At 44.6% G+C, this 115,343-nt stretch carries 109 protein-coding genes, 13 tRNA genes, 4 rRNA genes, 2 pseudogenes and 7 other annotated features (2 of these 135 running past the window's edge); of the genes and pseudogenes, 18 read left to right on the forward strand and 110 right to left on the reverse strand.

The features are described from left to right. Nucleotides 1-647, reverse strand: partial view of an NAD(P)/FAD-dependent oxidoreductase gene (locus BN1067_RS03665; protein WP_053217545.1) — the 5' portion only. 361 nt of this gene lie to the left of the window's left edge; 647 of the gene's 1,008 nt are visible here — the first part of the coding sequence; it begins with the start codon at nucleotides 645-647; its stop codon lies beyond the left edge, outside the window. Between the two features lie 309 nt (nucleotides 648-956). Between BN1067_RS03665 and BN1067_RS03670 the strand changes: the two genes are divergently transcribed. Further along, complete coding sequence (locus BN1067_RS03670; RefSeq protein ID WP_053217546.1) at nucleotides 957-1,643, forward strand: type 1 glutamine amidotransferase domain-containing protein; 687 nt, start codon at nucleotides 957-959, stop codon at nucleotides 1,641-1,643. Nucleotides 1,644-1,782: 139 nt separating this feature from the next. After that, nucleotides 1,783-2,945, forward strand: a protein-coding gene (locus tag BN1067_RS03675; RefSeq protein WP_110943291.1) for an IS3 family transposase whose coding sequence is annotated in 2 segments (ribosomal slippage) — nucleotides 1,783-2,059 and nucleotides 2,059-2,945 — 1,164 coding nt in all. Because the reading frame shifts where the segments join, the coding sequence is not laid out codon by codon here. Between the two features lie 88 nt (nucleotides 2,946-3,033). Here the strand turns inward: BN1067_RS03675 and BN1067_RS03680 are convergent. Further along, a complete protein-coding gene (locus BN1067_RS03680; RefSeq protein WP_053217549.1) occupies nucleotides 3,034-4,521 on the reverse strand; it encodes a flavin monoamine oxidase family protein in 1,488 nt (495 codons plus the stop codon). Nucleotides 4,522-4,726: 205 nt separating this feature from the next. Between BN1067_RS03680 and mnmH the strand changes: the two genes are divergently transcribed. Continuing rightward, nucleotides 4,727-5,764, forward strand: a complete 1,038-nt coding sequence (gene mnmH, locus BN1067_RS03685; protein ID WP_053217550.1) for a tRNA 2-selenouridine(34) synthase MnmH — start codon at nucleotides 4,727-4,729, stop codon at nucleotides 5,762-5,764. A gap of 10 nt (nucleotides 5,765-5,774) precedes the next feature. Here mnmH and BN1067_RS03690 read toward each other — a convergent pair whose 3' ends face one another. Then, the gene (locus tag BN1067_RS03690; protein WP_053217668.1) at nucleotides 5,775-7,349 is read right to left on the reverse strand and encodes a glycosyl hydrolase family 28-related protein; all 1,575 of its coding nucleotides are present in this window, start codon (nucleotides 7,347-7,349) and stop codon (nucleotides 5,775-5,777) included. Between the two features lie 148 nt (nucleotides 7,350-7,497). On the opposite strand from BN1067_RS03690, the gene BN1067_RS03695 reads away from it, so the two are divergent. The 5 genes from BN1067_RS03695 to BN1067_RS03715 all read left to right on the forward strand — a co-directional run bounded on the left by BN1067_RS03695 (nucleotide 7,498) and on the right by BN1067_RS03715 (nucleotide 11,528). Further along, on the forward strand, nucleotides 7,498-7,860 hold the full coding sequence (locus BN1067_RS03695; protein WP_053217551.1) for a hypothetical protein: 363 nt from the start codon (nucleotides 7,498-7,500) through the stop codon (nucleotides 7,858-7,860). A gap of 401 nt (nucleotides 7,861-8,261) precedes the next feature. After that, the gene (locus tag BN1067_RS03700) at nucleotides 8,262-8,450 is read left to right on the forward strand and encodes a hypothetical protein (RefSeq protein ID WP_053217552.1); all 189 of its coding nucleotides are present in this window, start codon (nucleotides 8,262-8,264) and stop codon (nucleotides 8,448-8,450) included. Between the two features lie 108 nt (nucleotides 8,451-8,558). After that, nucleotides 8,559-9,302 (forward strand): hypothetical protein, encoded by a 744-nt coding sequence (locus tag BN1067_RS03705; protein WP_053217553.1) that lies wholly within the window; start codon nucleotides 8,559-8,561, stop codon nucleotides 9,300-9,302. A gap of 261 nt (nucleotides 9,303-9,563) precedes the next feature. Continuing rightward, nucleotides 9,564-10,283, forward strand: a complete 720-nt coding sequence (locus tag BN1067_RS03710; protein WP_053217554.1) for an ArsR/SmtB family transcription factor — start codon at nucleotides 9,564-9,566, stop codon at nucleotides 10,281-10,283. A 15-nt stretch (nucleotides 10,284-10,298) separates the two neighbouring features. After that, a complete protein-coding gene (locus BN1067_RS03715) occupies nucleotides 10,299-11,528 on the forward strand; it encodes an MFS transporter (protein WP_053217555.1) in 1,230 nt (409 codons plus the stop codon). Between the two features lie 98 nt (nucleotides 11,529-11,626). Here the strand turns inward: BN1067_RS03715 and BN1067_RS03720 are convergent, their stop codons facing one another. The 5 genes from BN1067_RS03720 to BN1067_RS03740 all read right to left on the reverse strand — a co-directional run bounded on the left by BN1067_RS03720 (nucleotide 11,627) and on the right by BN1067_RS03740 (nucleotide 17,881). Then, nucleotides 11,627-12,094: a metal-dependent hydrolase gene (locus tag BN1067_RS03720; protein ID WP_053217556.1), complete on the reverse strand. Its 468-nt coding sequence runs from the start codon at nucleotides 12,092-12,094 to the stop codon at nucleotides 11,627-11,629. Nucleotides 12,095-12,129: 35 nt separating this feature from the next. Then, a complete protein-coding gene (locus BN1067_RS03725) occupies nucleotides 12,130-12,975 on the reverse strand; it encodes a sulfurtransferase (RefSeq protein ID WP_053217557.1) in 846 nt (281 codons plus the stop codon). A 19-nt stretch (nucleotides 12,976-12,994) separates the two neighbouring features. Further along, nucleotides 12,995-14,227, reverse strand: coding sequence for a peptidase T (gene pepT, locus BN1067_RS03730; RefSeq protein WP_053217558.1), 1,233 nt, complete (start codon nucleotides 14,225-14,227; stop codon nucleotides 12,995-12,997). Nucleotides 14,228-14,424: 197 nt separating this feature from the next. After that, nucleotides 14,425-16,809, reverse strand: coding sequence for a DUF5689 domain-containing protein (locus BN1067_RS03735; RefSeq protein ID WP_053217559.1), 2,385 nt, complete (start codon nucleotides 16,807-16,809; stop codon nucleotides 14,425-14,427). Nucleotides 16,810-16,966: 157 nt separating this feature from the next. Then, nucleotides 16,967-17,881: an AEC family transporter gene (locus BN1067_RS03740; RefSeq protein WP_053217560.1), complete on the reverse strand. Its 915-nt coding sequence runs from the start codon at nucleotides 17,879-17,881 to the stop codon at nucleotides 16,967-16,969. Between the two features lie 263 nt (nucleotides 17,882-18,144). Between BN1067_RS03740 and BN1067_RS03745 the strand changes: the two genes are divergently transcribed. From BN1067_RS03745 to BN1067_RS03755, 3 genes are all read left to right on the forward strand, one after another. Beyond that, complete coding sequence (locus tag BN1067_RS03745) at nucleotides 18,145-18,990, forward strand: alpha/beta fold hydrolase (protein WP_053217561.1); 846 nt, start codon at nucleotides 18,145-18,147, stop codon at nucleotides 18,988-18,990. A gap of 489 nt (nucleotides 18,991-19,479) precedes the next feature. After that, nucleotides 19,480-19,809 carry an ArsR/SmtB family transcription factor gene (locus BN1067_RS03750; protein WP_053217562.1) on the forward strand — a complete coding sequence of 110 codons (330 nt, stop codon included), beginning with the start codon at nucleotides 19,480-19,482 and terminating at the stop codon, nucleotides 19,807-19,809. A gap of 15 nt (nucleotides 19,810-19,824) precedes the next feature. Continuing rightward, entirely contained in the window at nucleotides 19,825-20,775 is a 951-nt protein-coding gene (locus BN1067_RS03755; RefSeq protein WP_053217563.1) for a cation diffusion facilitator family transporter, read from the forward strand. Nucleotides 20,776-20,819: 44 nt separating this feature from the next. Here the strand turns inward: BN1067_RS03755 and BN1067_RS03760 are convergent, their stop codons facing one another. From BN1067_RS03760 to BN1067_RS03770, 3 genes are all read right to left on the reverse strand, one after another. Further along, entirely contained in the window at nucleotides 20,820-23,660 is a 2,841-nt protein-coding gene (locus tag BN1067_RS03760; protein WP_234400623.1) for a YhgE/Pip domain-containing protein, read from the reverse strand. A gap of 2 nt (nucleotides 23,661-23,662) precedes the next feature. Next, on the reverse strand, nucleotides 23,663-24,181 hold the full coding sequence (locus BN1067_RS03765; protein WP_053217565.1) for an RrF2 family transcriptional regulator: 519 nt from the start codon (nucleotides 24,179-24,181) through the stop codon (nucleotides 23,663-23,665). A 165-nt stretch (nucleotides 24,182-24,346) separates the two neighbouring features. Continuing rightward, nucleotides 24,347-26,569: an FUSC family protein gene (locus tag BN1067_RS03770; RefSeq protein ID WP_234400611.1), complete on the reverse strand. Its 2,223-nt coding sequence runs from the start codon at nucleotides 26,567-26,569 to the stop codon at nucleotides 24,347-24,349. A 142-nt stretch (nucleotides 26,570-26,711) separates the two neighbouring features. On the opposite strand from BN1067_RS03770, the gene BN1067_RS03775 reads away from it, so the two are divergent. Further along, nucleotides 26,712-26,978: a hypothetical protein gene (locus BN1067_RS03775; protein ID WP_053217566.1), complete on the forward strand. Its 267-nt coding sequence runs from the start codon at nucleotides 26,712-26,714 to the stop codon at nucleotides 26,976-26,978. A gap of 45 nt (nucleotides 26,979-27,023) precedes the next feature. On the opposite strand, the gene BN1067_RS03780 is transcribed toward BN1067_RS03775, so the two are convergent. Further along, nucleotides 27,024-27,818 carry an ABC transporter ATP-binding protein gene (locus tag BN1067_RS03780; protein WP_053217567.1) on the reverse strand — a complete coding sequence of 265 codons (795 nt, stop codon included), beginning with the start codon at nucleotides 27,816-27,818 and terminating at the stop codon, nucleotides 27,024-27,026. 315 nt (nucleotides 27,819-28,133) lie between these two features. Here BN1067_RS03780 and BN1067_RS03785 point away from each other — a divergent pair, with 315 nt between their 5' ends. Continuing rightward, nucleotides 28,134-28,334, forward strand: a complete 201-nt coding sequence (locus BN1067_RS03785; protein ID WP_053217568.1) for a cold-shock protein — start codon at nucleotides 28,134-28,136, stop codon at nucleotides 28,332-28,334. 141 nt (nucleotides 28,335-28,475) lie between these two features. After that, the gene (locus BN1067_RS03790; protein ID WP_053217569.1) at nucleotides 28,476-29,240 is read left to right on the forward strand and encodes an SDR family oxidoreductase; all 765 of its coding nucleotides are present in this window, start codon (nucleotides 28,476-28,478) and stop codon (nucleotides 29,238-29,240) included. A gap of 101 nt (nucleotides 29,241-29,341) precedes the next feature. Here the strand turns inward: BN1067_RS03790 and BN1067_RS03795 are convergent, their stop codons facing one another. The 11 genes and pseudogenes from BN1067_RS03795 to sigW all read right to left on the reverse strand — a co-directional run bounded on the left by BN1067_RS03795 (nucleotide 29,342) and on the right by sigW (nucleotide 41,602). Continuing rightward, a complete protein-coding gene (locus tag BN1067_RS03795) occupies nucleotides 29,342-30,385 on the reverse strand; it encodes a DmpA family aminopeptidase (RefSeq protein ID WP_053217570.1) in 1,044 nt (347 codons plus the stop codon). 25 nt (nucleotides 30,386-30,410) lie between these two features. Beyond that, nucleotides 30,411-31,271, reverse strand: a complete 861-nt coding sequence (locus tag BN1067_RS03800; protein WP_053217571.1) for an AraC family transcriptional regulator — start codon at nucleotides 31,269-31,271, stop codon at nucleotides 30,411-30,413. A gap of 252 nt (nucleotides 31,272-31,523) precedes the next feature. Next, the gene (locus BN1067_RS03805; RefSeq protein ID WP_053217572.1) at nucleotides 31,524-33,002 is read right to left on the reverse strand and encodes a Na+/H+ antiporter NhaC family protein; all 1,479 of its coding nucleotides are present in this window, start codon (nucleotides 33,000-33,002) and stop codon (nucleotides 31,524-31,526) included. A gap of 291 nt (nucleotides 33,003-33,293) precedes the next feature. After that, nucleotides 33,294-33,950, reverse strand: a complete 657-nt coding sequence (locus BN1067_RS03810) for a lysozyme inhibitor LprI family protein (RefSeq protein ID WP_053217573.1) — start codon at nucleotides 33,948-33,950, stop codon at nucleotides 33,294-33,296. 398 nt (nucleotides 33,951-34,348) lie between these two features. Continuing rightward, nucleotides 34,349-36,154 (reverse strand): glutamine--fructose-6-phosphate transaminase (isomerizing), encoded by a 1,806-nt coding sequence (glmS, locus tag BN1067_RS03815; RefSeq protein ID WP_053217574.1) that lies wholly within the window; start codon nucleotides 36,152-36,154, stop codon nucleotides 34,349-34,351. 580 nt (nucleotides 36,155-36,734) lie between these two features. Continuing rightward, on the reverse strand, nucleotides 36,735-38,084 hold the full coding sequence (glmM, locus tag BN1067_RS03820; protein WP_053217575.1) for a phosphoglucosamine mutase: 1,350 nt from the start codon (nucleotides 38,082-38,084) through the stop codon (nucleotides 36,735-36,737). A gap of 36 nt (nucleotides 38,085-38,120) precedes the next feature. Continuing rightward, the gene (locus tag BN1067_RS03825) at nucleotides 38,121-39,359 is read right to left on the reverse strand and encodes a CdaR family protein (RefSeq protein ID WP_053217576.1); all 1,239 of its coding nucleotides are present in this window, start codon (nucleotides 39,357-39,359) and stop codon (nucleotides 38,121-38,123) included. Further along, nucleotides 39,352-40,179 carry a diadenylate cyclase CdaA gene (gene cdaA / locus BN1067_RS03830; RefSeq protein WP_053217577.1) on the reverse strand — a complete coding sequence of 276 codons (828 nt, stop codon included), beginning with the start codon at nucleotides 40,177-40,179 and terminating at the stop codon, nucleotides 39,352-39,354. Before cdaA ends, BN1067_RS03825 begins: the two co-directional genes overlap by 8 nt. Before the next feature lie 231 nt (nucleotides 40,180-40,410). Further along, the gene (locus BN1067_RS03835) at nucleotides 40,411-40,875 is read right to left on the reverse strand and encodes an anti-sigma factor (protein WP_324777811.1); all 465 of its coding nucleotides are present in this window, start codon (nucleotides 40,873-40,875) and stop codon (nucleotides 40,411-40,413) included. Between the two features lie 45 nt (nucleotides 40,876-40,920). Beyond that, a pseudogene (locus BN1067_RS20480) lies at nucleotides 40,921-41,022 on the reverse strand (anti-sigma factor family protein); the annotation flags it as partial. Nucleotides 41,023-41,038: 16 nt separating this feature from the next. Beyond that, nucleotides 41,039-41,602 carry an RNA polymerase sigma factor SigW gene (gene sigW / locus BN1067_RS03840; RefSeq protein ID WP_053217579.1) on the reverse strand — a complete coding sequence of 188 codons (564 nt, stop codon included), beginning with the start codon at nucleotides 41,600-41,602 and terminating at the stop codon, nucleotides 41,039-41,041. A 179-nt stretch (nucleotides 41,603-41,781) separates the two neighbouring features. Here sigW and BN1067_RS03845 point away from each other — a divergent pair, with 179 nt between their 5' ends. Further along, nucleotides 41,782-41,931, forward strand: a complete 150-nt coding sequence (locus BN1067_RS03845) for an aspartyl-phosphate phosphatase Spo0E family protein (RefSeq protein ID WP_110943292.1) — start codon at nucleotides 41,782-41,784, stop codon at nucleotides 41,929-41,931. Nucleotides 41,932-41,986: 55 nt separating this feature from the next. Here the strand turns inward: BN1067_RS03845 and rocF are convergent, their stop codons facing one another. From rocF to BN1067_RS03960, 22 genes and pseudogenes are all read right to left on the reverse strand, one after another. Further along, the gene (rocF, locus tag BN1067_RS03850; RefSeq protein ID WP_267893595.1) at nucleotides 41,987-42,892 is read right to left on the reverse strand and encodes an arginase; all 906 of its coding nucleotides are present in this window, start codon (nucleotides 42,890-42,892) and stop codon (nucleotides 41,987-41,989) included. A 289-nt stretch (nucleotides 42,893-43,181) separates the two neighbouring features. Continuing rightward, nucleotides 43,182-43,254 (reverse strand) — tRNA-Ala (locus BN1067_RS03855). A 4-nt stretch (nucleotides 43,255-43,258) separates the two neighbouring features. After that, a tRNA-Gly gene (locus tag BN1067_RS03860) sits at nucleotides 43,259-43,333 on the reverse strand. A gap of 6 nt (nucleotides 43,334-43,339) precedes the next feature. Further along, nucleotides 43,340-43,421, reverse strand: a tRNA-Leu gene (locus BN1067_RS03865). Between the two features lie 72 nt (nucleotides 43,422-43,493). Continuing rightward, nucleotides 43,494-43,566: transfer RNA gene (locus tag BN1067_RS03870), tRNA-Lys, on the reverse strand. Between the two features lie 25 nt (nucleotides 43,567-43,591). Next, nucleotides 43,592-43,666: transfer RNA gene (locus tag BN1067_RS03875), tRNA-Gln, on the reverse strand. A 58-nt stretch (nucleotides 43,667-43,724) separates the two neighbouring features. Beyond that, nucleotides 43,725-43,810, reverse strand: a tRNA-Tyr gene (locus BN1067_RS03880). 54 nt (nucleotides 43,811-43,864) lie between these two features. Next, nucleotides 43,865-43,940, reverse strand: a tRNA-Thr gene (locus tag BN1067_RS03885). Between the two features lie 3 nt (nucleotides 43,941-43,943). Then, nucleotides 43,944-44,019: transfer RNA gene (locus BN1067_RS03890), tRNA-Val, on the reverse strand. 14 nt (nucleotides 44,020-44,033) lie between these two features. Then, a 5S ribosomal RNA gene (gene rrf / locus BN1067_RS03895) occupies nucleotides 44,034-44,149 on the reverse strand. A 316-nt stretch (nucleotides 44,150-44,465) separates the two neighbouring features. After that, nucleotides 44,466-45,335 (reverse strand) — a sequence feature (23S ribosomal RNA rRNA prediction is too short). Between the two features lie 33 nt (nucleotides 45,336-45,368). After that, nucleotides 45,369-45,443 (reverse strand) — tRNA-Glu (locus BN1067_RS03900). Between the two features lie 340 nt (nucleotides 45,444-45,783). Beyond that, entirely contained in the window at nucleotides 45,784-50,103 is a 4,320-nt protein-coding gene (locus BN1067_RS03905; protein WP_053217671.1) for a S8 family serine peptidase, read from the reverse strand. Between the two features lie 724 nt (nucleotides 50,104-50,827). Further along, nucleotides 50,828-51,112, reverse strand: a pseudogene (locus BN1067_RS03915) (transposase); the annotation flags it as partial. A 250-nt stretch (nucleotides 51,113-51,362) separates the two neighbouring features. After that, nucleotides 51,363-51,435: transfer RNA gene (locus tag BN1067_RS03920), tRNA-Thr, on the reverse strand. Nucleotides 51,436-51,438: 3 nt separating this feature from the next. Beyond that, a tRNA-Asn gene (locus tag BN1067_RS03925) sits at nucleotides 51,439-51,513 on the reverse strand. A 7-nt stretch (nucleotides 51,514-51,520) separates the two neighbouring features. Further along, nucleotides 51,521-51,636, reverse strand: a 5S ribosomal RNA gene (gene rrf, locus BN1067_RS03930). Between the two features lie 399 nt (nucleotides 51,637-52,035). Further along, nucleotides 52,036-52,905, reverse strand: a sequence feature (23S ribosomal RNA rRNA prediction is too short). 3 nt (nucleotides 52,906-52,908) lie between these two features. After that, nucleotides 52,909-53,625 (reverse strand) — a sequence feature (23S ribosomal RNA rRNA prediction is too short). A 13-nt stretch (nucleotides 53,626-53,638) separates the two neighbouring features. After that, nucleotides 53,639-56,387 (reverse strand): 23S ribosomal RNA (locus BN1067_RS20670). A 310-nt stretch (nucleotides 56,388-56,697) separates the two neighbouring features. Next, nucleotides 56,698-57,422, reverse strand: a sequence feature (23S ribosomal RNA rRNA prediction is too short). A gap of 7 nt (nucleotides 57,423-57,429) precedes the next feature. Then, nucleotides 57,430-57,984, reverse strand: a sequence feature (23S ribosomal RNA rRNA prediction is too short). Between the two features lie 219 nt (nucleotides 57,985-58,203). Further along, nucleotides 58,204-58,279: transfer RNA gene (locus BN1067_RS03940), tRNA-Ala, on the reverse strand. Between the two features lie 7 nt (nucleotides 58,280-58,286). Continuing rightward, nucleotides 58,287-58,363 (reverse strand) — tRNA-Ile (locus BN1067_RS03945). Nucleotides 58,364-58,517: 154 nt separating this feature from the next. Further along, nucleotides 58,518-60,083, reverse strand: a 16S ribosomal RNA gene (locus tag BN1067_RS03950). A 317-nt stretch (nucleotides 60,084-60,400) separates the two neighbouring features. Continuing rightward, nucleotides 60,401-61,060 (reverse strand): beta-phosphoglucomutase, encoded by a 660-nt coding sequence (gene pgmB, locus BN1067_RS03955; RefSeq protein WP_053217582.1) that lies wholly within the window; start codon nucleotides 61,058-61,060, stop codon nucleotides 60,401-60,403. A 74-nt stretch (nucleotides 61,061-61,134) separates the two neighbouring features. Next, on the reverse strand, nucleotides 61,135-61,341 hold the full coding sequence (locus BN1067_RS03960; RefSeq protein ID WP_053217583.1) for a hypothetical protein: 207 nt from the start codon (nucleotides 61,339-61,341) through the stop codon (nucleotides 61,135-61,137). Between the two features lie 174 nt (nucleotides 61,342-61,515). Between BN1067_RS03960 and pdaB the strand changes: the two genes are divergently transcribed. Next, a complete protein-coding gene (gene pdaB / locus BN1067_RS03965) occupies nucleotides 61,516-62,274 on the forward strand; it encodes a polysaccharide deacetylase family sporulation protein PdaB (protein ID WP_053217584.1) in 759 nt (252 codons plus the stop codon). 60 nt (nucleotides 62,275-62,334) lie between these two features. Here pdaB and BN1067_RS03970 read toward each other — a convergent pair whose 3' ends face one another. After that, complete coding sequence (locus BN1067_RS03970; protein WP_053217585.1) at nucleotides 62,335-63,015, reverse strand: KinB-signaling pathway activation protein; 681 nt, start codon at nucleotides 63,013-63,015, stop codon at nucleotides 62,335-62,337. A gap of 142 nt (nucleotides 63,016-63,157) precedes the next feature. Here BN1067_RS03970 and gerD point away from each other — a divergent pair, with 142 nt between their 5' ends. Next, entirely contained in the window at nucleotides 63,158-63,823 is a 666-nt protein-coding gene (gerD, locus tag BN1067_RS03975) for a spore germination lipoprotein GerD (RefSeq protein ID WP_234400613.1), read from the forward strand. A 58-nt stretch (nucleotides 63,824-63,881) separates the two neighbouring features. On the opposite strand, the gene BN1067_RS03980 is transcribed toward gerD, so the two are convergent. Next, the gene (locus tag BN1067_RS03980) at nucleotides 63,882-64,937 is read right to left on the reverse strand and encodes an Mrp/NBP35 family ATP-binding protein (RefSeq protein WP_053217586.1); all 1,056 of its coding nucleotides are present in this window, start codon (nucleotides 64,935-64,937) and stop codon (nucleotides 63,882-63,884) included. A gap of 107 nt (nucleotides 64,938-65,044) precedes the next feature. After that, a complete protein-coding gene (gene cwlD, locus BN1067_RS03985; RefSeq protein ID WP_053217587.1) occupies nucleotides 65,045-65,761 on the reverse strand; it encodes an N-acetylmuramoyl-L-alanine amidase CwlD in 717 nt (238 codons plus the stop codon). Nucleotides 65,762-66,223: 462 nt separating this feature from the next. Between cwlD and BN1067_RS03990 the strand changes: the two genes are divergently transcribed. Next, a complete protein-coding gene (locus BN1067_RS03990; RefSeq protein ID WP_053217588.1) occupies nucleotides 66,224-66,592 on the forward strand; it encodes a hypothetical protein in 369 nt (122 codons plus the stop codon). Between the two features lie 964 nt (nucleotides 66,593-67,556). Here BN1067_RS03990 and rpsI read toward each other — a convergent pair. The 62 genes from rpsI to disA all read right to left on the reverse strand — a co-directional run. Next, a complete protein-coding gene (gene rpsI, locus BN1067_RS04000) occupies nucleotides 67,557-67,949 on the reverse strand; it encodes a 30S ribosomal protein S9 (RefSeq protein WP_053217590.1) in 393 nt (130 codons plus the stop codon). A gap of 20 nt (nucleotides 67,950-67,969) precedes the next feature. Next, nucleotides 67,970-68,407 carry a 50S ribosomal protein L13 gene (gene rplM, locus BN1067_RS04005; RefSeq protein WP_026569074.1) on the reverse strand — a complete coding sequence of 146 codons (438 nt, stop codon included), beginning with the start codon at nucleotides 68,405-68,407 and terminating at the stop codon, nucleotides 67,970-67,972. Between the two features lie 274 nt (nucleotides 68,408-68,681). Further along, nucleotides 68,682-69,434 (reverse strand): tRNA pseudouridine(38-40) synthase TruA, encoded by a 753-nt coding sequence (gene truA / locus BN1067_RS04010; protein WP_053217591.1) that lies wholly within the window; start codon nucleotides 69,432-69,434, stop codon nucleotides 68,682-68,684. A gap of 20 nt (nucleotides 69,435-69,454) precedes the next feature. After that, on the reverse strand, nucleotides 69,455-70,252 hold the full coding sequence (locus BN1067_RS04015; RefSeq protein ID WP_053217592.1) for an energy-coupling factor transporter transmembrane component T family protein: 798 nt from the start codon (nucleotides 70,250-70,252) through the stop codon (nucleotides 69,455-69,457). Continuing rightward, a complete protein-coding gene (locus BN1067_RS04020; RefSeq protein WP_053217593.1) occupies nucleotides 70,245-71,117 on the reverse strand; it encodes an energy-coupling factor ABC transporter ATP-binding protein in 873 nt (290 codons plus the stop codon). The genes BN1067_RS04015 and BN1067_RS04020 overlap by 8 nt, the downstream gene beginning before the upstream one ends. Continuing rightward, a complete protein-coding gene (locus BN1067_RS04025) occupies nucleotides 71,093-71,932 on the reverse strand; it encodes an energy-coupling factor ABC transporter ATP-binding protein (protein WP_053217594.1) in 840 nt (279 codons plus the stop codon). The genes BN1067_RS04020 and BN1067_RS04025 overlap by 25 nt, the downstream gene beginning before the upstream one ends. Before the next feature lie 492 nt (nucleotides 71,933-72,424). Next, entirely contained in the window at nucleotides 72,425-72,778 is a 354-nt protein-coding gene (rplQ, locus tag BN1067_RS04035) for a 50S ribosomal protein L17 (protein ID WP_053217595.1), read from the reverse strand. Between the two features lie 45 nt (nucleotides 72,779-72,823). Further along, complete coding sequence (locus BN1067_RS04040; RefSeq protein WP_053217596.1) at nucleotides 72,824-73,768, reverse strand: DNA-directed RNA polymerase subunit alpha; 945 nt, start codon at nucleotides 73,766-73,768, stop codon at nucleotides 72,824-72,826. Nucleotides 73,769-73,997: 229 nt separating this feature from the next. Further along, nucleotides 73,998-74,387: a 30S ribosomal protein S11 gene (gene rpsK, locus BN1067_RS04045; RefSeq protein ID WP_053217597.1), complete on the reverse strand. Its 390-nt coding sequence runs from the start codon at nucleotides 74,385-74,387 to the stop codon at nucleotides 73,998-74,000. Nucleotides 74,388-74,409: 22 nt separating this feature from the next. Further along, the gene (rpsM, locus tag BN1067_RS04050; RefSeq protein WP_053217598.1) at nucleotides 74,410-74,775 is read right to left on the reverse strand and encodes a 30S ribosomal protein S13; all 366 of its coding nucleotides are present in this window, start codon (nucleotides 74,773-74,775) and stop codon (nucleotides 74,410-74,412) included. Nucleotides 74,776-74,798: 23 nt separating this feature from the next. After that, nucleotides 74,799-74,912 (reverse strand): 50S ribosomal protein L36, encoded by a 114-nt coding sequence (gene rpmJ / locus BN1067_RS04055; protein WP_003156543.1) that lies wholly within the window; start codon nucleotides 74,910-74,912, stop codon nucleotides 74,799-74,801. 29 nt (nucleotides 74,913-74,941) lie between these two features. Next, nucleotides 74,942-75,160 (reverse strand): translation initiation factor IF-1, encoded by a 219-nt coding sequence (gene infA / locus BN1067_RS04060; RefSeq protein WP_003464670.1) that lies wholly within the window; start codon nucleotides 75,158-75,160, stop codon nucleotides 74,942-74,944. Further along, nucleotides 75,138-75,473 carry a KOW domain-containing RNA-binding protein gene (locus tag BN1067_RS04065; RefSeq protein ID WP_053217599.1) on the reverse strand — a complete coding sequence of 112 codons (336 nt, stop codon included), beginning with the start codon at nucleotides 75,471-75,473 and terminating at the stop codon, nucleotides 75,138-75,140. Before BN1067_RS04065 ends, infA begins: the two co-directional genes overlap by 23 nt. Before the next feature lie 620 nt (nucleotides 75,474-76,093). After that, on the reverse strand, nucleotides 76,094-76,747 hold the full coding sequence (locus BN1067_RS04075; protein ID WP_053217600.1) for an adenylate kinase: 654 nt from the start codon (nucleotides 76,745-76,747) through the stop codon (nucleotides 76,094-76,096). A 91-nt stretch (nucleotides 76,748-76,838) separates the two neighbouring features. Next, entirely contained in the window at nucleotides 76,839-78,134 is a 1,296-nt protein-coding gene (secY, locus tag BN1067_RS04080) for a preprotein translocase subunit SecY (RefSeq protein ID WP_053217601.1), read from the reverse strand. Continuing rightward, nucleotides 78,134-78,571 (reverse strand): 50S ribosomal protein L15, encoded by a 438-nt coding sequence (gene rplO, locus BN1067_RS04085; RefSeq protein WP_053217602.1) that lies wholly within the window; start codon nucleotides 78,569-78,571, stop codon nucleotides 78,134-78,136. Before rplO ends, secY begins: the two co-directional genes overlap by 1 nt. Nucleotides 78,572-78,602: 31 nt before the next feature. Then, on the reverse strand, nucleotides 78,603-78,785 hold the full coding sequence (gene rpmD, locus BN1067_RS04090; protein ID WP_053217603.1) for a 50S ribosomal protein L30: 183 nt from the start codon (nucleotides 78,783-78,785) through the stop codon (nucleotides 78,603-78,605). Between the two features lie 13 nt (nucleotides 78,786-78,798). Next, nucleotides 78,799-79,302, reverse strand: coding sequence for a 30S ribosomal protein S5 (gene rpsE / locus BN1067_RS04095; RefSeq protein ID WP_110943296.1), 504 nt, complete (start codon nucleotides 79,300-79,302; stop codon nucleotides 78,799-78,801). Nucleotides 79,303-79,323: 21 nt separating this feature from the next. After that, nucleotides 79,324-79,686, reverse strand: coding sequence for a 50S ribosomal protein L18 (gene rplR / locus BN1067_RS04100; protein ID WP_053217605.1), 363 nt, complete (start codon nucleotides 79,684-79,686; stop codon nucleotides 79,324-79,326). 32 nt (nucleotides 79,687-79,718) lie between these two features. Further along, nucleotides 79,719-80,255: a 50S ribosomal protein L6 gene (gene rplF, locus BN1067_RS04105; RefSeq protein ID WP_053217606.1), complete on the reverse strand. Its 537-nt coding sequence runs from the start codon at nucleotides 80,253-80,255 to the stop codon at nucleotides 79,719-79,721. Between the two features lie 30 nt (nucleotides 80,256-80,285). Beyond that, the gene (gene rpsH, locus BN1067_RS04110) at nucleotides 80,286-80,684 is read right to left on the reverse strand and encodes a 30S ribosomal protein S8 (protein WP_053217607.1); all 399 of its coding nucleotides are present in this window, start codon (nucleotides 80,682-80,684) and stop codon (nucleotides 80,286-80,288) included. A gap of 29 nt (nucleotides 80,685-80,713) precedes the next feature. After that, the gene (locus tag BN1067_RS04115; RefSeq protein ID WP_053217608.1) at nucleotides 80,714-80,899 is read right to left on the reverse strand and encodes a type Z 30S ribosomal protein S14; all 186 of its coding nucleotides are present in this window, start codon (nucleotides 80,897-80,899) and stop codon (nucleotides 80,714-80,716) included. A 30-nt stretch (nucleotides 80,900-80,929) separates the two neighbouring features. Then, the gene (gene rplE / locus BN1067_RS04120; RefSeq protein WP_053217609.1) at nucleotides 80,930-81,469 is read right to left on the reverse strand and encodes a 50S ribosomal protein L5; all 540 of its coding nucleotides are present in this window, start codon (nucleotides 81,467-81,469) and stop codon (nucleotides 80,930-80,932) included. 26 nt (nucleotides 81,470-81,495) lie between these two features. Beyond that, nucleotides 81,496-81,807 (reverse strand): 50S ribosomal protein L24, encoded by a 312-nt coding sequence (rplX, locus tag BN1067_RS04125; RefSeq protein WP_053217610.1) that lies wholly within the window; start codon nucleotides 81,805-81,807, stop codon nucleotides 81,496-81,498. Nucleotides 81,808-81,841: 34 nt separating this feature from the next. Next, nucleotides 81,842-82,210, reverse strand: coding sequence for a 50S ribosomal protein L14 (gene rplN, locus BN1067_RS04130; RefSeq protein ID WP_053217611.1), 369 nt, complete (start codon nucleotides 82,208-82,210; stop codon nucleotides 81,842-81,844). A 42-nt stretch (nucleotides 82,211-82,252) separates the two neighbouring features. Then, nucleotides 82,253-82,516, reverse strand: coding sequence for a 30S ribosomal protein S17 (rpsQ, locus tag BN1067_RS04135; protein WP_053217612.1), 264 nt, complete (start codon nucleotides 82,514-82,516; stop codon nucleotides 82,253-82,255). A gap of 26 nt (nucleotides 82,517-82,542) precedes the next feature. Continuing rightward, complete coding sequence (gene rpmC / locus BN1067_RS04140) at nucleotides 82,543-82,743, reverse strand: 50S ribosomal protein L29 (protein ID WP_017473656.1); 201 nt, start codon at nucleotides 82,741-82,743, stop codon at nucleotides 82,543-82,545. Continuing rightward, nucleotides 82,733-83,167 (reverse strand): 50S ribosomal protein L16, encoded by a 435-nt coding sequence (gene rplP / locus BN1067_RS04145; RefSeq protein ID WP_053217613.1) that lies wholly within the window; start codon nucleotides 83,165-83,167, stop codon nucleotides 82,733-82,735. The genes rpmC and rplP overlap by 11 nt, the downstream gene beginning before the upstream one ends. A 17-nt stretch (nucleotides 83,168-83,184) precedes the next feature. Continuing rightward, complete coding sequence (rpsC, locus tag BN1067_RS04150; RefSeq protein ID WP_026569050.1) at nucleotides 83,185-83,826, reverse strand: 30S ribosomal protein S3; 642 nt, start codon at nucleotides 83,824-83,826, stop codon at nucleotides 83,185-83,187. A 3-nt stretch (nucleotides 83,827-83,829) separates the two neighbouring features. Continuing rightward, on the reverse strand, nucleotides 83,830-84,171 hold the full coding sequence (rplV, locus tag BN1067_RS04155) for a 50S ribosomal protein L22 (protein WP_026569049.1): 342 nt from the start codon (nucleotides 84,169-84,171) through the stop codon (nucleotides 83,830-83,832). A gap of 18 nt (nucleotides 84,172-84,189) precedes the next feature. Then, nucleotides 84,190-84,468 carry a 30S ribosomal protein S19 gene (rpsS, locus tag BN1067_RS04160; protein ID WP_026569048.1) on the reverse strand — a complete coding sequence of 93 codons (279 nt, stop codon included), beginning with the start codon at nucleotides 84,466-84,468 and terminating at the stop codon, nucleotides 84,190-84,192. A 57-nt stretch (nucleotides 84,469-84,525) separates the two neighbouring features. Beyond that, nucleotides 84,526-85,356, reverse strand: coding sequence for a 50S ribosomal protein L2 (gene rplB, locus BN1067_RS04165; protein WP_053217614.1), 831 nt, complete (start codon nucleotides 85,354-85,356; stop codon nucleotides 84,526-84,528). Nucleotides 85,357-85,387: 31 nt separating this feature from the next. Next, a complete protein-coding gene (gene rplW / locus BN1067_RS04170; protein ID WP_053217615.1) occupies nucleotides 85,388-85,678 on the reverse strand; it encodes a 50S ribosomal protein L23 in 291 nt (96 codons plus the stop codon). Next, nucleotides 85,678-86,301, reverse strand: a complete 624-nt coding sequence (gene rplD / locus BN1067_RS04175) for a 50S ribosomal protein L4 (protein ID WP_053217616.1) — start codon at nucleotides 86,299-86,301, stop codon at nucleotides 85,678-85,680. Before rplD ends, rplW begins: the two co-directional genes overlap by 1 nt. A gap of 24 nt (nucleotides 86,302-86,325) precedes the next feature. Beyond that, complete coding sequence (rplC, locus tag BN1067_RS04180; protein ID WP_053217617.1) at nucleotides 86,326-86,955, reverse strand: 50S ribosomal protein L3; 630 nt, start codon at nucleotides 86,953-86,955, stop codon at nucleotides 86,326-86,328. Between the two features lie 30 nt (nucleotides 86,956-86,985). Further along, nucleotides 86,986-87,294, reverse strand: a complete 309-nt coding sequence (rpsJ, locus tag BN1067_RS04185; protein ID WP_026569043.1) for a 30S ribosomal protein S10 — start codon at nucleotides 87,292-87,294, stop codon at nucleotides 86,986-86,988. 605 nt (nucleotides 87,295-87,899) lie between these two features. After that, nucleotides 87,900-89,090, reverse strand: coding sequence for an elongation factor Tu (tuf, locus tag BN1067_RS04190; RefSeq protein WP_053217618.1), 1,191 nt, complete (start codon nucleotides 89,088-89,090; stop codon nucleotides 87,900-87,902). Between the two features lie 129 nt (nucleotides 89,091-89,219). After that, entirely contained in the window at nucleotides 89,220-91,298 is a 2,079-nt protein-coding gene (gene fusA, locus BN1067_RS04195) for an elongation factor G (RefSeq protein WP_053217619.1), read from the reverse strand. A 36-nt stretch (nucleotides 91,299-91,334) separates the two neighbouring features. Then, a complete protein-coding gene (gene rpsG, locus BN1067_RS04200) occupies nucleotides 91,335-91,805 on the reverse strand; it encodes a 30S ribosomal protein S7 (RefSeq protein ID WP_053217620.1) in 471 nt (156 codons plus the stop codon). A 49-nt stretch (nucleotides 91,806-91,854) separates the two neighbouring features. Then, nucleotides 91,855-92,268 (reverse strand): 30S ribosomal protein S12, encoded by a 414-nt coding sequence (gene rpsL / locus BN1067_RS04205; protein ID WP_053217621.1) that lies wholly within the window; start codon nucleotides 92,266-92,268, stop codon nucleotides 91,855-91,857. Nucleotides 92,269-92,374: 106 nt separating this feature from the next. Next, nucleotides 92,375-92,626, reverse strand: coding sequence for a 50S ribosomal protein L7ae-like protein (locus BN1067_RS04210; RefSeq protein WP_053217622.1), 252 nt, complete (start codon nucleotides 92,624-92,626; stop codon nucleotides 92,375-92,377). Between the two features lie 180 nt (nucleotides 92,627-92,806). After that, nucleotides 92,807-96,418, reverse strand: a complete 3,612-nt coding sequence (gene rpoC, locus BN1067_RS04215) for a DNA-directed RNA polymerase subunit beta' (RefSeq protein ID WP_053217623.1) — start codon at nucleotides 96,416-96,418, stop codon at nucleotides 92,807-92,809. A gap of 69 nt (nucleotides 96,419-96,487) precedes the next feature. Further along, entirely contained in the window at nucleotides 96,488-100,024 is a 3,537-nt protein-coding gene (gene rpoB, locus BN1067_RS04220; protein WP_053217624.1) for a DNA-directed RNA polymerase subunit beta, read from the reverse strand. A gap of 629 nt (nucleotides 100,025-100,653) precedes the next feature. Next, nucleotides 100,654-101,256 carry a class I SAM-dependent methyltransferase gene (locus BN1067_RS04225; RefSeq protein ID WP_053217625.1) on the reverse strand — a complete coding sequence of 201 codons (603 nt, stop codon included), beginning with the start codon at nucleotides 101,254-101,256 and terminating at the stop codon, nucleotides 100,654-100,656. A 177-nt stretch (nucleotides 101,257-101,433) separates the two neighbouring features. Further along, a complete protein-coding gene (gene rplL, locus BN1067_RS04230) occupies nucleotides 101,434-101,799 on the reverse strand; it encodes a 50S ribosomal protein L7/L12 (protein WP_053217626.1) in 366 nt (121 codons plus the stop codon). A 72-nt stretch (nucleotides 101,800-101,871) separates the two neighbouring features. Next, nucleotides 101,872-102,372 (reverse strand): 50S ribosomal protein L10, encoded by a 501-nt coding sequence (rplJ, locus tag BN1067_RS04235; RefSeq protein ID WP_053217627.1) that lies wholly within the window; start codon nucleotides 102,370-102,372, stop codon nucleotides 101,872-101,874. A 46-nt stretch (nucleotides 102,373-102,418) separates the two neighbouring features. Further along, nucleotides 102,419-102,567: a sequence feature (ribosomal protein L10 leader region), on the reverse strand. A gap of 62 nt (nucleotides 102,568-102,629) precedes the next feature. Continuing rightward, nucleotides 102,630-103,325, reverse strand: coding sequence for a 50S ribosomal protein L1 (gene rplA, locus BN1067_RS04240; protein ID WP_053217628.1), 696 nt, complete (start codon nucleotides 103,323-103,325; stop codon nucleotides 102,630-102,632). A gap of 210 nt (nucleotides 103,326-103,535) precedes the next feature. Then, complete coding sequence (rplK, locus tag BN1067_RS04245) at nucleotides 103,536-103,961, reverse strand: 50S ribosomal protein L11 (RefSeq protein ID WP_026569033.1); 426 nt, start codon at nucleotides 103,959-103,961, stop codon at nucleotides 103,536-103,538. A 271-nt stretch (nucleotides 103,962-104,232) separates the two neighbouring features. Beyond that, nucleotides 104,233-104,766, reverse strand: coding sequence for a transcription termination/antitermination protein NusG (nusG, locus tag BN1067_RS04250; protein WP_053217629.1), 534 nt, complete (start codon nucleotides 104,764-104,766; stop codon nucleotides 104,233-104,235). Between the two features lie 135 nt (nucleotides 104,767-104,901). After that, a complete protein-coding gene (gene secE, locus BN1067_RS04255; RefSeq protein ID WP_053217630.1) occupies nucleotides 104,902-105,081 on the reverse strand; it encodes a preprotein translocase subunit SecE in 180 nt (59 codons plus the stop codon). A gap of 39 nt (nucleotides 105,082-105,120) precedes the next feature. Beyond that, nucleotides 105,121-105,270, reverse strand: coding sequence for a 50S ribosomal protein L33 (rpmG, locus tag BN1067_RS04260; protein ID WP_110943297.1), 150 nt, complete (start codon nucleotides 105,268-105,270; stop codon nucleotides 105,121-105,123). A gap of 71 nt (nucleotides 105,271-105,341) precedes the next feature. Then, a complete protein-coding gene (gene sigH, locus BN1067_RS04265) occupies nucleotides 105,342-105,998 on the reverse strand; it encodes an RNA polymerase sporulation sigma factor SigH (protein ID WP_053217631.1) in 657 nt (218 codons plus the stop codon). An 83-nt stretch (nucleotides 105,999-106,081) separates the two neighbouring features. Further along, on the reverse strand, nucleotides 106,082-106,591 hold the full coding sequence (locus tag BN1067_RS04270) for an NYN domain-containing protein (protein WP_053217632.1): 510 nt from the start codon (nucleotides 106,589-106,591) through the stop codon (nucleotides 106,082-106,084). Nucleotides 106,592-106,593: 2 nt separating this feature from the next. Further along, entirely contained in the window at nucleotides 106,594-107,337 is a 744-nt protein-coding gene (gene rlmB, locus BN1067_RS04275) for a 23S rRNA (guanosine(2251)-2'-O)-methyltransferase RlmB (protein WP_053217673.1), read from the reverse strand. A 6-nt stretch (nucleotides 107,338-107,343) separates the two neighbouring features. After that, nucleotides 107,344-107,742: a Mini-ribonuclease 3 gene (locus tag BN1067_RS04280; protein WP_053217633.1), complete on the reverse strand. Its 399-nt coding sequence runs from the start codon at nucleotides 107,740-107,742 to the stop codon at nucleotides 107,344-107,346. Between the two features lies 1 nt (nucleotide 107,743). After that, complete coding sequence (gene cysS, locus BN1067_RS04285) at nucleotides 107,744-109,144, reverse strand: cysteine--tRNA ligase (RefSeq protein WP_053217634.1); 1,401 nt, start codon at nucleotides 109,142-109,144, stop codon at nucleotides 107,744-107,746. Beyond that, nucleotides 109,125-109,778, reverse strand: a complete 654-nt coding sequence (gene cysE / locus BN1067_RS04290; protein WP_234400625.1) for a serine O-acetyltransferase — start codon at nucleotides 109,776-109,778, stop codon at nucleotides 109,125-109,127. Before cysE ends, cysS begins: the two co-directional genes overlap by 20 nt. Before the next feature lie 119 nt (nucleotides 109,779-109,897). Next, nucleotides 109,898-110,112 (reverse strand) — a binding site (T-box leader). A 43-nt stretch (nucleotides 110,113-110,155) separates the two neighbouring features. Beyond that, nucleotides 110,156-111,625 (reverse strand): glutamate--tRNA ligase, encoded by a 1,470-nt coding sequence (gene gltX, locus BN1067_RS04295; protein ID WP_053217636.1) that lies wholly within the window; start codon nucleotides 111,623-111,625, stop codon nucleotides 110,156-110,158. 90 nt (nucleotides 111,626-111,715) lie between these two features. Then, nucleotides 111,716-112,198: a 2-C-methyl-D-erythritol 2,4-cyclodiphosphate synthase gene (gene ispF / locus BN1067_RS04300; protein ID WP_053217637.1), complete on the reverse strand. Its 483-nt coding sequence runs from the start codon at nucleotides 112,196-112,198 to the stop codon at nucleotides 111,716-111,718. Nucleotides 112,199-112,228: 30 nt separating this feature from the next. Beyond that, nucleotides 112,229-112,906 (reverse strand): 2-C-methyl-D-erythritol 4-phosphate cytidylyltransferase, encoded by a 678-nt coding sequence (ispD, locus tag BN1067_RS04305; protein ID WP_053217638.1) that lies wholly within the window; start codon nucleotides 112,904-112,906, stop codon nucleotides 112,229-112,231. Nucleotides 112,907-113,060: 154 nt separating this feature from the next. After that, the gene (locus tag BN1067_RS04310; RefSeq protein ID WP_053217639.1) at nucleotides 113,061-114,161 is read right to left on the reverse strand and encodes a PIN/TRAM domain-containing protein; all 1,101 of its coding nucleotides are present in this window, start codon (nucleotides 114,159-114,161) and stop codon (nucleotides 113,061-113,063) included. Between the two features lie 220 nt (nucleotides 114,162-114,381). Beyond that, nucleotides 114,382-115,343, reverse strand: partial view of a DNA integrity scanning diadenylate cyclase DisA gene (gene disA / locus BN1067_RS04315; RefSeq protein ID WP_053217640.1) — the 3' portion only. Its footprint extends 115 nt past the window's final position; only the last 962 of its 1,077 coding nucleotides appear in the window; its start codon lies off the right edge, out of view — the gene reads right to left on this strand; the stop codon is at nucleotides 114,382-114,384.

Raw genomic sequence — 115,343 nt, forward strand, 5'->3', positions numbered from 1 at the left:
TCGCGTACTTCATGAAACAGTTTGACATCCACTGATGACTTCTCAAGACGCACTTCATCATCAGAGCCCATGTGTTGAAACGTGTCCGACTCATTAACGAGTATTACCTTTTCGGCCTGGTCCTCCAATGCGAGTGCCCAGTCAATTCCAACCCGATTTTTAGAAACGATCATGACGGTCTTCCTGCTTAATTTTTCCTTATTAAGCAACGTATAATGCAATTGTCCGCCTTCATGTTTAGACGCATTTTCTACAGGAAGTCGTACCGGTTCATAAATGCCGAAACCAGTTGCAAGGATAACCGTTCTCGAAAGATGCGTTTCTCCAGAGTCCGCGGTCAACTTGAAATTTCCATCCGCCTGTTTCTCAATTGATGTCACGTACTGGTTATAAACCATTTCCGGACTATGAAGGTCCGCTTGTTCTTTCATCTGCCAGACAAGGTCTTGTCCAGATATACGGGGGATGCCTCCAATATCATATATGTACTTCTCCGGGTAAAACTGGGCAACCTTTCCTCCCAGATGCCGTCCGGCCTCTATTACTTTCGTTTTCAACTGGCGCATTCCACTGTAAAATGCAGCGAACAAACCTGTGGGACCACCTCCGACAATTGTAACGTCATACAGTTCATTGTCTCTAGCCATCAAAAAAACTCCTTTATCAAATCGGGTGATAATACTATTCATTTATTTCTGATGATGAGCGTCGCTTACACCTTTCTCCTATTGCCCAATCCATCTCTTAATTATAGAAACGCTTTCATTGCGCTTTTCTTTTATGTATCTATTTAATTGAGAATCATTATCATTATAAATGATTTTCCCAATAAATCAAGGGATTGATTGTTTCTTTTCCTTCTTGTTCCTTCCTTGACACAAGAAAATCCGATTAAGGCTCTTTTTTATGTGGAATACTATCAGCAACTGTTGTATGGCTTGCGGAGGAGGAATAAAATGAAAAAAATCTTAATTGTCGTAACAAACCATGGTTCTTTAGGTGATCCTTCCAGGGAAACCGGACTATGGCTAAGCGAGTTCACAAAATTTTATCACCGGGTCAAACATAGATATGCTGTCGATATTGTAAGTCCTTCCGGCAGTAAAGTACCGATAGACCCACGCAGTTTGACCGAGCTGTTGCTAAGCAAACAGCTCCGACATTACTACAACGATCCAGCATTTATGGAATGGCTGCGAAAGCCGTATGCACCCAGCCAAGTAGATGCTGCTGAATATGAAGCGATTTACTTTGCCGGCGGCCATGGAACCATGTGGGATTTTCCTGGCAACAAGCAACTGCACGACATTGCCCGAGTTATCTATGAAAATGGAGGGGTTGTGGCAGCAGTCTGCCATGGGCCAAGCGCACTTTATGATCTCCAGCTTTCAAATGGAAATTACCTGCTTGCAGGAAAAACGGTGACTGGATATTCAGATCGAGAGGAAAAAGCCATGATGCTATTTAAGTACCTGCCCTTTTCTTTAGAGAACAAGCTTAAATCCCACGGGGCTCATTATGAACATGCTTCCCTGCCGTTCAAATCCTGCGTCAGGAAGGACGGCAGGGTTGTCACCGGACAAAATCCCGCTTCGGCCAAAGGCGTCGCCAAACAAGTTATCGCGCTTTTAAACCAATCGTAGAAACAAAAGAATAATTCGCGGGATATAAAAAAGAAAAGCCGAACGAGTCAAGTCTAGAGTGACCCAATAATATGAGACAGGAAAAAACACCCCCAGAGTCGTATAAAAGTATTTATCGACATTTGGAGGTGTTTTTGTTATGGGAAAGAAGATGGTTTATCCTGAAGAAATCAAGAGAGAAGTTATACGCTTAAAGCTTTCTGGAGAACTCACGAACAAGGAGATTATGGAGAAGTTTGGCATTAAAAATGAGACACAGATCAAAACCTGGACGAAATGGTTTAGGAATGGAGAGGAGCACAGGTTGGCTCAACCAATTGGAAAACAATATGCTTTTGGAAAAGGGCCTGATGATGATAGTGAAATAAATCAGTTAAGGAAAAAAGTGAAGTATTATGAAATGCGAGATGAATTGTCGGGAAAGTACCAAGAAATCGAAAGGAAGTGGTTCCAGAAGTATTCGTTGAAGTCGTAGAAGCTTATAAAGAGAAATACACGATCACTACTATTTGTGAATGCTTCAAGATTCCAAGGTCAACTTATTATCGTTGGAAGGAGAGGATATCAGCTGAGTTGCCCCTTCTCCATCAATTAGTTATAGGTATTTGTCAAAGTCTTTCATTTAGGGTGGGACATCGAAACGTAAGGGGTATTCTCAAAAATGATTACAAAATGATGGTGAACCGAAAGACAGTACAAAAAATCATGCAAAAGTATAACCTTCAATGCCAAGTGAAAGTGAAAAGAAAGGTTTACATTGCTGGTGAAAGCAAGTTTGTGGTACCAAACCTTCTCAAACAGGATTTTAAGACGGACCGACCTAATCAAAAATGGGTTACAGATATCACTTACTTGCCTTATGGAGAAAAAATGCTTTATTTATCAACCATAATGGACTTGTATAATAACGAAATCATGGCCTATAAAGTTAGTGACACCCAAGATGTTAAGCTTGTGTTAGATACATTAGAAGCTGCTTGTAAAGGAAGAGAAACTCATGAAGTTATTCTGCATAGTGACCAGGGTGCTCAGTACACCTCTTATGCTTTTCAGGAACTGGCTAAAGAAAAAGGCATTACCACAAGCATGTCCCGAAAAGGAAATTGCTTTGATAATGCCGTAATCGAATCCTTCCATTCCTCGCTAAAGTCGGAAGAATTCAACACTCAAAATAGAGTGCTCCTTACAAACTCTATTGTACTAGAAAAAGTAGAATCTTACATGTATTATTACAACTACATACGACCGTTTTCAAAATTAAACTGCCACAGTCCTGTAGAATTCAGGACTATAGCAGCATAGGTGTTTTTTCTTGTCCCGTTTTGCTGGGTCAGTTCAAATCTTCGCTCGGTTTTTCTATTAACCAAGATGCTTCTTTTGCTAAAAAAAATCAACCCCTCTGATTCATTTCCAACGCTGCCCGGATACCTGATTCTACCGCTCCCTCTATCCATCCATGATGGGAAGAGGTCTGTTCTCCGGCAAAATGGATCCTTCCTTCCGGTTCCTTGATCACCTGGGAAAACTCTGTGATTTGGTTTGGTTTAAACAGCGTAAAGCAACCTGCTGAGAACGGATTTAAATTCCAACTGAACGAAAAACAAGTAAGAAATTGTTCATATACTTGGTTTCCGAAAAACGTCGAAAGTCCATGTAATGCATGCTGTACTTTTTCTTGTTCCGGAAGCGCATCCCACGGTACCGCATTTTCTCCCCAGCTATAGCTTACCAGCAGGATTCCAGGTCCTGGTGTTCCAATTCCATGACTCGGCGTATAAGTAAACCGAGTTGTTAAATCACTGATGATATTAGAGCCCATCATTCCCTGTTCTTCCCAAAACTTGTTCTTAAACTGCATGGCGATTTTTGTGGATGCTACGTGGTGCATTTCGTGGATTGCCTTTTTTTTCGTAAAACGAAGTGATTGATGTGGCAATACCTCAATAAATTGAAAAGCCGGAAAAGGAATAGTAGTAAGCAATAAATCACCATGAAACCATTCCAATTTTTCTGTTTGCGTATTTTTACAATGGACAGCTACTCCATTATTCTGTTGAATAATACGGTTCACATGCCTATTCAATAAAATATTGTTCGATAAAAATGGCAAAAATGCCGCCGGTAGCTTATCATTTCCCCCATCGATTTCATAGAAATCGAGGTTTTCGTTAAAAACAGTACCGACAATATCTGTAAGGATATTAATAAAGGACAGTTCGGGAAACCCTTCAATTCCCAGCAATACTTTTATTTTCCGTACAGCCTCCGAAGAAAGCTTCGGCCCGATAGGATTATGGAGCAAAAAATTTTCCATACTATAACGATCGTATTGCGCTATCAGCCTCTGTTTCTGATCAGGAGTAGAATGTTCATAAAGAGACAGGAAAGGGTCGACCGCTTCCTGAAAAAGCTCAGCCGCCGTTTTCCCCCGTTCATGAGGTGGCAGCGGGTAGTCGAACAAATCAGGATTTTCTTCATACTGGTGACGTGTCAGAGTAATATGATTGCTATGCAGGAAATCATCTGGAGAATTATTGATAAACGGATTAAGGGGTAATCGGAATTTTTTTATGTATTCCATCGTAAGCAGATGATTGGCTGGTATTCTCATGGCCCCGACATCTATGTAGTCACCGCCGATAAAGGGCTCTCGTACCGTATAAACCCTTCCTCCCACACGGTCATTTCCTTCTAAAATCGTTACATGGTGCCCGGCTTCTTTAAGAAGCGAGCCAGCCACCAACCCCGCCATTCCTGCTCCTATAATGAGAATCCGTTTTATTTTGCCCTCCTGCTTCAAACCTTTGTTGACGATTGGTAAGTATTGTTCTGCGAGGTCCATGTCACTAAATAATGCATTTGGTTTTCGTTGCCTCATCATCGCCCACCTCTCTTTTCCATATTTATGCATAATAAGGTGTTTGATTCCAATTAACTATACTTATTTTTCCATAATTGGATGACGCAAAAAATTGTCATGTAGTGACGTTTTTTACAAATCAGAGAATTATCATTAAAATAGAAGAAGAACCCGATTCTAAAGATGACTTTTCGCAAGTTCAACATAGAGAGGCGTGAAGGAATTGTTTCAAGATATAAGTTGGCAGGAAATTGCAAGTTTGCAAATGAAAGGTGAACACACATTGATCGATGTACGTTCCCCTTCCGAGTATGCTGCAGCCACCATTCCTGGAAGCATCAACATTCCGGTGTTTGATGATGAGGAGAGAGCAGAGATCGGCACATTGTACAAGCAGGAAAGCCCGGAGATTGCCAAACAGCGGGGAGTCGAGATTGTTTCCGCTAAGCTGCCGGAATTCATCAAGGCGTTTCAAGCGATAGACACGGATAAGACGGTTTTCTGCTGGCGCGGGGGAATGCGCAGTAAAACCGCTGCCACCATGGTAGATTTAATGGGAATTAAAGTGAACCGGCTCCAAGGTGGAATTCGTTCCTACCGTCAGTGGGTAGTGGACACGTTGGAAACATTTTCATTTGCTCCTGAGGCAATTGTGCTAAATGGTTACACAGGGGCCGGAAAGACGATTATTCTGGAAGAGCTGGAGAAGGATGGGTATGCGATTCTCGATTTTGAAAAAATGGCCAACCATCGGGGTTCCATTTTTGGTCAAATCGGATTGGAGCCGAATAAACAGAAAAAATTTGATTCTCTCCTTCTTCACCAGCTGTTGAAGACACAGGAAGAACCATACGTAGTCATGGAAGCCGAAAGCAAACGAATTGGCAGAGTAACGTTGCCCGACTTCATGGTCGAAAAGAAAGAGAATGGGACGCATGTATTTATCGACATTCCGATCGAAGAGCGGGTGAGAAATATTTTAGATGATTACCAGCCTTGGAATCATCATGAAGAAGCACTCGAAGCCTTTAAAAGGATTAAACGGCGTATTCATACCCCCGTCGCAGCCGACATCGAAAAGGCACTGCATAAGGCGGATTTTTCCGAGGCCGTCCTGCTGCTGTTAGAGTATTATTACGACCCGCTTTACACCTATTCAGCAAATAAGCATGACAATTTTACGATTCATGCTGAAAGCACGGAAGAAGCCATTCCTTTGGTAAAAGAATACCTTTCCAGAAAAGAAGTTTACCAAAACTAACAGCCTGCCATCAGAACTGCAGGCTGTTTTTCTTCGTTTCCATTTCATCGATAGACATTCTCTGCACTTCTTTTCCTGCATTCAGTTTTTCACTGGCAGAATGCTCACTTTCAATCCGGCCTGTCACTACTCTCCCCGCATGGTTGTCTCCGCCAAATAACTGTACATCCACCCCGGCCTTCATAAAACCTCTAACGTAAATATTGTTCAGCCAAACGTTGTCTGCACGATATTGGACCGCGATGACCGGATTGTCTTGATAGTCATAATCCGGATTCCCCTGTGCCAACAGGTTTTCTATTCCGACATTACGGTAACCAGATACTACTAAAGCACGGGGGGCGGAATCTTGATACAGAGAGGAATAGACCGGAAAAAACGCAACCAGGTTTACTGCCAATATCCCTTCTGCCGTCTTGGATTCCGGATCTTCCTGCCGGTGGTGCCCGATATGCCGGAAATTATAGGACCTGTTATCCTGTACCGATAGATGTCCGGCAATCACCGTGTGCATGGCAGCTGAAGAATTGGCGTGTGCTTTGACCTCCACCCCGCCAAAACACCTTGATGATGAATTGTTCACGAGCCAGACATGCTGGGAACCGTCATCCACTTCAAATCCATTGGAGTTGGAAAAACCGCTCCGGTGAGAACGCCCGCTCGGTTCATACATGTGCGAATTGGAAATGATAATCTTCCTGCTATGGTGGGTAGTGATGCCATCATCCCCAAAGCCGCGGCCGGTTAACTGATCAAGCCAGATATAACGACTTTCCCCTTTACCACGAAACCCGTCGCCGGCATAATTATAATAGGCTGACGAAATATCAAAACAATGAAGCCCTGGATTGACGGCCTCTACTTTCCTCACCCAGCCGTATAAAACATTGGCGTAAGTCAGGCAGCTGGAAAAATTGTTGCCAAAGCTGGTTTTTTCTTGTTCCTTGAGTCTTTCGACATTCCAATCGAGGGTCATACTTTCCACAGCTAGGTGGCTGTTGCCGCGAATATGATTAGCATTGGTGATAAGTCTCGTCCATTTGGGAGCAGAATCGGCTAGCTTAAGAATCGTTTTTCCCTTTCCATCCCCTTCTAAAAATGTATAGGATGGAAGTTTGACTTCTTTTATTACATAACAACCAGCAGGAATCTTCACTTTCACTCCGCCTTTCCCAACCGCTCTTTGAAACGCCCCGGTGCAATCGGTCACCCCGTCCCCCACCGCACCGTACTCCGTCACATCGACTTCCTGTTCTAGTTTTTCAGTTAATACTTTTTTCTGGGCATCCAATGTTATTTTCCAATTAGGGTAGACAGAGTTTGGGTTTTCAAACACCGGTTCCTGATTCGCACGCCACGGTTCTGCTCTTTGCGAAACAATTCTTTTCAAGCCTTCCATTACCCATTGGCATAACGATCTGTCGCTTTGTTTATTATATCTTGGTTTCCGGCGATTGGACTGGATTTGCCGATATCGATGCTTGATTATCTTTGCTGTTTGCCCAGGAGCGGTGTCGCCGGGTAAATACCCTGCTATCAACTCCTCGTTTTGCAGCGGATCATGTCTTTCTCCCCATACGTCCATATGGTCACCTGCTTTCATTCTGCGTCTTTCTCTATATCCCTTTCCCAATTCTCTGTCTATAAAATCATCCGAAAATTTATTCTAAATATATTGAATTTTATATTCTATAACTATAGTATACAGAAAAAGATATTGATGGAGGGATGACATGGAAATTATTCAAACAAGCGCCCGGAGAAGAGAAACATACCGAGTGGAACTCAAGCATTCCCTATTATGGGAATGTGCGTTAGGTATTGCAGCGATTACAAATATACCGCTGCTTAGCAGTTTAGAAAAAAACGAAGCTGAATGGAAAACCATCAAGGCTGCTTTGTCCTCTGACATGCAATCCCAGCTGGAAGTGGTCCAAAAACGTAATACATGGAAGGCGCTGCTTCAGCTTTTACATCAAAAAAATTACACATCCATAGAGGAATTTATCGAAAATGTATCCCAATTGTCCGAAACCGATCTTAAGGCTGCATGTCTCCCCTATTTAGGACAAGAATTTCCTTTCTATATCTACTAAAGAGCTTTTCTCCAATCAAGGTTCGGGTAGTATTTTTTGAAAAAGGCACTCAAAAAATCTCCACCCTTTTCTCCTTGATTTCCGAAATTTTGGCGGTGAAGGCATGTCGCCAAGCCGAACATACCCAAAACGAGGATTTACAGGATCGGCTTGCTTTTGCTATTGTACCGCCAAAAACGCTCGTGCTTTCGATCTCTCTTATCTGCTTTTAGCTATGTTTTAATACGTAATACATAAGAGGGGGCTAGCCCCCATCGGCTTTTGCCGATTCCCCCAGCCAGCACTCTCACCCCTAAACAAGGTGAAAAAGTAAAATGAAATAATCTGATAGTCTAGTAATATTAGAATTTTGTAATTACAATTTCTTAATTTAAAGCTACAATAATGTTAGGAGGGATAAAATGAAGGGTGAGTTAAAAAGGATTATAAGCTTTATTGCAGGAGGTATAGTGGCAGTCCTTATAGTTGGTTTTTTTAGAGATGAATATTACTTATCATGGAACGTTTTTTTTAGAGTAGTAATAATTGCGTTAATTGGTTCTTTTATAGGATATAATTTGAGAAGATTTGTAAAAAAAGTAAAAAATTGAAAAAGTCTTTCTATTATAGTTTTTTATGATAGAATACAAATAATAGTTTGAAAATTATTTTAATATAAACAAAACAAGGAGGAGACTATTATTAAAATCAAAAAAATAATGATCTTTACTTTAACTTTAACTTTGCTTTTAGCTTTTTCACCTTTTAGCGCAATGGCTAAATCTACTTCTGATACAGACAAAAATTTAGATGTTAAATTTACAGGAGAAAACTCGTGGGAATATATTCAGGAAAAAAACGGAAAAGTTTATAAAGTAATTGAAAAAGTAGATGCCAAATCTAATGAAATTACTAGTACTATTTTAAAACAAAACAAAAAAGGAAAATTTGTCTTAGAAAAAGAATATTTTACAATACCTTTAAAAGATGGTGGAGTTGAAGTCACAACTTTAATTAATGGTAAGAAAACAAAGGAAAAAATATATCTAGATGATGTATCAACAGAAGAAATAATAATAGAAAAAGACAAATTAAATAAAAGTGAAAGTAGTGTTAAAGCAGATCCAAATGATCCTTTAACGTCTTGGAAATATTCTTATACAAGTCGTAAAAAATTAAATTTTAACTCTTTGACTGTAGGTATTGTAGCAGGTGTAGTTAGCTCCTTTTTTGGTTTACCAGCAGCGGGAAGCTTTGCTGTTTCCGTAGCAGGTATGATAGTATCAGAATCTTTGGAAACAACTTGGGGTAAAAAAGTAAGGTATGTGAAAAACGTAAAAGGTACAACTATATTAGCAGGAACCAAGGATTATAATTATGTTTACAGATATAATAATTATACGGGTCTAATAAAATCAGGAACGAATGTTGATTGCGCGCAAGGTTATTACTGTGGTAATTAATAAAAAAAGGGGGATAACAGAAAATTCTGTTATCCCCCTTTTTTTTGATTCAAAGAAATAAAAAATAATCTTTGATATTAAAACAAATAAAATACCTAGGAGGCTTTTTGGGCTAATAAAGTGGTTTGACTAGGTAGGCCACTTAAAAAAGGCTAGAAATGGCTTATATGGCTTTGTCAACGGTGAATCGGACTGAATGAGGAACGAATGAGGGAGAATTTAAGGAGTTGACAAATAGCCTGCACCCGAACCCTGTCGGCATTGAATCGAACCCATCAGACAGAAATACAAAAAGCAGCGGAAGGTGATAAACAATCTGTTAAGGCGCTTAGAACGGCGGTCAAAGATCACAGCTTTTTTCCCGCTTATATTTCATTTATTTGTGAAACAGACCCGGCATTTCTGCGGGCACATTTCTGTTCCGTCATGGAAGGTTGGTTTCAAATGGTCGTCCAGCCGGAGGCCGACCATCTCACTCGGGTTCTAACTGCAGATGTGGCTGCAAAGGAAGCATTGCTGAAGAGAAAACATCCAGAAGAACTGGTCACATGGACAACAGGCGGAATCAAGTACTTACCAGAGCCGAGTGTCCATACTGTTTTGTTGATTCCACAAGTCGTTTATCGTCCTTGGAATGTAGAGGCGGACTTGGCGGGATATAAAATTTTTTATTACCCGGTTTCCAATCAAAGTTTGTACCCAGCTGACCCCTATACACCCGACCAGTTTCTCGTGCTGAAGTACAAAGCCCTCGGGGACGAGCAACGCATGAAAATGGTGAAAATGCTCGCTGAAAAGGAACACACACTCCAGGAAATGACCGATCGTTTGGAGATGGGGAAAACGACTGTCCATCATCATTTGAAGGTGCTCAAATCTGCAAGACTGGTTCAACAAAATGGTCCGACTTATCGTTTACATGGCACCGTTTTGCAGATGCTTCCCGACGAACTGGAAAATTACCTGCAGCTCGGGTTATAAAAGGAGAAGAAAAACATGAAGAAACCAGGCTCTATTCCTAGGTCAACCAGTGTCCCCTTATCCAAAAACTATCCATTGTTCCGCTTCATCGGTGGTAATGTGATGTCATTCATGGGCGATCAAATTTACTTGATCGCTCTGCCACTGATGGTCCTTGCTGTCACTGGTTCCCCTGTCAGCATGGGGATTATTGCGGCCTTAGAGCGGCTTCCAGTTATGATACAACCATTTATCGGAATTCTGACAGATCGGGTTTCCCGAAAAAGTCTGTTGCTTATTGGAGATGGAGGAAGGTTTCTGTTAACAGGCTGGATTGGTTATCTCAGCCTTTATGGAGATTTGCACATAGGAGAGCTATACATTGCCGCACTCGGCATCGGGCTGCTTAGCCAGGTATATAATACTTCCCAATTTACCGCCGTTCCAAGTCTCGTTCCCAAGCAGCACTTGCAACTGGTGAATTCTATCAACACAGGCGCTTTGCAGACTGCGCCACTTTCAGCACCTGCAATAGGCGGACTCCTCGTAAGTTTGTATCATCCGGGTGCCGCCCTTTTGATCAACAGCTTCAGCTTTTTGGTAGCTTTTGCAACAGTCACCAGTATTCCGCTGCCTATCCACCATTCACAGGGAGCCGGAAAAACAACCATTCTGCATGACCTCAAAGAAGGATTTCATTTTGTGTTCCACACAAAGGCCATTTTGTTTACAAACTTGGCCATGCTGTTCTCTACGTTTGGAACGACACTGCTGTTGACGTTGCTCGTGTTCCACTTAAAAGATACAGTACGTCTATCCTCCGTGAAAATTGGCTGGCTGCTGTCCGGAGGTGGAGCAGGAGCAATCGCGGGTGCCATTTTTTCCGGTATCTTGACAAAATTTTTCCGTTATCGAACCTTGTTGTTTTCTGCCGCATTTGCTGGAGGCTTGTCCATCATCGTTTTGAGCCAGATCCATTCTTTCTCCTTGTTATTTACAGCGAATATGGCCGGCACCTTTATGGTCTCTATCCTGAATCCCTGTCTCGCTACCATCAGACAAACATTGACCCCTGCCCGCCTGCTGGGAAGAGTCCAGGCAACATCCCGGTTTATGTCCTGGATTTTGCTGCCTGTTGCCGCGTTATCAGCCGGCCTGCTTACAGAACTTACCAGCACTGGAACCACTCTTTTGATCGGAGGGACAGTCTCGACGCTGGCTTCCTTTTTTTATTTGCATCCTTCCCTGTCCACCAAAGCTGTATAAAAAATGAACAGCCACATACCTTCATAAGAAAACAAAAGCTTGCAGAGAAACATTTGGGTTCTCTGCAAGCTTTCTTACACTGCTAAGATATTATTCATTTATATAATATGCTGTCCAAAATAGAAGACTAGCAATACTAAACCTGCCAGGATGCCGTTCTCGGCCGCCCCTCCCGTTCGGATTGTAAGCGGAAGCCGGAACGTCATTTGCAAAGGATAAAGAAGCTTGATGCCATTTTTGGTTGCCGCATCCAGCAAAAGGTGGCTGGCCGCTCCTACAAGTACCCCTGCGCTTACCTCATCCGGCAGATGGAACAAGGAAAACAGTACCTGGATCAACAAAAGAAACAGGAGGCTGTGTGTAAAAGTACGATGACCAAATAGTGCGCTTACTAGCTTTGATAACAAAGGTATTTTTCTTCCGATTTTACTGCCGCTATGGCAAATATCCGGGAGCAGGGACCCGAAAATTCCTGCTGCCGTCAGTAACAATGGATCGTAGGGGGTGAAGCGGACTGTGATGACACAAGCCGCAATTCCGCCAATAATATGTGTTTTTCCAGTCATGATGTTCCTCCGTGTTGAATCGATTCTTTCAGCAGCTATTCGTCCTTTTCGGTTACGACGTTGTTTTCCGGATAAGAAATCCAGTCACTAAAGCTGCCGGGATAAAGTTTTACATTTTGATAGCCCGCTGCTTTCAGTGCAATGATATTCGGACAAGCGGAAACCCCGGATCCGCAGGAAACGATAATTTCCTCATCTGCTGGCAAAGAAGCGAAATGGTCCATTAGTTCTGCTTTGCTTTTCCAGCTTCCAGAATCCGTGAGCACCTGCTTCCAAAAAAAGTTTTTCGCGCCAGGAATGTGGCCGGCTTTTTGATAAAGAGGCTCTGTCTTTCCTAGATAGCGTTGAGGCGATCGGGAATCAATCAAATGCGAATTGCTGTCACCGGCTTTTTGTTTCACATAGTCGATATCGACCACCTGCTCGGTCTGTATCTTGGGAAGAAAGGTTTCAGGTACAGGATGAGGTATTTTACGGCTGACCGGATACCCTTTATCCCTCCAGCTGGCAAAACCGCCATCCAGCAAAAACACCTTCTCGTGCCCGTAGTAGGCAAGCAGCCACCAACAACGGGAAGCGAACATATCATTCCCTTGATCATATATCACTACCGCCTTTTGATTGTCGATACCTGCGCTACCCAGCCTTTCCGCAAAAGTCTCTATGTCTGGCAAAGGATGGCTGCCCCCGTGTTGTTTTTTTTCTCCGGATAAATCCTGATTGAGGTCCAGGTATACAGCCCCGGGAATATGGCCATCCAAGTAAGCTTTATGCCCAACTTCCGAATCGTGCAAATCAAAACGGGTATCCAAGACGACGATGTCCTCTCCGGACTCATTCATCCGGTCATGCAACCAATCTACAGTCACTAAAAAGGTCATTAGGATTCCTCCCTTTCTCTTACGCTTTCTTTTCCGTCAAGCTGGCAATTTCCACAATCGTGTTCACTGCCTTTTCCATATTTTCAACAGAAATAAATTCATACTTTCCGTGAAAATTCTCTCCACCTGTGAAAATATTAGGAGTAGGTAATCCCATAAAAGAAAGCTGCGAGCCATCCGTTCCGCCCCGGATTGGCTTTACATCCGGCGTAATCCCGAGATTTTCCATCGCCTCATATGCGATATCGACAATTTCCTTCACAGGCTCGATTTTTTCCCGCATGTTGTAGTACTGATCTTTCATCTCCAGCAAAACAGCACGTTCGCCATATTTCTGTTTCAATTCTTTGACGATCGCTTCGATTTTATTTTTCTTTTCCTCGAATTTCTGCCTGTCGTGATCGCGAATTATGTAATATAGTTTTGTTTCTTCGACATCTCCTTCAAATGAAATAAGATGGTAAAATCCCTCGTAATCATCGGTGTACTCCGGTGCTTCTTCTACAGGCAAAGCAGCATGGAAGGCCATGGCGATTTTTGCCGAATGGACCATTTTATCTTTAGCAGAACCTGGATGCACATTCGTGCCGTAAAAAGTAAGCCGGGCCGCAGCTGCATTGAAGCTTTCGTATTCAAGCTCACCTAGGGGGCCGCCATCAACCGTATAAGCGTAGTCTGCCTGAAAACGTTCGACATCAAACCGGTGCGGTCCCCGGCCGATTTCTTCATCTGGTGTAAAAGCTACCCTGATTTTTCCGTGCTTGATTTCCTGATGATTAATTAGATAAGCCATCGCTGTCATGATTTCTGTGACCCCCGCCTTATTGTCGGCACCCAGGAGTGTTGTTCCATCTGTCGTAATTAATGTATGGTTATGATAATTGGCCAAGTTGGGAAAATCCGCGGGAGACAGGATGACATTTCGCTCTTCATTTAATACGACATCATTGCCGTCATAGTTCTCCACCAATTGTGGGTTGACACCTTTTCCGGTAAAATCGGTGGCCGTATCTACATGAGCGAGGAAGCCAATCGTCGGTACCTCCTTATCTGTGTTGGCTGGGAGAGTTGCCATGACATACCCATTATCATCGATGGTCACCTCTTCCATGCCGATTTGCTTTAATTCTTCCACTAGCATATTCGCCAGCACCAGCTGACCTGGAGTCGTTGGACAGCTATCTACACTTTCGTCTGACTGCGTGTCGACTTTTACATAGCTGGTGAATCGGTCTATGATTTCGTTTTTCATACGCTTCATCTCCATTCTTTTTCTTACCGCTATCTTATCATAACTATTTTTCATTCTGGCTGGTTTTGTTTGATAAAGAAAACGTGCAGACTGGCAAGCTTCCAAGCAATCAATCTAAAAGCTACAGCTGTTTGTATCAAGTTAGTTTTTAACACCAAAAAGGCTCTGCACGCAATTGTACAGAGCCTTTGATTCCATTAACGCAACGTTTCGATCAGACCATTCAGTTCCGCTTTTACATCTGATGGTATATGCTTGTCAGGCTGTTTGCTGATAAAGTGGACAAGCTTATCATAATGCTTACTGTTCTTCTCGGCTTTTTTCACCTTCGCGAGTAACGCGGTTTTGATGCCTCCTGGCTGGATATCACTCTCTCCGATAAGCTGACTTATCGACTTGCGTTCGACAGCAGCAAAATCATCAATGCTTCTCGGCTTTAACTGATAGGTTCCCTTAAATACACTTGCAAGGCCAGTTATCGAAACCACATCTCCGTTTTGAAAAGGAAAGGCGTCGTAATCTGTTCCTGTCCGATTATCCAGGCGGACAACGACCGCTTCTCCTGCCGCATTTATTGCTGTGAATTCTGTGGTACCATAATTGTCTGCCTTCTGCAGATCGGTAATTTCGACTGCTTCCAATTGAACAAGGCTTCCCTGGTAGGAAGACAGTTCTTCCGGACCGATGACAACAGGGCTGGGTACCTCTTCAGATCCGACTATTTCGAACGATTGGATATCCAACAATTCTTTTTCTCCATTATAGGTTTCTGTCGTACCGGTAAGCTGGACAATGTCTCCCGGATTCACATCTTGGGCACTTTGGTAAACATAAATTCCTGCTGTTTCATCTTGTACATAAAAACCTTTTGCTCCCCAAAGTCCCGAAGCAGATGTTACCGTCCCCTGGATCGTTGCCAATTCACCGTCTTCCAGGGCACGAACCTGGTCGATTGGAGCAATTGCTGGCAGTTCCGGTGTTTCTTCATCCGGTAGTTCTTCCGGCACAGCATCCGGATCAATTGTCACGGTTTCCGTCAACAGGTTAGATGAACCTTGTTTGACCCGCAGGTTTGCCTCTCCGCTTACACCGGATTTAATCCGGACATACAACGTCTTGGAAGCATAGCCTTGTTGGTCCGCATTCAATGTAAAGTAATCGGAATATCCATAATTACTTGACCAGGTTTCACCATCTAAGCTGAACTGGGCAACTTGTTGCCCGCCATCCAGGTAGATTCCCAGCCGGAAATCCGATTCACTTCCATTAGCGCCAAGGTTCTCACCAATAAAACGAATTTGAAATTCCTGCATTTCACCCGGCAGGTTATCCTGGTACTGTAATTGATACTCCGGATTGGACACCTCTTCACCTGATCCATAAGATCCCGGCTGGAAGGTTGTGCGGTCATACCATTCGTATCCCGAAGGTGGATTGGACCACGGTTCTGCTTCCGGCTCCGTACTATTTTCCGGTATTTCAAAATCATGAAGTTCGGTCGGCTCATCCAGAGGTATGTCCTGCTCATTAAAATCGGCATAATCCTCCTGCTCAGCCAGCCAATTGATTAAATTGGTAAGTAGAACTCCATCATCTGCTTCTTCAAAGCCATCGTAAGTCGTTTTCGTTCTGCCAGTATCTTCTCTTAAGTAAATCGGACTGCTGTCTTCCACAGGAGAAGAATCGCCGATAAAGGCAGCCTTTCCCTGTCCGGCTTTGGAGATAGCCACGAAAGCTCCCTCGTCGCGTCCGCCTCCATTATATACTCCTTGATCTACAGCAGGCCCCCACGAGGAAACTCCTTCAGGAACATATACAAGCCCTTTTGCTTTCGCAGGATCGGTAACTGCGATGGTAGCTCCAGCATGAAATGCTACCCCTTCAACTCCTTGCGTAATCCCAAAACTGTCGGAAGGGGCCACAATATCTTCTGCCACTCCGTCGCCGATTGCATTAAAGCGAAAACGGACGCCAAAATGGTCGGCAAGCCAATCCGAACTGGATACACCCTGCATCGCTTCCGAGGCTACTTCGTCTTCTTCAAAACCTTTAGTAGGATTGTCGAATGCACCGCGGCGATAGCCGTTAAAAATTTCACCGGAATCCCAGCGGTTCAAATTTCGGTCAGCATTATAATGATCAGCTATATAGAAAACACTTCCACCGTTTTCGACAAATTGTAAAATCGCCGCTTGTTCTGAGTCTTTGAAAGGAATATTGGCTTCTGGAATGACAAACACTTGGTAATCCGCCAAATCTTCATACGTAATAGGCGTTGTTTGTCTGAGCTCTTCGACATAATAACCCTCGCCGGCTATCGCTTCCCCAAAATCCGAAAAAGCGCCATTGATGACCCAGTCAGCTGCTCCTGCCGTCTGACCGTGCGTATTGTCGAATAAAACTTTGGTGTCGTTGTTTTCATTTTCTACCGTCGGTTCAATGACCGGGGCTGGCGCATCTACAGAAGTAATTGGCAAGTCGTCGTCGGCTTGCACCGTTTCTGGAGCATAACCCTGCAGACAGCCGAATAACACAAGTACTGCTAAACCACTAAGAAGCTTGTTAATGAAATGTTTCCCCACAGTTCCCTCTCCCTTGTTCGTTTATAGTCTTGCTACTTTTACTATACAAGCTAATCATTAAGCGAGGGTAAAGGTTTATCAAAAATTCAGAAAACACGCAAATAGACCTATGTGAAAATGATCGAAAAAGAACGAACGCTGATTCTTTTTTCCTATATCAGGACATGACTAAATTAGCGATCAGCCAAAGCAGCACAAAACTAATAATAATGGTGATATTCGCAATCGTACCGACAAGTTTCGTATCATAGCGGAATTCAACAGAATATGCCAATGATGTTGCGGCAGTCGGCAAAATAAGCGCAATTAAAAGGGTGTATTTGAATAACTCTTCAAATGGCAGCAGCCAAAACAGGCAGAAACCGACGGCAATCCCTGTTGCATATCGAAAAACCAAAAATTTCGTGATGATTTTCAAATTGCTTTTATCGAATTGCAGGTTCAAGTAAATTCCTAAAATAAGCAGTGATAAAGGCATGTTCGCCTGAGCCACCGTACCCGCTACACCCAGCGCAAATTCAGGCAGCTGCAGGCCAAGCAGATTGATGGCACATACAAGGATGTACGTCATCAGGGGAATCGATTTAAAAATTTTAGCCGTCATCGCTTTGAAGTCAGGCTTTACATCCCCACTGGCAAAGTAGGTTGCCACCATATAATTCAATCCAAAAATAACAAAAGCGTTTCCGGCATCGAACATGCCGAAGTACTTCAATCCTTCGCTCCCCCAAATTCCTTCTACAAGCGGAAATGCAAACAGCCCGATATTGAAACCCGGTAGAGTCATTAGCAGCATCCCTTTGTTAAACGCTCCTTCGTTCCGAAAGATAATGGTACCTAGAAAAGCCATTAAACAACCATATGCGAAGGCAATTATCACCAATAAAAATAACGACGGATCGATTACAATATCGCTGAAGCTAACGATAAGCAAACAAGGAAGGGTGACATTCAAAACAAGGCGGGTCAATCCCTCCCCTTCCCGTTCACGGATAATGTCGAATCTTTTCAAAATGTAACCCAGAATAATAATCGAAATAGAATACAAAAATTGCTGGTTGAAACTGTCCATGTAGATGTCTCCTCTGAATATTGGCATTCAAATTTTGGCATATGTAAACAACTATATAACCAGTAAAACAAGGTTTGCAACATTTTTTCCCTTTTCATTCAAAGGAAGAAAGGAATTTCTTATAAATTCTCCAACATTTTTCAACACCAATCGTTCAGGATGGCTAAAATCGGCATATACTATCACAAATTGAGCAGATGGAATCAATTAATTTTTTCCTGATTATAGTAAAATAAAGGTAATATGCATCAGGAGGAACAGCAGTGATCGATAGACTGAAAAAACATCGTTATTTACTATTTTTTGTCGTTGCCGTTTTGGTAGTTATCGGAGGTTCATTGACCTATCTATTTTCTAAACCCATTCGTTCACAGGATAATACCGATATCGTCCCCACCGTGTTTGTACACGGATTTAAAGGGACTTATCGTTCTTTTGATACGTTGCTAAATAGATTGGAAGCCGGAATGCCGGATACAAGACGTTTAGTTTTCCGGGTCAATGCGGAGGGGGATTTATCGATTAGAGGAAGGTACTTCAGTCAGGCCCATCCCTTTGTCCAGGTCGTCTTTGAAAACAATCAGGCGAGCATAGCCGACCAGACAGTCTGGCTACAAAAGGTGATGTCCACCCTGCGTGAGACCTATGGCTTTGAGCAAGCTAATCTGGTTGGACATTCCATGGGAGGACTGACTTCCGCCAATTTTTTATTGACCAGCGACGGAGAACATTACCCAACGGTCAATAAGTTGATTGTAATTGGCAGTCCATTTAAGGGAATCAGTGCGGAAAGGTATTATAAACCAGACAGCAGTGCCGCTGCCGTCGATTTAAGAGTCGACTCACCTGCATTGACATCGATGGTCACTCACAAGGCTGCCTTCCCTGCACATACGCAAGTGCTTGCTATTGCGGGTGCACTGCAACGTAATGACAATCCGGGCGACGGACTTGTCGCAGTAAGCAGTGCGCTTGGGATCAAGGACATCGTCCAGAAAGATCATTACCATCAGGAAGTCTTTTTTGACCGGGAAGCTACCCATTCCGGACTGCATGAGCACCTTGGTGTTGATAAGGCCATCACTTCCTTTCTTTGGCCTGATTTATAAGAAAGCCATTGTGGGGTACAGGGCTGAGACCATCCCCGGGCCAAGTGAAAAGAGCGTTGCATTCGCCAGGATGTAGCCGCTCTTTTTTTATGGCTGTTTTCTTAAAAATGGTGCCGTTCGTGAACGATACAAACTTTGCAGCATACCTTCGCTTTCCGCAGGCAATGCCTCGGTGAGATCCCGCAGCACTTCAAATCGGGGAAGCTTACCAGCCACCTGCAGAAATCGCAGGGTATTTCCGCAGCAATGGATGACCACTCTTGTAAGGATGGAGCAGTTAGTTCGCATTTTGTATAACAGGATCTGATTTTCCCTCACTCTCTATAGAGAAAAACGGATTACGAAAAATACAACCTGAAAGAAAAGTTTTTTCCTTCTTTTCTTCGCAGCCTTTTGACACCCGTTGCGAAAAGATTTAGAATATGAGCATATGCTAATATACACACATCTAAAAGCGGATACATAGATTGAAAGCAGGAGGTCATGTAAGTGAAAGACGACTCATACGAGAAGCTTGCCACAACCGACCAGGAAAATCTTGATGAAGAAACATTGTTTATCGTCTCCCAAACGTTCAAAGCCTTAGGGGATCCAACGAGAATCAGGATTCTTCATCTGCTGTTCAATAAGGAGTATTCGGTAAACGAGATTGCGGATAAATTAAACTTGAAACAATCTACTGTCTCCCATCAACTACGTTTTTTGAAAAATCTGCGTCTAGTCAAGTATCGCAGAGCGGGAACCTCGTTGTTTTACTCCCACGATGACCAGCACGTCATCCGTATATTGAAAGAGACGATTGAACACGCACTGCACTAAGAAGGAGGAAAAACAATGGGACAAAGTCACAGCCATGGACACGACCACACCCATGGTGCAAATAAAAAAGCACTGTTGATCAGTTTTTTCATTACTACAGCTTATATGATCCTTGAAGCAGTCGGCGGTTTCTTAACGAACAGCCTCGCCTTGCTCTCGGATGCCGGCCATATGCTTAGTGATTCCGTCTCTCTTGGAGTGGGAGTGCTTGCGTTTGTGCTTGGTGAAAAAGTAGCTAATTACAGTAAAACTTACGGGTATAAACGCTTTGAAATTCTGGCAGCTCTCTTCAATGGCGTCACGTTAACCTTGATTGCCCTCTACATCTTTTATGAAGCATACCACCGTTTCCAGGACCCGCCGGAGGTGGCCTCCACGGGGATGCTAGTGATTGCCACTGTCGGATTGCTTGTCAATATTTTTGTCGCCTGGATACTGATGAAAGGCGATACCGAAGAAAATTTGAATTTACGTGCGGCTTTTCTCCATGTCATCGGTGATTTGCTTGGATCTGTGGGCGCTATTGCAGCAGCGCTTCTAATCCTCTTCTTTAATTGGGGATGGGCAGATCCTCTAGCCAGCGTTATCGTCGCCATTTTGGTATTAATCAGCGGGATACGCGTAACCAAAGATGCTTGCCATATACTGATGGAAGGGACTCCAAAAAACGTCGAAATCGGTGATATCATTGCCGTAATCGAAAACATACCTGGCATTCACAGCATCCATGATTTGCATGTATGGAGTATCACAAGTGGTCAAAATGCCTTATCCTGCCACGCTGTCGTCAATAACAACCTGTCGATCCAGGACAGCCAAAAACTGCTTCGAACCATTGAAGACCAGCTACAGCATCAAGGAATCGGGCATGTAACGATACAAATGGAAAATGAAACACATCCACATGGGGATTCGCATATGTGTAAAGACAGTACACCACCTCGCTCCCACCAACCTGGTGAATAGAAAAAAGCGTCCGGGCTGCCGATCAGTCCGGACGCTTTTTTGTTTTATTGGACCACTGCCTCTGTTTCCGTTTTATTCCCGAATTTCTTTGCCTTTACTGTGAAAAATACAAGCAAACCAATTTGGGATACGATGAAAATGCTAAGCAGTACAACCATATCTCCCGTAATCGACCCGCCTAACGAAATAGCATGGCGATAGGCATCGATCGAATAGGTCATTGGCAAGTATGGATGAATCGCCTTGAAGAATCCATTGGACAGTTGAATAGGAAACGTTCCGGCTGAGCCACCCAGCTGCAATGTCAGCAAAATCAACATGAGGAATCTGCCGACGTTGCCAAATGCCAAGGAGAAAAATCCGATCAAGGCCATGAAAGCAAAGGAAACCATAATGGAAATCAGGAACAATTCACTGACACTTCTCGCCTCTAATCCCAATCCCCAAACCATAACAGCCGTCATGATACCAGCCTGCAGAATGGAGACCAGCAATACGATCGAGTATTTGCTAATCCACCAAGCAAAGCCAGAGGTAGGCGCTGTATGTGGCTGAAAGATCGGGAACAGCAGGCAAAAAATCACTGCGCCGACAAATAACGCCACTGACATCATATAGGGGGCCAATCCATATCCATAATTCGGAACGCTGGCCACTTCATCATTCAGTAGATTGGTAGGAGACGAAAACATTTCCGCATTCCCATCATCTGTATTCGTGTCTTTTATTTCATCTGCACCTTCCCGGAGTTTTTCAGCGAGTTCATCAGCACCGCCTGCGAGTTCGAAACTGCCATCCTCCAGTTGAGAAGCGCCCGATTCCAGCTCTTGTGAGCCACTATACAAGTCTGCCAGCCCACCGTTCAAGGACTCTAATCCCGACCTAAGCTGTGGAAGTCCCTTGGCAAGACTATTGGCACCATTGGTTAATTCCTCGCTGCTATCTGCTAATGCCTGGGAACCTTCCGTAAGACTATCTGATTGACGGTCTAGTTCTTCGGATCCGGAAGCAAGCCCATCTCCCTGCTCATCAAGCTGCTGTGCACCGGATTCCAGGTCTGCTGACCGGGCAGTTAATTGTCCCGCACCGGATTCCAATGATTCAGCTCCCTTATTCAGCTGATTCACTCCTGCAGTATAACTTTCAACACCGTTGTTCAGCTGTTCAGCCCCGTTTTGCAGTTCTGACGATCCTTTAACAAGCTCCCCGGTTTTTGCTGCCATTTCATGAAGCCCTTCACTCAAGGCTCCACTACCCTCACTGGCGTCTTGAAGGCCACTATTCAGACGTGTGACACCGCCTTGCAGTGTCTTACTCTCGGCATCGCCGACGACTGCCTCCTCAAGTTCCTGGTAACCTGCAGCGAGTTGGCTTACGCCTTCCATAGCACCTGGATTCGATTGATTGCCCTCTAGTTGAACTATCATCTTCCCGATAGCACCGGACAACTCTTCCATCTGGCTGTTCAATTCCTCAACCTGTGCGTTTACACCATCCACTATCGGCTGCATCGATTGTCCAGCCTGTGTGGTTTGGATTTCTTCGATTAACGCTTGCTTGTTGTTTTCTTCCAGATTCTCGCTGTTTTTGATCGTGTCGATGATTTCGGCATCATGCTTTGCTTTTAATCCATTAACCTGCTCCGACAAACCGTCTCCCGATTGGCTGCTGCCCGCTTCATCCATCCGGGTTTGCATCTCTTTCAAACCGGCAGTGATTTCATTCAACCCTTGAACCAATTGCTCACTATTGGCGGAAGCTCCTTGCAGTTGTTCTGCCAGTTTATCGACTTGTCCTTGTAACGCTGCACTCCCTGAAGCCAACTCATTTAACCCTTCATCCAATTCGCCGCTTTTGCTCGCAGCTGATTGGACACCGTCATTTAACTGGCTGATACCAGGGATTAATTCCTCCATTCCCTCTGCCAATTGTTCACTGCCATTGATTAATTCAGAGCTGCGCGATGCAAGCTCATTGGCTCCCTGCGCTTGTCGTTCAAGACCGCTTTCCAGTTCATCGACACCAGACGTATATTGTTGTAATCCTTGATTAAGTGTAGACACGCCTGCAGTGTACTGTTGCAGGCCGTTATTCAGCGTTCCAACACCGGCCGTATAATCACCGATCCCGCCATTTAATGAACGCACGCCAGCTGTATATGCCTCCACACCACTGGCTAGTTCAGTTGCACCTTTAGCTGCCTGGCCTACATTGATGGCGATTTCCGCCGCTCCATCTCCGGCCGAATCAAGTCCGTTTTCAAATGTAACGATGCTTTGGGACAGTTTATCAAGGTTATCACCAAGATCCTGACTGCCATCCTTCATTTCATTTGCTCCGTCTGCACCTTCTGCCATTCCATCACCAATATCGTTCAGCTTTCCAAACATGGCATTCGCATATTCCTTCGTCACGGACTGTGCGATTTCTTTATTTATATCCTCGGCGGCCGACGCACTAATCTTTTCCGCAATAAAGTTTTGACCGCTATTCGTATAGTACTCCAAGCTCATCTCACGCGGTTCGTCATCCAGCACGGTAGATGCATGCTGGGAAAAGTTTTCCGGGATGACAAGGACCATATAATAATCACCATTTTCGAGTCCGTCCATCGCCGTCGTCCGGTCGGTAAAATGCCATTCCAAATTATTATCGTCCTTCAACCGATCGACCAGTTCTTTGCCCAGCTGTAATTTTTCTCCTTCAAAATCTGCCGCGACATCTTCATTTGCCACAGCCACCGGAAGATTTTCGATACTTCCATAAGGATCCCACATGGCATCCAGAAATACACCAGCATATAAAATCGGAATCATCAACAATCCGAATACGACAATTAAGAGCTTCTTACTTTGGAACAGATTTTTCCATTCCGCCTTTACCATTTTCACTGCTCATTCCTCCAGTTGCTGGATTGCAAGGCAAGAATGTCTTGTTTTCCCATTTCTTTATTCCAGTCGACCAATCGAACATCCCTTGTGCCGATGGTTTGTTCCAATATTTCTTCCAGCGTGACCGTTTGCAAGGTTTTTCGATAACTCATCTGCGCTTCCAAAAAGATTTCGGTAAACAGTTCTTCCCCTTTGACCGCCAGCTTTGTTTCCGGAAATACGCTTTGGATGAGACCATCTACTTGAAGAAATGGATCAGTCCCTTCAATCGCATCGAGGATATCCAGCATAGTAATTTGGTCTGCGGGCCTGGCCAGCGAAAAGCCGCCCTGATTGCCGGATACCGAAGCAATCAATTCATTGACTACCATCTTTCTCATTACTTTTTTCAAGTAGGATGGAGACACATTCAGTCTGGCACTGATGATATCACTCTTGACCGGCTGTTCCTCACTTTGGGTTGCCAGCATAACCAGGATGCTCACTGCCTGCTCCACACCACTTTTGATTTTCAATTGAACACACACTTCTTTCTTTGTGGTTTTTTATTATCCATAATGGACAATAATTGTCTACAAAGAATCATACTCCTGTTTTCACTAAAAAACAAGTCTTCCGCTCTTTTTTCACCCTTTTTCCTTCAACCATAAAAAAAGAGGCCTTTTATTCAGGCCTCTGACTTACTTTCCCTTTTCTTCCGCACCCATCTCTGTACTTAACAATACGATCGATTGGTTGATTCGCCATATATAATACAGGTGGTGAATAATATCGCCATTTCCCTGTTTTCTGCTTGGAGCCAACCGCTCAATCCGCTCCCGTTCTGGATCAAGCGCATATACCACTGCCTCACTATTATTTCCTTTCATCAATTGTTTCAACGTCTTGATATTGTGATCGATGGTCCATTCAATCTTTTGAAAGTCCTCAACAAGCTCCGTTGGATAACGGAAATTCTTCTGATAGGAAGAAGCAACCAAATGCTTCGCATAATAATTGACTGCTGTAAAAACAGTAATCCAGCGAAACAAATTGGCATTGTTAAAAGCTCCTGGTCGCTGCAGCAGGGACTTTGCTTCTTCCCTTACAGCCTGCAGCTTTTGATCCAGATTGAAGGCATTGTCGGTAAAGCTTTTGACATCGACATCCTCCCTGAATCTTTTCACATAGTCCGTTACAAACGGGCGAAGTGCTTCCAAATATTCTTCGAATGATTCGGCCACCTTGTCTTTTGTTTTCTTTGGAAAAATAACAGCCGAAACAACAAGGGCAATCAGGGCACCGGCAATGGTATCAATCACCCTGGCTCCCATTAGCGCCAAGCTGATTCCTCCCAATAAAACATCGTATAAGAATGCGATCAGCATGGTGATGAATAAGCTCATCAAAGTATAAGAGACCGAAAAAATATAAAATGCCAGAAATACTACAAGAAACAACAAGGTGACTTCCAGTACCGAGTGTCCTGAAACAAGGTTTGCCAGGAAAAAACCGATCACTGCCCCGAAAACCGTACCGAGGGAACGCTGAAAGCCTTTAATATACGTCCGGCCGACCGAAGCAGTACCTAGCTGGACAATAAATGCTGTAAGCAGAACCCAGTATGGCTGTACTGGAGAGATAAGGTAGCCCGTGATAATTGCGAGCGTCCCTGTCACCAATGATTGAATAGCTTTCCTTGTGGAAGGTTCCATCTCTTCATTGTTTTCTTCCGGCTCTTCTTCTGTTCCTTCTTCCTCCTGGGCTTCGGTTATCGTACTGCTTCGGGTGCCCTGCTGTAAAGACAATTGTATGGTAGTTGCCCCTTCAATCACATGATTGGCTATTGATTCGATCCGTCTGATTAAATAAATCCAGCCCGCTGGCTTGGATTGCTTATCCAGTAAATCAACCAGCAAAAATCGGAGTGCCTGGAGCGCCCGCTCTGCCTCTTGCAAATTCTGTTCTTCATAATCCTGGGCAAGAACTTCGGCATCCCGCAGCGATGCCACTATCCATACAATCAATTGGCGAATTTCGACCGCTTCCAATGCTTCCGCACGCTTTAGCCGCTGAACCGAATCCGCCAATGTTTCGATCAGCATTGCCGTGTCAAACACATAAAGTCTTAGTTGTGAGGCCTTTAATCCCGGCCATACACCTTCCACATCCTGGGCATTCAAGTCCTCCGAAACATTTCGCGCATACTCGCTCAATTTTACGACGTTCTTTTCCAGGCTTTTTATCCGCTTTCCAATTGTCTGTGTATCCTCGATAATCCGAATCAATATGTTGAAGGTGAGGTTCGCCTGGATATGAAACGAGCGCATGCTTCTTTTTAATACTTGAGCCGAATCCTTAAAAATCACAAAATTATAGAGATAAGCATATGCCACACCGATGGCGATACTCAAATAAAACCAAGGAAACTGTTCGGGTAATAGTTTTAAAAAGGATGAAAAGTAGACGGTCATGAAGCCGACCATCCCCAATGAAAAATAGCGGCTGCCATACTTGGAAAAATAAAAAGCACTGAAAATGACCAGGATCATTAACGCACCGACTAAATAAGCATTATTCGCCAAAAAGCTTCCGAGCGTTATGCCAAGAGAGCCCGAGACCGCCAACAGAAGTGTCGTTACCTTTTTTTGTTGTTTTGTATCATCCATCACCGTCATGATTCCGAGCATTCCAAGGATGCCTGCCACTAGCACTGGTGTAAACAGGTCGTTTCCACTTGCACGCAGGATAAACAGCACGGTGAACACGGAGGAAATTAAACTGGTTGTCGCTTTGCCAGCCTGCTGAAATCTTTTTCTGCCCGGATCCGAGGCGATCAGTCTGCCAAGCCAGTGGTGTTTTATGTGTAAGTGCTTCATGGAAATAGTCCGTCCTTTTATTTGGTGAATTTTTGATCCGTCCATTTGTCTCTTACCTTTGATACCGTTCTATTCCCTTATGTTAAGTTGCCTAGCCGTTCATTTCAACTTTTTTCTCATGGCCACCCTTATCATTTGGAATTAGATGGTAAAATAGTTACAAAGAGCGTCAGAAGGAGTTGAGCGAATGGAGCAAAATGAACGAAAAACGCTTTATTTTTATTTGGGGTTAGGCTATACCGGTCTCCTTCTGACAGGACTGGGAGCTCTAAGATTTATTAGCATTTATCATGATAAGACTGGACATGCCTTTTCTTTATTCGCCTTTATGATGTTATCGGCCTACATTCGTTACACAGAAAGAAAGCTTGAAGTAGGCAGCAAGGTGAAATTTCTGGGAAAAGCCGCATTCGTTTTCCTATTTTTTCTGCTTTCCCTTTGGTTATATCTTTAAGAAGTAAAAAGGAGCAGGCTGTTTAACCTGCTCCTGGTAATCTTTTTATAAAGTTGATTTGATTTGCAGCCATGGACGCGACTCTCTCCATTCGATTTCTACAGGGATCTGAAAAGTTTCGGACAGCAAGGAGGATGTCAGCGTTTCTTTCTTTTCCCCAGCTGCAACCACATTGCCTTTCTTCATTAATAGTGCATGGGAAATCGCCGGAATCACTTCCTCCAGCTGATGGGTAACATAAAGCAGTGTTGGACCGCCCTCCTGGAAGGCCATTTTTTGTATCGCGGCCAATAATTGCTCTTTCGCATAAATATCCAATCCGTTACATGGTTCATCCAGAATAAGCATTTCCGGTTCCGGCATCAAAGCGCGCGCGATCATGACCCGGCGTTTTTCCCCTTGTGACAAATTTCCAAATGGACGATCAGCAAAATCCGCTACCTGAAATTGACGGAGCAAATTTACCGCCCGCCAAACATCCTGATCATTAATCGCCTCATATATCCCGATGGACGCATGCTTGCCGCTTAGCACAACCTCTAACGCTGTGTCAGTTGGCCTTCTGAAAAATTGTTCATCAAGCGAGGAACTGACCCAGCCAATTGATTTGCGAAGTTCAGGCAAGTTGGTCTTTCCAAATCGATTTCCCAGCACATCCACCGTACCTTGGGTGGGCCACTCGTATCCTGTCACGATTTTCAATAAGGAAGTTTTACCCGAGCCATTCAAACCCAATATCACCCAATGTTGTCCGGTACACACTTGCCAATCCACCTCTAGTAAGATTTTCCTGCCTTCCCGTTGAAAGATGATTTGTTTTGCTTTGATAACTTCCGGCATCCTTTCACTTCCCGTTCTGTTTCTTTATCTGTTTCCTTAAACCTGATTCATTGTTCTTTCATCTTAGACCGATACTTATCGAATTTCAAATGATAAATCAGAATATTCAAAAATAATCGGTAGATATAATTTGAAAACAGTCCTTTATACCTATTTGCATAATCCGCACAGCCATGCTATAATTAATCCAATTATTGTTGTTCGGTATGATTGTAATGAAAGAAGAAAAAGCTTTTTAGCGATTATCGTCTTGAATGATTTTATAGAGCAGGAATAGTAATATATTGTGCTAAAAGCACTTGGAGGAATTTTTTTATGACTAACGGTACAGTTAAATGGTTTAACGCAGACAAAGGTTTCGGTTTTATTGAAGTAGAAGGCGGCGACGATGTATTCGTTCATTTCTCTGCCATTCAAGGCGAAGGCTTCAAAACATTGGATGAAGGCCAAGCAGTTTCTTTCGATATCGAAGAAGGCAACCGCGGACCTCAAGCAGCTAACGTTGTTAAAGCATAAATTGTTTAATCAAAAGGCTTTCCTATCATAGGAAAGCCTTTTTTTGTTACATAAGAGGGATACGTGATCCATGAAACCATTCATCTTGTTGGAATTGGTTACAATAAGCAAGTAACGTGACTATCTCGGGAGGTTATAAATATGAATATTTCTCAGAATACCATTTTAATTACAGGCGGATCTTCAGGGATCGGTTTAGCTTTGGCGCAACGATTTTTAGAAGACAACAATAAGGTCATCATCGTCGGCAGGAATGAAGAAAAATTGAAAAAAGCACAACAAAAACACCCGCACCTACACACCAGCGTCTGCGATGTTGGCGAAGAAGCAGACCGTACAGCCCTGTTTGAGTGGGTTAAGAAGGAATTCCCTGACGTTAATGTCTTAATTAATAATGCCGGAATTCAACAACGTGCAAACCTCCATCAAGCTGCCGACCATTGGGCCGATTATCGAAAGGAGATTTCCATCAACGTCGATGGTCCTATTCATTTATCGATGTTGTTTGCTCCCTATTTTGCCCACAAGGAAAAATCAGGAATTATTAACGTTTCTTCCGGTTTGGCGTTTACCCCTGGTGTATGGGTGCCTGTCTATAGTGCTTCCAAAGCAGCTATCCATTCCTTTACAATTTCTCTTCGGCTTCAGTTAGCAGAGACTGGAACGGAAGTAATAGAAGTCCTGCCCCCTGCTGTCAATACAGATTTGGGTGGAGCCGGGCAGCATACCTTTGGCGCAGATTTGAATGAATTTGCCGACTCCGTGTATAACCGAATCAAGCAAGGCGACTTGGAAATAGGCTTTGGCGCCTCTGAAAAAAGACTACGCGCTTCCCGGGATGAACTGGAGGAAGGCACGAAGAAGGCTTGGGAAAACTTCCTGCGAAACAATCCTGACTTCCTATAAGAAAAACGCCGGAATAAATTCCGGCGTTTTTTCCTCCTATGCTTTTCGAGGAAGTAGATTGACGTTACTGTCTTAGCACTGCATTCGCCAATCGATGGTACTTAAAGGACATCGATGAATTCTTGGAGCGAATACAACGTATTTCCGTCCCTGCCGGTTACGGTTTCGGCTGTAATCATCGAGTTAAGAACAGACTCCTCTGTTGCATCTGCCGTAGCAACAAACGCCTGATCAATGTCATCCTCGTGGATGGCCCTGAAACGATTAAGTTGTCCATCATACTCGTGTTTGATTTGATTGGCAGTGGTAAACCCAATCATGATATCACCGCTTCCGTTACCAATATAGGACCCGCAACGGCTCAAACCAACTCCCGTCCTTTTGATGATCCGCTTAAGCTGGCGGGAGGATACTGGTAAATCTGTTGCCATCACGACGATAACAGAGCCCTTATCCGGCTCTTCACGACGGTCGGACAACCGATTTTGAATCGCCTTTCCTGCCTCCTGTCCATTCAGTCGGAAGTGCTCCAATGATCCGAAGTTGGTCAGCGTCAAAACTCCGATTGTGTAAGAACCATGCGGATAGGAAATCACCCTGGAAGAAGAACCGATTCCCCCTTTTAACCCGAAGCATTTCATTCCGGTTCCTGCGCCGACTGCCCCCTCCTTAAAGGAGACAGTCGCTGAAGCAAGCGCTTCTCTAACATGACGATTTTGAACGGCTCCCGCCCGTATATCATTAAGATACATATCATTACACTCACCGACAACCGGATTCACCGTCCCAGTCGACCTGCCAATTTCCGGGTTTTGTTCTAACATGTAGTCTATCAAACTGGTGGTACACGTTCCGACACTTAACGTGTTAGTCAGCAAAATTGGCGTTTCTATTGTTCCCAGTTCTTCCACTTGAACCGTGCCTACCGATTTGCCGAAGCCGTTCAATACATGGGTGGTCCCTATTACTTTGCTGGTGAATAGATTGCCTTGATGCGGAAGGATTGCGGTCACCCCTGTCTTCAATGGACCGTCATCGATGGTGGCATGCCCGGCCATCACCCCGCTTACGTCCGTAATCTTATTGAGGCGTCCGGGTTCCAGGCTGCCGATTTTGATTCCATAATCCCTGATTTTTTTCTGCAAGGACCATCCCCCCTTACTGTTTCTCTTATTTTACAGGAATCCAGACCTCTGAATAAAGGTCCGGGCTGGCAGGATCTTCACTTGTGTACACTTCCAATTCAGGGGTTCCCGCATGATCATAACCGCTGGTCGGAAACCACTCGGAAAAAATCCTGCTCCATGTTTTCTGCATGGCTTCTGGCATCGGCCCACTCACTTCAAAGACAGCCCACTTAGAAGCAGGAATGTTCAGTTGCTCGAATTCTTGAGAAGGATAATCACCATCGAATGCTGTTGCCACCCAATAATCAATTGTTTCCTTTTCATTTTTATTATCAACACAGACACCCAGCACTCCTTCAATTGGACCGTTATTGATTTGGAACAACTCTTTATCTGTTCCATCCTTGTTAACCTGGTCCCAAAACTTCGGAATTTCTCGCAAATTCTCCTCATTCACAACAGAAAAAGAACGCTTCCTGCCAACAACTTGAAAACCTTTCGTTTCCTCCAAACGATATTTCATTGGTTCCACTCCTTTCAACTGCACCTGTATGGTCAGTCGGTTATAGAATGTCAGCTTTCCTGCATGCTTTCTCGCCTCACTTGGTGATATACCATGCTGTCTACGAAAAGCCTTGGAAAAGGCCTCGGGAGTGTCATAGCCATACTTATAGGCAAGATCGATCACCTTGTTGCTCGATTGCATCAATTCCTGCGCGGCCAGTGTCAGGCGCCGGCGCCGTATATATTCTCCGACAGAGATTTCTGTCAAAATGGTGAAAGTCCGCTGAAAATGAAAAGCCGAAACATGCGCCTCTCCGGCAATATCCTCCAGACTGATTGGCTCAAGCAAACGCGCTTCCATATAATCAATGGCCTTCTGAATCGATTCTACCCATGCCATGAGAACACCCTCCTTATACTCATACTAGCAGTTGAACAAACGATGTTCCTGTCATTCTGTGCTTTGCTGTGGCATTGTTTTCTTTTATTATAGCTGAAAATGCTTCGAGGAGAATGGCAAGGAGTAAAACAAAACGGGAAGGAAATGGCCTGCTTCTCTTCTATTTACTTTTTCCTATTCTTTTTTGATACATAAAAAGAGACTGATTCCCTGCATAAGCAGACAGAATCAGCCTCGTCTTCGAATCATTCATTATTCACCACGTGGGGCTTCTTTCAGTTCTTCTCCATTTTTTCCTTCGTATCGCAGTCCCCAGCTGGTAAGAGCAGCGACCAGCATGATAATGACTAAAATCCACCCTTGGAAGACAAACGGGAAAACAGATGTAGGTGCCACTACCGGCAGCCAGTCATATGTCTCCTGCATCATTTGTATTGTAGACCAGCCCAACAATACGGGAGCTCCCCAAGGGAATATATACCCGAGGGCAGAGGTCACTGCATCAAGCATGTTTGCTCTTCGATAACGATGGATACGATATTTATCTCCCAGTTCCTTTACAAAGGGAGCAGCCGCAATTTCAGCAGCTGTATTGATGGTGATAGCACTATTCATCAAGGCAACAATCGACCAAATGGAAAATTCCGCTTTCCGGATTGACGTTTTGATCCATTTTACCAATGCATTGGTGATCACATCCATGGTTCCGCCCAAGCGAAGTAAATGAGCAGCTGCCACGATCAGCAAAATTAAAATCGCCATGTTTACATAGCCAGTGATACCATTGATAAGAGCACCCTCAACGATTGCATCAGAATCTGGATTAAAACGTATAATATCACCAAAAGTTCCCAGGTTCATGAATACAATCAGTGGTATGGAAGCAATGATGCCCCATGTCAACGACGTGATTAAATGATGGCCGGATAAAGCTAGAATTAAAACGAGAGCAAACGGAACGAGCATTAACAGTCCTTTAGGATCCGCAGAATCAAGCATTGCCGCACGTGCCGTTTCATCAGCAGAAACAGCCTCACCGCCTCCAAATATTGCAAACAGCAGTATCGTTGGAATGGCAGCAGCGATAGCATATTTAAATCTGCTGCGGACTACCCCAGGAACATCGGCTTCCTGTGTAGTAGCGGATACGATTGTCGTGTCCGACACAGGTGCTAGATTGTCACCAAATACAGCTCCTGCCAAAATAGCGGCGAACAGCATAACAGGATCTGCTTCTGTCGCAATCCCTGCCGGATACATCAATGTACAAAAAGCAACCGTAGTACCATATCCGGTTCCAACTGCAGTGGAGAACACTGCTGCCAGCAAAAAGGTCAAAGCGACAAATAGCCCTCCCGTCAAGCCGGTAACTGCACCGATCCATACCAGCCCTTCGACCAAACCGCCAGTCTGCAAAACCTGCGCAAACATCCCGGCATAAAACCATGCTATCATCGCAATAACACCGATCGGCTGGGCTAGCCCATCGAATAATCCTTGTGCATAGTCCTCCCATTTACTTTTACTAAGCAAAAGCCCGAGTGTTAAACCGATAACTGATCCCAGTACAAGACCAATCTCCGAGGATAATTGCAGCACACTTGTCGTAATCGCCCAAATGACAAAAAACAATAAAGGGACAGCTGCACCAAAGGCGCCTCCCCTGAATTCCAGTTTATTGATATCCTTGTTGCCCGTAGCCCGAGCAAGGTCTTCTGTATCCATTGCCATATTCCCCACCTCAATTCCAAAAAAAGTAAAAAACACGGATACTGTTTTTATTTTTACAGTGTAACCATGTTTATAAAGCACATTTTATCATACCAGTTTTCATTTGCGGAATACATTAATTTATTTCCATAAAAAGAGTCATTGGGACTAGTGAAAATAGTGATTGGGGAAACCACCTATTTCAAGGCTCATTTTTCAGCCTTTTGGGTAATTTTATCGGAACGTGTTTATTAGTTTCCCATTTATTAAAGCATTTCTCGAAGAAAGAACTCTTTCTCGCAAGCTAAGAAATTATTGCATGTAGCCTTCAACTAATTCAAAGCATCTTTCTTCTGTAAGGTTTGCAAGCACAGCTACATATTCTAAGTGCTCTTGCGTACCACCTTTATATTTTAGCGATGCTTCTAATGCACGTTCATCTCTAAATTTTATCCAATTCCGTTGTTCTTCTCTTAATCGATCCATCTCTTCTGGTGACAGTTGCTCCTTTAGAACTCCATAAATTTCATTCAACAACTCATCCCAAATATCCCATCTATCATTTTCTACTTTTTTCAAAGCGTATGTTGACGTATCTTGTGCTTCGATTGCTTCCGTTTCTTTTTTAGCATCCTTTAATTTTGCGAGATACTCTTCCTTCAGATTCACTGTCGTATCATCACTAGATAAGTCTTCTTTTGAAATATCTTCTCGATTCGTGGAATCGGAGGTGTCAGTACCATCTGGTGAATCACTTATTTGTTTTTTATCCTCATTCTCTGGTGTGGCTGACGAACTATCACTAGATGAATTGTTAGAGGATTCATCTGTGCTATGAGATACTTGATTCGTTTGTGATTGATTGTCCGTAATTGATCCAGACGCTTCAGATGAGCTATCACAACCAGTAAATACGACCAGCACAACGGCTAATAAAGATATTACGATAAAAGCTCTACCATTCTTCACTTTTACAACTCCAATCTGTTATAACCACTTTCCGACTTCCATAAGAGATAAGGAAATTCGCCATTCCCCTAGCATTTAAACGATTACTCATAAATTTTAACATATATTTTCGGTCAACCTTAAAATAAATTGAAGCGACCCCATTTCACCCGTAAAATATCCCCTTTCTATTTAACTATTTTTCAAAAAGTTAACCGCTATTTCTCACAGAAACCAGGCTAAAATGAGCAGCGGAATGTTATTAAACTAAATTTAATTTTACAGAGTTAAAATGAGGATTAGGAAACGAGGATGTTTTTTTCAGCCTCACCCCGAATAAAAAAGAACCGGGAGGCGTACAAAAGGTACGCTCCCAGTTCTGATTGGTTTTACGCAAAAAATCTGCTTTCTATTCCCAATTACTCTACTGTCACACTCTTAGCCAGATTACGCGGCTTATCAACATCACAGTCACGGTGCAATGCAGCGTAGTAAGCAAGCAGCTGCATCGGAACAACGCTCACCAGCGGTGTAAGCAGTTCATGAACGTGAGGAAGCACCATGGTGTCGCCTTCCTGTTCCAAGCCTTTCATGCTGATCACACATGTTTTTGCGCCGCGTGCTGCGACTTCCTGTACGTTACCTCTAATAGATAAATTGACGCTTTCCTGGGTAGCCAGGGCAATGACAGGTGTTCCTTCTTCAATCAGGGCAATGGTTCCGTGCTTCAGCTCGCCACCGGCGAAGCCTTCCGCCTGGATATAGGAAATTTCCTTCAGCTTGAGGGAAGCTTCCTGAACAACAAAGTAGTCGATTCCCCTGCCGATATAAAAGGCATTGCGCGATTCTGTGAAGAAGTCTTTGGCAATTTCTTCGATTACTTCTTTTTGGTCGGTCAAACCTTCCATTGCGTTTGCCACAATAGCCAATTCCTGTAGTGGGTCAAAGTCGAAAGGCAATCCTTTGGCTTTTCCTGTATCCACTGCCAGAATTGCAAGTACCGCAATCTGAGCTGTGTAGGCTTTTGTGGAAGCCACGGCGATTTCCGGACCTGCGTGCAGGTGCAGCGTATAATCTGCTTCACGAGAAAGGGTGGACCCCGGTACGTTTGTCAACGTTAATGACGGGTGTCCTAATTCTTTTATTTTTACCAATACAGAACGGCTGTCTGCTGTTTCACCGCTCTGGGATATAAATACAAACAAAGGCTTTTCAGAAAGTAACGGCATGTTATATGAAAATTCACTAGCAATATGCACTTCGACCGGAACGTTGGCAATATTCTCTAAGAACTGTTTGCCTACAAGGCCTGCATGAAAGCTGGTACCTGCAGCAATGATATAGACACGGTCGGCCTCAAGCATTGCTTTTCGCACCTGCTCATCCAGCTTGATTTCATCGTTTTCATCCTGGTATTCCTGAATGATTTTCCGCATAACAAATGGCTGTTCATCGATTTCCTTCAACATGAAATGAGGATATGTCCCCTTTTCGATATCAGTCGCGTCGATTTCAACTGTGAATGGCTCCCGTTCCACAACGGTACCATCTAGTTTTTGCAACTCGACATTGTCTCTGGAAACAATGATGATTTCTTTGTCTTCCAGCTCCATGTATCGATCGGTAACTTGCAGTGTTGCCATCGAATCGCTGGCCACCACGTTGAAACCATCGCCAAGCCCTACCAATAATGGGCTTTTGTTTTTTGCAACATAGATGGTTTCTTGATCTTCAGCGTCGATCAAAGCCACTGCATAGGAACCTTTCAACAAAGCGATCGCCTTGCGGAAAGCCTGAACCACATTGCCAAGCTCGTTATAAAACGTTTCAATCAACTGAACGATGATTTCGGTATCTGTCTCACTATGAAGCGTTACATTGCTCAAGTATTCTTTACGGACGTCCTGATAATTTTCGATTACGCCGTTGTGAACAATCGTAAAGCGTTTCGATGTGCTTTGATGTGGATGAGCATTCTCTTCACTAGGGGCACCATGCGTAGCCCAGCGTGTATGCCCGATCCCCATTGTAGCAAAGCTGTCATCTGTCTCCACTTTGGAACGCAAAGCTGCAATCCGTCCTTTTACCTTGAAAAGGTTGATGCCCTCGTCGTTCAATGTGGCGATCCCCGCAGAATCATATCCACGGTATTCCAGTTTTTCCAAGCCGTTTAAAAGTACTTCCTTTGTATCGTTGTTTCCAATATAACCTACAATTCCACACATATCGTTGTTATCCTCCTTGTATATAAGGGGCAAACAAACGACCAGCAGAAAAAGTCTCCAGTGGAAATCCGCTGTTTTTGTCTAATGGCAAAGACAGCAGTTCCGAAAGGGCGACTGATTCCTTATGATGATTTTCGGGGCGTTTCGTTTGCCCCTTTCCCGTAAAAACTTATTAGTAGTAGAAGCATCTTGTTTTTGTCCTTGTACAAAGAGTCGCCTCTTTGGTTTCGGCACAAAAACATGACGGTTGAGATGTGTGCAACCGGGAGGCATCCGCCGAGTGCTCGATAAACCTCCTCCTCGTCAACTATTTTCCTCCGTCCGGAAAATAGCCCAGGCGCTTTATAAATTCTTACATCGATCCTCCTTCCTTTTTGAATGAAGCATCCATGCCCTAACTGTTTAACCTGTCAGAAAAGCAGTTAAACCTGAAATAGAGCCAGAATACTTTTTATTTTACTGTAAAAGAAACGGACTGGCAATAGTTCTTTTTATCCGGATAACATAAAATATGCATAAAACGGGAAAGAAGTGCCGCTTTATGCATATCGTATTCTTAGGGCTCGTTGCTGCCTCGGTTTTACTCGCGCAAACCGAGCACTTGGTCGATTACATTCGCCACCTGATCCACATATTTTTCACAATCCTCTTTGGTCGGTGCTTCAACCATGACGCGTACCAAAGGTTCCGTGCCAGAAGGACGGACCAATACACGGCCATTGCTTCCTAACTCATTTTCGACTTTTTCGATTTCACCTTGAATCGTCGTGTGGACCAAGGCTTCATTTTTATCGACTACCTTCACATTTTTCAATACCTGCGGGAACTTTTCCATTTCGGAAGCAAGTTGGGACAGCGGCTTGCCCGTTTCCTTCAGGACATTGACTAGCTGGAGTGCCGTCAGCATTCCATCTCCCGTTGTATTATAATCAAGGAAAATGATGTGCCCGGACTGTTCTCCACCTAAGTTATATCCGCCTTTTCGCATTTCCTCCATTACGTAGCGGTCTCCCACTGCCGTTTTATCACTTTTCATTCCGTGTTTTTCCAGCGCTTTATAAAAACCGATATTGCTCATCACGGTCGAAACCACCGTATTATGACGCAACAAACCCTTGTCGTTGAAATACTTGCCACAAATATACATGATTTGATCGCCATCGATGATATTACCCAGCTCGTCGATCGCAATCAATCGGTCGCCATCGCCGTCAAATGCGAGCCCGATATCCGCTTGTCTTTCCAGCACAAAATCACGCAGGGTTTCGGGATGGGTAGAACCGACGCCTTCGTTAATGTTCAAGCCGTCCGGAGACGTTCCAATGGATGATATATCAGCTTCCAAATCGGCAAAAAGATGGGAAGCAAGGGAAGAAGTTGCCCCATTGGCACAATCCAGGGCGATATGAAGCCCTTCAAAGTCATTGTCCACAGACTGTTTCAAGTATTGGATATACTTCTGGCCGCCTTCAAAATAATCATTGACTTGTCCGATATCTCCTCCAACCGGACGTGGTAAGTCGTCTTCTTCCTGATCCATCAGTGATTCAATTTCCCGTTCTTGTTCATCCGATAGTTTGAACCCATCCGGACCGAAAAACTTGATACCATTATCCTGTACCGGGTTATGGGAGGCAGAAATCATAACGCCTGCTTCTGCACTGAGCGCTTTTGTCAAAAAGGCTACCCCGGGAGTCGAAATAATTCCCAGCCGCATTACTTCTGCACCAATCGACAACAACCCGGCGGAAAGCGCGTTTTCCAACATATTACCGGAAACCCGTGTATCCCGGCCGATTAAAATCTTGGGCTTGTTTTTTCCTTTTGTCAGAACATAGCCGCCAAAGCGGCCTAATTTAAAGGCTAGTTCTGGCGTAAGTTCTTGGTTTGCTATTCCTCTGACTCCATCTGTTCCGAAATATTTTCCCATGATGTACCTCTCCTTTATATACCTTCACGTTAAATATCATTCTATCTGGACGGTTACTTCTTCAAATTCTGGCTCGACTGCTATTCCGTCGGGACCGCTAATACTAACTGGCAGCTCATGCTCCCCCTCAGCCAGATCCCCGGCATCAATGGTTAGTTGAAAATCGCTAGCTGAAACCCCTTCAAGCTCTTCTTCTGTTCCAAGAGCTGTTAAATCCATTTCCTCTTCCTCCGGTTCAACAAAGGTTATTGTCGCATTCTCCGGAAGATTGCGTACATCGATTGGAATGTTTTCAACGCTTGTTTTTTCTGTACGCTCTAGTTCAATCTTGACTTGGACCTGTTCTGGCTCCAGCAGGCGTATTTCTGAATTCGCAGCCAGACTTACCTCCATTGTAGTCGCTTCCGTAATCTTGGAAAGGTCAATTTCCTCGGTTTCAACCTGCTCTATGTTTGCCAGGTTTTCCTCAGAAGCATACACTTTGACATCGCTAGGTTCTACTTCCATCGATTTGATCGCGTAGCCATCCGGCAACTCACCCCTGGTCACCGTCTCGACAGGTACTTCTTTATTTGGACTGTTGATATCGACAGATACCTCTACCGTTTCCGGCTCTACCCGGACGCTTAGTTCATTACCCTGGCTGTCATAGACCTTCACCGGAACTTCTCTAGATTCAATCGGCTTATCGACATCCTTCAAATCGACGTATGCTTTTACGACTGCAACCTTGTCGACCTCTGATTGCGAACTGGTAATTTCCACCGTCTCAGGTTCTGCAGAAGCATTGCCGATTTCAAATCCATCGGCTAATTGACTTGGATTGATATAATCTACATTAACGGGGAATGACTCTGTAGCCCGGTCCTCAATGGTCACTTCAGCAGTCTTTGGCTCCATATCGACGTTAATATCACTCGGGATGCCGGAATATTGGATTTCGACATTATGGGTCCCCGGTTCAAGTCCCTGCAGGTCAACAAAAACCTCAAATGGTCTTTGTCTCACTAAAGGGGTTATAGAACTATTCGGCCCTTCCACACTCATATTGACGGTTTGGGGGACACCGCTTACGACATAACTGTCTTCTTCAATTTCAATATTTACCGGTACATTGTTCATCGTTTCTATCTGTTCTGAACCACTTGGAATGAAGGTTTTCGAGTCATCTGCCGGTGCTATATTATCGTCCAGCCTTACTGCCGTGAATAACAATATCGCCATAGCCAATGACAATCCCCGGATGACCCAGGGGCTTTTCAGCCAATTATCCATTCTTCTTCCCCCTCCAGTTCCAGCTTTTTGCCATAGGGGATTTTGCCGTAATATCCAGTTCTTGTTGAAGCATTTCAATCAGTTTCTCCTGATCCAAATCCCGGTGCAGTTCACCGTTTTTCGTACAAGAGATTTGGCCGGTTTCTTCCGATACCACCACGGTCAACGCATCGGTAACCTCGCTGATACCCATGGCAGCTCTATGTCTCGTCCCCAATTCCTTTGAAATAAAGGGGTTTTCCGATAGTGGTAAATAACAAGCAGCAGCGATGATTTGTTCATTTTTCAAAATGACAGCCCCATCGTGTAAAGGCGTGTTAGGAATAAAGATATTCGTCAACAATTCATTCGTGAGTCTCCCATTGATCGGGATCCCTGTTTCTACGTAATCTCCCATTGGGGTTTCCCTTTCAATGGTTATAAGAGCACCGATTCTTCGTTTTGCCATATAATTGCATGATTTTACAATGGCGTCGATATTCCGCTTTAGCAATTCCTCCTCGGAAGTCGTGTTCCGTGAAAAAAAGCTCCCCCGTCCCAGTTGCTCCAACGCACGTCGCAACTCTGGCTGAAACAGGATAATGATGCCCAGGAACCCCCAGGTGATCGCCTGCCACATCAACCAATTGACGGTTCTCAAGTCAAGTACGCTCTCACTGCTCAAAAACCAAATTCCGAGCACAACAAAGATACCCTTTAACAACTGAATGGCCTTGGTGCCTCTGATTAACATGATCAATTTATATAAAACATACCAGACAAGGGCAATATCTATTCCGATTCTTAGTAACCCAAGTACGTCGAGTCCCCCATCAAACATGTTTCCACGTCCTTCTATGCATGAAATCTTCTTCCTATCTGTTGATTGATAACGCTATGTACTTGCATTTTAATCCCTGTCACTGGAATTCTCAAGTACCATCCCTCCGGACAAGCTATTTTATTATATCATATCTATACTTTATTCAATAATCGCTCTTACATGTTTGTATTTCCTTCTTTTGGATAATATAAAACCTTTGCCGGACAAGAACGGCAAAGGTTTGGTTCATCAATCCTTCCACGAAAATACACTTTTTGCGATATCCTTGATGTGATACCAAATCCAATCAAACACTTGATTAACTTCTTTTAGGTCGCCGGAAACCTGTCCGGCAGAAGCCATGAGGTGATCGCCATTGATGATCACCACGTCACCGTTTACTTCACCCTCTATTTTCAAATCTCCGTTTTTCACAACCAAATCCCCATCTACTACCACATCTTCTGGGACAATGACTGTATCATCCTTGATAATTAAATTCTGTTGTTTAGAAACGGACAACTGTCCATCCTGGTTCCAGGCAGAGAAAATCCCGCTAAACATAAACAAAAAGAATATCGCGGCTGCCGTTATAATCGGGTGGGCTCTGAACCAGCGCATATAGCCAACCCGTTTTTTCTCCTTTGGCAGACTTTCCATCACCTTTGCTGTAAAACCGGCTGGCGCCTGAATTTCACTACCGCTTTTAAGCATCGTAACCGTCCTTTTTAACTCGTGGAAATGCTTCTGACACGCTTCACAGGACTGCAAGTGGTGGCGTAGCTTATTTTCTTGTTCCTTAGATAAGTTTCCGTCTAGATATATATGCATGAGGTTAACAATTTCTTTATCGCAGCTCATCTGTATTCACACTCCTTTACACGTGGCGAAGCCGTTTTCTCAGTGCTTCCCTGCCTCGATGAATCCTCGTTTTAACCGTCCCCATCGGAATATCCAATATCTCACTAATCTCTTGTAAAGACAATTCATCGAGATACCTCAAGGCAATCACTCCCCGGTACTTGGGCGGAAGCGCCATGATTTCCTGTTGAATATAACTCTGCAGTTCCAGGCTTTCCACTTCTTCTTCGGGTAATGCTTGTTCTGCGGGCAATTGCGAATACATATCCAATCCATCTGTACCTTTTACTTCAGCATCCAGAAAATAATCAGGCTTTTTCTTCCGTATTCTGTCAATCGACAAGTTGGTCGCGATCCGATACAACCAGGTAGAAAATTTTCGTCTTTCGTCAAAGGTATGGATATTAACATAGGCGCGAATAAAAGCTTCTTGTGCTATATCTTCTGCTTCGTGACTGTTACCCAACATACGGTAACATATTTGGTATACTTTATTTTGATAAAAGGAAACGACATCCTCAAATGCTGATTGGTCTCCTTTTTTTACCTGCTTAATTTTTTGCTTTATCATCATATCCATTTCTAAATACCTCCGCTACATTTGCGGTCACTACCTATACGAGTGACAGACATTTGAGGTTTCATATTTTCTATATATTTTTTTATCAAAAAAAATGATAAAAAATCAAAAAAGTGTTTATAGGTCTATTAAACCGGGTAAATAATAACAACTACATTATATCAGTTCAGGAGGAAGGTATGGATATTAAATTGTATTTGTTGGAAAAAATTGAAACATGTCGCACAGAAATGCTCGAATTGTCCCGTCAAAAAGAGCTTACCTCCGAGGCAGTGGTTTCTGCCAGCACCCGGCTTGATTACTGGCTAAATGAATACGAGAAAGTATAACCCATTTTACACAAACAAAAAACCCCGCTTTTCAGCTAGGGCCACAACTTTAAAACTACTTTAATTTTTCTCCAAATAGAGAACCCATCAACCCGACAGCTATTACGGCTGTTTTATTTTTTTCATCCAGAATAGGATTGACTTCTACAAACTCAGCAGAAGTGATCATATCTGTTTCTGCAAGCATTTCCATAGCCAAATGACTTTCCCGATAGCTTAATCCTCCAATGACTGGGGTGCCGACACCAGGCGCGTCTCCTGGGTCAAGTCCATCTAAATCCAGACTGAGATGTACGCCGTCAGTGCGTTCCTTCAAATAATCAATCACTTCCGTAATTACAGCAGACATTCCCATTCGATCCACTTCATGCATCGTATATACCTTGACGCCTTTTTCCCGGATGAGTTCTTTTTCTCCTTCATCCAAAGAACGCGCGCCGATAATAACAATGTTTTCCGGTTTTAGTTTTGGCTGATAGCCTAATATACTGGTTAGACGTTCATGACCCAAGCCAAGGTTCACGGCCAGCGGCATGCCGTGAATGTTTCCCGACGGCGACGTCTCTGCCGTGTTTAAATCTCCGTGCGCATCATACCAGATGACCCCAAGGTTTTCGTAATGCTTGGCTATACCGGCCAGACTACCAATAGCTATACTATGGTCCCCACCCAATACTAACGGAAACTTACCGGTGGCCACAGCTTTATCCACCTGTTTGGCAAGCAGTTCATTTCCTTCGGCAACCTGGCTTAAATTCCGCAAGTTGTCTTGCAATTGCTCTGCACCCCGACTCGGACGGGAGATTTTGATATCCCCCAAATCTTCAATTTGAAAATGCAAGGCCTCCAACGTTTCGATTACCCCTGCATAACGCATGGCACTTGGCCCCATATCGACTCCTCGCCTGTTTTGCCCCAAATCCATTGGTACACCTATAATCGATATCTGCTTGTTAACCACAATACTTCCCCCTCCCAATTGGTCGTCCTCCGAAGCTTAAGCATCCGCTTTCATTTTATCGGAACAAAAATTTCGGTTCTCCCTATACTCATTTTAGTCAAAGAAACAGGAATGACTCAACTGAACAAAAAACTGTATATATATACGGATTAGTAGGATGCGAATCTTCCATACGAAGGGAAGGACTTTGGTGAATGGTTTAAGGGGGAGTTACCGCCTATATGTGAAAAAGCATAAAAAAAGAGTGAAACCACTGTCAAACAGCAATTTCACTCTCTTTTGGTAAAGATGGAGCCTAGCGGGATCGAACCGCTGACCTCCTGCGTGCAAAGCAGGCGCTCTCCCAGCTGAGCTAAGGCCCCCTATTGGAGCGGAAGACGGGATTCGAACCCGCGACCCCCACCTTGGCAAGGTGGTGTTCTACCACTGAACTACTTCCGCATTAGATGCGGATGGAGGGACTTGAACCCCCACGTCCGAAGACACTAGAGCCTGATTCTAGCGCGTCTGCCAATTCCGCCACATCCGCAAAATTTAATGGCAATAAAGTAAGACATGGAGGACTCTGGATTCCAGGCTAGTCCTTTTGAAAACTTTTTGATGAGCCATGGAGGGCTCGAACCTCCGACCCTCTGATTAAAAGTCAGATGCTCTACCAACTGAGCTAATGGCTCAAAACTATTCTTTTTAAAAAGAAAATGGCTGGGCTAGCTGGATTCGAACCAGCGAATCACGGGATCAAAACCCGATGCCTTACCGCTTGGCTATAGCCCATTAAAAACAAAATCAGTGCCATATGCTCGCACTTTTTTCATTTTTCACAAGTTGTAAATGGTGGAGGGAGTAGGACTCGAACCTACGAACCCGATGGGAGCGGATTTACAGTCCGCCGCGTTTGGCCAACTTCGCTATCCCTCCATGTATTTTCAACCCTATTATAAACTTTAGAAAGCTTGTTATTCAAATAAAAACTGGTGCCGGCCAGAGGACTTGAACCCCCAACCTACTGATTACAAGTCAGTTGCTCTACCAATTGAGCTAGGCCGGCAAATGGTGGAGGATGCAGGGCTCGAACCTGCGACCCCCTGCTTGTAAGGCAGGTGCTCTCCCAGCTGAGCTAATCCTCCAACAAAAATTAAATGCCTGGCGGCGTCCTACTCTCGCAGGGGCAAAGCCCCAACTACCATGGGCGCTGGAGAGCTTAACTTCTGTGTTCGGCATGGGAACAGGTGTGACCTCTCCGCTATTGCCACCAGACATTATGTAATTTTAAGGACAAGATATATTATATAAACATTAAGGCGAAAAAGCAAGCCTTTTTTTGTTTTCCTATATGACTTGTTCCTTCAAAACTAGATAAGAGGGAAGACATTCAACGAACATTGGCACGTTTTTTTAATCCAGCTCTGCGGGCTAGATGCTCGCGACGCTTTTTGTTTTAATCCAGCTCCGACTCCCAAGTCCTCGCTGTATAAGCAATTCCTCTACAAGGCTGAAACCCAGCCTTGTCGCGGTCTTACTTATCCAGTCGGACCTTAACGGTCGTCTCCGCTTTTTGTTTTAAGTTAAGTCCTCGATCGATTAGTATCCGTCAGCTGCACGTGTCACCACGCTTCCACCTCGGACCTATCAACCTCATCGTCTCTGAGGGATCTTACTCATTTGAAATGATGGGAAGTCTCATCTAGAGGGGGGCTTCATGCTTAGATGCTTTCAGCACTTATCCCTTCCACACGTAGCTACCCAGCTATGCTCCTGGCGGAACAACTGGTACACCAGCGGTGTGTCCATCCCGGTCCTCTCGTACTAAGGACAGCTCCTCTCAAACTTCCAACGCCCACGACGGATAGGGACCGAACTGTCTCACGACGTTCTGAACCCAGCTCGCGTACCGCTTTAATGGGCGAACAGCCCAACCCTTGGGACCGACTACAGCCCCAGGATGCGATGAGCCGACATCGAGGTGCCAAACCTCCCCGTCGATGTGGACTCTTGGGGGAGATAAGCCTGTTATCCCCGGGGTAGCTTTTATCCGTTGAGCGACGGCCCTTCCATACGGCACCGCCGGATCACTAAGCCCGACTTTCGTCCCTGCTCGACTTGTAGGTCTCGCAGTCAAGCTCCCTTCTGCCTTTACACTCTGCGAATGATTTCCAACCATTCTGAGGGAACCTTTGGGCGCCTCCGTTACTCTTTGGGAGGCGACCGCCCCAGTCAAACTGCCCACCTGACACTGTCTCCGGACCGGATCACGGTCCTGGGTTAGAAGGTCCGTACAGCCAGGGTGGTATCCCACCGGCGCCTCCACCGAAGCTAGCGCTCCGGTTTCTAAGGCTCCCACCTATCCTGTACAAGCTGTACCAACATTCAATATCAGGCTACAGTAAAGCTCCACGGGGTCTTTCCGTCCTGTCGCGGGTAATGCGCATCTTCACGCATAGTATAATTTCACCGGGTCTCTCGTTGAGACANTATATGGTGACCCGTACGGGATTCGAACCCGTGTTACCGCCGTGAAAGGGCGGTGTCTTAACCACTTGACCAACGGGCCAGTAATTGTTTCTTTCAAACTGACAGATACTATTATAACTCAAAATCATAGTACTTGTAAAGAGTAAATTTTATTTTTTTATGTTTTCTATAACCTGACGGCTGACCTCTTTCTTAAGCACGAATATGATTATAATTGGTATTAACGATTTTGACAAGCTTTTTTTTAAAAATTTTATAGAAACAGTAAAACTTGCTATGGCGTCTGCATCACCGGAGAATTAATCCATATATCCTCTTCTGCTAGATGCTTAACTCCCCAGATAATAAAAAGGCAGCCCCTTAGTGGATCTGCACTAAGAGGCCGAGCTATTTATACGATAATAGGGGGAGGTAAAAGCTTAGTCTTCCGGGTTTATAAACAGTTTTCCTTTGGCTGCTGCTTCGCTAACATTACCATAATCATCGCCGACTTTTACTACAACTTCTGCTCCTTCCGCTATCAAGTTGGAAGTCGCTGTCCAGTAACCAACATAATGCCCGTCTTCCGTTTCCGTCATCGGAAGTTCCGTTGCATTGTTGGATAAATTGGTTAAAGGCATCTTAATGTAGAACGTGGCATCCAAATCTGCCTCGGAATCAAATTCGATCTTCACCGTTTCACCTGCTTGAAGAGTGACATCTTCTTCTGGTGTAACGTTGCTGATCTCCGGTGCGGTCAATTTTGCATCAATGGTGATTGTTTTAACACGGGCATTGCCAGCCTTGTCAACCGCCCGAACTTTAATTTCATTCTCGCCTTCATCCAAGAGAATTCGCTTGGAAAACGCCCCATCTTCTCCGACGTCGGCTTTCTGACCGTTGACCAAGATTTTATCAAGGTTAATTTCCTCTACTTCGCCAGTTACATTCACTACTTCTTTATTTGTTTTTTCTCCATCTTCCGGCGAGGTGATGGTTATTCCTGGCTTCTGTTGATCTAGTGTGATGACAACAGGATCTGAAGGATCCGTAGAACCATTGTCGGTTGACGAAACAGCTGTCAGAGAGTTCGCTCCTGATTCAAGCGTCACTTCAGCTGAGAACGTTCCATCTTCCCCAACTTCTGTTACTGCTGCTTCTTCTTCATTGTTATAGACAGTTAAAGTCGTAGCCGGAGCAGCACTTCCAGTAACCGTCACGACTTCTTCGTTTGTATAACTGTTATTAGACGGTGATTCAATAACTGGTGCTTCGGCTGCGTAATTCACCAATGCCCGAATCATATAATTTCCTTCAGATTCAGGTGTTGGACTCCAACCCCCGTCCACGAGCTGCCAGCTTCTTCCGGCGTTTTCTCCATCTTCATCGGTGCCTAATCCAGGCGTGTTTGGATTTGGCTGGGTTTGAATATAGACCATATAGAAATCCCCGGATACAGAAATACCTTTATCAGCTAAGTCCACGTGCGTCCATTCGCCGTTTCGCAATGCTGTAGCATCGTATGGCCCGCCAAGCTTTTGGCCTGGAGATCCATCAGGACCACTGGCATCGTAGACAGCTACTTGGAACTCCTCACCACCCGGGACCGGCCAATCTTCTGTCCAGAATCGGAAAAGCCCGCCTGTAACCATGGCCGATTCCTGTCCATCTGCCAGCGACATTTTTACAGCCCAGCCGTTGCCAGCATCGTAGAATGCACGGGCATTCTCTGCCGTTCCATCGTCATACCCGATTTCTCCCGGATATCCAATGAATGGATCCATTTCAATTGTCAACTCAGTGGTTTCATCTGCTTCAATGGAAACAGAAACTTCTTTAGCGTGAAAGTTAGGAGCCATTACACGAATCGTATAATCACCTTCGTATGCTTCTATGGAGTAAGAACCTTCTCCGTCTGTTTCAACAGGATCGACAGCTGCATCCTCGACAACCATCAATGTAGCACCCTCGATCGGTTCTCCAGTTTCTTCATTAATTACTTGGCCGGATACGGTTCCAGTTGGAATCGGATTTAACGTGAAGTTCGCTTCTACAGAACCTTCTTCCGGAACATCAACCGCCTGTTCCTCGGCATAATACCCATATGCATCCGCCTGAAGGGTGTATTCCCCTGCACCATGCAGCAGACGGAAACTTCCATCAGCTGGATTTGTGTTTACGGAACGATCTGTTTCCAGTACAGTGACAGTTGCATCCAATGGTAACAGGTTCGGCTGATACTGCTCATCCGTTTCCCCTTTAGCCAACTGTGGTGCCGTCACATCTTTCACTTTTGAAGGTGAAAGCTTTTTAGGGTTGACTTTCTTTTTCTTCTCTACCTTCTTATCGGCGGTTTCGTTTACTTGCATACCTGCTAGTACTTTCTCCGTTTTACTTTTATGAAGGGAAGCAGTAGAACTCTCTGCCTGATCAGACAATTCGACATCGTCAATATACCATCCTTCACGAACTACGCTGAAATCCGTATCAACATGGAAACCTACGAAGACCTGCTGTCCGGCATAGTCGGAAAGGTCAATTTCGGTAGCAGACCAACTGTCTGTCGTACCGTTAAATTCCTCCAATTGGTCCCAGTTTTCCATGTCAGTCGATACTACCACATGACCATAATCATAATTGTTTTCCAAATTGAACCATGTTTTAAATTGAAGGAACGTTTCCCCTTCCGGTACTTCCACCGGCGGCATTACTAACGTCATATTAGCATTATTGTCATAGTCCCCGGTCAGATTTGTACCATATACCTTTTCTCCAGATGCCGCTTCCTCTGGCCCTGACTCCGGTACACCCCATTGCCAAGAATTGTTCTCCCCAAAGGACAGCCATCCTACCGGGTTTGTTTCAAAGTCTTCCTCATAGCCAGTAGAGATTGCTTCTTTAATGGCAACTTGATAGACCTCGGATTCCACATCATTTTCTCCAAAGTCAGAAACAGCCCATTTGTATTCCAGCATGTCACCACCGATTGCATCACCAGGAATCACTGCTTGATACGTACCAGCTGTATAATCACCTCGAATCAACTCCGTTGTGACCGTTTCCCAGTTACCGCCGTCAAGGCGATATTTCAGTTCGACCGAGCCAACACTGACATTATCGCTCACTTCTGCCACGAGTGACAGCGGCACGCCTTCGTATGTTTCCGCTGGCGCTTCATGTTCGATAACTGGCTCTTCGTTATCTTCACCATCTTTGTAAACATTGCCAGTGATTTCACCAACTCCGCTGACCACAGCGGATACAGCATTGAATGCATTGACAATGCCGTTGCCAAATCCTTCATTCGGATCCTCAGGGTATTGGTCGCTTGTGGTTGTATCTGCCGTTTCTTGCAGAATCTCTCTTACATCTCCTACGGATAAGGAACTATCAGCCTGTAGTAACAAGGCTGCAGTAGCTGCAACGCCTGGTGCGGCCATAGAAGTTCCGTTCCATCCGCTCTCGTAATTGCTGCCTGGTACAGAAGAACGAATGTTCACACCAGGTGCAGCGATATCCGGCTTTATTTCTCCGTCATATGGAGAGGGCCCTCGAGAAGAAAAGCTGGCCAATCCATCATTTGAATCGGTAGCGGCTACCGCGATGACCTCTGGATAATTCGCCGGCGCAGCGATGGTTCCATCTCCTGGTCCGTCATTACCGGCTGAGAAAACTGGAACGATACCTGCGCTAATCCAATTCTGAACCATCGGACGATACCATTCATCCAATCCTGGACCACCGCCCCAAGAGTTGTTCACTATATCAGGCGCTGCTTCCGGATGAGAAGTTCCGTCTGAATCGACCGGAGCAAGTATCCATTCACCCGCCTCCAGTAAGTCAGCATCCGTACCACCTGCAGCGGTAAATGCTTTTACGGCCATCCATTTCGCCCCAGGAGCAACACCTATTTGGTTGGTTCCACCTTCATCAACACCAACCATCGTACCCATGGTATGTGTGCCGTGGCCCTGATCATCGTAAGGTGTTTCCTGGCCAGCTGTAGCGTCAAACCAATTCAGTTCATGATCCGTCTGGTCCGGATTGGAAGCATCGAAACCACGATATTGATGCTGCAGTGCTGGATGATCCCACTGAACACCAGTGTCGATATTGGCGATGACAACACCAGATCCGTCAATCCCCATTTCCTCCCACACTTCAGGAGCTCCAATCCGGCTGATATTCCATTCGACAGCATCCGTTTCCTTTGCCCGTTTCATTTCTTTTACCGCTTCTTGTGCAGCAGGTGCCAGCTTTCTCACCCGGTTCGGAAGAACTTTTTCCACCTCGGGCATCGCGGCAATTTCTTTCATCACTTTCTCATTACTTGTTACCGCCATCGCATTGACAATGTAATAAGAGTGAAAAGAGGAGACTTCTCCTTCCTGTTCTGCACGATTCAGGTAAGTTTGTAACGATTGCTGTGATTCTAAAGCTGTTGATTTTAGTTCTGTGACGACTGCTGATGTTTTGATTCGTTTGATTTGTGAGGCAGTTAATGAAGAATCATTTTTTTGCGCATTGGTCGATGCGTTTTTGGCAGCTTTAGTGGTGTCTGCCTGATCCTTCATCTTTACTAGGTAAGTAACTTCTTTCTTTTTCTGAAAGGAATCAGTTAAATCCTTACTGATTTTGTTCGTTATGTGTGGGTTATCCTTGATGGAAAGATTTGCTGAGGAGCCCTGTGCAGAGACAGTGGTGTAAGTAAAAAGTTGTAATACCAAAAAAGCGATCAAAGAAATGCTGAGCCATTTCATCTTTCCTCTTTTTGGCCTCAATGATATTTCCCCTTTCCTATTTTTTTAATAAAAACGCTCGTTTCACCTCCTTTAGGTATTTTTCTGATTTTTCTTAAGAAGTTACAATGATATTACTAAAACCTTCCATCCGTGGCTAGATAAAATAGCAAAAAAAGGTAATTATACTCTGTATTTGTAATATTTAGTCATGGATAAAGTCCCTGTATCTTATGGATAAAAGAGGAAATGAGGAAGATATACTCAACAGCGATTTACACGTAATCGTGACAAAAGTCTTTATCAATTTCGATTCTCTGGCAAATGTCCTGTTGTAATTTCTCCTTCCACCTTCTCTTCATCGAAAGGCTCATTCCATCAAATTGCGATTATACTTAAGCCACAGAGGTAATACTCAGACGAACGCCTGGGCCTCCTCGAAAAGCCCGCTAATGGGGTCTAGATCGCCCGTCTTACTGTAGGAGGTCTCGCTTATTTCTTCTGCTACGCTAGTTCGCTCTATAAAGTCTGGTTCTCTGTCAAATGTGGTTGTGTGATTTTTCTTCCATCCTCTCTTTATCGAAAGGCTCATTCTAAAAACAGCTACTTTACTCAGACCGCAGAGGAAATAAACTCGCTTTCCGCGGACGAACACCCGAGCCTCCTCGCAAAGCCCGCTGTGGGGTCTCGGCCGCCCGTTTTTCCGCAGGAGTCTCGCTTATTTCCTCTGCTACGCTATTTCGCTCTACAGGGCCTTTTTAACCGCTTGCTGCCACAAAATTTTATGCTTTAATCGTTCAAAGTCTTTGATTCCAAAGGAATCTCGTTTTAAAACCTTTATCGTATTGTTTATTCCCTCGATATACCCATTATTAAATGGATACATGAATGACTGTAAAATCTCTTGTTTCCAAAGCATGAACGTTCTTACACGGCGAAATGCCTCTATGTTTGAAGCACGCATCCATTTCAAACATTATTCCAGCCCTTTTCCGGCTGTCTTCTCATCACTTGTCTTAAACCATTGTTTTCTCTTTACGAAGCTCTACTCTTAAGGCGGCTTCCTTCTTCCTCTATATTCCATACATCTACTTGTTTATCTTTAATCCCCAGTCAAAGAGAGAGAATGAGTGTATTTTTTTGCACACTGCAGGAACACCCATCACAACAGGGGACACCACCACATTCAGTATAGAGCCTAAAGTCTTCATTTCAATTAGATAAAAATTCACATACAAAAAAACAGGTCTTCGCATGTGCGAAAACCTGTTTTATTTAAGAGCTTCCAGCCGGACTTGAACCGGCGACCTCTTCCTTACCATGGAAGCGCTCTACCGACTGAGCTATGGAAGCAAATGGCTCCACCGGTAGGATTCGAACCTACGACCGATCGGTTAACAGCCGATTGCTCTACCACTGAGCTACGGTGGAATAATCTGCCTGGCGGCGTCCTACTCTCGCAGGGGCAAAGCCCCAACTACCATGGGCGCTGGAGAGCTTAACTTCTGTGTTCGGCATGGGAACAGGTGTGACCTCTCCGCTATTGCCACCAGACCTGCAGGATGCAGGTCGTTCTGTGTTGTTCACAGGACGTGAACGGTCTTAACAGAACTTCCTTTAGGTGCTTTTAAGAAAGATGTACCTTCAAAACTAGATAAGAGGGAAGACATTCAATGAACATTGACACGTTTTTTTAATCCAGCTCTGCGGGCTAGATGCTCGCGTCATAAGTCATTCCCCTACAAGCCCATATTGCAGGGCTTTTCGGTGACTGGCTTATGCGTGTCGCATCTGACCAAGCCCGCGACGCTTTTTGTTTTAATCCAGCTCCGACTCCCAGGTCCTCGCTGTATAAGCAATTCCTCTACAAGGCTGAAACCCAGCCTTGTCGCGGTCTTACTTATCCAGTCGGACCTTAACGGTCGTCTCCGCTTTTTGTTTTAAGTTAAGTCCTCGATCGATTAGTATCCGTCAGCTGCACGTGTCACCACGCTTCCACCTCGGACCTATCAACCTCATCGTCTCTGAGGGATCTTACTCATTTGAAATGATGGGAAGTCTCATCTAGAGGGGGGCTTCATGCTTAGATGCTTTCAGCACTTATCCCTTCCACACGTAGCTACCCAGCTATGCTCCTGGCGGAACAACTGGTACACCAGCGGTGTGTCCATCCCGGTCCTCTCGTACTAAGGACAGCTCCTCTCAAACTTCCAACGCCCACGACGGATAGGGACCGAACTGTCTCACGACGTTCTGAACCCAGCTCGCGTACCGCTTTAATGGGCGAACAGCCCAACCCTTGGGACCGACTACAGCCCCAGGATGCGATGAGCCGACATCGAGGTGCCAAACCTCCCCGTCGATGTGGACTCTTGGGGGAGATAAGCCTGTTATCCCCGGGGTAGCTTTTATCCGTTGAGCGACGGCCCTTCCATACGGCACCGCCGGATCACTAAGCCCGACTTTCGTCCCTGCTCGACTTGTAGGTCTCGCAGTCAAGCTCCCTTCTGCCTTTACACTCTGCGAATGATTTCCAACCATTCTGAGGGAACCTTTGGGCGCCTCCGTTACTCTTTGGGAGGCGACCGCCCCAGTCAAACTGCCCACCTGACACTGTCTCCGGACCGGATCACGGTCCTGGGTTAGAAGGTCCGTACAGCCAGGGTGGTATCCCACCGGCGCCTCCACCGAAGCTAGCGCTCCGGTTTCTAAGGCTCCCACCTATCCTGTACAAGCTGTACCAACATTCAATATCAGGCTACAGTAAAGCTCCACGGGGTCTTTCCGTCCTGTCGCGGGTAATGCGCATCTTCACGCATAGTATAATTTCACCGGGTCTCTCGTTGAGACAGTGCCCAAGTCGTTGCACCTTTCGTGCGGGTCGGAACTTACCCGACAAGGAATTTCGCTACCTTAGGACCGTTATAGTTACGGCCGCCGTTTACTGGGGCTTCGGTTCAACGCTTCGCCACGAGGGCTAACGCGTCCCCTTAACCTTCCAGCACCGGGCAGGTGTCAGCCCCTATACTTCGCCTTACGGCTTCGCAGAGACCTGTGTTTTTGCTAAACAGTCGCTTGGGCCTATTCACTGCGGCTTCTCGCAAAAGAAGCACCCCTTCTCCCGAAGTTACGGGGTCATTTTGCCGAGTTCCTTAACGAGAGTTCTCCCGATCACCTTAGGATTCTCTCCTCGCCTACCTGTGTCGGTTTGCGGTACGGGCACCTCTTTCCTCACTAGAGGCTTTTCTTGGCAGTGTGAAATCAGGAACTTCGGTACTTATTTTCCCTCCTCATCACAGCTTGAGATTGCCAGACGGATTTGCCTATCTGACTCTCTTACTGCTTGAACGCACATGACCAGCAGTGCGCATTCCTTATCCTTCTGCGTCCCCCCGTCGTTCAAACGGAAAGGAGGNCGAAATCCAGTTACAGCTCCTAACAGCTAGTGTATAGTTCATCCAGCTTTTCGTACGCTCAAAGCGGCGTACTACAATCTGGCTGATCTATCCATACGCTGTTGATCAGTCGCCTTCACTTTTTGTTTTAAGTTAAGTCCTCGATCGATTAGTATCCGTCAGCTGCACGTGTCACCACGCTTCCACCTCGGACCTATCAACCTCATCGTCTCTGAGGGATCTTACTCATTTGAAATGATGGGAAGTCTCATCTAGAGGGGGGCTTCATGCTTAGATGCTTTCAGCACTTATCCCTTCCACACGTAGCTACCCAGCTATGCTCCTGGCGGAACAACTGGTACACCAGCGGTGTGTCCATCCCGGTCCTCTCGTACTAAGGACAGCTCCTCTCAAACTTCCAACGCCCACGACGGATAGGGACCGAACTGTCTCACGACGTTCTGAACCCAGCTCGCGTACCGCTTTAATGGGCGAACAGCCCAACCCTTGGGACCGACTACAGCCCCAGGATGCGATGAGCCGACATCGAGGTGCCAAACCTCCCCGTCGATGTGGACTCTTGGGGGAGATAAGCCTGTTATCCCCGGGGTAGCTTTTATCCGTTGAGCGACGGCCCTTCCATACGGCACCGCCGGATCACTAAGCCCGACTTTCGTCCCTGCTCGACTTGTAGGTCTCGCAGTCAAGCTCCCTTCTGCCTTTACACTCTGCGAATGATTTCCAACCATTCTGAGGGAACCTTTGGGCGCCTCCGTTACTCTTTGGGAGGCGACCGCCCCAGTCAAACTGCCCACCTGACACTGTCTCCGGACCGGATCACGGTCCTGGGTTAGAAGGTCCGTACAGCCAGGGTGGTATCCCACCGGCGCCTCCACCGAAGCTAGCGCTCCGGTTTCTAAGGCTCCCACCTATCCTGTACAAGCTGTACCAACATTCAATATCAGGCTACAGTAAAGCTCCACGGGGTCTTTCCGTCCTGTCGCGGGTAATGCGCATCTTCACGCATAGTATAATTTCACCGGGTCTCTCGTTGAGACAGTGCCCAAGTCGTTGCACCTTTCGTGCGGGTCGGAACTTACCCGACAAGGAATTTCGCTACCTTAGGACCGTTATAGTTACGGCCGCCGTTTACTGGGGCTTCGGTTCAACGCTTCGCCACGAGGGCTAACGCGTCCCCTTAACCTTCCAGCACCGGGCAGGTGTCAGCCCCTATACTTCGCCTTACGGCTTCGCAGAGACCTGTGTTTTTGCTAAACAGTCGCTTGGGCCTATTCACTGCGGCTTCTCGCAAAAGAAGCACCCCTTCTCCCGAAGTTACGGGGTCATTTTGCCGAGTTCCTTAACGAGAGTTCTCCCGATCACCTTAGGATTCTCTCCTCGCCTACCTGTGTCGGTTTGCGGTACGGGCACCTCTTTCCTCACTAGAGGCTTTTCTTGGCAGTGTGAAATCAGGAACTTCGGTACTTATTTTCCCTCCTCATCACAGCTTGAGATTGCCAGACGGATTTGCCTATCTGACTCTCTTACTGCTTGAACGCACATGACCAGCAGTGCGCATTCCTTATCCTTCTGCGTCCCCCCGTCGTTCAAACGGAAAGGAGGTGGTACAGGAATATCCACCTGTTGTCCATCGCCTACGCCTTTCGGCCTCGGCTTAGGTCCCGACTAACCCTGAGCGGACGAGCCTTCCTCAGGAAACCTTAGGCTTTCGGTGAAAGAGATTCTCACTCTTTTTTCGCTACTCATACCGGCATTCTCACTTCTAAGCGCTCCACCAGTCCTCACGGTCTGACTTCGCTGCACTTAGAACGCTCTCCTACCATTGTTCGTAAGAACAATCCGCAGCTTCGGTGATACGTTTAGCCCCGGTATATTTTCGGCGCAGAGTCACTCGACCAGTGAGCTATTACGCACTCTTTAAATGATGGCTGCTTCTAAGCCAACATCCTGGTTGTCTAAGCAACTCCACATCCTTTTCCACTTAACGTATACTTTGGGACCTTAGCTGGCGGTCTGGGCTGTTTCCCTTTCGACTATGAACCTTATCACCCATAGTCTGACTCCCAAGATCGAGTGGCTGGCATTCGGAGTTTGACTGAATTCGGTAACCCGATGAGGGCCCCTAGTCCAATCAGTGCTCTACCTCCAGTACTCAACTCTTGAGGCTAGCCCTAAAGCTATTTCGGAGAGAACCAGCTATCTCCGTGTTCGATTGGCATTTCACCCCTACCCACACCTCATCCCCGCGTTTTTCAACACGCGTGGGTTCGGGCCTCCAGTCAGTGTTACCTGACCTTCACCCTGGACATGGGTAGATCACACGGTTTCGGGTCTACGACCCCCTACTCAAATCGCCCTGTTCAGACTCGCTTTCGCTGCGGCTCCGTCTGTTCAACTTAACCTTGCAGGAGATCGTAACTCGCCGGTTCATTCTACAAAAGGCACGCCGTCACCCATTAACGGGCTTCGACTACTTGTAGGCACACGGTTTCAGGTTCTCTTTCACTCCCCTCCCGGGGTGCTTTTCACCTTTCCCTCACGGTACTGGTTCACTATCGGTCACTAGGGAGTATTTAGCCTTGGGAGATGGTCCTCCCGGATTCCGACGGAATTCCTCGTGTTCCGCCGTACTCAGGATCCACTCCGGAGGAAACAATCTTTCAGTTACAGGGCTCTTACCTTCTTTGGCTGATCGTTCCAGATCGATTCGCTTAAACTGTTTCTTGGTAACTCCGATGGAGTGTCCTACAACCCCAGAGAGCAAGCTCTCTGGTTTGGGCTGTTTCCGTTTCGCTCGCCGCTACTTGGGAAATCGCATTTGCTTTCTCTTCCTCCGGGTACTGAGATGTTTCAGTTCCCCGGGTCTGCCTCGCTTATCCTATGAATTCAGATAAGCGTCCTGCTCCATTACGAGCAGGGGGTNTCCCTCCTCATCACAGCTTGAGATTGCCAGACGGATTTGCCTATCTGACTCTCTTACTGCTTGAACGCACATGACCAGCAGTGCGCATTCCTTATCCTTCTGCGTCCCCCCGTCGTTCAAACGGAAAGGAGGTGGTACAGGAATATCCACCTGTTGTCCATCGCCTACGCCTTTCGGCCTCGGCTTAGGTCCCGACTAACCCTGAGCGGACGAGCCTTCCTCAGGAAACCTTAGGCTTTCGGTGAAAGAGATTCTCACTCTTTTTTCGCTACTCATACCGGCATTCTCACTTCTAAGCGCTCCACCAGTCCTCACGGTCTGACTTCGCTGCACTTAGAACGCTCTCCTACCATTGTTCGTAAGAACAATCCGCAGCTTCGGTGATACGTTTAGCCCCGGTATATTTTCGGCGCAGAGTCACTCGACCAGTGAGCTATTACGCACTCTTTAAATGATGGCTGCTTCTAAGCCAACATCCTGGTTGTCTAAGCAACTCCACATCCTTTTCCACTTAACGTATACTTTGGGACCTTAGCTGGCGGTCTGGGCTGTTTCCCTTTCGACTATGAACCTTATCACCCATAGTCTGACTCCCAAGATCGAGTGGCTGGCATTCGGAGTTTGACTGAATTCGGTAACCCGATGAGGGCCCCTAGTCCAATCAGTGCTCTACCTCCAGTACTCAACTCTTGAGGCTAGCCCTAAAGCTATTTCGGAGAGAACCAGCTATCTCCGTGTTCGATTGGCATTTCACCCCTACCCACACCTCATCCCCGCGTTTTTCAACACGCGTGGGTTCGGGCCTCCAGTCAGTGTTACCTGACCTTCACCCTGGACATGGGTAGATCACACGGTTTCGGGTCTACGACCCCCTACTCAAATCGCCCTGTTCAGACTCGCTTTCGCTGCGGCTCCGTCTGTTCAACTTAACCTTGCAGGAGATCGTAACTCGCCGGTTCATTCTACAAAAGGCACGCCGTCACCCATTAACGGGCTTCGACTACTTGTAGGCACACGGTTTCAGGTTCTCTTTCACTCCCCTCCCGGGGTGCTTTTCACCTTTCCCTCACGGTACTGGTTCACTATCGGTCACTAGGGAGTATTTAGCCTTGGGAGATGGTCCTCCCGGATTCCGACGGAATTCCTCGTGTTCCGCCGTACTCAGGATCCACTCCGGAGGAAACAATCTTTCAGTTACAGGGCTCTTACCTTCTTTGGCTGATCGTTCCAGATCGATTCGCTTAAACTGTTTCTTGGTAACTCCGATGGAGTGTCCTACAACCCCAGAGAGCAAGCTCTCTGGTTTGGGCTGTTTCCGTTTCGCTCGCCGCTACTTGGGAAATCGCATTTGCTTTCTCTTCCTCCGGGTACTGAGATGTTTCAGTTCCCCGGGTCTGCCTCGCTTATCCTATGAATTCAGATAAGCGTCCTGCTCCATTACGAGCAGGGGGTTTCCCCATTCGGAAATTCCCGGATCAACGCCTACGTACGGCTCCCCGAGACATATCGGTGTTTGTCCCGTCCTTCATCGGCTCCTAGTGCCAAGGCATCCACCGTGCGCCCTTCTTCACTTAACTTATCGTTCGTGAATGACGTGTTACTTCAATGTCGTTGAATGTCTTGCATAGTCTAGTTCCGGCTTCTACCAGCTAGCGTATAAGCAATCCATCATTTCACACGCAAAACCAACGTGCTATATGCTGTCTTACTTATCCGTACGCTGCTGAACAGTCGCCTTCACTTCCTATTTATCTTATCTAGTTTTCAAGGTACAGAGTATAATGGTGGAGCCTAGCGGGATCGAACCGCTGACCTCCTGCGTGCAAAGCAGGCGCTCTCCCAGCTGAGCTAAGGCCCCGAATGGATGGTGGGCCTGAGTGGACTTGAACCACCGACCTCACGCTTATCAGGCGTGCGCTCTAACCAACTGAGCTACAGGCCCATCCTTGCGGAGAAGATAATATTGGGTTAAGGGAGTTTGATCCCTCAAAACTGAACTAAACAACCAGTATGAGGCCTACAGGATGTAGGTCATGCCGATGTTGCAACAGGACGTTGCGAACTTAATCGGCGGTTCCGATTTAATATATCCTTAGAAAGGAGGTGATCCAGCCGCACCTTCCGATACGGCTACCTTGTTACGACTTCACCCCAATCATTGGCCCCACCTTCGGCGGCTGGCTCCAAAAAGGTTACCTCACCGACTTCGGGTGTTGCCAACTCTCGTGGTGTGACGGGCGGTGTGTACAAGGCCCGGGAACGTATTCACCGCGGCATGCTGATCCGCGATTACTAGCGATTCCGGCTTCATGCAGGCGAGTTGCAGCCTGCAATCCGAACTGAGAATGGTTTTATGGGATTTGCTTCACCTCGCGGTTTCGCTTCCCTTTGTACCATCCATTGTAGCACGTGTGTAGCCCAGGTCATAAGGGGCATGATGATTTGACGTCATCCCCACCTTCCTCCGGTTTGTCACCGGCAGTCACCCTAGAGTGCCCAACTGAATGCTGGCAACTAAGGTCAAGGGTTGCGCTCGTTGCGGGACTTAACCCAACATCTCACGACACGAGCTGACGACAACCATGCACCACCTGTCACTCTGTCCCCGAAGGGAAACCTCTATCTCTAGAGGGGTCAGAGGATGTCAAGACCTGGTAAGGTTCTTCGCGTTGCTTCGAATTAAACCACATGCTCCACCGCTTGTGCGGGCCCCCGTCAATTCTTTTGAGTTTCAGCCTTGCGGCCGTACTCCCCAGGCGGAGTGCTTAATGCGTTAACTTCAGCACTAAGGGGCGGAAACCCCCTAACACCTAGCACTCATCGTTTACGGCGTGGACTACCAGGGTATCTAATCCTGTTCGCTCCCCACGCTTTCGCGCCTCAGCGTCAGTTACAGACCAGAGAGCCGCCTTCGCCACTGGTGTTCCTCCACATATCTACGCATTTCACCGCTACACGTGGAATTCCGCTCTCCTCTTCTGTACTCAAGTTCCCCAGTTTCCAATGACCCTCCACGGTTAAGCCGTGGGCTTTCACATCAGACTTAAGGAACCGCCTGCGCGCGCTTTACGCCCAATAATTCCGGACAACGCTTGCCCCCTACGTATTACCGCGGCTGCTGGCACGTAGTTAGCCGGGGCTTCCTCGTCAGGTACCGTCAAGGTACCGCCTTGTTCAAACGGTACTTGTTCTTCCCTGACAACAGAACTTTACGATCCGAAGACCTTCATCGTTCACGCGGCGTTGCTCCGTCAGACTTTCGTCCATTGCGGAAGATTCCCTACTGCTGCCTCCCGTAGGAGTCTGGGCCGTGTCTCAGTCCCAGTGTGGCCGATCACCCTCTCAGGTCGGCTACGCATCGTTGCCTTGGTAGGCCATTACCCCACCAACTAGCTAATGCGCCGCGGGCCCATCTGTAAGTGACAGCCAAAAGGCCGCCTTTCAACTTCCCTCCATGCGGAAGAAAGTATTACCCGGTATTAGCCCCGGTTTCCCGGAGTTATCCCGATCTTACAGGCAGGTTGCCCACGTGTTACTCACCCGTCCGCCGCTCGTTCCACAGGTTTCACCCCGAAGGGATCTGCCTGCTTCCCGCGCTCGACTTGCATGTATTAGGCACGCCGCCAGCGTTCGTCCTGAGCCAAGATCAAACTCTCCATAAAATGCGAGCTTGCTTGCTCGTTCAAAAAACTAGCTTGTATATCTTGCTTGACATACTGGTTGTTTTGTTCAGTTTTCAAAGATCAAAAAATGATGTGTCGTTTTTGACGACGAAATATAATATAACATGGCTACAAGTTAGTGTCAATGTTTTTTGCAACAATTTTTTAATGATGTTGCGCAATTAATTAGCGCTCACTTGCAACAAGAAATAATATACCACATCGTAAATCGTTTATCAATAGAAAATTTAATGGAATGTAAAACGGATTAAAAACCAGTGGATGCAAAAGGCACTCCCGCCACAACGAAAGTTCCTTTATTGTTCCCTGATTCTCTGAATCAAATCATCCCATGTCAACTGACTAGTATCCGCGATTACCCAATCTGCTTGGGATAGGAATTCCTTACTCCCGACGCCTACAGCATACATTCCCGCTGATTTGATAGCTTGTACACCGGAACCAGCATCCTCAATGCCTACACAATGAGACGGCGGTACATCAAGCTGATCCGCTGCTGTCAAAAAAACCTCTGGGTCAGGTTTCCCTTTTTCCACTTTGGCGGCATCTACTACTGTATCAAGTAAATCTGTCACCTGTAGTCGTTCAATGACCGTTTGGGCATTTTTACTGGCGGAAGCCAATCCCGTTTTTATACCTGCCCGTTTTACTTCTTTCATAAAGGACTCTACACCTGGCAATAAATCTTTGGGACTGATTTTTTGAATCAATTCTTGGTAATGTTCATTTTTCTTAGCCGCTAATAATTGTTTTTCTTCTTCAGAAAACGGTTCGTTGCCTTGCTGTAGAATTAATTCCAGAGAGTCCATTCGGCTCAAACCTTTTAACTGTTCATTAAATGAACGATCAAAAGGTATATGAAGTTCATCCGCTAAAGCTTTCCATGCCATAAAATGATATTCAGCTGTATCGGTAATCACACCGTCCAAATCATAAATGACTGCATCGATTTTCATCCTGCCATCTCCTTTGCGATAATATCCTTTACATTGAATATACCACAGAGAGTATGGATGTTAAGCGTCCCCATTCAGTTCAATATGTATTTTCTACACTCTTTATCCTCAGCCACTTTACGGAACAGCCGGAACAAAATCCGATAACGCTCCTTCATCGCCCGCCTGACGAGAGGATCAATGCGCTTATCCTGCATATCCAGTATCAGTTCCTCCAGTTCCCGCTTTATTAAATATTCCATTTCTTTTCGCTCTCTTTCATCCACCAACATCCCTAACATGTCATCACCCCATTAACCTGAAATGTTCTACTATGATACCCGCCTTGGACTTTTTTATAATTGGCACATCATACACGAAACATTCTGAAAGCTAAACAGAGGGTTATTCGTAATTCGGTTCATGATTAGACCATGTCCATCATAAAATAAAGCAAGTCCTAAAGGAGGGGAGTAATGGAACATTTTTACGTCATGAAAGCAAGTCGATGGAAGCGCTGGGCCTTCATCGTAGTTGCTGCACTTTTTTCTGCATTTATCATATGGGTGGACAATGAGAGTAGTCTGTCGGTTTTTTCTACGAAAGACAGTCCGGCCGCCTTAAGCAAAGGAAGCGATCAGGATCCCAATATCGCCCTGACCTTTAATATTAGCTGGGGAAATGAGAAAGTCGAACCGATCCTAGAACAATTAAATAAACACGGGGCCAAAGCCACCTTTTTCTTAAGTGGTGAATGGGCAGAACGACATCCGGAGATTGTTGACCAGATCGCAGAAAAACATGAGATCGGCATGCTCGGCTATCGCTATAAAAGTTACTTGAAGCAGGAGAAGGAACAAGTAAGAAAGGACTTGATTTACGCTAAGGAAGTGTTCCGAAAACTCGGTTATCCCGAAACCAGGCTGCTTCGTACACCAAGCGGTCATTTTGACAAAGAAATCCTCAAAATGGCCGAAGAACTTGGATTCCAGGTAATTCAATGGAATGTAAACCCGCACGATTGGCAAAATCCCGGGCAACAAGCCATCATTGATGAAGTCATGAAAAATACCACTAACGGGGACATCATTCTGTTCCATGCTTCGGACTCCGTAAAACAAACGCCTGGAGCATTGAAAACACTGCTGCCCGGTTTAAAAAACAAAGGGTTTGAATACGTCACGATTTCGGAATTGATTTCACGTATTGAAACAAAGTCAAAAACAATCGAGTGACCATGAAAAGAGCGTCATGTCTCGAACATCCTGTGCACCTTAAACAAAAAAAGCAAACGCCTATTTTTTGCGCTTGCTTTTTTGTTTTTTATTTTGTTTGGATGATTTACCTGGTTTGGCTGCTGACGTTAATTCCTTCCCTTCCGCTGCAGCTTCTTGATTCGTCATACGGTGAAGCAATAATAATTGATAAGTGTTACATAATAACAAAGGGATGATCATCAACCATTCGTAATCACTACCGGTCGACCGCAGACCAGGGACCCATTCAATGGAAGTAACCACGAACATAAAAAACAAGGCTGGAATAAACGCCTTCGAATTTGTTTCTTTTGCTTTGATTTTTGCTATTAGCCAACTGTAACCAAACAACACGGCGGCTATCAGAAGATAAATAAGTATGGAAGTATCTCCATCTGCTGACTTGTAGCGGAAGTAAATCAAATCAAACAATGTAAAGAGGATTAGTACAACTTGAATTGGCACCCATAATCCTCTAAACATCCCGAGGCCAAATTGATTGATGGTCAAATAAGCAAAGAACCCCATCTGACTAAGCAAACTGAACACCAGGCCCAGTGCGGTGAAAAATATTACTAATCCCAATAGTTCAAAAAGATCAACCGGCTGAAGATATTCCCAATAAGATCCGGCTTTTACGAAAAAGCTGGTAAACAGGGTGGAAACAGCTCCGACCAGCAAAGTAGTCAAAAACATGCGAACCCAATTTCTACTGTTCACTCGATATCCTCCTAATCAACTTATACCTTGTCCCTTAGGTATTTTATCATGAATCCCCCGTTTTTTCTTCAGCAATACATATTTTTTCTGTTCCGATCCATATTAAAACCAAGTGAGTGCAAATAAAAGGAGTTGATCCTGTGTGTTTAAACTCATGCCACAATTATTATTATGGACGTCTCTTCTCCTATTGACCTCATGTGGTGGCGGAAACACCACCAGCGGAGAAGAGGGGAACTACGATACAACCAAGAAAATGGTTGCAGATATATTGAAGACAGATGAAGGGAAACAGGCAATCACTGAAGTACTTTCCGAAAAGGATATGCAAAAAACCTATGTCATTGAAGGGGATACAGTAAAAGAGTCTGTTCAGAAAGCCTTGACCTCAGAAGAAGGGAAAAAATACTGGACCAAAATGTTTGACGATCCAAAATTTGTTGAGTCCTTTTCCAAAACCCTTCAGGACCAGCATAAAGATGTACTGAAAGGCTTAATGAGCGATTCCGCATTTCAAAAACAAATGATTGAATTATTTCAAAACCCGGAAATGACGGAACAGATGGTAAGTGCAATGAAAAGCCAGCAATTCCGTGAACACTTGGAAAAAACCATCCAGGAAACCATGGACTCCCCGATGTTTAAAGCTCAAATGAGCGAAATTATCCTAAAGGCTGCTGAAGAAATGAAACCATCCCAAGGGTCCCAACAAAACCAGGGCGGTGGCGGTAGCCAAGATGGTCAGCAAGGCGCTGGTCAGGGACAGGGTGGCGGTAATGGTGGCGGCGGAGGGGGAGCAGGAGGTTGATTTCCCTTCCACCAAACAAAAAGAGCAGTCCTGACCAGGACTGCTCTTTCCCTTTGTGTTATTCAAAATTATCAATAACCTTAGCGGCAAGTTTACGGTATTCCTTGCCGTTTGGATGATCTTCCTGGTAAACAGAAGGAGCAAATACATCCTCTTCTTCATAAGGCTGTTGTAATGGCAACTGACCGATGACTTTTGTCTTTAAGTACTCAGCCAGTTTCTTTCCGCCGCCTTTTCCAAAGACATATTCTTTTTCTCCGGTTGTTTTACTTTCAAAGTAGGCCATGTTTTCCACGATTCCGATGATCTCGTGCTCCGTTTGCATAGCCATCTGGCCGGCTCTTGCTGCTACAAACGCCGCAGTAGGATGCGGAGTCGTCACAATGATTTCCTTCGAGGAAGGCAGCATAGAATGGACATCCAGGGCGACATCCCCTGTTCCTGGAGGCAAATCAAGCAGTAGATAATCCAGGTCTCCCCACTCCACTTCTTTGAAGAAGCTTGTCAGCATTTTTCCCAGCATCGGTCCACGCCAAATAATCGGGGAATTGTCTTCCACGAAAAATCCCATCGATACCAGTTTCACGCCAAACCGCTCGACAGGGATGATTTTCTCCCCTCTGACAACCGGGCGTTCTTCAACCCCCATCATATCCGGAACACTGAATCCATATATATCTGCATCAATGATCCCGACTTTTTTGCCAAGTCTCGCCAAGGCCACAGCGAGATTCACAGTTACGGTAGACTTTCCGACGCCGCCTTTACCGCTGGCTATCGCGATAAACTTCGTATTGGAATTGGCACCTAAAAGAGAGTTTGAATCCTCTTGTTCGGATGCCGGCTGATAGGTTGCAATCACCTCGTCGGGAAGCTGCTCAAACCGAAGCCCGACGGTGTTTGCACCCGCTTTCTTTAATACGTTGACGATTTCCTGCTGGAGCTGCATTTGTTCGGCGGTATTCGTTTTGGCAATTGCTAACTTTACGCTGACATGCTTCTTTTCTTCCTTAATGCGAACCTCGATTACTCCGCCAGTCTTCTCAAACGGTGTATGTAAAAACGGGTCTTCTATTGGATTCAATAATTCTAAAACCTGCTCTTGGGTAAGCAAATTGTGTCACCATCCTTTAATCGCTGTCCTTTTCTTCACAGTGCTAGTATAACATATCTGACCGGAATACTAAGTGATACGATTTTGGAAGGACCTGTACGGAATGTTTACTTATCCATATCCTCTTCCGTGGCAAAACGGAGAATCCCTTCGTAAATGCTGGCCGCCATTTTGCCTTGGTAATCATCGGTCTTTAACAGTTCCCGCTCATGGACATTCGATAAAAATCCGATCTCGACAAGCGCACCGGGAGCTTCGGCATGCTTCAATAAATACATGCTTTTCAACCCAAGTGCCTCCCTTGTGGTATTTTCGAGATTCCGTTTGATTTCGTCCTGAATTAATGTTGCCAAACGCTCATTATCTTCATTTGAAGGATAAAAAAAGGTTTGTGCACCAGACCATTGAGTAGCCGGGAGTGCATTTAGATGAATGCTGACGAAAAAATCCGCTTCTTTATCTTTAATAAACTGCACACGGTTCCGAATATCTTCTGATTTTCTTCGTGACAAGCCTCTTGTTTCCTTTGAAGCCAAATCCTCATCTTTCTCTCTTGTCAAGAACACAAGGGCTCCTGCCTGCTGTAAGTAATTCTGCAATTTCTTTGCTACTCGCAGGGCAATCTCTTTTTCCTGCGTATCGTCGCTTCCTTCCGCTCCTCCATCTGGTCCGCCATGACCGGGATCCAGCACAATCACTTTTCCTGACAGTGGTAAAGCCCACGAATCCCATGAATCGGTTGATTGTTGAATCGGATATTGGATCAACAGCACTAAAAGGACTACGCCCAACATCCATACCGCTGCTTTTATGTACGTTTTCATTCTCCCGGCCTCCTAAACTTCTTCCTGTTGTCCACTATATGGGACAAGGAGTGGGATTATGACAGGTTTTACGAGCATAAACAGAGAGCAGCAGTGGAAAGACCAAAAAATGACCCCCACTCAAAATGGTTGAGAGTCTTCGTTTTGTCGAAAGCTTAACGCTTCGAGAATGGTGGTGCACGACGAGCGCCTTTAAGTTTCTTTCCGTTTTAGTTTAACTTGGCATTGAATGTTGAAAGATTCGGTATAATCTGCTTATTGTTTAGATACAAGATATCCACTTATAATGGAGGGAGCACAGATTTCCATTAATCGGCAATCTAAAATATCTTACTAGAAGGCTCTGTAAATGTTTAATGACATGAGGATGCTCTACCCCCCTGTAGATAGAATTTTTCACATGTGAGGGTATATTTACATTATCTCTTATAGAGCCAAGTTCCTATAGGAGGGTAATAAATCATGAAAAAGTATATTGTTATAGGTGTCATTCTATTTGCTAGTGTATTGACATTGCTAGCCATTAACTTTAATAGTAATGAAACAATATATATTAAGATGCAAGATACTGTTCAGGATCATACCGAAGACAGTAGTTCCTATGAGAAGAGGACTGAAGAGTGGGCTGCAGAGAAATTGTTTAGATACTTGGAGAAGCAAAATCATCCTTCCAACAATTTTGAGCTTCATTTAGAAGAAAAAGAACAAGAAAAAGACAGCTATGTTATGCAAGCATATAACGTAGTTGGAGAAGATGATTCTCAATCAAAAGAAAAAATAGGCTTGTACACTGTAAGTAAAAGTACTGGTGAAATAACCTCACTTAATTAAATGAGTCACTCATCTAGGAAAAGCTCTTATTTGAACTTGGAGTGACTTAAATAAAACGCCCAGGCTGCCATTACTCTGAATTTTATAGGAGTCTGGCAGTTTATTTTGAAAATGGCCGCATCTTCAATTTATCAATTATGATTCTCGGTCCGTTTTTAAAAAAAATTGGTTACTAACCCAAAGTATAGTTGAACAATAAATGAATATTAATGCCATATCTAAATAACTATCTATAAATAACAAGGCGAGTAATAAAGAAAACACTACGCATATTAAGTAATTCACAGTTTTACCTACATTTAGTTTTTGTGTCAAAAAATCAATCGCAATTGTCAATACCGAGCCTAAAATAAGGAATCCTATGATATATAAACCTGTAACAAGGAAGATACTAAAACTTTGCTCGAATCTTATATACGTCAACATCCCTATTGTTATGGTTAAAATTAAGAAAGCAACCAATAACAAATTTATCCTATCTGTAATTTTCATCATGTATGTCACCTCACGAATAAAATCTAAACGGATTCGATGAAACCAGAAACCTACTAAAAATTATCGGTATGCCGCTTCAGCCTGACGGGATGAACAAATACTATCGGTTGGTCTATCGCCATGGAAAAATCCCTCTTCTGTCATCGGACCATTTCAGTCCTATTAAAAAGCAGAAATTGATATTAAATATAGAAGGCAGATTCCTATAGTTCACTTGACTCCTAACAATATTGTGATTACAAAATGGTACTACATAAAACGTAAAACACCTATTAGTCAGAACCCCAACAGTATACATTGCCTGGGTCTCAGGAACATAGAGATACTGGTGACCCTTAGCCTCTTCCCTCTTTACAGTCTATAATCAATTAAAACATAAAAGAGAGAGTCAATTCCAAATTTGAACATGAAATAGCCCTCTCTGCTCGATAAGAGCAAAGAGGGCCAACCCTTGGTATATAAGGTTTTATTAACGCTTCGAGAATTGTGGTGCACGACGAGCGCCTTTAAGACCGTATTTCTTACGTTCTTTCATGCGGGAGTCGCGAGTAAGGTAGCCTTCTCTTTTAAGAGCAGAACGGTATTCTGGATCTGCTTCAAGTAAGGCACGGGCTACACCGTGGCGGATTGCTCCAGCTTGGCCGGTAAATCCTCCACCGTCTACGTTTACTAATACATCGTAGCTTCCTTCTGTTTCTGTAGCAGCTAAAGGCTGCTTAATGATTGTACGAAGTGTTTCGTATGGGAAATAGCTTTCAGCGTCACGATTATTTACAACGATACGTCCAGTTCCTGGTACCAAACGTACGCGTGCAGTTGAGCTTTTACGGCGTCCGGTGCCGTAGTATTGTACTTGTGCCACTATCGTTTACCTCCTTTGAATTATCCGCGAAGCTGGTATGCTTCAGGTTTTTGTGCTTGATGATTATGATCCGGGCCACGGAATACGTGCAATTTCTTACCCATTTTACGGCCAAGGCTGCCTTTTGGAAGCATTCCTTTTACAGTAAGTTCGAGCATTTGCTCAGGGTATTTCGTACGCATTTCGTTAGCATTACGCTGCTTCAAACCACCTGGGTGGTTAGAGTGACGGTAATACATTTTATCGTTTAACTTGTTACCAGTAAGTTCGATTTTTTCAGCGTTTACGATGATTACGTGATCACCAGTGTCAGCATGCGGTGTGTATGTTGGTTTGTGCTTGCCACGAAGAATAGCAGCAACTTCACTTGCCAAACGTCCAAGCGTTTGTCCTTCAGCATCCACAACAAGCCACTTGCGTTCAATATTATTTTCATTCGCCATGAAAGTTGTGCGCATGATCAGTTACCTCCTGAATTTCAATTTCCATAATCTTTTATCTAACTTCGACTTCCCATACCCACATGATTTAGAACAAGATTGCTGTACAGTGCAGCTGTCTGTTCTCCACATCATAAGGATTGGGCAGATTGCGTATTTCATCTATTCTACACGAATTAACTTTCCGGGGCTAATCGTGGTATAGAAATAAAATGCCATTAATCATACTATAACAATTAAGCTTGAATGTCAAGGAAATGTTACACTAGGAGCCGTTGTTTTGCAGCAAGTTTTATTGATCGTCCCGATAAGTGACGTTCCAAAGAAACAAGCCTTGGGGAGGCGCGGTTTCTCCTGCTTCCTTCCGGTCCTCGGCAGCAATCACCTCCGGGATAGAGCCGGCGCTTCTTTTCCCTTTGCCAATTTCCAGCAGTGTTCCCACTAAAATTCGAACCATATTATATAAAAATCCGCTTCCTTTAAAAGAAAAGACGATCATGTCTCCTTCTCTGTGGCAGGTTGCTTGATAGATTGTACGGATTTTATCTCCTTGCAAGTCTGTTTTAGCTGAGCAGAAAGAAGAAAAATCATGCCTGCCTTCTAACAAGGCACAAGCTTTCTGCATTGCTTCCACATCGATTTCACCTCGATTGCGCCAGCAAAAATGACGTTGAAATACATCGTTGTCCTCTGCATTCAAAACAAAATACCGATACTCTTTTTCCCTCACATCATAGCGCGAGTGAAACGTATCATGAACTTTAACAGTCTGTGTCACTTGCACATCATCAGGCAGTAAAGCATTCAATGCTTTTTTCCAATTTGCTTCCGGCATTTGTATATCCGTGTCAAAGTGGATGACCTGGCCTTTTGCATGGACACCGGCATCCGTCCTCCCAGAGGCTACTACTCTGACTAATTTTCCTTTATGCATTTTGCCCAGCGCTTTTTCTATTTCTTCCTGAACAGTACGTCCATTTGGCTGGATTTGATATCCGGAGAAATTCGTACCATCATAGCTAATAACACATTTTATCCGTCCCACTATCTTCTAAACCCACTTTCCTAGTCACGTATGATAAATAACAAAAGCACCACCAAAGCAAATAGGGTGTACACGATGATGTCCAATCGTCCGGTTTTTAATTCCCGCAGTTTCGTCCTGCCTTCCCCGCCTTGATAGCCTCTTGCTTCCATAGCCATCGCTAATTCTTCCGCACGTTTAAACGCACTAATGAACAAGGGAACTAACAATGGCACTACTGCCTGAATCCGCTCCTTAGCTGTTCCAGTCCGGAAATCCACCCCTCTGGAGGCCTGTGCTTTAGAGATTTTCTCAGTTTCCTGCATTAAGGTAGGAATGAATCGCAGGGAAATCGACATCATTAGCGCCAGCTCATGGACAGGAAACTTTATTTTTTTCAAAGGTTGCAGAAGGCTCTCTATCGCGTCGGTTATTTCAATCGGAGTAGTCGTGAGTGTTAATAGCGAGGTCACCATGATCAGCAGGAAAAACCGCAACGATATTGCAGCCCCCTGAGCAACCGCTCCTGAATAAACAGGATAGGAAAAAACACGGAAGAGTACATCCCCTTCCTTTGTTACAATTAAATGCAAGAGGAATGTAAAGACAATCAAAAACCATACAGGGGTCAGTCCCTTAAGTATATAAGAAAAATGAATCCTGGTTATCAGCGCGCTTAACAGGGAGAACACTGTCAGTAATCCATAGCTCCAAATCGAATTGGCGAAAAATACGACAATCACAAATAGAAAAATGACAATCATCTTTGTCCGTGGATCTAACCGATGAACAATAGAGTCACCTGGAACATATTGACCAATAATGAAGGCATTATTCATTTTGGTTCTCCCCTTTCACGATCGAAGCTAATTCCTCTGCCAATTCCTCGATTGTCTGCCCATGATAGGAGAGATCCACTTGGAATCTATCTTTGGCTTTCATGATGAACTGGATGACTTCCGGTACATCCAGCTGTACCCGCTGGAGAGCCTCTTTTCGTGTGAACACTTCTTCAGGTTTTCCTTCCAGATACTTTTCCCCATTATTCAAAATGATGACATGGTCGGCATATGCTAATGCGTCTTCCATACTGTGTGTCACTAGTATTGTCGTTAAACCTTTTTGCTTATGAAGCTGGTAGAACATATCCATCATTTCTTTTTGTCCCCGGGGGTCCAGTCCTGCAGTGGGCTCGTCCAAAACAAGCAGCTCTGGCTGAACAGCCAGCACACCTGCTATCGCCACTCTTCTCATCTGCCCCCCGCTCAGTTCAAAAGGAGAACGGCCAAGCAGCTCATCTGGTAACTGAACAGCTTGCAAGGATTGCCTGACACGCTTTTCGACTTCCTCCCGATTGACACCAAAGTTTAACGGTCCAAAGGCAATATCTTTGTAAACCGTTTCTTCAAACAATTGGTGCTCAGGATATTGGAAAACAATCCCGACTCTGCTCCTGAGATCCTTGATTCTCTTTAGTTTTGCTTCTGGATGCAGTTGATAAGTACCGATGTTTACGACACCCGCTGTAGGCTTTAACAAGCCGTTCAAGTGTTGAATCAACGTCGATTTTCCTGACCCTGTATGACCGATGACGGCAGTGAATGATCCTGAAGGAATCTCCATATCAAGCTCTTTAAGGGCTTTGTGTTCAAACGGTGTATTAGGTTGATAGGTGTAACTTACCTGTTTAAATGAAATCTCCATAGTTCCTCCAACAGCTCGTCGTGATTCAATGGTTCTGAATCCATGAATATCCCCCGCTCCGTGAGTTCGGCAGCTAGCTTCGTAACAAAAGGTATATCGAGTCCGATTGTTTTCAGATCATCTCGTTTGGCAAAAACATTTTTTGGAGGAGCCTCCATCCATACTTTTCCCTCATTCATCACCAACACACGATCTGCACGCGTGACTTCTTTCAAGTCGTGGGTAATGGTGATCAGTGAAACATCATCTTGTTCTTTGACAGCTATCACCGTGTTCATGATTTCCTTTCTGCCATTCGGATCAAGCATTGCAGTAGCTTCATCTAAAATGATAATCTGCGGGGAGACGGCTAGAACACCCGCTATTGCAATCCGCTGCTTTTGCCCGCCCGACAATCGATGTGGTTCATGTAACTCGTAATCTTCCATTCGAACGGCTGCAAGGCTGTCCTTTAAGCGGCTGATCATTTCTTCTCTGGGAATACCCCGATTCTCTAAACCAAACGCGACATCATCCCGGACGGTGGTGCCAACAAACTGGTTGTCCGGATTTTGAAACACCATACCAACTTGCTTTCGAACATCCCAAATGGTTTCTTCATTCACTTCCAGGTTATTTATCAGGACTTTTCCCTTTTGCGGAAACAATAGACCATTCATCAGTTTTGCAATCGTCGATTTCCCTGATCCATTGTGGCCGATTACTGCTACCCATTCCGCACTATTAATTTCAAAAGAAACATCCCGCAGCACCCACGGCAGGTCTTCTCCATACCGAAACCAAACATGTTCAAATTTCATGACATTCTTCCCCAAGATGATTCCCCCTTTGGCAGTTCGACAATATTTCCCCGGAAATATCACCAATTTGTCGAATCCACTCAAATAGACACAGCAAACATTAATATAAATAGAAAAGCGCAGGCGACTTGTTCACCCCTGACCAGCTTAAGACAAGTCTTGTCGTGGCGGTTTTTGCCACATAGAGGATTGGCTTAAGATCTCGAGGGGGGTAGACGCCTGAGCTGGACAAAGACAAGCGCAGGCGCCCCTGTTTAAAGGAATACAGACTGAATGCGCCACGTCCTGTAGCAACGCCTGCATGACCCACATCGTGTAGGCCTCCGACCAGCTTACGGCAAGACTTGTCGTGGCGGTTTTTGCCACATAAAGGATTGGCTTAAGACCTCGAGGGGGCCGGTGTTGCCAGTATTACGCTAGACTTTTAAATGATAGTAAAACAAAAAAGGGCCGGGATTCACCTCATGGAAGAGATTCTGTCCTGCCCTTCAAGCAATTGCTTTTAAATTAAACCAACTCGATAATCGCCATTTCTGCACCGTCACCACGACGCGGTCCCAATTTAAGGACACGTGTGTAACCGCCTTGACGCTCTTCATAGCGTGCAGCGATATCAGAGAATAGTTTTTGGATGGCATCTTCGTTTTCGTTTGCTTCTGCATTGTATAGGAATGATGCAGCTTGACGACGTGCGTGAAGATCGCCGCGCTTTCCAAGCGTAATCATTTTTTCAACAACAGAACGAAGTTCCTTTGCCTTCGCCTCAGTAGTTTCTAATCGTTCATGAATAATCAAGTCTGTGGCAAGGTTGCGAAGTAGTGCCATACGTACATCAGTTGTACGACCTAGTTTTCTAGCCATGGATTATCCCTCCCTTTTTCGGAATTTCTAAAGGTGTCTATTCAATTAATCTTCTTTGCGTAAGCCTAGACCAAGATCCTCTAGTTTATGTTTTACTTCTTCTAATGATTTGCGGCCAAGATTACGAACTTTCATCATATCTTCTTCCGACTTATGAGCAAGCTCTTGTACCGTATTGATTCCGGCACGCTTTAGGCAATTGTAGGAACGGACGGATAGATCCAATTCTTCGATTGTCATTTCCAGTACTTTTTCTTTTTGATCTTCTTCTTTCTCGATCATAATTTCAGCACTTTGCGCTTCATCTGTAAGTCCTACGAAAATATTCAGATGTTCCGTGTAAATCTTAGCACCCAATGAAACAGCCTCTTCAGGTCGTATGCTTCCATCAGTCCAAACATCCAACGTCAGTTTATCGAAGTTAGTGATCTGGCCGACACGTGTATTTTCCACTTGGTAAGTCACACGTTCCACCGGAGTGAAAATCGAGTCAACCGGAATGACGCCGATTGGCAAATCTTCGTGATTATTTGCCTCTGCTGGACGATATCCGCGGCCGCGTTCAGCTGCAATCTTCATGCGCAAATGAGCATTTTCGCCCAACGTAGCAATATGAAGATCCGGGTTCAATACTTCCACATCACTGTCATAAGTGATGTCGGCAGCTGTAACTTTTCCTTCTCCCTGAACATCGATTTCCAATGTTTTTTCTTCATCGGAATAGATTTTAAGAGCCAGCTTTTTCAAATTCAAAATAATGGTTGTCACGTCTTCTACTACTCCATCGATCGTAGAAAACTCATGAAGCACTCCATCGATTTGAATTGATGTCACAGCAGCGCCAGGAAGTGAGGATAAAAGGATACGACGCAAGGAGTTTCCTAGTGTAGTTCCATATCCACGTTCAAGCGGTTCTACGACGAACTTGCCAAAGGTAGCGTCATCGCTCACCTCGACCGTTTCAATCTTTGGCTTTTCAATCTCAATCATTAATTAAACCCTCCTTCAAAACGTCGAAACCCCGGTTAGACGTTATCGGTCTAACCGAAATTCCCCAGGTAGGCAGTTACCGTTCTCTGCACTATGCAACTTCGTATGCTGTTCTGTCATTTGCGATGCTGTAGGGCATCCAGATTAGACCGTCGATCTAGTCTGGTATCCTGCATTTTTAGCTATCATAACCCATTATAGACAGGGTGACAAATTATATACGGATAAATTAAACACGACGACGTTTTGGTGGGCGGCAGCCATTGTGAGGAACTGGCGTTACGTCACGAATAGCTGTAACTTCTAAACCTGCTGCTTGAAGTGAACGGATTGCTGCTTCACGTCCAGCACCAGGACCCTTAACTGTTACTTCCAAAGTTTTTAAACCGTGCTCCATACCTGCTTTTGCAGCAGCTTCAGCAGCCATTTGGGCAGCAAAAGGAGTAGATTTACGGGAACCTTTGAAACCAAGAGCGCCAGCGCTGCTCCAGCTTACAACGTTACCTTGAACATCAGTGATGGTTACAATGGTGTTGTTGAAAGTCGAACGGATATGAGCCACACCACTGTCAATATTCTTTTTCACACGACGTTTCCGTGTATTTGTTTTACGTGCCATTGATTAACTAACCTCCTTTAGCTTATTTTCTCTTGTTAGCAATTGTACGACGCGGGCCTTTACGAGTACGAGAGTTGTTTTTCGTTCTTTGTCCACGCAATGGAAGCCCTCTGCGGTGGCGAATACCACGATAAGAACCGATTTCGATCAAGCGTTTGATGTTTAGGGATACTTCTCGGCGAAGGTCACCCTCAACAGTGAACCGTTCTACTGCTTGACGGATTCTTGCCTGCTCATCTTCGGTTAAATCACGAACTCGTGTATCTTCTGAAACTCCAGCTTCTTTCAGTACTTCTTTTGCAGTTGTTTTTCCAATACCATAGATATAGGTAAGAGAAATGACTACACGTTTATCACGCGGAATATCAATACCAGCAATACGTGCCATTAGATACGTGCACCTCCTTCAAATTAGCCTTGTTTTTGTTTATGCTTAGGGTTTTCACAGATTACCATGACTTTGCCTTTTCTGCGAATGACTTTACATTTTTCACAAATTGGTTTTACAGATGGTCTTACCTTCATCATCCATACCTCCTTTTGGATCGGAGCATTTATTTATAACGGTACGTGATACGTCCTCTTGTTAAATCATATGGGGAAAGCTCAACCGTCACTTTATCTCCAGGCAGAATCCGGATGAAATGCATACGAATCTTGCCAGAGACATGAGCTAAAACAGTATGACCGTTTTCTAATTCAACTTTGAACATCGCATTAGGCAACGTGTCAGTAACGGTTCCTTCCACTTCAATTGCATCGTCTTTCGCCATCGAGTTGATCTCCCTTCTTCAAATCAGTCACTACTTCATTGACAAATTTTGATAGAGCGAAACGCAGCTTACCATTTGTTACGCGACCAGTTTCTAGAAGGCTGTTCTGGACTTCTGGAGAGATGTAATCCATTAACTCAATATGATGCAAATTCTTCTTCTTCGGCCGATCATATTTTCTTTTCTCTCCATCAGCAAGCAAGACAAACCGATCATCAAGCATTTGAATGACGATCGCATATTGACCTGCTTCCCGTCCTCGTGCAATACGAACAACTTGACCTATTCGCGGACTCGACTCTGAATCACTCAACCACAATCACCTTCACTTAGGCTTTTGTTAATATTAGAAAACCTTCTTTTGCAATGGCAAAAGTATGTTCAAAGCAAACACACATTTTACCACTTTGGGTGACAACTGTCCAATCATCTGCAAGAGATTGATACTCCCTCCTGCATCGCCATCATCTCCATGGCGAGGACCATGCCTTGATCGGCATGCGATATATTTGAAAGGCGGACACCTGGCTTTGCCTATTTCATACCTTTGTATAAGACAACTTTGTTACCAGTAGCAGATTGTTCATATCTCTATCGACTGGATCGACAGGATACATCCAAGCCGAATCGCCATGATAGGATGTTTGTTTCCCAGTCCCCATACACGTTCAAGTATGGAACTGTTTAACGGGTTCCGGGTTATCCGGAGTTCCATGCACAAGCTCGACACTAACTGATGCGCAAATTCTCCCGCGAAACCATTATACCTTGTATGCACTGGAATTGCATCACCCTGCCGAATGTCCTTTTCAGCAATATTATCCAACTCCGGCTTCGATATACTCGGTTTAATGAAATTCAGCGATAGGGTGTGCCTTCAGAAAGAATAACTGCCGGCAGCATCTCACCTTTTCACAGGATTTATTGCCAATATCATTTAGAAAGGTTCTGCAGCTTATCATCAATTTCCTGGAAGACCAAGTCGATATCCTGGGCTCCATTGACTTTCGCGAGATAACCTTTTTGCTCATAATAATCAAGCATAGGCTGTGTTTGTTCTACGTTAACTTCCAGACGTTTTTTAACCGTTTCTGGTTTATCGTCATCCCTTTGAATCAATTCTGTACCATCGCGATCACAAATCCCCTCTGTTTCAGGAGGATTGAATTGCACATGGTATGTTGCTCCACAGGTCGGACAAATCCTTCTACCAGTTAACCGCTCGATAAGTTGTTCTTTTGGCACCTCTACGTGTAACACATAGTCGAGGGTTTTCCCCATATCTGCCAAAAGATTTTCCAAAGCCTCTGCCTGGGCAATGGTTCTCGGAAAACCGTCTAACAGGAAGCCCTTTTGGCTGTCATCTTTGCTTAGCCGCTCACGGACAATACCAATGGTAACCTCGTCAGGGACAAGCTCCCCTTGATCCATATAAGATTTTGCTTGCTTACCGAGCTCCGTTCCTTCTTTAATAGCTAAACGGAACATATCTCCTGTTGAGATATGAGGGATTTGATATTTATCAACTATTTTTTCTGCCTGTGTCCCTTTGCCGGCACCTGGCAGTCCCATAAGGATTAAATTCAATGACTTTCCCCTCGCTCTCATTTCTTCTAAAGAAACTCGGTTTGCTGTCATGCTAAACATGCAAGGCGTAAGCAAGGACAGCATGACCGGTTCACTTGATAAAGCCTTTATAGTGGCGTTTGACAAGCTGGCTCTCTAGTTGTTTCATCGTCTGCAAGGCAACTCCTACAACAATCAAGAGGCTTGTTCCGCCAATTTGCACTGCCTGCGGCAGATTAGCAAGCCTGCCCAATACTAATGGAAGTACAGATACGGCTGCTAAAAACAAAGCTCCTACAAAAGTAAGTCGATACATCACGCGGGTCAAATACGTTTCGGTATTTTTTCCCGGGCGTATACCAGGGACATATCCGCCTTGTTTTTTCAGGTTTTCAGCCATTTGTTCAGGGTTCACTTGAACAAATGTATAGAAATAAGTGAAGGCAATGATTAAGGCTACGTAAATCACCATTCCTATTGGCTGTGTATAGTCAAAGATTGATTGGATCGTTCCCGCCATGCCATCTGTTCCAAAGAATCCGGCAATGGTTCTCGGTGCCATGATAAAGGATATGGCAAAGATGACCGGGATTACTCCAGCAGCATTCACTTTTAACGGTAAATGCGTAGAATGTCCCCCAACCGGTGAACGATTCACTAAACGTTTGGCATATTGAATCGGAATTTTACGCAATGCCTGCTGGATAAAAATTACCCCGACAACCACAGCTAAAACAACCAACACAATTAAGGCGACAATTACAATGTTAAGAAACAGATCATTGCCGACATCTCCGCCAAAATACTGTTCAAAAATTTGGTTAACACCGTTTGGTATTGCCGCAACAATACCAGCGAAAATGATGATCGAAATCCCATTTCCTACGCCGTGGGCTGTGATTTGTTCTCCAAGCCACATAAGAAAGGCAGTTCCACTTGTTAAAACAAGCGCGATGACTGCAAACTTCCCAAATCCAGGATCTGCAATCAATGTGCCTCTGGTCATCGCGTTGAAGCCGACAGACATGGCTGCAGCCTGAATTAAAGCAAGAATGATTGTTCCATATCTCGTAAACTGGGCGAGCTTCTTGCGCCCAACTTCACCTTGCTTTTTCCATTCGGTAAACTTTGGTACAACATCCATTTGTAACAACTGCATGATAATCGAAGCGGTGATATAAGGCATGATCCCCATTGCGAAAATGGAGAAGTTTTGCAATGCCCCACCGCCGAACGTGTTTAGAAAACCAAACACGCTTTGTTCGTTCATAAAGTCGATAGCATCACGGTCGGTAAAAGGTACAGGAATAAAGGTACCAATCCGAAAAACGATCAGCATCAACAAGGTGAATACGATTTTCTGACGAATGTCACCCACGCGCACAAAATTGGAGATTGTACGGAACATTAAATCACCTCAGTTTGACCGCCCGCTGCTTCGATAGCATCTTTCGCTGAAGCAGAGAACTTATGAGCTTTTACGGTAAGTTTCTTTTCAATAGTACCATTTCCAAGAACTTTAATGCCGGCTTTTAGCTTGCTGACAACACCAGTTTCAAGTAAAAGCTCAGGTGTAACTTCTGTACCTTCATCAAATTGGTTAAGTGTATCCAGATTTACGATCGCAAACTCTTTACGGTGAATGTTGGTAAATCCGCGCTTAGGCAGACGTTGGAACAACGGCATTTGACCGCCTTCGAAACCAGGACGAGTACCGCCGCCTGAACGAGCTTTCTGTCCTTTATGTCCGCGCCCAGCTGTTTTTCCATTACCTGAAGACATTCCTCGACCTACACGATTACGTTTTTTGCGAGCTTCTGCTGGCTTCAATTCATGAAGTTTCATGCGAGCACCTCCTCTTTGCGCTTTTCGTTAATTATACTTCTTTTACCGATACTAAGTGAGATACTTTGTTGATCATGCCTCGAACGGCAGGAGTATCTTCACGGACTACCGATTGACGGATTTTATTCAAGCCAAGTGTTTTGACTGTAGTCTTTTGACCTTCGGTTCTGCCAATAACACTGCGCGTGAGGGTAATTTCTAACTTTTTAGCCATGTGATTTCCCTCCTTATCCTAACAGTTCTTCTACTGACTTACCACGTAGTTTGGCAACATCTTCCGCACGTTTTAATTCGCTCAATCCGTTGATTGTAGCGCGAACCATGTTGATTGGTGTATTAGATCCAAGAGATTTAGAAAGGATATCACCAATACCTGCAAGTTCAAGTACCGCACGGACAGGTCCGCCGGCAATAACTCCGGTACCTTCAGCAGCTGGTTTCATCAAGATGCTTCCTGCGCCAAATCCGCCAGTAATTTCGTGTGGAATAGTTGTACCTACGATTGGTACAGTAATTAGATTTTTCTTCGCATCGTCGATTGCTTTTTTGATTGCATCTGGTACTTCCTGTGCTTTACCAGTACCAAATCCTACATGACCGTTTTTGTCGCCGACAACAACTAGTGCAGCAAAACGGAAACGACGTCCACCTTTTACTACTTTTGCGACACGGTTAATTGTAACTACACGCTCTTCAATATCTAATTTGTTCGGGTCAATGTTAGTACGCAATATTTGTCCCTCCTTTTTCTATTAAAATTCAAGACCTGCTTCACGAGCAGCATCTGCCAATGCTTTTACACGTCCGTGATATAAGTAACCTCCGCGGTCGAATACCACATTTTTGTGTCCATTTTCGATTGCACGATTAGCGAGCAATTCGCCAACTTTTTGAGCAGCTTCTACATTACCTGTTGCTTCCAGGTTAAGATCATTGTCTACTGTAGATGCACTTGCCAAAGTTTTGCTGTTTATATCGTCGATAAGCTGTGCGTAGATGTGCTTATTTGAACGGTAAACGTTCAAACGTGGGCGTTCAGCTGTTCCGAACAAATTTTTACGTACACGAGTGTGACGTTTTTTACGCACAACGTTCTTGTCAGGCTTTGTGATCATCTAGGTCACTCCTTTCTGTTCCCTAACCTACCTTATTTTGCAGTTTTACCTTCTTTACGACGTACATATTCGCCTTCGTAACGGATACCTTTTCCTTTATAAGGTTCAGGCGGACGAATGGCTCTGATGTTAGCCGCTACGGCTCCAACTAATTCTTTATCGATACCTTTAACGGTAACTTTTGTGTTGGCAGGAACATCAATTTCAATTCCTTCACGTGATTCAATTTCCACTGGGTGGGAATAACCTGCATTAATGACTACTTTGTCGCCTTGCTTCGTAGCACGGTAACCTACACCATTAATCTCCAGGCTTTTCTCGTATCCTTTATGGACTCCCTCAACCATATTACCGATCAAGCTGCGGGTAGTGCCATGCAGTGCACGGTGTTCTTTGCTATCGCTAGGACGCTCTACAGTAAGAACGTTGTCCTCGATTTTTACGTTAATGTCCGGGTGGAAAGTGCGGGACAGCTCTCCTTTAGGACCTTTCACTGTTACAGTGTTTTCGTCTAATTTGACTTCCACACCTTCTGGAATTTCCAAAATTTTAAAACCTACACGAGACATTCAAAGCACCTCCTATCTTGTCTGAATAAATTACCAAATATATGCTAGCACTTCGCCGCCAATTGCTTGGGCACGTGCTTCTTTGTCAGATAAAACGCCTTTTGAAGTAGAAACAATTGCGATGCCAAGTCCGTTCAATACCTTTGGAATTTCGTCGGCTTTAGCATAAACGCGCAATCCTGGCTTACTGATTCTTTTCAGACCAGTGATTACTCTTTCTTCGTTTGCGCCGTATTTAAGGAAAATACGTAGCACACCTTGTTTGTTATCTTCGATAAATTCGTAATCGCGTACGAAGCCTTCACGCTTAAGGATGTCTGCAACCTCTTTTTTAAGCTTAGAAGCAGGCACCTCTAGCTTCTCATGGCGTACCATGTTGGCATTACGAATACGAGTAAGCATATCTGCGATTGGATCTGTCATAACCATTATTCATTACCTCCTTCCCTGATCGGGGATTACCAGCTTGCTTTTTTGACACCAGGAATTTGACCTTTATAGGCAAGTTCACGGAAACAAATACGGCAAAGTTTGAATTTGCGCAATACAGAGTGTGGACGTCCGCAGCGTTCGCAACGTGTGTACTCTTGTACTTGGAATTTTTGTTTGCGTTTTTGTTTCGCAATCATTGATTTCTTAGCCACAATTTTCCCTCCTTGTGTTAGCTCAAATGCTTATTTTTGGAAAGGCATGCCAAGCTGAGCTAAAAGTTCACGTGCTTCTTCGTCAGTATTAGAGGTAGTTACGATAACTACGTCCATACCGCGAACTTTATTGACTTTATCGTAATTAATTTCTGGGAAAATCAATTGTTCTTTAATACCAAGCGTATAGTTGCCGCGTCCGTCAAATGCTTTTTTAGAGATACCACGGAAGTCACGTACACGTGGCAATGATACCCCGATAAGCTTTTGAAGGAATTCGTACATACGCTCACCGCGAAGGGTTACTTTAGCGCCGATTGGCATCCCCTCACGCAAACGGAAACCTGCAATTGATTTCTTTGCTTTTGTAACAACTGGCTGTTGACCGGAGATAAGTGCAAGCTCTTCCACTGCGTTATCCAACGCTTTTGTGTTTTGAACTGCATCACCCACACCCATGTTAATCACGATTTTTTCGATTTTAGGTACTTGCATTACTGATTCATAATTAAATTTTTCTGCCAATGAAGGAACGATTTCCTCTTGGTATCTTTTTTTCAATTCGTTCATCGAGTAGCCCTCCTTTCACCGCTGATTTATTTATCTAATGCTTCACCGGATTTTTTAGCGATACGGACTTTCTTGCCATCACGCACTTCATATCCAACGCGAGTTGGTTCGCCGGATTTCGGATCGATCGGCATTACGTTAGAAACATGAATGGATGCTTCCTGGTTAAGAATTCCGCCCTGCGGGTTATCCTGAGAAGGTTTTGCGTGCTTTTTCACGACATTGATGCCTTCCACCAATACACGTTCTTTTTTCGGATAAGCTTCTAGAATAGTGCCTTGCTTGCCGCTATCCTTCCCAGCTATCACCTGAACTTTATCACCTTTTTTAACATGCATGCTGCTGCACCTCCTTACAAGGCTTTTAATTCGCTTATAATACTTCTGGAGCTAGGGAAACGATTTTCATGAATTTAGCATCGCGCAATTCACGTGCAACTGGTCCAAAGATACGAGTACCACGTGGGCTCTTATCTTCACGTACAATTACCGCTGCATTTTCATCAAATCGAATGTAAGAACCGTCTTTACGGCGCACTCCGCTCTTCGAACGGACAATAACAGCACGAACGACATCACCTTTTTTAACAACGCCGCCTGGTGTTGCTTGTTTCACCGTACACACGATTACATCGCCAATATTAGCAGTTTTACGGCCGGAACCGCCCAGAACTTTAATCGCAAGCACTTCACGTGCTCCTGAGTTATCTGCAACTTTTAAACGAGTTTCTTGTTGAATCATACTGCTTGAACCTCCCTTCGGAATCCTTCCGAGCGAACTTTATTAAATAATAACCGCTTCTTCAACAATTTCAACTAGACGGAAACGTTTCGTAGCTGAAAGCGGACGAGTTTCCATGATGCGTACAATGTCGCCGATTTTTGCTTGATTGTTTTCATCATGCACTTTGAATTTTTTCGAGTACTTAACACGTTTTCCATAAAGCTTATGGAATTTGTAGGTTTCGACTAATACAGTAATGGTTTTGTCCATTTTATCTGATACTACACGGCCGTTATAGACCTTACGATTGTTACGTTCACTCATGTGAGGCTAACCTCCTCTCGGGTTTATCAGTTATTAACGCTTAATTCTCTTTCACGTACGACAGTTTTCATACGTGCGATCGATTTACGCACTTCACGAAGACGTGCAGTGTTTTCCAATTGACCTGTAGCTAATTGGAAACGCAAGTTGAATAGCTCTTCTTTTAAAGATTTAACTTTTTGTTCAATTTCGGCAGTGGTTAACTCTCTGATTTCATTAGCCTTCATTGATTTCACCACCAATTTCTTCGCGTTTTACAAATTTCGTTTTGATCGGTAGTTTATGAGAAGCAAGACGCAATGCTTCACGCGCAACTTCTTCTGAAACTCCGGCAATTTCGAACATGATCTTACCAGGCTTTACTACTGCAACCCATCCTTCAGGAGCACCTTTACCGGAACCCATTCGAACCTCTAGAGGCTTAGCAGTATAAGGTTTGTCTGGAAAAATCTTAATCCAAACTTTACCGCCACGTTTCATATAACGAGTCATTGCAATACGAGCAGCCTCGATCTGACGGCTTGTAATCCAAGAAGCTTCTACAGCTTGTAGTCCATATTCACCAAATGCAACAGTCGTACCGCCTTTTGCTTTACCAGTCATGCGGCCGCGGTGTTGTTTACGATATTTTACACGTTTAGGCATTAACATAATGCGTTCCCCCTTCCTTATTGATTGTTTTTAGTTGGAAGGACTTCTCCACGATAGATCCACACTTTGACACCTAGTTTACCATACGTAGTATCTGCTTCTGCAGTACCGTAATCAATGTCAGCGCGAAGTGTGTGAAGTGGTACAGTTCCTTCGCTGTAATGTTCTGCACGGGCAATGTCTGCTCCACCAAGACGACCGGAAACCTGAGTACGGATACCTTTAGCTCCCGCACGCATAGCGCGTTGGATCGTTTGTTTTTGAGCACGACGGAAAGAAATACGGTTTTCCAATTGACGTGCAATATTTTCAGCTACCAATGTAGCATCAAGATCAGCTTTTTTCACTTCAACGATGTTGATGTGAACTCTTTTTCCAGTCAAAGCGTTCAACGATTTACGCAATGCTTCTACTTCAGAACCGCCTTTACCGATAACCATACCTGGCTTCGCAGTTGAAATAGAGATGTTTACGCGGTTGGCTGCACGTTCAATTTCAATACTAGAAACTGCTGCATCCTTCAGACGCTTTTCAATATATTCACGAATTTTAATGTCTTCATGTAACAAGTCTGCATAGTCTTTGCCAGCGTACCATTTGGATTCCCAGTCACGGATGACGCCGACACGAAGTCCTACAGGATTAACTTTTTGACCCACTGATTATCCCTCCTTCTGTTCTGATACAACCACAGTAATATGGCTGGTTCTTTTATTGATTTGGCTAGCACGACCCATAGCACGAGGGCGGAAACGTTTCAGTGTAACACCTTCGTTAACAAATGCTTCAGATACTACCAAATCGTCAGGGTTCATTTCATAATTGTGTTCTGCATTAGCAATAGCTGATTTTAATACCTTCTCTACAACAGGGGATGCACCGCGTTGTGTATGGTTTAAAATCGCAACTGCTTCTCCGACTTTCTTTCCTCGAATTAAATCTACGACTAATCGAACTTTACGAGGAGCAATTCGAACAGATTTCGCAACGGCTTTAGCTTGCATCAAGAGCGCCTCCTCTCATTAGCGTTTTGTTTTCTTGTCATCGCCAGCATGCCCTTTGAACGTGCGGGTTGGCGCGAATTCACCTAATTTATGACCGACCATATCTTCGGTGACATATACCGGTACGTGTTTACGTCCGTCATATACAGCGATTGTATGACCAACAAAGTTAGGGAATATTGTTGAACGACGGGACCAAGTTCTAACAACTTGTTTTTTGTTGTCTTCGTTCAATTTTTCGACTTTTTTCATTAAATGGTCATCTGCGAAAGGTCCTTTTTTTAAGCTGCGACCCATACATAAACCTCCCTTTGCGATTGACAGACGGGGTTTTTGTCCCGCCTTTCAATCCCGTTATTTTTTACGTTTACGAACGATGAATTTATCTGTCGGCTTGTTGCGCTTCCGTGTCTTGTAACCAAGCGTAGGTTTGCCCCAAGGAGACATTGGTGATTTACGACCGATAGGTGCGCGTCCTTCACCACCACCGTGTGGGTGATCGTTAGGGTTCATAACAGAACCACGAACAGTTGGACGGTTGCCTTTCCAGCGAGAGCGTCCAGCTTTACCAACATTGATTAATTCGTGCTCTACGTTTCCTACTTGGCCGATAGTGGCGCGGCAAGTACCTAGTACTAAACGTACTTCTCCAGATACTAAACGTACCAATACATATTTATCTTCACGTCCTAGAATTTGAGCTTGAGCACCTGCAGAACGAGCAAGTTGTCCGCCGCGGCCTGGCTTTAATTCTACGTTATGAATGATCGTACCTACTGGAATGTTTTGCAGTGGAAGCGAGTTGCCCAACTTGATGTCTGCCTCTGGTCCGGAAATGACTTCCGTACCTACAGTCAAGCCTTTAGGTGCAAGAATGTATCGCTTTTCACCGTCAGCATAATTAATCAATGCAATGTTTGCGGAGCGGTTTGGATCATATTCGATTGTAGCAACGCGTCCTGGTATTCCATCTTTGTCACGTTTGAAATCGATGATACGATATTGGCGCTTATGGCCACCGCCCTGATGACGAACAGTTAATCTACCCTGGTTGTTACGTCCGCCACGTTTGTGGAGTGGGCTCAACAGGGATTTTTCTGGCTTGTCAGTTGTGATTTCTGCGAAATCAGAAGTGGACATGCCGCGTCTACCATTTGATGTTGGTTTATACTTTTTAATCGCCATCTTTTTTCCCTCCTTTTTTGATAGGTTTTACTTATACACTTTCAAAGAATTCGAGTTCTTTACTGTCTTCAGTCAATTGCACAACGGCTTTCTTGCGGTTTGGACGGTAACCACCGTAACGACCCATCCGCTTGAATTTACCTTTAAGATTCATGGTGTTGACTTTTTCTACTTTGACACCGAAAATCAATTCAACAGCATCTTTGATCTCTGTTTTATTGGCTTTTGTGTTTACTTCGAACGTATATTTCTTTTCTGCCATCAAGTCTGCAGAGTGTTCAGTAATAATCGGGCGCTTAATAATATCACGTGGATCCTTCATTATGCAAGCACCTCCCCTGCTTTTTCAGCTGCATCTTTCGTCAAGATCAGCTTGTCATGCGTAAGCAAGTCAAGTACGTTAACTTCGCTTACAGTCAAAACCTTTACGTTTGGCAAGTTGTTAGCAGAACGTGCAACAACTTCGTCCTGGTCAGCTGTTACAATCAATGCTTTTCCATCTACATTAAGAGCAGCAAGTACATTTACTACTTCTTTTGTTTTTGGTGCATCGAATGCAAGACTTTCAAGAACAACCAAGCTTTCTTCGTTCACTTTAGAGGAAAGAGCAGATTTAAGCGCCAATCTGCGAACCTTCTTCGGTAGTTTATAGCTATAGCTGCGTGGTGTAGGGCCGAATACAGTTCCGCCGCCTACCCATTGCGGAGAACGGATGGAACCTTGACGAGCACGTCCTGTACCCTTCTGGCGCCATGGTTTACGTCCACCACCGCTTACTTCAGAACGATTTTTTACATCGTGTGTTCCTTGGCGTAAAGAAGCGCGTTGCATAACAACAGCTTCATGTAAAACATGTGTGTTTGGTTCAATTCCAAAAACGGCATCATTAAGTTCCAAATCGCCGACTTGTGATCCGCCTTGGTTATAAAGTGCTACTTTAGGCATGACATATCCTCCCTTCGTTTATGATTAGTTAGCCTTAACTGCACTCGTGATTTTAACGAATGATTTTTTTGCTCCTGGAACGTTACCTTTTACAAGGATAAGGTTGCGCTCGGCATCAACTTTCACAATTTCAAGGTTTTGAAGCGTTACTTGCTCTCCACCCATTTGGCCAGGAAGCTTTTTACCTTTGAATACGTGCATTGGATCAATAGCACCCATTGTACCTGGTCTTCTATGATAACGGGAACCGTGTGTCATTGGTCCGCGGGATTGATTATGACGCTTGATCGCACCTTGGAATCCTTTCCCTTTAGAAGTTCCAGTTACATCAATTTTGTCTCCAGTTTGAAAAATCTCAACACTAACCTCTTGTCCTACTTCATAGTCGTCAAGGTTAGCATCACGGATTTCACGAATGAAGCGCTTAGGGGTTGTGTTTGCTTTTTCAGCATGTCCTTTAGCCGGCTTATTCGCTTTGGCTTCTTTTTGATCAACAACGCCTAGCTGGATCGCTTCATACCCGTCGTTCTCAAGCGTTCTCTTTTGAAGAACTACGTTAGGGTCAGCTTGAATTACCGTTACAGGAGTCAATTCTCCGTCTTCACTAAAAAGTTGAGTCATGCCGATTTTTCGACCTAAGATTCCTTTCGCCATCCGTCACACCTCCTAATATCTTTAAATTCTTTATAGTTTAATCTCAATGTCCACACCAGACGGCAGATCCAAACGCATTAGCGAGTCGACTGTTTGCGGTGTAGGACTTACAATATCGATAAGACGTTTATGTGTGCGCATTTCAAATTGCTCACGAGAATCTTTGTATTTGTGTACCGCACGAAGTACTGTGTACACGGATTTCTCTGTAGGTAGCGGAATTGGTCCGGATACGTTAGCACCAGAACGCTTCGCTGTGTCTACAATCTTCTCGGCAGATTGATCCAGGATACGGTGATCATACGCCTTTAAACGAATTCTAATCTTCTCTTTTGCCATTATTTTCCCTCCTTTTTTCGCCCATTTTATAATAGACATTCTCCGCGAAAATTCCTTGACACCCTCGCCATGGCAAAGGGGCCGGGTGTGTCAACAACCTTCCGCATCATCGCCTTTTATGACCAACATTACCTATTATATAGAATAATAGCGGTCATTGCAACCTTAAATATTAGGAAAGAACTTTTCAAAAAGATTGTGGAAACGAAACAGGGTTTCGATCCGTCCATACTGCTCTGAAAGTCTTTTCTACCAGCAGTCATCTCCACCTTTTATTCCAAGCTCCTTTAAGGCGCACATTTAACGGCACTTCCCGTATTATACAGGAGTTTCACCCCTGATTTCAAGGCTTTATGCATGATTTTTAGTGGTAATTAAATGAAAAAGGGTTAAGCGAAGAACATAATATCCCTAAAGGAATATTCCAGGGGTTTAACGCTCCATAGGGGGCTTACAAACAAGGTTATCGAATCGCTCCACTCACAACGTATGCTTGGCCAATAGCTTAAAAGCTCCTATATAAACACTTCCCTTTCAAACTCTCAACTAAATAAAAAAGCAGACAGCAATTGAAAGCTGTCTGCTTTATTTATGATCGCTCTACCTTATTTTTCGATAGTAGCAACAACGCCAGCGCCTACTGTACGGCCACCTTCACGAATAGAGAACTTCGTTCCGTCTTCGATAGCGATTGGAGAAATAAGCTCAACAGTCATTTCTACGTTATCGCCAGGCATAACCATTTCAACGCCTTCTGGAAGAGTGATAACACCAGTTACGTCAGTTGTACGGAAGTAGAACTGTGGACGGTAGTTACCGAAGAATGGAGTATGACGTCCACCTTCTTCTTTAGAAAGAACATAAACTTCTGCTTTGAAACGAGTGTGTGGAGTGATAGAGCCAGGCTTAGCAAGTACTTGACCACGGTTGATATCTTCACGAGACACACCACGTAGAAGTGCACCAATGTTGTCGCCAGCTTCTGCATAGTCAAGAAGCTTACGGAACATTTCAACACCAGTTACAGTTGTTTTAGCTGCTTCTTCTGCAAGACCGATGATTTCAACTTCGTCACCGACTTTAACTTGTCCGCGCTCAACACGGCCAGTAGCAACCGTACCACGACCAGTGATAGAGAATACGTCCTCAACTGGCATCATGAAAGGTTTTTCAGTGTCACGGTCTGGTCTAGGGATGTACTCATCAACAGCATCCATTAGCTCATAAATTTTGTTGGCATACTCTTCGTCGCCTTCAAGTGCTTTAAGAGCAGAACCTTTGATTACTGGTACATCGTCACCAGGGAAGTCATACTCGGAAAGAAGATCGCGAACTTCCATTTCTACCAATTCAAGAAGCTCTTCGTCGTCTACCATGTCTGTTTTGTTCAAGAACACAACGATTGCCGGTACACCAACCTGGCGGGAAAGAAGGATGTGTTCACGAGTTTGTGGCATTGGGCCGTCAGCTGCAGATACTACAAGAATAGCACCGTCCATTTGCGCAGCACCAGTGATCATGTTTTTAACGTAGTCAGCGTGACCTGGGCAGTCAACGTGAGCATAGTGACGGTTGTCAGTTTCGTACTCAACGTGAGAAGTTGCGATAGTGATTCCACGCTCTTTCTCTTCTGGAGCACCGTCGATTTGATCGTATGCCATTGCAGTACCAGAACCAGAACGATTGTGAAGTACTGTTGTGATAGCAGCAGTCAAAGTAGTTTTTCCGTGGTCAACGTGACCGATAGTACCAATATTAACGTGGTCTTTGGAGCGATCGAATTTTTCTTTACCCATTTATATTTCCTCCTTTAAGTAAGTAAAAGTGTTGATTTTATAATCAATGTATTTGCCGCTTAGAAACAACTAAGAAGTCGTTTCTAAGCTTACAATACAAGTTATACGCGATGAACAGAAAAAAATCAATTATTCACCAGCATTTTTCTTGATAATTTCTTCGGAAATGCTCTTTGGAACTTCTTCATAGTGGTCAAATGTCATCGTATATTGACCTCTTCCTTGTGTGTTGGAACGAAGAGATGTTGCATAACCGAACATTTCAGAAAGCGGTACGAAAGCATTGACAACTTGTGTATTACCACGAGAACCCATACCTTCGACACGTCCGCGTCTGGATGTTACATCTCCCATGATGTCTCCCATGTATTCTTCTGGAATGGTAACTTCGACTTTCATCATTGGTTCCAGAATAACTGGTTGACATTTGTTTTTAGCAGCCTTAAGCGCCATGGAAGCAGCAACTTTAAAGGCCATTTCGTTTGAGTCGACGTCATGGTAGCTTCCATCGAATAATGTCGCTTTAACGTCGATTAGCGGATATCCCGCCAATACTCCGTTTTCCATAGATTCCTTAATACCAGCTTCTACAGATGGAATGTATTCACGAGGAACGGTACCACCAACGATTTTGTTTTCAAATTCGAAACCGGCGCCTTCTTCGTTTGGTTCAAACTTGACCCAAACGTGGCCGTATTGACCTCTACCACCGGACTGTCTTACGAACTTACCTTCTACTTCAGCAGCAGCGCGGAAAGTTTCACGATAAGCAACCTGTGGCGCACCAACATTAGCTTCGACTTTGAATTCACGCTTCAAACGGTCAACAATGATATCAAGGTGAAGCTCACCCATACCAGAAATGATTGTTTGGCCGGTTTCAGCGTTAGTTTCGGTACGGAAAGTCGGATCTTCCTCGGCCAGTTTACCAAGCGCCACAGCCATTTTATCTTGGTCTGCTTTGGTCTTCGGTTCGATAGCTACATCGATAACCGGCTCAGGGAATTCCATTGATTCAAGGATTACGAGTGATTTTTCATCACATAGCGTATCCCCTGTACCTGTATCTTTCAAACCAACTGCTCCAGCGATATCGCCGGCATATACAGTTGAAATTTCTTCACGGGAGTTTGCGTGCATTTGCAGGATACGTCCTACACGCTCACGCTTATCCTTCGTAGAATTCCTTACGTAAGAGCCGGAGCTCAACGTGCCGGAATATACGCGGAAGAATGTCAGCTTACCGACATAAGGGTCTGTTGCGACCTTAAATGCCAATGCAGAGAATGGTTCGTTGTCATCCGCTTTACGAACGACCTGTTCTTCTGTTTGTGGTACATGTCCTTCAATTGGAGGTACATCTGTCGGAGCCGGCAAGTAGTCGATAACGCCGTCGATCAACAGCTGAACACCTTTGTTTTTGAAAGCAGAACCACAAAATACAGGGTAGAATTCTACACTTAACGTCGCAGTACGGACAGCAGCCTTAAGCTCTTCGTTAGAGATTTCTTCGCCTTCCAAGTACTTCATCATAAGTTCCTCGTCCAGCTCTGCTACTGCTTCTACTAGATTCGTGCGATATTCTTCAGCCTGCTCTTTGTATTCATCCGGAATCGGACGGGCTTCCGCACGAGTTCCCAAATCATCCAGGTAGAAATATGCTTCCATGGTGATCAAGTCGATAATTCCTTCGAAATTATCCTCTGCACCAATCGGCAATTGAACCGGATGAGCATTTGCTCCAAGGCGGTCGCCAAGTGTTCCAACGGAATAAAGGAAGTCTGCACCTATTTTATCCATTTTGTTTACAAATACAATACGCGGAACACCATAGGTTGTAGCCTGACGCCAAACAGTTTCCGTTTGCGGTTCTACACCAGATTGAGCATCAAGAACTGCTACAGAACCATCAAGTACACGCAAAGAACGTTCTACTTCAACTGTGAAGTCCACGTGTCCTGGTGTATCGATGATGTTGATACGGTGACCTTTCCATTGAGCAGTGGTCGCTGCGGATGTAATCGTGATACCGCGCTCTTGTTCCTGCTCCATCCAGTCCATTTGCGAAGCACCCTCGTGGGTTTCGCCAATTTTGTGGATACGTCCTGTGTAGAAAAGAATACGTTCGGTAGCAGTGGTTTTACCAGCATCGATGTGAGCCATGATACCGATATTACGAGTCTTTTCCAAGGAGAATTCTCTAGCCATGCATCTTTCTCCTTCCATGTAATGTTAGTTTTTAGATTACCAGCGGTAATGAGCGAATGCTTTGTTAGCTTCAGCCATTTTGTGCATATCTTCGCGTTTCTTAACAGATGCACCTGTGTTGTTGGAAGCATCAAGAATTTCATTTGCAAGGCGCTCTTCCATTGTTTTCTCACCGCGAAGACGGGCATAGTTAACAATGTAGCGAAGGCCTAATGCCTGACGACGTTCAGGGCGCACCTCTACAGGTACTTGGTAGTTAGAACCCCCTACACGACGCGCGCGCACTTCAAGTACTGGCATTACATTTTTCATTGCCTGTTCAAAAACTTCCATAGCGTCCTGGCCGCTGCGCTCTTGAACAAGTTCAAAAGCACTATAAAGAATCTTTTGAGCTTTTCCTCGTTGTCCATCAATCATGATTTGATTGATCAAACGAGTAACAAGCTTGGAATTGTGTAATGGATCTGGTAATACATCACGTTTTGCTACTGGTCCTTTACGTGGCATATGATTTCCTCCTTTCTGTTTATCTTTTTATCAATAAGCGATTCATGCATTATTTTTTCGGTCTCTTTGTACCATATTTGGAACGTCCTTGCGCACGGCCTTCTACTCCGGCTGTGTCCAGCGCTCCACGTACAATATGGTAACGTACCCCTGGCAAGTCTTTAACACGTCCTCCACGGATAAGCACAACACTGTGCTCTTGAAGGTTATGTCCGATACCAGGAATATAAGCAGTAACTTCAATACCGTTAGTCAAACGCACACGAGCGTATTTACGAAGTGCAGAGTTTGGTTTCTTCGGCGTCAAAGTACCAACACGAGTACATACCCCGCGTTTTTGCGGAGAAGATTGATCAGTCAAGCTTTTCTTGAAACTGTTGTAACCTTTGTTAAGTGCTGGTGAGTCGGATTTTTTTCCTTTGCTCACACGGCCTTTACGTACTAATTGATTAATTGTAGGCATTTGATTTTTCCTCCTTTCATCTTCATTCTGTAATACCACATATCCAGGTGGTTCATTTCAAGGCAAAAAACAAAGTTTTCGCGATTACCAACGATTCGCCAAAACTTTATTGCTTGATTGCCACAGTCGCTGTACCTACATCTATGCCACATGCTTCGCCGAGTCTCTTCTTTGAATCTACTCTGCTGCATGGGATGCTCAAATCTTTTGCAAGACGCGACACTTTCTCGGTTATTTGCAGATCAGCATCATCTGCAATAACTACTTCCCTTACTTCACCATTTTTCATGGCTTTCAATGTTTGCTTGGTTCCTATAATCAAACCAGTTTTAACCTGTGCCACTTTATCATAAGACATTAGCTATCCTCCAAAGTAACAAGGATAAACGGAAGCACCTCAAATATAGTATCATCCTGGAATTTTAATGTCAACTTAAAATAAAAGGATTTTTTATATAGAGGGAGGAAAACAGGCAGATTTTTCGAAATCTGCCGTTTCCTGTCTGCTTCCCTGCTATACCTTGTCTTTACAAAGTAATTAATGGGTTACTTCTTCTGCCTGCTGTAGATCAGCAGATTCATCAGCTTCTTCTAATTCAGCCTGGATTTTTCTGTATGTCGGCATGCCGGTACCAGCTGGTACAAGCTTACCGATAATGACGTTTTCTTTCAGGCCGAGCAATTCATCCCGTTTTCCTTTAATCGCAGCATCAGTCAGGACACGTGTTGTTTCCTGGAAGGATGCAGCAGATAAGAAGGAATCTGTTTCAAGAGACGCTTTCGTAATACCAAGAATGACTGGTCTGCCGACAGCCGGCTGCCGTCCTTCCAGTAATACATTTCGGTTGGCATCTCTGAACTGGTGGATTTCCAGCAATGAGCCTGGCAATACATCGGTATCTCCTGCATTTGAGACTCGGACTTTGCGGAGCATTTGACGAACCATTACTTCAACGTGTTTATCGCCAATTTCTACCCCTTGCATCCGATATACCTTTTGTACTTCTTTTAGCAAGTACTGTTGTACGCCATCAATACCTTGAACCTTCAGAAGCTCTTTCGGATCAACGGACCCTTCTGTCAGTTCCTGCCCGGCAATCACTTTATCTCCAACAGCCACTTTCAATCTCGCTCCATATGGTGAAGTGTATGTTTTACTTTCCACTTCGCCCTGAACGACGATTTCCTGCTTATCTTTAATTTCAGTGATATCCTGAATCGTTCCATTGATTTCACTGATGACTGCCTGCCCTTTAGGATTACGCGCTTCGAAAAGCTCCTGGATACGCGGAAGACCTTGTGTGATATCGTCTCCTGCTACACCGCCGGTATGGAAGGTACGCATTGTAAGCTGTGTACCTGGTTCACCGATGGATTGGGCAGCAATAATACCGACTGCTTCGCCGACTTCCACTTCGTCGCCGGTAGCAAGGTTTCTTCCGTAGCATTTTTTACAAGCGCCGTGCTTCGTGTTACATGTGAAGACGGAACGAATGGTTACTTGTTCAATGCCGGCATCCACAATCTGCTTGGCAGTGTCCTCTGAAATCACTTGGTTCTTGTCAACCAGCACTTCGTTGGTTTCCGGATGACGGACAACCTGGAAGGAAGTTCTTCCGATCAGGCGGTCGATCAATGGTTCAATCATTTCGGTACCTTCCGTAATAGATTGAACGGTTAATCCTTTATCTGTTCCACAGTCTTCTTCACGGATAATGACATCTTGGGCTACGTCGACAAGTCGTCTTGTCAGGTAACCAGAGTCAGCTGTCTTCAGAGCCGTATCGGCAAGACCTTTACGTGCTCCGTGAGTGGAAATAAAGTATTCGAGTACCGTCAATCCCTCGCGGAAGCTGGATTTAATCGGCAATTCAATAATTCGTCCAGCCGGGTTGGCCATTAGTCCACGCATACCAGCAAGCTGGGTAAAGTTTGAAGCATTACCACGAGCTCCGGAATCACTCATCATGAATATCGGGTTACGTGGATTCAAGGACTTCATCAGCTTCTCTTGAATGGTGTCTTTCGCTTGTGACCAAATCGAGATAACACGATCGTAACGTTCTTCTTCAGTGATTAGACCACGACGGAACTGTTTCAATACTTTGTCTACCCTGCTTTGGGCTTCGTCAAGTATTTCTTCTTTTTCAGCAAGCACGACAATGTCGGAAACACCAACTGTGATTCCTGCTTTTGTAGAATAGCTGAATCCTAGATCCTTCATGCGGTCAAGCATTTTAGATGTTTCACTGATTTTGAACCGTTTAAATACTTCAGCGATGATATCACCCAATATTCCTTTCTTGAATGGAGGAATAATCTCACGCTCGGCAATAATTTCTTTTACATTTGCACCTTTATCTACAAAGTACTTCTCTGGAGTGCGGAGCTCCAGGTTTTCCTGCGTAGGTTCGTTCATATAAGGGAACGAATTAGGCAGCATGTTATTGAAAATCAATTTACCGACTGTAGTGATAATCAACTTGCTTTTCTGCTCTTCGCTGAACGTTTCATTGTCCAATGAAGCGGCACTTACAGCGATTCGCGTATGCAAATGGACATAACCGTTCTGATAGGCAATTAAGGCTTCATTAAGATCCCTGAAGATCATGCCTTCGCCCACTGCGTTTTCCCGTTCCAAGGTAATGTAATAGTTACCAAGCACCATGTCCTGGGAAGGCGTAACGACTGGCTTACCGTCTTTTGGATTCAAAATATTTTGGGCAGCAAGCATCAAAATACGAGCTTCCGCTTGTGCTTCTGCAGATAATGGAACGTGAACAGCCATCTGGTCACCGTCGAAGTCAGCGTTATAAGCTGTACATACGAGCGGATGGAGCCTGATCGCCCTGCCCTCAACCAAGGTTGGTTCAAAGGCCTGGATTCCAAGTCTATGCAGTGTTGGTGCCCGGTTCAACAGTACTGGATGTTCTTTAATGACTTCCTCCAGGACGTCCCAAACTTCCGGATGCAAACGTTCAATTTTCCGCTTCGCCGATTTGATGTTATGGGCAAGCCCTTTTTCGACGAGTTCTTTCATGATGAACGGCTTGAATAATTCGACAGCCATTTCTTTCGGAAGTCCACATTGATACATTTTCAAGTGCGGGCCAACGACAATTACGGAACGTCCGGAGTAATCCACACGTTTCCCAAGCAAGTTCTGACGGAAACGTCCTTGCTTCCCTTTTAACATATGGGAAAGAGACTTAAGCGGACGGTTTCCTGGTCCTGTAACAGGACGGCCTCGTCGTCCATTGTCAATCAACGCGTCTACAGCTTCTTGAAGCATGCGCTTTTCATTTTGAACAATAATGCTTGGCGCTCCTAAATCAAGCAGTCGCTTCAAGCGGTTGTTCCGGTTGATTACCCGGCGGTAAAGGTCGTTCAAATCAGAAGTCGCGAAACGTCCCCCGTCAAGTTGAACCATCGGTCGTAATTCCGGCGGGATAATCGGCAATACATCCAAGATCATCCAAGAAGGATCGTTTCCGGAATTGCGGAATGCCTCCAAGACTTCCAAACGCTTAATAGCTCTTGTCCGTCTTTGGCCTTGAGCCGCCTTCAATTCTTCCTTCAGCAGGTCTACTTCTTTATCCAAATCAATGTCTTGCAGAAGTTTGCGGATTGCTTCCGCGCCCATTTGCGCCTGGAAGGATTGCCCGTACTTATCCCGATAAGCTCGGTATTCCTTCTCGGAAAGCAATTGCTTTTTCTCCAATGCCGTATCACCGGCATCTGTGACAATGTATGCAGCAAAGTAAATAACTTCTTCCAAAGCTCTTGGAGACATATCCATTACAAGACCCATACGGCTTGGGATTCCTTTGAAATACCAGATGTGAGAAACAGGGGCAGCTAACTCAATGTGCCCCATTCGCTCACGGCGGACTTTCGCTTTAGTAACTTCAACGCCGCATCGGTCACAAACTACCCCTTTATAGCGGACGCGTTTATATTTACCGCAATGACATTCCCAGTCTTTCTGCGGACCAAAGATTCTTTCACAAAACAATCCATCTTTCTCTGGCTTCAGTGTTCGATAATTGATGGTTTCCGGTTTTTTTACTTCACCAAAAGACCAGGATCGAATTTTATCAGGTGAAGCCAAACCTATTTTCATAAATTCGAAATTATTTACATCTAGCAAGGGGCCTACCTCCCTTTTAGTATCCAGCTTTTAACCTAAAGCACAGACTGAATGAACATATAGTTGAGATTAGCTTTCTTCAACTTCAATATTCAGGTTATCTGCTGATTGACTGTCATCTTCTTCAATGTCCCTAAGCTCTATTTCTTCCTCATCTGCGGAAAGCATCTTCACGTCCATGCCAAGACTTTGCAATTCTTTAATCAACACTTTGAATGATTCAGGAATTCCTGGTTCTGGTACATTGTCGCCTTTTACGATGGCTTCGTACGTTTTCACACGTCCTACGACATCATCGGATTTCACCGTCAGGATTTCCTGCAATGTATAGGCAGCACCATAAGCTTCCAGTGCCCATACTTCCATCTCACCAAAACGCTGGCCACCAAACTGAGCTTTACCACCCAGCGGCTGCTGCGTTACAAGTGAATAAGGACCAGTAGAACGGGCATGCAGTTTATCATCTACCATATGGGCCAGTTTGATCATATACATGACCCCGACGGAAACCCGGTTATCGAACGGTTCACCTGTACGTCCATCATACAAGATGGTCTTCGCATCCCTTGGCATTCCAGCCTCTTCAAGTGTTTCCCATACATCTTCTTCCCTTGCACCATCGAAAACAGGTGTAGCTACATGAAGGCCAAGCTGTCTTGCCGCCATGCCCAAATGCAATTCCAGTACCTGTCCGATATTCATACGGGAAGGAACCCCTAGTGGGTTAAGCATGATATCGATCGGCGTTCCGTCTGGAAGGAACGGCATATCTTCTTCTGGCAAGATTTTAGAGATAACACCTTTGTTACCGTGACGTCCTGCCATTTTGTCCCCTTCATGGATTTTACGCTTCTGGACGATATACACACGTACAAGCTGGTTTACGCCTGGAGGAAGCTCATCGCCGTCTTCACGATTGAAAATCTTCACATCTAGTACAATACCGCCAGCACCGTGTGGAACTCGCAAGGAAGTATCTCGGACTTCACGAGCTTTTTCTCCAAAGATTGCATGGAGCAAGCGCTCCTCAGCAGACAATTCCGTTACCCCTTTAGGTGTAACCTTACCTACCAGCAAGTCGCCATCTTCGACTTCTGCACCAACACGGATAATCCCTCTTTCATCAAGGTCGCGAAGTGCGTCCTCTCCCACGTTCGGGATATCACGCGTGATTTCTTCCGGTCCTAGTTTCGTATCGCGCGCTTCCGATTCGTATTCTTCAATATGAATCGAAGTATATACATCATCTTTAACCAGACGCTCACTCATGATGATGGCGTCCTCGTAGTTGTAACCTTCCCAAGTCATAAAGCCGACTAGAACGTTACGTCCAAGAGCAAGCTCTCCATCTTCCATGGAAGGCCCATCACCAAGCACTTCACCTTTTGTGACATGGTCACCGACGCTTACAATTGGTTTCTGGTTGTAACAAGTACCTTGGTTGGAACGGATGAATTTCTGTAAACGGTAGCGATCCAAATCGCCTTCCACTCGTTTTCCATCCACTTCGGAAATACGTCGCACGTGGATTTCTTTTGCTTCCACCCGTTCAACAATTCCCTCGTGCTTACAAATGACAGCTGCTCCGGAATCTTTTCCGTTCACATACTCCATTCCAGTTCCGACCCTTGGCGCTTCCGGTTGCATCAACGGAACAGCCTGACGCTGCATGTTCGCACCCATCAACGCACGGTTGGAGTCATCGTTCTCCAAGAAAGGAATACATGCTGTTGCAGCAGATACTACCTGTTTTGGAGATACGTCCATATAATCAATCCGGTCACGAGGCACTGCCGTGTTTTCTCCGCGGAACCGGGCGATAACTTCTTCATCGGTGAACGACCAGTCTTCATTCAAACGAGCGTTCGCCTGTGCTACGACATAGTTGTCTTCTTCATCAGCAGTAAGGTAATCAATATGTTCCGTTACCCTGCCTGTTTCTATATCAACACGCCGGTAAGGCGTTTCAATAAAGCCAAACTTATTTACCTTTGCATAAGAAGATAAGGAGTTGATTAGCCCGATGTTCGGACCTTCCGGCGTTTCAATCGGACACATACGTCCATAGTGAGAATAGTGAACGTCACGGACTTCCATTCCGGCACGTTCCCTGGTCAAACCACCTGGTCCCAAAGCAGAAAGACGACGTTTATGTGTCAGCTCTGCCAACGGATTTGTTTGATCCATAAATTGAGAAAGCTGAGAACTTCCGAAAAATTCTTTAATGGAAGCAATAACAGGTCTTATATTAATCAATTGCTGCGGAGTAATGGAAGAAGTGTCCTGGATGGACATACGTTCCCGAACCACTCGTTCCATTCGTGATAAACCGATTCTGAATTGATTCTGTAAAAGTTCCCCAACAGAACGCAATCTGCGGTTCCCAAGGTGGTCGATGTCATCGGTGCCGCCAACTTGATGGAGCAGATTGAAGAAATAACTAATAGCCGCCAGAATATCAGCAGGCGCAATATTCTTCACACTGTCGTCCACGTTGCCGTTCCCGATTACGTTCAACGTTCTTTCGCCTTCAGGGTCCGTTGGATCAACAATTTTAATCGATTGAATTTTAATTGCATCTTCCAGGACACCTTCGTGAGGCTCTAGAATCTGGTCGCCAATATTTTCATCTGTTCCTTCCAAATAAGGAAGCAGCTTATCAAGTAGTCTGCGATCAATGGTATCGCCTTTTTGCGCTAACACCTCACCAGTTTCCTGATCAACGAGGGTTTCAGCAAGCACTTGGTTAAATAGACGGTTTTTAATATGAAGCTTCTTGTTCATTTTGTAACGGCCTACGTGTGCAAGGTCATATCTTTTCGGATCAAAGAATCTGGATACGAGCAAACTTTTGGCATTATCGACTGTCGGTGGTTCTCCTGGACGCAGTCGTTCATATATTTCAAGCAAAGCTTTTTCGCTATTTTCTGTGTTGTCTTTCTCTAAGGTGTTCTTTAAGTATTCGTTGTCGCCAAGCAAATCAATGATCTCTTGATCAGTCCCAAAACCGAGTGCACGCAAAAGAACCGTAATCGGTAGCTTTCTTGTACGGTCGATACGAACATGGACAACGTCCTTAGCGTCAGTTTCAAACTCAAGCCAGGCTCCACGGTTCGGGATAACAGTAGCTGTATAACCCTTTTTTCCGTTTTTGTCATGTTTTTCACTATAATATACACTTGGTGAACGAACTAACTGGGAAACAATTACCCGTTCGGCACCATTGATTACAAAGGTACCAGTATCGGTCATCAACGGGAAATCTCCCATGAATACTTCCTGCTCTTTTACTTCGCCAGTTTCATTGTTAAGCAACCGAACTTTAACACGAAGAGGAGCGTTGTACGTAACATCTCTTTCTTTCGATTCATCGACAGGATATTTTGGTTCACCCAAGCTGTAATCCACAAATTCCAATGATAAATTCCCTGTGAAATCTTCAATTGGAGAGATGTCCTGGAACATTTCACGCAAACCTTCTTCCAAAAACCAATCATAGGAAGCAGTTTGTATCTCGATAAGGTTTGGCAATTCTAGTACTTCACTAATACGTGCATAACTTCTGCGCTGGCGGTGTCGTCCATACTGAACTAGTTGACCTGTCAACTGATTCACCCCTCAAATCAAGAATTAGAAAAAACACTGCCCGCCGTCAAGACTGCCGACAAAAAACCACTATATAACCATTGCCACCTCGAGACAGCAATGCTTATAATATAAAATACTAGTGTTTTGTCTAGCTTAAAGGCGAAGCGATTCCTGCACTATACACCCCTCTTGTTCAGCAGCAAAAAAACAAGCATTTGGTGATAAGCGCAAAATTGTCCGGTAAACATACCGAACAAACTTGTGAAGCAGAAAACAACCGTTCACAAGATTTTTATTGAGTCATCCACAGCAAGCGGATGTTGTATCACATTTTCCATCCATCTAACGTTAGATCAGAAATGATGTTTCGGCATGTTCGCCTGTTGCCGTCAGAAAACATACTGCGACATTTAAAAAAATTTAAATTTTTTTAAAGCGGTAAATCGATAACACTCCTTCATCTCAGGCTTGAAATAATAGGATAAATTAGCCGATTTCACCATTCTTTCCGATATCAATAAGATTATACATAAATTAATTAAAAATAACCCTTGACAAAGGAAGTCGCCTATTGGCATTTTTCAATATTACCACAACAGGAACCACGAGTCAATAATAAAATTTCCGGCATCAAGCATGATGGCGGCTTATTCTTTTGTAGATTTCAATAGGTAGTATCCTTTGTTTTTCACAAGTACTTCAACGTTTCCAAATACTTGTTCCAGTTTCTTTTGCGCGGAAGGCGCTCCCTGTTTCTTTTGGATAACAACTGTCAATTCTCCCTGCGGAAGCAGCGCTCGATAACTTTCCTCAAACATATCGAAGATCACTTTCTTCCCTGCACGGATAGGGGGATTTGTTACGATTGCTGAAAACGTTTCGTGTTGGAAGGACTGGAGACGATCACTAATTTTAAAATCTACGTTTTCCACCTGATTGTTTACCGCGTTTTGTTTGGCTAAATCAATCGCTCTTTCGTTGATATCACTCAACGTTACATGTCGGTGAGGAAAAGCTTTCGCCAATGATAAACCAATCGGTCCGTAACCACAGCCAAGGTCGAGAATGCCGCCCTCTATAGCCGGTTCCTCAAAAGCCTCGATTAATGTTCGGGAGCCGAAGTCTACCTCGTTTCTGGAAAACACTCCGTGATCAGTGGTAAAAGAAAAGTCAAAACCCCTCAGTTTGTAATGCCAAGTTTTCGGATCACTTTCTGATGTTGGTTTTCTAGAATAATAATGCTCAGACATAATTGGTAAGCACCTGCTTTTCTTAGTTAAAAATGGGTCAGAGGATGATAGGGCCTGACCAGGCTTGTTGATTGAATCACACCTTAAGCCCCGATGGAAGTTATTACTTCAAACCTCCAGGACACTTTATCTTACAGGTAATAAAAGCCCGCCATTAAAGGCGGGCTTTTTTATTTCTTACTTCAATTCTACAGAAGCGCCTGCTTCTTCAAGCTTAGATTTCATTTCTTCAGCTTCTTCTTTAGCAACGCCTTCTTTGATTGCTCCTGGAGCGTTATCTACAAGATCTTTTGCGTCCTTAAGACCAAGACCAGTGATTTCGCGAACTGCTTTAACAACTTTGATCTTAGAAGATCCAGCGCTTTCCAGAACAACATCAAATTCAGTTTGTTCTGCAGCAGCATCTGCACCGCCAGCTGCGCCTGCAGCAGCAACTGGTGCAGCAGCAGTTACTCCAAATTCTTCTTCGATTGCTTTTACAAGGTCATTCAATTCAAGAACTGTCATTTCTTTGATTTGCTCAATAATTTGTTCTTTAGACATGTTTCTTCCTCCTTGGAATAATTGATTTTATTTTAACGAATCCCGTTACTTCTCTTTCACACAAGAACAAGTTTACGCGCCTTGTTCTTCCTTTTGTTCCGCAACTGCTTTTGTAGCGTAAGCAAAGTTGCGAACAGGTGCTTGAAGTACGCTAAGCAGCATAGAAAGCATACCTTCGTAGTTTGGAAGGTCTGCAAGTTCCTTGATTTGGTCAAGGGATGCAATGCTTCCTTCAATAACACCAGCTTTAATTTCAAGCGCTTCATGTTCCTTGGCAAAGTTGTTCAAAATCTTTGCAGGAGCCACAACATCGTCAGCGCTGAATGCGATAGCCGTTGGTCCGACCAACGTTTCGTTCAACTCCGTTAGCTCTGCTTCTTCCGCAGCGCGGCGAGTCATTGTGTTTTTGTACACTTTGAAATCGACGCCAGCTTCACGAAGCTGTGTACGAAGTTCGGTAACTTCGGCAACATCAAGGCCGCGGTAATCGACAAGAATTGTTGATTTACTTTCGCGGAACTTGTCAGCAATTTCAGTCACGACTTGTTTTTTATGCTCGATTGTTTTGGACATTGTTCCACCTCCTATTGACTTTTCATCATACCGTCAGATCCTATGTCATCACATGAAAAAAACCTCCATGCAGACATGGAGGTTTTGTTTTCGATGGGACAACCATATATCGGTGATTGTCTTCTATTCACACACCTCGGCAGGACATTAAGCTCTCGGAGCACCTGCTGTCTACGGTATAACGTTTATATTTAGTTACTTAACTTATGCAACATTGTACATTATAGCTAAACATTCATGTTAAGTCAATAGACTTTTTAGCGAACGAAGCTAGAAACGTCTACTTTGATTCCAGGTCCCATTGTAGAAGCAACAGAAGCATTACGCATGTAGATACCTTTTGCTGCTTGTGGCTTTGCTTTCACCAATGTATCTGTAATTGCTTCAAAGTTCTCGATCAACTTGTCAGCATCAAAAGATACTTTCCCGATTGGTACATGAACATTGGAAGATTTATCAACGCGGTATTCTACCTTACCAGCTTTGATTTCTTGTACTGCTTTTTCCACTTCGAAAGTTACCGTACCGGTTTTAGGGTTTGGCATCAAGCCTTTTGGTCCCAATACGCGTCCAAGCTTACCAACCTCTGCCATCATGTCTGGAGTTGCTACAACTACATCAAAATCGAACCATCCCTGGTTGATTTTGTTGATTAAGTCTTGCTCCCCAACATAATCAGCACCAGCGTTTTCAGCTTCCTTGGCCTTATCGCCTTTAGCGAAAACCAATACGCGCTGTGTTTTACCAGTTCCGTGCGGAAGCACCATTGCACCGCGGAGCTGCTGGTCAGCTTTCTTAGGGTCAACACCCAAACGGAAAGCAGCCTCTACTGTTTCATCAAAGTTTGCTTTTGCAGTTTGCTTGACTAGCTCTACCGCTTCTTTTATTTCATAAGCTTTTGAACGGTCAACAAGTTTCAAAGCTTCTTGTTGCTTTTTGCTTTTTTTAGCCATTGTATTTTCCTCCTTGATTGTGGTTTTAACGGTTATACCTCCCACTTTAAAAAGCGGAACGGGCAAGACCGGCTCCATTCAGCAGCCAGGCCCGCGCTATACGATTGCGTCGAACGCAATCGTGATTTAATCCCTGTCCTACAAAAAGGTTGCGAAAGGCACTTTCCGCCATCATCGCAACCTTCTTTACTCATCAGAGTCGCTGTGGGATTAGTCTTCGATAACGATTCCCATACTACGCGCAGTACCTTCGACCATGCGCATAGCCGCTTCCACGTTAGCAGCATTCAGATCAGGCATTTTGGTTTCCGCAATTTCTTTCACCTTGTCGCGCTTTACAGTCGCAACTTTATTACGGTTTGGTTCACCTGATGCAGTTTCGATCCCAGCTGCTTTCTTAAGAAGCACAGCAGCAGGCGGAGTTTTTGTGATAAATGTAAATGAACGGTCTTCAAATACCGTGATTTCTACTGGAATAATCATGCCAGCCTGGTCTTGCGTACGGGCATTGAATTCCTTACAAAATCCCATGATATTTACACCTGCTTGACCCAATGCCGGTCCAACTGGCGGTGCTGGGTTTGCCTTCCCTGCAGGGATTTGAAGTTTAACTACTTTAATTACTTTTTTAGCCACGAGACACACCTCCTTAAAGTCCGTGATGTGGTAATAGGGTTTTGCCCTCCCACTCATCAAATATCTTTATACACCGGGCATAAAGAACATAAAAATTCTAGCATCTTTGCGGACAAAATGCAAGGGTTTGTTTAAATACCTATTTCTTCCTCGCCCGCAAGTCCTTCCCCACCTTAATCCGGCGATTGGAAGCCGACTCTTATCCACCCGCTCAGAGCGTTCTTTGTCTCTTAACGGTACAGAGGATCTTATCTGCTGCAGATCAAGATTCTTATAGCTTTTCGATTTGGGAGAATTCCAGTTCTACCGGCGTTTCTCTACCGAACATGTTTACATGCACCTTGACTTTTTGCTTATCGAGATCAATATGCTCGATGGTGCCCGTGAAGTTTGTGAAAGGTCCATCTGTCACGCGGACGCTTTCTTTTTCTTCAAAGTCTATTTCGGTCACTTGTTCCTGCATACCCATCCGCTTCAGGATGAACTCCGCTTCTTCCGGCAAGAGAGGGATGGGTTTGGAGCCTGCGCCAGTTGAACCTACGAATCCAGTTACCCCCGGGGTATTGCGCACTACGTACCACGAATCATCTGTCATAATCATTTCAGCCAATACATAACCCGGAAATACTTTCTTTTTAGCTACCTTCTTTTTCCCGTTCTTAATTTCAGTTTCCTCGTCTTCCGGTACAAGCACACGAAAAATCTTGTCTTCCATGCCCATTGATTCCAAGCGTTTCTCCAGATTCGTTTTCACTTTGTTTTCGTAGCCAGAATAGGTGTGGACTACATACCAATTTTTTTCCATGATTTCAGGACAATCTCCTTGCCCTTCCCTCCCTTTTTGAAATCTTATTATTTTTCCCAAATTAAAAAACCCGCAAATCACGGGTTTTGCTGGTAAAAGTATGATTATCTATATTATAGCATAAACTACCAATCATTATTCAAACAATAGATTAAGAATTTGGGTAATTCCCAAATCGATAACAGCAAAAAAGACTGCTACAAATGCAACGGTGCAAACGACCGTAATGGTATAGCTTGTCAATTCCCGGCCTTTTGGCCAGCTCACCTTTTTCATTTCCCTGGAAACATTTTTAAAGAATGTGATAAGTTTCATGCTTTACCCCCAAACTTAAGGCCTACAGACCGGCTTTGCTTATTTTGTTTCCCGATGCAGGGTATGAGCTCCACATCTTTTACAAAATTTACGAACCTCTAACCGTTCGGTATTCTCTGTTTTATTTTTATCTGTACTGTAGTTTCTGCTTAGGCAGTCAACACAGGCCAGCACTACTTTACGTTTCATTGTCTCACCCCGTTTCAGGGTTTTTTACCATACCAATGTAGCACGGTAACAAAAGCCTGTCAACGTTACCCTTATAAACTCAACTCACTGATTTCCAGGTAACGCTCCAGTTTACGCTTCACCCTCTGAAGTGCATTATCGATCGATTTCACATGCCGTTTCAACTCCACGGAAATCTCTTGATAAGACCGGCCATCCAGATACAGACTAAGGACTTGTTGCTCCAATTCGCTTAACAATTCTGACATTTTATATTCCATGTCGCCGAATTTCTCGCGATTTATAATGAGCTCTTGCGGGTCGACAGCCTTCGATCCGGCAATTACATCCATGAGTGTCCTGTCCGATTCTTCATCATAAATAGGCTTGTCCAACGAAACATAGGAATTTAACGGGATGTGCTTCTGCCTGGTGGCTGTTTTGATTGCGGTGATAATTTGACGCGTTATGCACAATTCAGCAAAAGCTTTAAAAGAAGACAGCTTGTCCCCTTTGTAGTCCCGTATCGCCTTATATAGACCAATCATGCCTTCCTGTACAATATCCTCCCGATCCGCTCCAATCAGAAAATAGGTACGGGCTTTTGCCCTTACAAAGTTTCTATACTTCGTAATCAAATAGTCCAAGGCATAGGTTTGGCCATGATGAACCAACTCAATCAGCTCATCATCTTCAAGATTCTCATAGCCTAGTTCCTGATCGTCTGTCTCCGTATGCGTGATGGTCACCCAGGATTCCCCCCGACTATACTGCCGTGAATATAGCAATATTATACAGTAAGCGTTTCACCGCCGTCAATAACAGCTGTCGACTAATGTCCGCCTCTTCGCCATTTTTCGAAAACCTCGAGTATTTCTTTTTTTATGGGAATCTTGGAGGCGTTTTGGATATTTCGATAGGATTGTAAATCTTCCTCTATTTCTTTTTCTATGTTCTGCATCTCGATATATAACTCGCGCGCGGACTTTCGAAGTGCTCCCTGTGCGAAGATTGTCCGTTGTTCTGTGAAATCCGACGTAGCGACATATACTTGCGTTTTTACATTTTTCAGCTGCTTGATCAATCTCTCGATACATTCATCCGCCGTCTCTTTTTCTTTCGTGAAAATGACTTCCACTTTAAAATCCTGCTGCTTTTTTTCCAAACCCCGGACATAATATGCATCAAAAACAATGATTACCCGTATGCCTTTATACGCCTGGTATTCCGCCATTTTGGCAATTAAAAGATCACGGGCCTGAGCCAGGTCATGATCTTTCAATTTTTTTAATTCATCCCAGGCACCAATGATGTTGTAACCGTCTACCACTAATACAACCATCGCTATTCACCAAGCGGATTCCGCTTTCTAAAGACTTCATACATGAGCAGCCCTGCTGCAACAGATGCATTTAACGAGGAAACCTTCCCTTTCATCGCCAGTCTTACTGTCCAATCGCATTTTTCCTTCACCAGCCTGCTCATTCCCTTGCCTTCATTGCCGATAACAAGAGCAAGCGGCATATCGGCCGACAGTTCACGGTAATCCTCTGAGCCATCTGCAGCGGTACCGACCACCCATACGTTTCGTTCCTTTAGTTCGTCGATCGTAGCAGCAATATTGGTCACACGCGCAACCGGGATATATTCAATCGCACCCGCCGATGTTTTGGCGACCACTGCTGTCAAACCTACGGATCGCCGTTTTGGAATGATCACACCATGAACACCGACCGCATCAGCCGTACGGAGGATTGATCCTAAATTATGCGGATCCTCGATTTCATCCAAAACCATAAAGAAAGGCGGCTCGTCCTTTTGTTCGGCAGCTTCAAACAAATCCTCCAACGTACTATATTCATAAGCGGCGACAGCTGCAGCCACCCCCTGATGATTCCCTTCAACCAGCTGGTCTATCTTGCGCTTAGGCACTTGCTGTACTGTCACACCATTCTCTTTAGCCAGGGACTGAATTTTATGGAATGCTTGTCTTTGCAGCTGGTCTGAAAGTAACACTTTATTGATCGACCGTCCGGATTTCAATGCTTCCGTTACCGGGTTTTTCCCAATGATCCATTCATCTGCCATCATTGATCAACTCCTTTCCTCCACAAATGTTATGGCTGCGTTCACTAATTGTTCCAGCCTTTCCTTCTTTCCACCCAGATACAAATATCCCAACAACGCTTCAAAAGCCGTGCTGTATCGATAGGTTTGGACATCCGTATTTTTAGGGACCGTTCCGGATTTGGCATTCCTCCCCCTCCGGACAACTCCCTCTTCCTCAGCGGACAATCGTTCATTCTCCAGCCAGTCAATAATCACTTTTGCCTGTGATTTAGCAGAGACGAACGCTACTGCAGCCTTGTGCAGCTGGTCCGGTTTGACGTTTCCTTTGCCGATTAGGTGATGCCGAACATAAATCTCATAAACGGCATCACCCATGTACGCCAGTGTCAGGCTCTTCATTTGCTTCACATCAGATACAGTCATGTCAGCCCCGCTTCCACCGCGTTCCCTGCGGTGTGTCCTCTAGAATGATTCCCTGTTCTTTCAAATCGTCACGAATTTGGTCCGCTAGCACGAAATCCCGGTTTTTTCTTGCATCGTTCCTTTGTGTAATCATTGCTTCCACTTCTTCGTCCAGCAATTCTTCTTCCTGTTTTAACTGAATCCCAAGAACCGCTGTCTGTTGTTCCAACAAATCCATCAGTTTTTCGATGACCCGTTCCGAGGTATGGCTTGACTGTAAGTAGACATTGGCATCTTTCGCTATGTCAAACAGGACAGCTATCGCATTGGCCGTATTGAAGTCGTCGTCCATCTCTGCAACAAATCTTTCTTGATAGGTCTCCACTTTTTCCAGCCATTTATCCTCGTTTTCATCAAGATTCGTGCTCGACTGCTTGCGATGCTCGAGATTCAAGTAAGCATTTTTGATTCGGTCCAAACTATTTTTCGCACTTTCCAGCAATCCTTCGCTGAAATTGATCGGGTGACGGTAATGGACACTAAGCATGAAGAATCGTACTACCTGAGGATCATGCTGTTCAATCAAATCATGAGCCAGTACAAAGTTTCCGAGTGACTTGGACATTTTTTCGTTATCTATATTGATATAACCATTGTGCATCCAATAGTTGGCAAACTGTTGATCATTGCCAGCTTCTGATTGGGCAATTTCGTTCTCATGATGAGGAAAAGCCAAATCCTGGCCACCAGCATGAATATCGATTGTATCCCCAAGGTATTTTTTGGCCATGGCCGAGCACTCGATGTGCCATCCAGGACGTCCTTTCCCCCATGGAGAATCCCAAGAGATTTCATCTGGTTTTGCCTGTTTCCACAAAGCGAAATCAAGCGGATCGTCTTTTTTCTCCCCTACCTGGATTCTTGCTCCAGATCGAAGTTCATCTATCGACTGATGAGAAAGCTTACCGTAATTGTCAAAGGAGCGGGTGCGGAAATAAACGTCCCCTTCCGCTTCGTATGCATGCCCTTTCTCTATCAGCAGGGAAATAAAGTCGATGATTTCCCCCATGCTTTCCGTTACACGAGGATGATGATCGGCTTGTTTTACCCCTAGAGCTCCGACATCTTCTTTATAGGCGTTGATAAACCGCTGAGATATTTCTGGTACTTCTTCCCCCAGCTCCTTTGCCGCTTTAATTATTTTGTCGTCGACATCTGTGAAATTTAATACGTAGTTGACCTCGTATCCTCGATATTCCAAGTATCTTCTCACCGTATCGAAGACGATTGCAGGACGTGCGTTTCCTATATGAATATAGTTATAGACAGTTGGACCGCAGACATACATTTTGACTTTTCCTTCTTCAATGGTTTCAAAAGGTTCCTTCTGCCTGGTCAATGTATTATATAGTTGTATCGTCATGGCTTTTCACTCCTTTTACCTCATTCAATTCTTTCCGCAAAGACTCTATTTCCGCTTCCATTTCTTTCAACACTTCTGAAACAGGATCAGGCAACTTATGATGGTCGAGGTCTTTTCTCACTCGTTCCCCGTTTTGAATCACCACACGCCCTGGTATTCCAACGACCGTCGAATGGTCAGGCACATCATGGAGGACAACGGAACCTGCCCCCACTTTCGAACTCTCGCCAATAACAATTGAACCGAGCACCTTCGCCCCCGTTGCGATAAGAGCATTATTCTTTATCGTCGGGTGTCTTTTCCCTTTTTCTTTTCCGGTTCCACCCAAGGTGACTCCCTGGAAGATCGTAACATTATCTCCAATTTCACATGTTTCCCCAATCACTACGCCCATCCCGTGGTCAATAAAAAATCTTCTTCCTATTTTTGCCCCAGGATGAATTTCAATCCCTGTCAAGAAACGGCTGAACTGTGAAATTACCCGGGCAATAAAATAAAACTTCTTGTTATAAAAAGCGTGGGCAACCCGATGTGCCCAGATGGCATGCAACCCGGAATAGGTTAAAATCACTTCGAAATAGGTACGGGCAGCCGGGTCCTGATCAAATACGACAAGTATGTCTTCTTTCAGCATTCTGAAAAAACCCACGTAAGACTGTCTCCCTTCCATGTTGAATCATTTGTCTCCTGTATCCAAACACTTTCCCGCCACAAGGATTTTTAATAATAAAAAAGCGTCTCTGTGTCTAAATACACAGAGACGCTTTAGCGCGGTTCCACTCTGTTTGGGAAAGAAATTCCCCAACTCAAGTTCCTGGTTAACGGCAGGCGCCCGCCCTTACCTACTTGTTTCAATAAGGGACTCAGAGGTGCATTTCAATAGCGGAAGCTTAAAATCACTTTCAGCCGGTGGTGATTCTCTCTTTCTAAGCCTGTCGCTATTTACTTCTCCTCTTTAACGTTCAAATTTGTAGTATTACTATATTACAAAACGTTGGAAATGTGAAGCTTTTACTCACTAATTTGATCAATGGCAGAACGCAACCTTGCCAGCACGGTGCCCTTGCCTAACAAATGAATAGAATTAGGCAATTCTGGTCCGTGAACCTGGCCAGTTGTCGCCACACGAATTGGCATGAACAATTTTTTGCCTTTTTGTTTTGTTTCTTTTTGGGTTGCTTTTATTTGTGCTTTGATGGCTTCCGGCGTAAATTCCTCACTTGCTTCAAGCATCCCGGCGAAAACGGAAAGGACCTCCGGAACCTGTTCCTCGCGAAGAACCTCGAGCGCCTCTTCGCCGTATTGGATATCCTCCCGGAAAAACAGTTCCGTCAATTCTACGATTTCCGCCCCATAATTTAGCTGGTCTTTGTATAGCCCGATCAGCTCCAGCGCCCAGTCTTCCTGCTCTTTACCCATGTTTTCCGGCAGTCTTTCTGCCTGAATAAGATGTGGCAAGGTCAACTTCACGACATGATCGAAATCAGCCGCTTTGATATACTGGTTATTCATCCACTTCAATTTTTGCGGATCAAAGATTGCCGGCGAAGTGGACAATCGCTCCGGATCAAAAATTTCGATGAACTGCTCTTGATTAAACAGCTCTTCTTCTCCTACCGGCGACCATCCCAGAAGCGCGATAAAGTTAAAGAGAGCCTCCGGCAGGTAGCCGAGATTTTTGTACTGTTCAATAAACTGAAGAATATGTTCATCCCGCTTGCTCAGTTTCTTGCGGTTTTCATTCAAAATCAGTGTCATATGGCCGAATTTTGGCGGTTCCCAATTAAACGCATCATAAATCATCATTTGTTTTGGCGTATTGGAAATGTGCTCTTCGCCACGCAGTACATGGGAAATTTTCATTAAGTGATCATCGATTGCCACAGCGAAATTATAAGTAGGAATTCCGTTTTTCTTGACGATTACCCAATCCCCAAAATCACTGGAATCAAAGGAAATGTCACCGCGGACGATATCGTTAAATTGATACGTAACATCCTTCGGCACCCGGAAACGAATACTTGGCTGGCGGCCTTCCGCTTCAAATTGCTGGATTTCTTCCTCAGAAAGATTACTGTGCGCTCCGGAGTATTTCGGCACCTGTCCTTTAGCACGCTGTTCTTCACGCTCTTGTTCCAGCTCTTCAGCGGTCATATAACATTTGTAGGCAAGTCCTCTTTCCAGCAGTTCATCCACATACTTTTGATACAAATCAAGCCGTTCTGTCTGCCGGTAAGGACCGTATTCACCGCCAATATCGGCACCTTCGTCCCATTCAATCCCGAGCCATTTCAAGTAATTAAGCTGGCTTTCCTCGCCGCCCGCTACATTTCTTTTTTCATCTGTGTCTTCCGTGCGGATAATGAATTTACCGCCTAGGTGGCGGGCATATAAATAGTTAAATAATGCTGTACGGGCATTTCCTATATGCAAATGTCCGGTTGGGCTGGGCGCATAGCGCACCCTCACTTCGTTCGTCATCTTGCCGAACTCCTTCCTATTGTTGACTACTCTATTTTCATTCTGCTAATAGCGTGTTCAATTCTGTACCCATTCTATCACTAATGTCGATTATTGTTGATCATTATGCAATAAAACAACCGCCTGCGCAGCAATACCTTCTTTTCTCCCCGGGAATCCCAGTTTTTCCGTGGTTGTCGCCTTGACATTCACTTGCATCACATCGACATCAAGGATACGACAAATATTAGTTCTGATTTCATCTATATAAGGCGCCATTTTAGGAGCCTGGGCAATGACAGTGCAATCAAGGTTACCCAGCTTGTATCCCTTTTCCTTAACCAATTGCCACACGTGAATCAGGAGACGCTCCGAATCAGCATCTTTAAATGCTGGATCTGTATCTGGAAAATGCTTGCCGATATCTCCTTCACCAATGGCTCCCAGGCATGCATCAGCAATGGTGTGCAGCAGGACATCCGCATCCGAATGACCCAGAAGTCCTTTCTCATACGGAATATCCACTCCCCCGATAATGCAAGGACGACCTTCGGCAAATTGATGGACGTCGAAACCTTGTCCTATACGGAACATGACCATTATCCCCTTTACTAGTTAGTAAGCTTACTTCCCAAAAAAAGCTTGAGCTTTCCTCAAGTCTTCCGGTGTTGTGATTTTAATATTATGATAGCTTCCCTGTACGATTTCAACTTCATGACCAAAATGCTCTGCTAATGAAGCGTCATCTGTTCCCAGAATCCCTTGCTCAGCCGCCTGCTGATGAATCTGGTAAATCAGATCGAAATCGAAGCTTTGCGGGGTTTGCGCCGCCCAAAGTGTTTTTCTGTCCAGTGTCTGCAACCGGCCATCGATCACTTGCTTAATCGTATCGGTAACTGGAACGGCCAGCAAGGCTGCCCCGTTTTTTGCCGTTGTTTCGGCCAATGCATGGAGATGTTCGGTAGACACGAAGGGCCGGGCGCCGTCATGAATAAACACCATGCCATTATACCCTTTCATGCTTTCCAATCCGGCAAACACACTTTCCTGTCGTTCTTCTCCGCCCCTAACAAGGCGAATATCCTTCTGAGTGAAGAACGGCTCAAGCAGCTCCCTCATCCGTTCTTCTTCCTTTGGATTTACTACCAAAGTAATTGCTGTACACCAGCTGTCCTGCAGAAACACATGGAGCGTGTGGAGTATCAGCGGCTTTCCATTTATGTTAATAAACTGTTTGTTTTCCCCGGCCTTCATCCGTTTCCCTCGGCCTGCCGCCAGTATGATAGCCTGATAACCCCTCATTGTTTTACCATCCTAATTTTAATATCTGGAATACTCCTATTAAAAGACACATTTTTGTTTATATGTATGGCTTCCATGATGAAGCGCCCTCTAATAACAAAAGCGATAACAGAACTGTTATCACTTTTGTTTTCCTCTATAAGTTATACCTTTTTTATAGTGCTTTTTCAAGTAATTTTGGTTTCGCGAAGATCATCCGGCCAGCAGAAGTTTGTAAGACACTGGTGATTAATACTTCAATCGTTTTGCCAATGTACTCCTTACCTTCTTCGACGACGATCATGGTTCCATCATCCAGGTATGCTACTCCCTGATTTTGTTCCTTCCCGTCTTTGATGACCTGCACGGTCAGCTCTTCACCCGGAAGGACAACCGGCTTGACGGCATTGGCCAAGTCATTAATATTCAGTACCTGAACATTCTGGAACTCACAAACTTTATTCAAATTGAAATCATTGGTGACAACAATCCCATTGATCACTTTGGCAAGCTTGACAAGCTTGCTGTCGACCTCCTGGATCTCTTCAAAATCGCCTTCATAAATCTCCACGTTCACAGGCAGCTCTTTCTGCATTCGGTTCAGAACATCAAGTCCACGGCGGCCCCGATTTCGTTTCAGTACATCTGAAGAATCCGCGATATGCTGCAGTTCTTCCAATACAAACTGCGGAATCAACACGGTTCCTTCCAAAAAGTTGGTTTGACAGATATCCGCAATCCTGCCGTCAATAATGACGCTCGTATCTAAAATTTTCACTTTAGGTGTTTGCTGGTTGGTTTCAGTCTCGCTCTCTTCCAGAGCCGTTTTATCTTTTTCCTTTCTTGCCAACGTCAGCAAGTTCAAGAATTCATCACGACGTTTAAAACCGACCTGGAAACCGAAGTACCCCAGCAAAAATGTCACAAACATCGGTAATACTTGGGAAACAAGTTTAATATCAATATCCGAGATAGGTATGGTTATTAAATAGGCGATTACCAGTCCGAGAATCAATCCGAGACTGCCAAAAAGCAAATCACCCACCGGAGCTTTTACAAGCGTCTCCTCAACCCACCGTAAAAAGTCTACGATGTAATCTACTACCCAAAAAGATATTAAGTATAAAATGATTGCCCCAAATACTAGACCCGCATATGGTGACTCTACCCAATTTCCGTTCGTCATGCCCGTCAATTCCAATAAATCCGGTATATACAAATATCCAATAGTACCGCCAGCTATAATAATGAACAGCTGTACAATTCTTTTCAGCACCAAGGTCACCTCCTATGAGTCAGTATTTCCAAGTATATAAAATTTATCCCCGAATAATTGTTTCTTAGTGTTGTATATCTGTTTTTTGATTAAAACCGCCTTTTCTCCGCCATGCGGATCAATAGGCAGATTTCTAAATTTAAAGTATCATACTTGACAAATGCAGTCAAATAAGCAAAAATATGATTTTATCATAGTAGATTTGAATAGTCAAACTATTTTAAATATGCCTGTCAATGAACAATTGCTCCTGAAGCCGGCTCAATCCGTCCTTGATTTTTTTCGCCCTTATATCCCCAACGCCATTAACCGACACCAACTCCTGGGTAGAGGCATTGGCCACTTCGTTTAAAACTCCAAAATGATCAATTAAATAATCGATAATGACATGAGGCAGCCGGGGTATTTTGGCCAGAACCCGGTATCCACGCGGATAAATGATTTCGTCCCGTTTGGAATCGAGACTATATCCTAACATCTTGATGATCTGCTCCTCGCTTGTCAGCTCAGGAGAAACTCCAGCTTGCATCTTCAGCAGCATTTCCTCTGGAGACAAGCCTGCATCCGTACTGTAATCTTTGATGATGAATGCGGCCTCCTCCTCAATATCTGCAACCAATTCTGTCAATTGAAGTTGGATCAGACGTCCTTCTGTTCCTAATTCGGTAATGTATTTAAGTATCTCTGTTTTAATTCTCAGTACCATTTCTATCCGGTGAAAGACTTGCACGATCTCTGTCAATGTCACTAATTCCTCAAATTCCAGCGCCCCCAAATTTGTCAGGGTCTGATCAAGGACAATCTTATATTTTTCCAGCGTCTGCATGGCTTGATTGGCCTTTGTTAAGATGACGCCCATTTCTTTCAACGCATAGCGGATACCGCCGTTATATAGGGTAATGACATTTCTTCTTTCAGAGATGGCAATAACAAGTGTATTGGTCTGTTTTGCCACGCGTTCAGCTGTACGATGCCGCATTCCTGTTTCTTTCGAAAGAATGGTCGGTTCCGGCATTAACTGAACATTCGCGTAAAGAATCATCGATGCATCCTCACTAAGAAGAATGGCTCCATCCATTTTCGCCAGCTCATACAGGTTTGCAGGGGAAAAGGAAGCGTTTATAGCAAATCCACCGTCGACAACCCCCTTCAACTTATCGGGACTGCCAACAACGATCAGGC

Source organism: Virgibacillus senegalensis, assembly GCF_000821245.2.
Taxonomy (GTDB): Bacteria; Bacillota; Bacilli; order Bacillales; family Amphibacillaceae; genus Sediminibacillus; species Sediminibacillus senegalensis.

Bases quoted from the DNA above. Each gene is read 5' to 3' on its own strand.
- BN1067_RS04040 (WP_053217596.1), bottom strand. From the start codon at position 73,768: ATGATTGAGATTGAAAAGCCAAAGATTGAAACGGTCGAGGTGAGCGAT.
- rpsJ (WP_026569043.1), bottom strand. From the start codon at position 87,294: ATGGCAAAAGAGAAGATTAGAATTCGTTTAAAGGCGTATGATCACCGT.
- BN1067_RS03800 (WP_053217571.1), bottom strand. From the start codon at position 31,271: ATGGCATGGGTAGAATCGATTCAGAAGGCCATTGATTATATGGAAGCG.
- BN1067_RS03960 (WP_053217583.1), bottom strand. From the start codon at position 61,341: ATGTTAGGGATGTTGGTGGATGAAAGAGAGCGAAAAGAAATGGAATAT.
- cysS (WP_053217634.1), bottom strand. From the start codon at position 109,144: ATGACGATACAACTATATAATACATTGACCAGGCAGAAGGAACCTTTT.
- BN1067_RS03990 (WP_053217588.1), top strand. From the start codon at position 66,224: ATGAAAAAGTATATTGTTATAGGTGTCATTCTATTTGCTAGTGTATTG.
- rplL (WP_053217626.1), bottom strand. From the start codon at position 101,799: ATGTCTAAAGAACAAATTATTGAGCAAATCAAAGAAATGACAGTTCTT.
- BN1067_RS03835 (WP_324777811.1), bottom strand. From the start codon at position 40,875: ATGCTTAAAAGCGGTAGTGAAATTCAGGCGCCAGCCGGTTTTACAGCA.
- BN1067_RS04280 (WP_053217633.1), bottom strand. From the start codon at position 107,742: ATGACTGTATCTGATGTGAAGCAAATGAAGAGCCTGACACTGGCGTAC.
- rpsQ (WP_053217612.1), bottom strand. From the start codon at position 82,516: ATGAGTGAACGTAACAATCGTAAGGTCTATAACGGCCGTGTAGTATCA.
- rplJ (WP_053217627.1), bottom strand. From the start codon at position 102,372: ATGTCCAAAACAATCGAGCATAAAAAACAAGTCGTGACTGAAATTGCT.
- BN1067_RS03805 (WP_053217572.1), bottom strand. From the start codon at position 33,002: ATGGCAATGGATACAGAAGACCTTGCTCGGGCTACGGGCAACAAGGAT.
- BN1067_RS03695 (WP_053217551.1), top strand. From the start codon at position 7,498: ATGGAAATTATTCAAACAAGCGCCCGGAGAAGAGAAACATACCGAGTG.
- rpsK (WP_053217597.1), bottom strand. From the start codon at position 74,387: ATGGCACGTAAAACAAATACACGGAAACGTCGTGTGAAAAAGAATATT.
- BN1067_RS03775 (WP_053217566.1), top strand. From the start codon at position 26,712: ATGGAGCAAAATGAACGAAAAACGCTTTATTTTTATTTGGGGTTAGGC.
- BN1067_RS03680 (WP_053217549.1), bottom strand. From the start codon at position 4,521: ATGAGGCAACGAAAACCAAATGCATTATTTAGTGACATGGACCTCGCA.
- cdaA (WP_053217577.1), bottom strand. From the start codon at position 40,179: ATGTTTGATGGGGGACTCGACGTACTTGGGTTACTAAGAATCGGAATA.
- rplO (WP_053217602.1), bottom strand. From the start codon at position 78,571: ATGAAACTTCATGAATTGAAGCCAGCAGAAGCTCGCAAAAAACGTAAT.
- BN1067_RS03715 (WP_053217555.1), top strand. From the start codon at position 10,299: ATGAAGAAACCAGGCTCTATTCCTAGGTCAACCAGTGTCCCCTTATCC.
- BN1067_RS03790 (WP_053217569.1), top strand. From the start codon at position 28,476: ATGAATATTTCTCAGAATACCATTTTAATTACAGGCGGATCTTCAGGG.
- rplB (WP_053217614.1), bottom strand. From the start codon at position 85,356: ATGGCGATTAAAAAGTATAAACCAACATCAAATGGTAGACGCGGCATG.
- fusA (WP_053217619.1), bottom strand. From the start codon at position 91,298: ATGGCTAGAGAATTCTCCTTGGAAAAGACTCGTAATATCGGTATCATG.
- BN1067_RS03705 (WP_053217553.1), top strand. From the start codon at position 8,559: ATGATCTTTACTTTAACTTTAACTTTGCTTTTAGCTTTTTCACCTTTT.
- glmS (WP_053217574.1), bottom strand. From the start codon at position 36,154: ATGTGTGGAATTGTAGGTTATATTGGAAACAACGATACAAAGGAAGTA.
- rplV (WP_026569049.1), bottom strand. From the start codon at position 84,171: ATGCAAGCTAAAGCCGTTGCGAAATCTGTTCGAATTGCTCCTCGTAAA.
- rpsS (WP_026569048.1), bottom strand. From the start codon at position 84,468: ATGGGTCGCAGCTTAAAAAAAGGACCTTTCGCAGATGACCATTTAATG.
- rplE (WP_053217609.1), bottom strand. From the start codon at position 81,469: ATGAACGAATTGAAAAAAAGATACCAAGAGGAAATCGTTCCTTCATTG.
- rplC (WP_053217617.1), bottom strand. From the start codon at position 86,955: ATGGCGAAAGGAATCTTAGGTCGAAAAATCGGCATGACTCAACTTTTT.
- rplA (WP_053217628.1), bottom strand. From the start codon at position 103,325: ATGGCTAAAAAAAGCAAAAAGCAACAAGAAGCTTTGAAACTTGTTGAC.
- rplX (WP_053217610.1), bottom strand. From the start codon at position 81,807: ATGCATGTTAAAAAAGGTGATAAAGTTCAGGTGATAGCTGGGAAGGAT.
- rpmD (WP_053217603.1), bottom strand. From the start codon at position 78,785: ATGGCTAAAAAGTTAGAAATTACCCTCACGCGCAGTGTTATTGGCAGA.
- gltX (WP_053217636.1), bottom strand. From the start codon at position 111,625: ATGACGAACGAAGTGAGGGTGCGCTATGCGCCCAGCCCAACCGGACAT.
- rpsG (WP_053217620.1), bottom strand. From the start codon at position 91,805: ATGCCACGTAAAGGACCAGTAGCAAAACGTGATGTATTACCAGATCCA.
- rpmG (WP_110943297.1), bottom strand. From the start codon at position 105,270: ATGAAACGTAAAGTAGTGCTGGCCTGTGTTGACTGCCTAAGCAGAAAC.
- ispD (WP_053217638.1), bottom strand. From the start codon at position 112,906: ATGAGGGGTTATCAGGCTATCATACTGGCGGCAGGCCGAGGGAAACGG.
- rplP (WP_053217613.1), bottom strand. From the start codon at position 83,167: ATGTTAATGCCTAAACGTGTAAAATATCGTAAACAACACCGCGGCCGC.
- secY (WP_053217601.1), bottom strand. From the start codon at position 78,134: ATGTTCCGTACAATCTCCAATTTTGTGCGCGTGGGTGACATTCGTCAG.
- rplD (WP_053217616.1), bottom strand. From the start codon at position 86,301: ATGCCTAAAGTAGCACTTTATAACCAAGGCGGATCACAAGTCGGCGAT.
- BN1067_RS04225 (WP_053217625.1), bottom strand. From the start codon at position 101,256: ATGTCTGAGCATTATTATTCTAGAAAACCAACATCAGAAAGTGATCCG.
- BN1067_RS03760 (WP_234400623.1), bottom strand. From the start codon at position 23,660: ATGGTAAAGGCGGAATGGAAAAATCTGTTCCAAAGTAAGAAGCTCTTA.
- BN1067_RS04270 (WP_053217632.1), bottom strand. From the start codon at position 106,591: ATGGTTGTATTAGTGGTAGACGGTTACAACATCATTGGTGCCTGGGAT.
- BN1067_RS04015 (WP_053217592.1), bottom strand. From the start codon at position 70,252: ATGAATAATGCCTTCATTATTGGTCAATATGTTCCAGGTGACTCTATT.
- BN1067_RS03720 (WP_053217556.1), bottom strand. From the start codon at position 12,094: ATGACTGGAAAAACACATATTATTGGCGGAATTGCGGCTTGTGTCATC.
- BN1067_RS04210 (WP_053217622.1), bottom strand. From the start codon at position 92,626: ATGTCTTATGATAAAGTGGCACAGGTTAAAACTGGTTTGATTATAGGA.
- BN1067_RS04020 (WP_053217593.1), bottom strand. From the start codon at position 71,117: ATGGAGATTTCATTTAAACAGGTAAGTTACACCTATCAACCTAATACA.
- pgmB (WP_053217582.1), bottom strand. From the start codon at position 61,060: ATGAAAATCGATGCAGTCATTTATGATTTGGACGGTGTGATTACCGAT.
- glmM (WP_053217575.1), bottom strand. From the start codon at position 38,084: ATGGGAAAATATTTCGGAACAGATGGAGTCAGAGGAATAGCAAACCAA.
- rplQ (WP_053217595.1), bottom strand. From the start codon at position 72,778: ATGGCTAGAAAACTAGGTCGTACAACTGATGTACGTATGGCACTACTT.
- cwlD (WP_053217587.1), bottom strand. From the start codon at position 65,761: ATGAAAACGTACATAAAAGCAGCGGTATGGATGTTGGGCGTAGTCCTT.
- rplR (WP_053217605.1), bottom strand. From the start codon at position 79,686: ATGATCACAAAGCCTGACAAGAACGTTGTGCGTAAAAAACGTCACACT.
- BN1067_RS03690 (WP_053217668.1), bottom strand. From the start codon at position 7,349: ATGGACGTATGGGGAGAAAGACATGATCCGCTGCAAAACGAGGAGTTG.
- rpmJ (WP_003156543.1), bottom strand. From the start codon at position 74,912: ATGAAGGTAAGACCATCTGTAAAACCAATTTGTGAAAAATGTAAAGTC.
- rpsM (WP_053217598.1), bottom strand. From the start codon at position 74,775: ATGGCACGTATTGCTGGTATTGATATTCCGCGTGATAAACGTGTAGTC.
- secE (WP_053217630.1), bottom strand. From the start codon at position 105,081: ATGAAACTTATCACATTCTTTAAAAATGTTTCCAGGGAAATGAAAAAG.
- rlmB (WP_053217673.1), bottom strand. From the start codon at position 107,337: ATGGCAGATGAATGGATCATTGGGAAAAACCCGGTAACGGAAGCATTG.
- infA (WP_003464670.1), bottom strand. From the start codon at position 75,160: ATGGCGAAAGACGATGCAATTGAAGTGGAAGGAACCGTTACTGACACG.
- sigW (WP_053217579.1), bottom strand. From the start codon at position 41,602: ATGGATATGATGATAAAGCAAAAAATTAAGCAGGTAAAAAAAGGAGAC.
- BN1067_RS03755 (WP_053217563.1), top strand. From the start codon at position 19,825: ATGGGACAAAGTCACAGCCATGGACACGACCACACCCATGGTGCAAAT.
- rplF (WP_053217606.1), bottom strand. From the start codon at position 80,255: ATGTCTCGTGTAGGTTTTAAAATTTTGGAAATTCCAGAAGGTGTGGAA.
- pepT (WP_053217558.1), bottom strand. From the start codon at position 14,227: ATGAAAAACGAAATCATAGACCGATTCACCAGCTATGTAAAAGTCGAC.
- BN1067_RS03825 (WP_053217576.1), bottom strand. From the start codon at position 39,359: ATGGATAATTGGCTGAAAAGCCCCTGGGTCATCCGGGGATTGTCATTG.
- BN1067_RS03905 (WP_053217671.1), bottom strand. From the start codon at position 50,103: ATGAAATGGCTCAGCATTTCTTTGATCGCTTTTTTGGTATTACAACTT.
- rpsL (WP_053217621.1), bottom strand. From the start codon at position 92,268: ATGCCTACAATTAATCAATTAGTACGTAAAGGCCGTGTGAGCAAAGGA.
- nusG (WP_053217629.1), bottom strand. From the start codon at position 104,766: ATGGAAAAAAATTGGTATGTAGTCCACACCTATTCTGGCTACGAAAAC.
- BN1067_RS03785 (WP_053217568.1), top strand. From the start codon at position 28,134: ATGACTAACGGTACAGTTAAATGGTTTAACGCAGACAAAGGTTTCGGT.
- BN1067_RS03740 (WP_053217560.1), bottom strand. From the start codon at position 17,881: ATGGACAGTTTCAACCAGCAATTTTTGTATTCTATTTCGATTATTATT.
- BN1067_RS03670 (WP_053217546.1), top strand. From the start codon at position 957: ATGAAAAAAATCTTAATTGTCGTAACAAACCATGGTTCTTTAGGTGAT.
- BN1067_RS03725 (WP_053217557.1), bottom strand. From the start codon at position 12,975: ATGACCTTTTTAGTGACTGTAGATTGGTTGCATGACCGGATGAATGAG.
- cysE (WP_234400625.1), bottom strand. From the start codon at position 109,778: ATGCTGAAAGAAGACATACTTGTCGTATTTGATCAGGACCCGGCTGCC.
- tuf (WP_053217618.1), bottom strand. From the start codon at position 89,090: ATGGGTAAAGAAAAATTCGATCGCTCCAAAGACCACGTTAATATTGGT.
- BN1067_RS03845 (WP_110943292.1), top strand. From the start codon at position 41,782: ATGGATATTAAATTGTATTTGTTGGAAAAAATTGAAACATGTCGCACA.
- pdaB (WP_053217584.1), top strand. From the start codon at position 61,516: ATGGAACATTTTTACGTCATGAAAGCAAGTCGATGGAAGCGCTGGGCC.
- ispF (WP_053217637.1), bottom strand. From the start codon at position 112,198: ATGTTCCGTATAGGACAAGGTTTCGACGTCCATCAATTTGCCGAAGGT.
- BN1067_RS03780 (WP_053217567.1), bottom strand. From the start codon at position 27,818: ATGCCGGAAGTTATCAAAGCAAAACAAATCATCTTTCAACGGGAAGGC.
- rplN (WP_053217611.1), bottom strand. From the start codon at position 82,210: ATGATTCAACAAGAAACTCGTTTAAAAGTTGCAGATAACTCAGGAGCA.
- BN1067_RS03700 (WP_053217552.1), top strand. From the start codon at position 8,262: ATGAAGGGTGAGTTAAAAAGGATTATAAGCTTTATTGCAGGAGGTATA.
- rplM (WP_026569074.1), bottom strand. From the start codon at position 68,407: ATGCGCACAACTTTCATGGCGAATGAAAATAATATTGAACGCAAGTGG.
- rplW (WP_053217615.1), bottom strand. From the start codon at position 85,678: ATGAAGGATCCACGTGATATTATTAAGCGCCCGATTATTACTGAACAC.
- rpsH (WP_053217607.1), bottom strand. From the start codon at position 80,684: ATGGTTATGACAGATCCAATCGCAGATATGCTTACTCGTATTCGTAAT.
- rpmC (WP_017473656.1), bottom strand. From the start codon at position 82,743: ATGAAGGCTAATGAAATCAGAGAGTTAACCACTGCCGAAATTGAACAA.
- BN1067_RS03770 (WP_234400611.1), bottom strand. From the start codon at position 26,569: ATGGACGGATCAAAAATTCACCAAATAAAAGGACGGACTATTTCCATG.